Consider the following 115,343-nt stretch of genomic DNA (forward strand, 5'->3'; position numbering starts at 1 on the left):
ACAAAATCGATCATTTCTCCGCCGAATTCTGCGGGTTCCATGTTTTCAAGCAATGCTCTTTTTCCATACAATACCCCGACCCCGGTCGGACCACACATTTTGTGGGCTGAAAACGTGTAGAAATCGCAGTCCAAATCCTGGACGTCAATTTTCATGTGAGGCGTGCTTTGCGCACCGTCTACGACCATGACCGCGCCGTTGTCATGCGCGATTTTGGCTATTTCCTTAATCGGGTTGATCGTACCGAGAACGTTTGAAACATGTGCAGCCGAGACGATTTTTGTATTTTCCGTCACCGTTTCCCTGACATCGTCCAAGGAAATGGTTCCGTCTTCCTGAAGCGGAATGTACTTCAGCGTGGCGCCGGTTGCTTTGACAGCCTGCTGCCACGGAATAATATTCGCATGGTGCTCCATCGGTGTAATGACGATTTCATCACCAGGCTTGAGGTTTGCGCGGGCATAGCTGAGCGCAACCGTATTCAGGGCCGTTGTCGTACCCCTTGTAAAAATAATTTCCTGCATCGACTTCGCGTTTATAAACTTCCTGACCTTCTCACGAGCTCCTTCATATCCATCCGTTGCTTTCGTTCCTAATGTATGAACGCCGCGATGGACATTGGAATTGTAAGAGTTGTAATACTCATCAAGCGTCTCGATGACAACGCGCGGCTTCTGCGAGGTTGCCGCGCTGTCCAAATAAACGAGATCGTGTCCGTTGACCTGTTGGCTGAGAATCGGAAACTGTTCGCGAATATCTTTGGCATTCATTATTTTACTTTCCTTTCAATCACAGAGACCAGCTGCTTCTTCACGCCTTCGATCGGAAGTTCATTGACAACCGGTGCGAGGAAGCCGTAAATGACGAGGCGCTCTGCTTCTTCTTTTGGAATTCCGCGGCTCATCAAATAGTAAAGCTGAACCGGATCGACGCGGCCGACGGATGCAGCGTGTCCTGCCGTTACATCGTCTTCATCGATTAACAGGATCGGGTTGGCGTCGCCGCGCGCTTTTTCACTCAGCATAAGAACGCGTGATTCCTGCTCTGCATTTGATTTTGACGCGCCGTGCTCGATTTTTCCGATGCCGTTGAAGATCGAAGATGCGGAATCTTTCATAACGCCGTGTTTTAAAATATAGCCTTCTGAATGCTTTCCGTGATGAATGATTTGCGTTGTAAAGTTTTGAGTCTGTTCTCCTCTGCCGACGACAACCGTTTTCGTATCGCCGAATGTGCCGTCTCCATGCAGATTTGTCGTGTTTTCAGAAACGGTGTCTCCGTCATTCATTAAACAGAGCGCCCATTCAATTTTGCTGTCGCGTCCGAGTGCAGTTCCGCGGCGGCTGACATAAGCCGTAACCCCTGCGGAAAGGTTGTCGACCGCACCGTATTGCACGCGGGCATTCGCGCCTGTGATCACTTCTGACACGATATTAAAGACCGCTTCCTTAGGGTTCACAGTGCTGATGTAGTTTTCTACATATGTGACTGCACTGTTGTCATCAGCAACGACAAGTACATGGTTGAAAAGCGTTGTATCATTGCTTTCATGGACATAAACAGCTTGCACCGGCGCTTCCAGTTCGACGTTTTTCGGAACGTAAAGGAAGGCTCCGCCGTTCAGGAGGGCTGCATGCAATGCCGTTAATTTATGCTCATCGGCTTTTACGCCGTCTTTCATAAAGTATTTTTTGACTAGCTCGCCGTGTTCGCGGAACGCAGTATGAATATCTGTAAAGATGACGCCTTTATCCTGCAGCTCTTTTGAAAGAGAAAGGTAAGCCGGCGTCTGGTCTCTTTGGACATAAAGCGTTTTGTCTTCATTTCCAAGATCGATCAGCGATTTGACCTCATCTGAAAGATCATCCAAAGAATCAAGCGGTTTATTTTCTACAGTATGCTTATCAAACCGTGTAAAATTCCAATTTGTAATTTTCGTTTTATCAGGTTTCGGCAGCGGCAGATCTTCTGCTTTTTCAAGCGCTTCTAAGCGTAGATCTTGCAGCCATGCAGGTTCCTGGTGCTTCTCAGAGAAGCTTTTGACATATTCCCGATCTACAGATAGTTTTGTTTCCAATGTCATGTTTATCCCCCTAACGCTTACGCTTCTTGACCGACAGTTTCGTCTTCGATTCCAAGCTCATGCTTAATCCAGTCATATCCTTCAGCCTCAAGGCGCTGCGCCAGCTCAGGTCCGCCGGATTTCACAACGCGGCCCTGCATCATGACGTGCACATGGTCAGGCGTAATGTAGTTCAAGAGGCGCTGATAGTGCGTGATGATCAGGCAGCCGAAGTCCTCGCCGCGCATTTTGTTGATTCCTTTTGAAACGACTTTAAGGGCGTCGATATCCAAACCTGAATCGATTTCGTCAAGAATCGCGATTTTCGGTTCGATCATCATCAGCTGAAGAATTTCGTTGCGTTTTTTCTCACCGCCTGAGAAACCTTCGTTCAAGTAGCGCTGCGCCATATCAGGATCCATTTCAAGAAATTCCATGTTTTCGTCCATTTTGCGGATGAATTTCATTAAAGAAATCTCGTCGCCTTCTTCTCTGCGCGCGTTGATCGCTGAACGGAGAAAATCGGCATTTGTAACACCGCTGATTTCACTCGGATACTGCATAGCCAAAAACAGGCCGGCCTGAGCGCGCTCGTCCACTTCCATTTCCAGAACGTCCTTGCCGTCAAGCGTGATGCTTCCTTTTGTTACTTCGTATTTAGGGTGCCCCATAATCGCCGCGGATAAAGTTGATTTACCCGTTCCGTTCGGTCCCATTACAGCGTGGAATTCCCCGCCTTTTATTTCAAGGTTTACACCTTTTAAAATCTCTTTTCCTTCAATCTCAACGTGAAGATCTTTGATTGTTAATGTCGAAGCAGCCATGAAATATACCTCCAATATATATAATCATCATTCTCAATTTATTCTCATTCTAATTTTATAACAAATGAAAAGTGAATACAACAATAGTCTTCCTATCTTTTCGTGTACATGTTCTCAAGTTTAACAAAAAACGTTTTGTTCTTAAAGAGATTGGGACAAGAAAACTTCCCGGACGAGAGATGTGTACCTTACAATCAACAAGCTATAGAAAAACAGCGGGAATTACGAGCGGGAACGGTTTGATCCCAGGCTGCACGATTCATGACGGGAACAGCGCTCCCCTTCTATTTGGACCGTCACATGCTCCACGTTGCATTCTTTCCTTAGATATTTTGATACTTGTTTTAAGATTCTATCCCTGTCACTGTTTTCGTCTGCCACGATATGGCAGCTTAATGACGGCATGTCAGATGAGATCGACCAAATGTGGAGATCGTGAACCTCTCTGACTGACGGAATGGAAAGCAGGCCGTTTTTAAGCGCTTCCGCATCAATGTCTTTCGGTTTTCCTTCCATTAATATATGCACCGAGTCTTTCGCCACCCGCCACCCGCTGACAAGAACCAAAGCCGCGACGGCGGCGCTTGCGATTGGATCGGCGATATTCCAATTGAAGAAAAGCATGAGGAGGCCTGCGATAATCGCGCCGAAAGATCCCAGCATATCACCGATGACGTGCAAAAATGCGCTCCGCATGTTTAAATTCCCGCTTGTGTCGCCTTTCATTAATATCCAGGCTGCAGCAATGTTGACGAACAAACCAACCGTTGCAATCACCAGCATGCCACTGCCGGCGACTTCCGGCGGGCTGAAAAAGCGGTTGTACGCTTCCCAAAAGATATAAAGTGAAATCAAAAGCAAGGTGATGCCATTGATAAACGCAGCCAAAATTTCAAAGCGCCTGTAGCCGAATGTTTTGCTCACAGTTGCGGCCTTTTCCCCAATTTTAAACGCCAAGAGGCTGAAACCAAGCGCTGCAGCGTCGCTGAGCATATGTCCCGCATCCGATAGCAAAGCGAGGCTGTTCGTCAATATCCCGCCTATCACTTCAATGATCATAAAAGTAAAAATTAAACCGAAGCTGATGTAGAGCGCTTTTTGATTGGCTGATCGGCTGCCATGGTGGCTGTGACCTGTGTGATCGTGAGAATGAGCCATCATAAATCCTCCTTTTAATATATGATCATATATTCATATTTAAATTTTACCTTTTCCTTCACTTATGGTCAAGCGGATTCTAAAGACATATAGAAGGACGGATTGACATCCGCCCCCCTCATTTTATCCGATCATGGGTAAATTTGATACGATCTGCTTGCTTTTTTGATGCTGCTCTTCGCGCCTTTTCTCAACTTCAAGCCGGTTCACATGGCTTCTGCTGTACTCCTCGTACCCCATTCCATGCGACTTGTGCATCGCTTTTTCCATTTCGGCCGTGAATTCAAGGTCAAGCTGATCTTGGCTTGAACAAATAATGAATCATCCTTTCAGAGATTTTCTTTCATAGTACCAGTTATATACAAACTCTTCAAAGATGTGTGTGCTTTCAATATGCTTTCACGGATGAAAAATCAATGCTTCATTTGCTGGAATTCTTCCATCGCCTGCAGAACGAGCGTGACAGCTTGGCTCATGGCCGCGCCCCCGCCAAATGCCGCAGTTACGCCGACCGCTTCAAGAATTTCTTCCTCCGACGCTCCGCAATCCAGGCAGCCCTTGATATGATAAATAATGCAATATTCATCCTGTGTATTAACACTGATGCCCAGTGCGATCAGCTGCTTATCCTTTTCGCTGAGCGCGCCTTTTTTAAAGCATTCCTCTGTAAATTCGTTGTATTTGGCGGCAATTCCGGGCATTTTTTCGGAAAAGATGCCGATCCCTGCTTTATATTCATGCAGTGCGGATTCGATAATGCTTTCTGATTCATGCTGATTCACGTTTTGTTCCTCCATTTTCAGTTGGTAGTCTTTTTTTATTATGAGCCTCTTTTCAAAAAATACGCGAAAAAAACCCCGGTTTTCTCCAAAACCGGGGTGTTCTTTCATTTACTCAGAAACAGAAATGACAGAGCCTTCATATTTTTTGTCGATGAACTTTTTAATGTCCTCAGAGCGCAATACGTCCATCAGAGCTTTCACCTTGTCAGAATCTTCGTCGCCTTTGCGGACGGCGATGATGTTAGCGTAAGGATTGTCTTTTGGAGACTCAAGCTCGATTGAATCAGTTTTCGGATTGAGCTTGTTTTGGATCGCGTAGTTCACATTGATGAACACTGCGTCAGCTTCATTGGCTTCGTATGCTTTTGCCGTCATTTCAGGCGCCACATCATTTTTGATTTTGAGGTTTTTCTTGTTTTCTGTAATATCTTTTACTGTCGCATCCACTTTTTCAATGCCTGATTTCAGCTTGATCAGTCCGGCATTTTCAAGCATTGCAAGCATGCGGCCCTGTTCAGCGGCGTTGTTGCTCATAATAATTTTTCCACCGTCAGGAAGGTCTTTTAAAGATTTATACTTTTTGGAGTAAATGCCGAATGGCTCAAGGTGTACCGCGCCGACGTTAACAAGATCGTAGTCTTTATTTTCTTTCATTTCCTGTTCTAGATACGGGACGTGCTGGAAGTAGTTCGCATCGAGATCTTTCGTTGCAAGCGCCTTGTTGATCAGTTTGTAGTCCGTGAAATTTTTGATTTTAAGCTCATAGCCTTTTTCTTTCAAAAGCGGCTTTGCTTCTTCAAGGATTTCAGCGTGAGGCGTCGGCGTCGCTCCGACTGTGATGACTTTGCTGTCTTTATCCCCTTCGCTGCTGGAAGATCCGCAAGCGGCTAAAACGCCTGCAAAAATGATGAATAAAGCTGTTAATAAACCTTTTTTCATGTTGATGTCCTCCCTAACGTTTGTCTAATTTATTTGTTATAAAATCCCCGATAAACTGGATGATAAACACAATAGCTAAGATGAAAATAGTGGCGATGAGTATAATATCGGGATTGTTCATCTGAAAACCGTTTACATAGGCAAGGTTCCCGAGTCCGCCTGAACCGATTGCTCCGGCCATCGCCGTCGAACCGATCAGTGCAATCGCCGTAACCGTAATGCCAGAGATCAAGGCCGGCATCGATTCGGGCAGGAGCACTTTAAATATGATCGTCGATGTTTTGGCTCCCATCGATTTTGCCGCTTCAATCACGCCCTTATCAACTTCGCGCAAAGCGATTTCAACCAGGCGGGCATAGAACGGAGCGGATGCGATAATCAAAGCCGGAAGTGCGGCGTTCGGCCCCAAGATCGTGTTCATTAAAAACTTTGTGAAACCAAGCAGCAAAATAATCAATATAATAAAAGGAATAGACCTGAACACATTGACGATTGCCGAGATTACACCGTTCACGACTCGATTCTGCCAAATGTTTCCTTTTGAAGTCAGATACAGCAGCATACCGAGAATCACTCCGATGATAAAAGCAAACAATAGGGAAATTCCTGTCATATATATCGTTTCATACGTAGCTTCCCACAGCTGCTCCATATCTACGTTTGGAAACAGTTTTTCAAACATTCGTGATCACCTCTGCTTCTACTTGACGGCTCTTGATGAAATCGACCACATCATTGACCTCGTTTTCATATCCGTCGACATGAATGAACAATGAACCGTATGCGCCGTCCTGAGTTTGCGAGATTTTGCCTTGAAGGATGTTGACTTCAACATCGAACTTCCGAATGATCTGTGTGATCAGCGGCGATTCGGCCGCTTCACCGACGAAGGTGAGCTTGATCGTCCGCCCGGATGTCGTTTCTTCGAGGAAATGCTTCAGCGTTTCCTGTGTTTCCACCGGTTCTGTTACCTGCTGAACAAAGCGCTTTGTCATTTCTTCCTGCGGCTTGAGGAATACGTTCAGCACATCGCCTTCTTCCACGACCTTTCCGTTTTCCATGACGGCCACTCTGTGGCAGATTTTCCTGATGACATGCATTTCATGAGTAATCAGGACAATGGTCAGTCCGAGCCTTTCATTGATATCGGACAGAAGACCCAGGATCGAGTCAGTCGTCTGCGGATCAAGCGCTGATGTCGCTTCATCGCATAAGAGAACTTTCGGATTGTTTGCGAGCGCCCGAGCGATGCCGACGCGCTGCTTTTGGCCTCCGCTAAGCTGTGAAGGGTAGGCATTTTCCTTGCCTTCAAGTCCGACAAGCTTTATCAGTTCTGCGACTCTTTTCAGACGTTTTGCTTTGCTGACACCGGCGATCTCCAGCGGAAACGCAATATTGTCGCGGACCGTTCTTGACCACAATAGGTTGAAGTGCTGGAAAATCATGCTGATTTCCTGCCTTGCATTCCTCAGCTTCTTCCCTTTGATCTCACTGATTGTTCTGCCGGCTACTTCAACCGTGCCTGAAGTCGGCTGTTCAAGTCCGTTCAAAAGACGGATCAAGGAGCTTTTTCCAGCTCCGCTATATCCAATAATTCCGAAGATTTCACCTTTTTTAATCGTAAGGGTGACATCCTGGACAGCATTGACATCTCCATGCTTTGACCGATAAATCTTTGAAACATTTTGAAGATTTATCAAAAGCCATCACCTGCTTTCTTGCTCAATTCTCATAGTTGTCTAAATTCCTGATCAAACAATGAAAAAAGCCTTTCTGCACACATGAGCAGAAAGGCTTTTGAATAGTCTGGGCCTTTCTCTCATCTTTCAAAGCATAACGCTTCGTGTGAATTGGCACCATTTCAACACGTGTTGATGGTTGCCGGGTTTCATAGGGCACTTCCCTCCACCTCTCTGGATAAGAGAATCATATATTTATTTTTTGATTATTATGATCGGAATTCTTAAAGTAGGATATCATGCGAAAAAATAGTTGTCAACTATTTTTCGTAAGACAATCGGCCTACGGCGAAAAGAGACGAACGTAAACGCTCGTCTCTGTCCGACTTATACACGGAATGTGCCGATTTTTCAAATTTTTAAAATGTCTCTGAATAAAGATCGCTGTTTTTAAAAAAGCCGTCCGTCAGCCATAAAATCGCTTCAAGCTTCAATAAAGCTCTGAATGAGCCTTTTACTTGAACAGTGCCGCGCTGTACGAGATGCTGCAATGAAATATCGCCGTGAAGAAGGTCAATAATCTCGCTTTGCTCTCCAAAAAAGGTCAAATGAGCTTTCTCTGCAAGAGAAGATTTTTCCATTTCCCCTTTTTCGTTGATCGCTAACGTAAAAGCTTCTTTCTCGCCTTGAAACGTAATCAGCAAAGCCGTTGTCGATAATAGAGGTTTTAAAAAAAGAGCCTTGTCCTCTCTTTCTATCAATCCCATTTTCTCCAACTGTATAACCTCCTGTAAATTGGTCATACTTACAGATTCTCTGTCTGCCGCAGGAGTTCCTTTAGGAATTGCTCGACAAGTTTTTGCTGGTTATTTCCCGAGAAATATGTCAAAACCGCCCTTAATCCACAACATTTTGTTTAATCGTATCGTATAAGTAGGAAACGGAGTGAAAAGCGTATTCTTTTTTGACGACTTCCCCGTTTTTGTAAAGGATAAAGCATGGAACGCTTTCTATTTCCTGCTGCTTGGCAAATGCTGGGGAATAATTGAGATTGTTTTTATAAAAAGGAATGTCCTTTATCATTTCATCAACGACTTCCAGCATTCTTCCGGCCAGCTGACACGTTCCGCAGAACGGCGTGTATACATATAGAAGACAGGTCTCATGTTCAAGCCGTTTTAGCTCTTTTTCTTGGAGTTCTTGCATCTGTTGAACCGCACCTCAATACGTTTTATAATAAATATTTTGTATGTACCCGGATGTTTGAACGAATTAATACTTCTGCAACATGCTGACTCGGGGCGGAAGCGACTTCTTTGTATACCCTATCGATGTATAGATGCGAAGCTTGGGGGAGCTCCCTCGTCAGCTGCCGGCGGAGCTTTTCCCCTGATTCATCGGCATCCACCAGGATATAAACGTCTTTATCAAACAGCGTTTCGGCGAATTCATCTAGTTTTGCCTGGCTGATCGTTCCGTTTGTGCAAATGATATCCACGGGCTCTTCGATGACATGCTTCACTTTTTGCTTATCTGATTTCCCTTCGACGATCATGACTTTTTCATTTTCCGGCATATGGATCACCTTTAAAGATTTACTTGTAAAAAAAGGCAGTGAATATTCACCGCCTGACTTGATTAACACCAGCCTTGGTGGTCATCACAGTCTACATATTTAGCATCCGGACCGCTTACGGTATCCGCCGTTTTGTAAAATCTCTCATCTTGGAATGAATATCCAGATTTCAACTCGTATTGATCCTTTCCGGTCATTCGGCCGATCAGCTCATTCTCATGGTACAGCTGCATTCCGCCGTTTTTTAATCGGCTTTCCACATGTTCTGTAATATCAATACGTTCTTTTTTCAGCGTCAATTTGGACACCCCCTCTTGATATAGAGTATCCAAACGACACATGGCTATCCTGAATAATCCTTAGTCTTCTTTTATCATGTCCTCATATTGCTCGGCTGTCATCAGATTTTCGATTTCAGAAGCATCGGACGGCTCGACGATAATCATCCAAGCCTTTTCATACGGAGACTCGTTGACGAATTCAGGGCTGTCTTCCAGATCTTCGTTCACTTCGACCACTTTTCCGTTGATCGGGGCATACAGCTCAGAAACGGTCTTTACGGATTCAACGCTGCCAAAAGGCTCGTCCGCTTTGATTTCGTCTCCCACTTCAGGAAGCTCGACAAATACGATGTCTCCAAGTTCGGATTGGGCGAAGTCTGTAATGCCGATTCTGACTTTATCTCCTTCTGTTTTCACCCATTCGTGTTCTTCTGAATAACGCAACTCTTTCGGTGTGCTCATGCTAACCCCTCCATAAAGTGTTTTAATCGATCCTACATTGAAGATATCATATTTTGATGGGTTATAACCAGTATGTCTTAAACTGATCTTCTTTAAAACCGACCGTTACTTTACTGCCGTCTGTCGCAATCGGGCGTTTGATCAGCATACCGTCCGAAGCCAGCAGTTCCAGCTGCTCATCTTCAGACATGTTTTGCAGCTTGTCTTTTAAGCCGAGTTCACGGTATTTTTGTCCGCTCGTGTTGAAAAACTTCTTCAATTCAAGCCCGCTTTTCTCGTAGAGCTCTTTCAGTTTTTCCTTGCTTGGCGGCTCTTCTGCGATATGTATCCCATTGATTTCTTTGCCATGGTCTTCAAGCCATTTTTTCGCTTTGCGGCATGTCCCGCATTTCGGATACCAGTAAAAATCCAAAGCCATACATACACACCCCTCTCATTTAATCGAGGTAATTTTAACACAGATCGAATGAAAAACCTAAAACCGTGCTCCATTCTATAACAGCTAAAAACCCCGCCTAAGCAGGGCTTTTCGTTTAAACGATATATTTCTCAGCTTCAAAGACTCCCTTGGCTGCCTGGCGCTTTTTCTCAATGACATTGACAGGCGTAAAGCGCGTCAATTTGCGGAGCGCGGACAGCATCATCCGCAGCGAATCACCTGATTCCATCGCAATGAGCGATTCCTTGGCATGGCTTTCAATTTCCTGAAAGGCAACTTGTGCAAAAATCTGCGTATAAAGAATTTTCTGGGCGTTTTTGTCTTCCCCGGTTGCCTGGATGGCTTTTTCTGTACGCAAAATAGCTGCTTCCATGGCGTAGACCTGGCTGACAATGTCGGCGATATTCACGAGGATTTCCTGCTCCTGGTCGAGCGCTTTTCCATATTTTTGCGCGGCGAGTCCCGCGATCATGAGCGCGATTTTTTTGGCGTTTCTCAGCAGATACTTTTCCTGTTCCAAAACGCCGTCACCTGGTTCTTCAGGCATGAGGATCATCAGTTCTTCCTGAAGCGCCTTCGCTTTCTCAAACAGAGGAAGCTCGCCTTTCATCGCTTTTTTCAAGTATGTGCCCGGGACGATGAGACGGTTGATTTCATTTGTGCCTTCAAAAATCCGGTTGATCCGTGAATCGCGGTAAGCCCGCTCCACTTCGTATTCCTGCATGAATCCGTAACCGCCGTGGATTTGGACGCCTTCATCAACGATATAATCAAGCGTTTCAGATCCAAATACTTTGTTAAGGGAGCATTCGATTGCATATTCAGCGATCGATTTCGCGACCTGGCGCCCGTCTTTTTGCTCTTCTTCGCTCAAGGTGCCCATTTTGTCTTCAAACAGCCCGACCGTACGATAAACAGAGCTTTCCATCGCATAAAGTCTGGCTGACATAGTGGCGATTTTTTCCCCGATTAAGCTGAACTTTGAAATCGGCGTCTTAAATTGCTGGCGCTGATTGGCGTATGAAGCGGACAGCTCGATGACCCGTTTGGAAGCGCCGATTGTCCCGACAGCAAGCTTATAGCGGCCGATATTTAAAATATTGAAGGCGATGACATGCCCTTTTCCCGGTTCGCCTAAAAGGTTTTCTTTCGGAACTTGAACCTGGTCTAAGATGAGCGTACGGGTCGAAGAGCCTTTGATGCCCATTTTTTTCTCTTCAGGCCCTGTGGAAACACCTTCGTAATCTTTTTCCACAATGAAGGCCGAAAAATGTTCGCCGTCTATTTTCGCGTAGACGATGAAAACATCGGCAAAAGCTGAGTTTGTAATCCATTGCTTTTCACCGTTTAATATATAGTGGGTTCCCGCCTCATTCAAAACGGCCGTTGTTTTTGCCCCTAATGCATCAGATCCGGAGCCAGGCTCTGTTAAGGCATAGGCTGCAAATTTTTCCCCTGTTGCAAGGGACGGCAGATACTTTTTCTTTTGCTCCTCGGTTCCGAAAAATACAATCGGAAGCGTGCCGATCCCGACGTGCGCCCCGTACGATAACGAAAAGCTTCCCGCTCTTGAGAATTTTTCGGTAATCAGCGCCGAGCTGATTTTATCGAGCCCGAGTCCGCCATACTCTTCAGGAACGTCAGCACCGAGAAGCCCGAGTTCTCCAGCTTTTTTCAGGAGCCTGACAGAGTGATCGAAATTGTGCTCTTCAATTTCGTCGATGTATGGCAAAACATCTCCGAGAATATAATCTTCAGTCGTTTTGGCAATCATTTTATGTTCATCTGTGAAATCTTCCGGTGTAAACAGCTGATCAGCCGTCACCTCTTCGATCAGAAAGGCTCCGCCTTTTTTCATATGGTCTTTTGTTTGTTCCATTGTTCCATCCCCCTTGTGATTAAACTAATTCGAATACCCCTGCTGCTCCCATACCTCCGCCGATACACATTGTTACAACGCCGAATTGCTCGCTTCTCCGCCGCATTTCGTGGATCAATGTCAGCGTGAGCTTTGTGCCCGTGCAGCCGAGCGGATGTCCGAGCGCAATCGCTCCACCGTTGACATTGACTTTTTCTTCATCGATGCCAAGCGACCTGATCACCTGGATCGCTTGTGATGCAAACGCTTCATTTAATTCGAATAAACCGATATCAGAGAGCTCAAGTCCCGCCATCTTCAGCGCCCTTGGAACAGCTTCAACAGGACCGATGCCCATCACCTCCGGCGGAACGCCGCCGACTGCGAACGAACGGAACCTTGCGAGGGGCTTTAACCCAAGCGCATCCGCTTTTTCTCTGTCCATGATCATCACTGCGGCCGCCCCGTCGCTCGTCTGCGATGAATTCCCTGCCGTAACAGAACCGTCCGCCGAAAACGCCGGTTTTAACGTTGACAGAACGTCTTTCGTTGTCCCCGGGCGCACACCTTCATCGGCAGAGAAAGTAAACGTCCGCTCCTTCAGCTTGTGATGGTCATCCACTTCTCTGACGGTGACGTCCACCGGGACGATTTCATCTTCGAACTTTCCTTCCGCGATCGCTTTGGCTGCTTTTTGATGGCTGCTGACGGCAAATGCATCCTGATCATCCCTGGAAACGCCGTATTTAACGGCAACCTGTTCAGCCGTATGGCCCATTCCCATATAATATTCAGGAGCTGTTTCCGCGAGCGCCGCGTTCGGTCTGACGATATGTCCCATCATCGGCACGATGCTCATCGATTCAGCGCCGCCGGCAATGACCGTGTCGGCAGCTCCAAGCATGATTTTTTCGGCCCCGTAAGCGATCGATTGAAGTCCTGAAGAACAATATCTGTTGATCGTAACGGCCGGAACTGTGTGCGGCAGCCCGGCAAGCGCGCCGATATTGCGCGCCATATTCAACCCTTGTTCGGCTTCCGGCGTAGCGCAGCCGATGATTAAATCATCGATATTCCCTTCATAACCGCCAGCTCTTTTCAACGTCTCTCTCACTGCATATGCGCCTAAATCATCGGGACGGACAGTCCTCAATGAGCCTTTTTTTGCTTTTCCGATCGGGGTTCTCGCTCCCGATACAATAACTGCCTCTTTCATTATTTTCCCTCCTTAATTACGCAAAGGTTTGCCTTTTACAAGCATATGCTGCATTCTCGCCTGCGTTTTCGGTTCGCTCACAAGGCTCAGGAAAGCTTCTCTTTCCAAATTGAGCAAGTATTCTTCCGTTACTTCAGCGCCGAACGGAACCCTCCCGCCCGCAATGACAAACGCCAGCTTTTTCGCTATCTTCATGTCGTGTTCAGAGATGGCGCCGGACAGCTTTAACGATTCCGCACCGAGCAGGAGCGCCGCATAGCCGGTTTCGCCTGTCACCGGAACTTTCTTTTTCACCGGCGGACGGTAGCCGCTTTCGGAAAGTGTCAGGACGAGTTTTTTAGCATCGTATAACAAGTGATCCTGGTTGATGCTGATTTGATCCTCTGCGGTTAAGATGTTCAGCTCTTTCGCTTCTTGAGCCGAAGTCGACGTTTTTGCAAGAGCAATTGTCTCAAACGTTTTGATGGCGGCCTCCTGGATATCCGGTTTAACGCCTTCAGGCAGCCCCTTCAAGTAGTTTAAATAAAGCTCTTTATTGCCTCCGCCGCCCGGAATCAGGCCGACGCCTGTTTCAACGAGGCCCATGTATGATTCACTTGAAGCTTGAACACGGGCTGCAGGCAGACAAAGCTCAGTCCCCCCGCCAAGCGTCATCCCGAACGGAGCAGCGACGACCGGCTTGGTACTGTATTTCACTTTCATCATCGTCTCCTGGAACTGACGGATGATCATGTCAATTTCCATATAGTTGTCGTCTTGGGCTTCCATCAGCATCATCGCAAGATTGGCTCCGACGCAGAAATTTTTGCCCTGGTTGCCGATCACAAGTCCTTTATAATTGGCATCTACTTCCTCAAGAGCGAATTTGAGCATTTGGATGATGTCGAGGCCGATTGCATTGCTTTTCGAATGAAATTCGAGCAGTGCGACATCATCGCCTAAATCGATCAAACTTGCCCCGCTGTTTTTCTTGATGACGCCTTTTGTTTCTTTGAGTGACGACAAATGGATCGTTTTCTTGTTTTCTTGAAGCGCCCTGTATTCGCCGCTTTCAAAACAGTAGCAGAACGTCTTTCCGTTTTCTCTAAGGTAGAAGGTCTCATGTCCTTTTGCGAGCATTTCCTTCACCCAGTCCGCGACTTTCCAGCCCTCTGCTTCAAGCTTTTGCACCGCGTTTTTCACACCGATGCTGTCCCACATTTCAAACGGACCTTCCGACCAGCCGAACCCCCATTTCATCGCCTGATCAATCGCCGTTATGCTGTCAGCGATTTCCCCTGTGAGCTCAGCCGAATAGACAAGCGTCGGAGCTGTCATGTTCCAAAGAAGGCTTCCCGCTCTGTCATCTGAATAAATAAGCGCTTTCAATCTCGCTCCTGCGCCTTTCATTTGCTTGGCCGCTTCAAGTCCCGATGTTTTTAATGTTTGGCGTTTGCTGTAGGTCATCGTCATCGGATCGAGCTCAAGGATGTCTTTTCCTTCTTTTTTGTAAAAACCTTGTTTCGCTTTGCTTCCGATCCAGCCTTTTTCGAGCATTTGTTCAATAAATTCAGGCAGCCGGAAAACGTTTTTTTCTTCGCCAGTGACTTGGTTATAGACATTTTTGGCAACGTGCGAAAATGTATCAAGCCCGACGACATCTAGCGTTCTGAAAGTTGCGCTTTTCGGGCGTCCGATCAGCGGGCCTGTAATCGAATCGACTTCGCCTATCGTGTAGCCGCCTTTCAGCATTTCCTGAACCGCCACAAGCAAGCCGTAGGTTCCGATGCGGTTGGCGATAAAGTTTGGCGTGTCTTTCGCTTCAACAACCCCTTTGCCAAGGACGTCTTCGCCGAATTTCTTCATAAAATCCAGCACTCCGGGATCCGTTTCATCAATCGGAATCACCTCAAGCAGCTTTAAATAGCGGGCCGGGTTAAAAAAGTGCGTTCCTAAAAAGTGCTTTTTAAAATCAGCGGACCTTCCCTCCGTCATCTGCCTGACGGAGATGCCTGATGTATTGCTGCTGACGATGCTTCCGTGTTTTCTGTATTGATCGACCTTTGAAAACACTTGCTTCTTGATCTCCAGGTTTTCGACAACCACTTCAATAATCCAGTCGGCATCTTTAATTTTTTCAAAATCGTCTTCCATGTTCCCTGTGCTGATACGGCTGATATTCTTCTTCGATGTCAGCGGAGCCGGTTTTTGCTTTAGCAGCTTTTGTACGGCTGACTGTGCCAGCCGGTTGCGCACATCCGGGTCTTCAAGGGTGCGGCCTTTTTTTCTTTCCTCATCTGTTAATTCACGCGGCACCATATCGAGCAGTAACACAGGAATCCCGATATTGGCTAAGTGAGCCGCGATTCCGGAACCCATTACACCGGAACCGATAACGGCGGCTTTACGAATATGCTTGACCATGAAAGATCCTCCCCTACTTTGAATGAATATTCATTCATTTTTGCTCCAAAAAAATAAACTCTCCTGTCTTCTTTCATCTTAAAAGATTTTGGAAGCGAGTTCAATAACTTGGTGCAAAATTTCTGAAATTTTTTCAGCGAGTATTATTTTGCCGCGGTTACATGTTTCCCCGCTTTTGGGACAAACCAATAGAGAGGGAGGTGAAGGCCTTGGTACGTGAAAGAAAAAATCCATCTTCAGCCGCAGTCAGCGCCGCAAGCATAAAAGGCAATGCAGGTCCGGATTATAAAAAGGCGGATGCGGGCGGAAAACGGACAAGCCAAAACCAGCAATATAAAAAGCATAATATGGATGTTCCTGAAGATCACTAAGCCCCCTTTAAGCATCCGGTATAAATTTCCGCTGTGTTAGGAAATCTAAAAATAAACGCTAAAAGGAGGCAGACTCATGCAGCAACAGCAAGGAATGACAACACCGCCGCCAGTCATTTCAACAAAGGATCATCTGTATTTGCAGGATATGCTGAACTGGAACTTGCTCGCAATGAAAAAAGCGCATTTTATGGCGGACCAGTGCCAGGATCAGTCTCTTAAAACAGAACTCGACAGGGTCGGACAAATGCACCATCACCATTACAATGTGATATTGGAGCAGCTTCGTCAAAATCAAACGCAAAACCCGTCAGCATACATGCAATAGGAGGTTAATGATGAATCAGCAAAACCAACAGAAAATCGGCAATCAGGAAACTCCTGTCCCGAAAACGAGCACGATGAATGACAGGGATTTTGTCAACGAACTGCTGACAACCGAAAAATACATGACGGCAGCATACTCGACAGCGCTTAATGAATTAAGCCATGAGTCGCTTTACCAAGCCGTTCAGCCGCTGTTTAATGAGGCGCAAAACGTACAGCGCAGATTGTACCAGGTGATGTTTCAAAACGGATGGTACAAGGTGGAGGCAGAAGATGCCCAGAAAATCCAGCAGTCTTATCAGCAGTTCCATTCTACATTGCAAGACCAGTCGCCATATCAGCAAAACCAATAAACAAAAAATAAGCAGAGGAGTCTCCCTGCTTATTTTTTTTGATTAGCCGCTCGGTGCGCTTCATTTCGTTCTTTAATTTGGCGGATTACTTCTTTTATCTCCTGCTTCGCATCCGGATAAGCTCCGTTCCAATGCTTGGCGAGGGGCGGCATGCTTTTGGCGATATGGCTGTAGATGATCCACATCTTCACCTGTTCTTTCAGTTCTTCGTCCGTTTCGCCTAAAAGCAGCTCCGTATATTTCTCAACAAGTCCATCCAGCTGCTCCTTTAGTTTTTCCACTCACGACACCCTTTCTTTACGTTTATTTCTCGGGCATGTCCTGCATTTGACACCGTTTTTGTCTGTTGCATAATACAGACAGCAAGTCGTCCGTGTCCGGTCCTCCGCATGCTGTCCGGGATAAAACCTTTTGAGAGGGTTTTCGTCCGCCCCTTCTTCAAAAAGACCGGGCTCAGCTTCATAAAGAAGAAAATGAAAATCTTGCGCCGCCCGCGCCTTGAGTTTCGGATCTTCCAGAAGCGTGTCATACATCCAATACAGATAAACGGCAATATTTTCCCAAAGAATATGCTTTGAAATCGAAAATACCCGCCGACAGGCCGCGATCAGGCCGCCAAGGTGGCACCTGAAGATATCCTCAGTCAATCTTTTCAGTTCTTCGGTGCGATCCGCTTCGATAAGCTCAGCACCTTTGTGAAAATAAAACGACGGCATCCACCCTCGATCATCGGCTTCTATCTCCCATGACACGGAAGCAGGAGCGGTTGGCAAGCGCTTTCCCCAAACCGTAAACAGATAGAAATGCAGCGCAGCCAGCATCCCGCTGCGCTTGACGAGCATTGAAGCCGCAACTTTTTGATTCGGAGCGTTCAGCCTGTCTTTAATATCTTCTACATAACGTTCTAAAAAATCCTCATCAAGGAGCTTGTTTCCTTTAACAGAGAATAAGGAGCCGGTCTGCTTCGTTCCAAGGCGAAAACGAAGCAATGACTCAAGCTCCTCTTTTGTTAAATTAAGCATGGGACTGAACCACCTGCTGGACGATGCATCTTCCTCTTCCGTACGGAATGCAGTGCGGCGTGCCGAAAAGCGGATCTTTCGTCACTTCGCAGTCCATTTCAAAAACGTCCTGCACAAGCTTGCAGTTGATAATGGATTCAGGCCGGCCTTCGGCATATATCTTTTTATCTTTAATCGCGACGAGGTGGTGAGCGTAGCGGCAGGCAAGGTTCAAATCGTGCAGCACCATCACGATCGTGCGCTTTTCGTGTTCATTTAATTCAAACAAAAGGTCCAGAATTTCAATTTGATGCGTCATATCCAAGTATGTCGTTGGTTCATCCAGTAATATGATATCCGTTTCCTGGGCGAGCGTCATCGCGATCCAGGCGCGCTGCCGCTGGCCTCCTGACAAGGAATCGACTGTGCGCTCAGCCAGTTCTTCCATTCTTGTCGCTTTCAAAGCCTTTTGCACGGCCTCTTCATCTTCCGCCGACCATTGCTTCAGCCAGTTTTGGTAAGGGTACCGCCCCTGCTTAACGAGCTGGAGAACGGTCAGGCCTTCCGGAGCCGAAGGGCCTTGAGGCAGAATGGCCAGCTCCTTTGCCACTTCTTTCGTGGGAAGTTTGGCGATGGAGCTGCCTTCGAGAAGCACTGAACCGCCCTTTGGCTTCATCAAACGTGCGAGAGACCGAAGGAGAGTCGACTTACCGCAGCCGTTGCTGCCGATAAATACGGTGATTTCACCTTTTGGGATCGTTAAGTTTAACTCATCAATAATGATTGTTTCTCCATAACCTAAGCTTAACGTTTCTGTTGAAATGGCACTCATAAATGAAATCTCTCCTTTTATTGGTTTCTGCTTTTATACAGCAAGTAGATAAAGTAAGGGGCGCCGATCGCTGCAGTAAACACACCGGCAGGCACTTCAACGGGAGAAAAAAGCGTGCGTCCGATGATGTCGGCAATCAGCACAAGCAATCCTCCGATCAGCGCTGCAACCGGCAAGAGGGCGCCGAATGATGAACCGACAAGCCTTCTTGCGATATGCGGGGCCATCAAACCGACAAATCCGACGGTTCCGGCAAAGGCAACGGCAATTCCGGCAAAAGCCGTGCTCAGCAGAAGGAGCAAAAAGCGGTTCCGCTGAACCGAGCTGCCCGCTCCTGTCGCCAGTTCTTCACCAAGCGTCTGAATGTTGACGTTTCTGGCGGCGGCTGCGGATATCAGCAAAAGGACAAGCGCAGCCGGCATTAAAATATTCACATCCTGCCAGTTCGATCCATATACTGATCCGGTAATCCAGACGTTCGCCTGAGACATTCTGTATATCGGTCCTTTTATCATAAACAATGTCGTCAGCGACTGGGCAAGCATCGAAAATCCGATTCCGATCAAAACGAGCCTGAAAGTCGAAGAGCCGTTTTTATATGAAAGAAAATAAACGAGCATTCCGGCGAGAGCCGCGCCGATAAATGCGGCAACCGGGAGCCAGCTGATGCTGACCGTAAGCGCATTGTTTTTATTGGAAAACAGCATTAAAAACAAGACAACGGCGACTGAAGCCCCGCCGGTCACACCGATAATATCCGGCGAAGCGAGCGGATTGCGGATCAGACCCTGAAGGATCGATCCGGCTGCCGCCAGACAGATTCCGGCAAACAGAGCGACCAAAATCCGCGGCATCCTGAAGGACATAATGATCAGGTCATCGCCCGGATCCCCCATGCCCAAAAACGTTTTCGCGACGGCGCCCGGAGAAATAAAACGTTCACCGATGCCGGCGCTGAGGATGACTGCACAAGCCGTCAACACCAATAGGATCACGAACGAAAACAGCGCTTTTTTGCCGATCAACAATGAAATGCCGCCTTTTCCGATTCTCAGCGTGCGGTAATTTTTCATTTTTGGAACCCCCTTCTCGCGATATAGACAAAAATGGGTGTCCCAATGATGGCTGTCATGACGCCGACAGGCACTTCTTCAGGCATAATCAGGTACCTTGCGCCAATGTCTGCGGTTACAAGCAGGATGGCTCCCAGCACGGCACAGTACGGAAGAACCCAGCGATGGTCGTGGCCGACGATAAATTTTGCAAAATGCGGGATAACAATACCGATAAAACCGATCGGCCCGGCGACGGCGACAGATCCCCCGGCAAGCAGGATAATCGAAACCGCCATCAACGCTTTGATCAGCCACGTTTTCTGGCCGAGGCTTTTTGCCACTTCCTCCCCCATCGTTAAGACATTGATTTTCGACCCGAGTAAAAAGCTGATGATGAATGCCGGCACGATATATGGAAGGACGGAGACCAAGAGGCTGAGGTCGCGCCCCTGGACAGAGCCCGCAAGCCAAAACAGCGCCTGCTCAAGAGCTGCTTCATTAACGGAAAGCATGCCTTGCGTCAATGATGAGAACAGCGCTGACATCGCCGCCCCTGCAAGCGTCAGCTTGACCGGCGTCAGCCCTTCCCTTCCGAGAGAGCCGACAAAATAGACGACAAGCGCGGCAAACGCTGCACCAAAAAACGAGATCCATGCAATCGTCTGAAGCGAACTGACGTGATAGAAAAACAGCGCTCCAACAACAAAGAAACCGGCACCCGCGTTCACGCCGAAAATTCCCGGGGAAGCAAGCGGGTTTTTGGTCATCGCCTGCATTAAAGCGCCGGCAACTCCGAGGGAAGCGCCGACAGTTGCAGCAATCAGCGCGCGCGGCAAACGCACGTTTTTGATGACAAGATGTTCATTAGAGCCGCTGAAGCCGGTAAAAGCCTTGTAGGCCATCGACCATGACGTATTCGTATAACCGTATACGATACTAGCGCAAACGGCGGCAACCAGCACCAAAATAAAAGACAGTAGTGCGATTGTTCTATATTTATTCGTTCTTAAGAGCATAAATTAAAATTCTCCTAGTTTGACTGAAACATCTACTGGTTATTGTATCAGATAACATTGATCTTGAAAATCATTTTCAATTAACAATTGACAAAATTCTGATCAAAAATTATGATCAGGATGAATGACTTACATACCTAAGGAGGACACACATGAAGAGATGGTCAATTGTTGGATTTATCGCTTTGTTAGCGATTTCAATTCTTGCAGCCTGCGGCGGAGGCAAGGATGACTCTGCAAAGGGCGGAGAGAATAAAGATACGATCACCGTTAAACACGCAATGGGTACGGAAGAACGAGTGCCTGCAGACCCAAAAAGAGTCGTCGTCCTAACAAATGAAGGAACCGAAGCGCTTTTGGAACTCGGAATCAAACCTGTGGGTGCAGTCAAATCCTGGACAGGCGATCCTTGGTATAAGCATATTCAAGCCGATATGAAAGGCGTTAAGCAAGTCGGGCTCGAAGGCGAACCGAATATCGAAGCGATAGCCGAGCTAAAGCCTGATTTAATCATCGGGAATAAAATGAGACATGAAAAAATCTACGACAAGCTTGAAAAAATTGCTCCGACTGTCTTCTCTGAAACGCTGCGCGGCGAATGGAAAGACAACTTCTCCCTCTACGCGAAAGCGGTAAACAAAGAGGAAAAGGGCAAAGAAGTTTTAGAAGATTTCGATAAAAAAGTCAGCGAATTAAGCGACAAGCTCGGTGACCAGAAAAAGAAACGGGTGTCGGTTGTCAGATTTATGGCCGGCCAATCAAGGATTTACTATAAAGATTCTTTCCCGGGAATCATCTTGGATCAGCTCGGTTTTAAGTATCCGGAAAAACAGGAAAAACTGTTTGAAAAACAAGACGACAAATTTGTTTTTATGACGGAAAATAAAGAATCGATCCCTGAAATGGATGGGGATGTCCTGTTCTATTTCACATATAAACCTGCCGAAAGCAAAACAGAGGCCGAAACATGGCAAAACGATTGGACAAGCGATCCGCTTTGGAAAAAATTGAACGCTGTCAAAACCGGAAACGCCCACGAAGTCGACGATGCGATCTGGACGACGGCCGGCGGTGTCAAAGCAGCGTATCTGTTCCTTGATGACATCGAAAAATACTTTTTAAAATCGTAAGCAAAAAAGAGCATTTCCGCCGTTGGAAATGCTCTTTTGTTTATTTTCCGTGATAGATTCTTGACGTACCATCCGGCCATTTCACCCGCAGATGAAACAGGTCATATCGCTCATCAAGATTGAAAGCCTCGAGCACATTGCTGATCACGTCCTGCTTTGAATCGGATTTGGCGATCGAAAGCTCGCTTAAAACCATTTTCATTTCGTTTAAAGCTTCTTCCCCTTCGCGGTCCGCTCCGTTCAGGTGGTCTTTAATCGATGCTTCTTCCCGCTCCTGTTTGTCGTATACGGCTGTAAACGAATTGTGCTTTCCACGGCCATAGTTCACTTCCAATGCAAATGCAGCGTAAGGCACGCTTTCCACATCTGAAACAGGAGCGTTATCGGGAACGGCCTCCTTGCCTTCGGCATGTTCTTCCGCTATTGAACGGCAGCCGGTCATCAGGATCATGACGAGAGCGATAACGGCCATCCGAAATAGGTTCATACCGTTCATCTCCTCTATGCACATTATCCTTAGCTATGTCCACTTTGCGGAAACTCATTCAATCTCTCAGCGGAAGCCTTTATATCATCTCTAACCATGCTTCTGCATCACGGACAGCCGGCTGAATGGCCGCTTCCCAGAAATCCCGCTTCGTCAGATCGGCGCCGAGATGCTTCATCGCCAGTTCCTCAACAGACATGGAGGCTGTATCTTTTAAGAGCGCGATATATTTTTCTTCAAACGCCGTCCCCTCTTTCAGCGCTTGCGCGTAAATGCCAAGCGAAAACAAGTAGCCGAACGTATAAGGAAAATTGTAGAACGGGACAGACGTAATATAAAAATGAAGCTTTGATGCCCAAAAATACGGATGATACTCGCCAAGCGCGCCGCAAAACGCTTCTTTCTGAGCTTCTTCCATCAGCTCGTTCAGTCTTCCGGCGGATACGACGCCGTTTTTTCGTTCATCGTAAAAGCGGGTTTCAAATAGAAACCTCGCGTGAATGTTCATAAAAAAGGCGACGCTTCGCTGGACTTTATCTTCCAGAAGGACGAGTTTTTCTTCGTCTGAACCGGCTTGTTTTAATGCCGCATCAGCCACGATCATTTCTGCAAAAGTGGACGCGGTTTCCGCCACGTTCATCGCGTACGCCCTGTTTAGCGGTCTGACGTCCAGCATGGATTCCTGATGAAAGGCATGGCCAAGCTCATGCGCCAGCGTGGAAACGTTTGACTGGCTTCCTGCAAATGTCATAAATATTCTCGATTCCCCGCTGTCAGGAAAATTGGCGCAAAAGCCGCCCGGGCGTTTGCCTCCCCTGTCCTCAGCTTCAACCCATCTGTCTCTGAGCGCTTTTTCGGCAAAGGAGGAGAGCTTTTCTCCAAACGTTTTAAACTGCCCGGTAATAAAAGCGGCTGCCTCTTGATACGAATATTCCTTTGCCGCTGAACCGATCGGCGCTTCGACGTCATACCAGCTCAGTTTATCCAGCCCAAGCATAGACGCCTTCCGGGAAAGATAGTCTGCAAACGGCTTTTTATGATCAATAATGACCTGCCACATGACATCAAGGGTTTCCTGCTTCATGCGATTGATGTCCAGGGGTTCTTTTAATACATTGTCCCAGCCTCTCGCCTCATAGACGTTCAGTCTGAAACCGGCGAGGTGATTCAGCGTGCTGCTGAGCAAATCAGCGTGCTGTTCCCAGCCGTGGTCCAAATTTTCCGATACGGAGCGGCGGATCTTTCTGTCAGGTTTAGATGTCAGGTTCTGCGCCTGTCCGACAGACAGAATTTTCGTCTCGCCATCTTCTTCATACGGGATTTGAATTTGGTCGACGATGCTGTCGTACATATCACCCCAAGCATGATATCCGTCAACAGACAAACCTTGAATCAATGTTTCCTGTTCGGAACCAAGCTTTTCCGTTACCCGCTCCCTTCTCTCATTCAAAATATAAGCGATATTGGAAATGCCTGCTTCTTGAAGGATCGCTTCCCATTCTTCATTTGAGACAACGGCAAATTTGCTGTCAAGCACGACCAGCGCCTTCTGAGCATCGGCAGCGAGCTGGGTGACCTCAAAATTAAGGGCATTCGCCTTTAAATCCGCAGTGTCCTGCGCTTGGAGACATCCGACAAAAGCGTCTGCTTCGCGGATTTTAACATCAATTGTTTCAAAAAGCGCCAGTGTTTCCTTCAATTCATCAAGACCGCTTTTTGAGACGGTAAGAGCCTCGGCAGAGCGTTTAAAAGTTGAAAGCAGTGCTTTAATTTCATTTAAATATTGACGGAACTCGACGGAGCCGCTCCCGCCTTTAAAGAAAACCTCGAGATCCCACGTATCTTTAAGTTGATGAAATGTCATTGTTCCCGTCCCCTTTCATTGGCTTGTTTCCATTATAAGATAAATTTGGCTTTTCAGGGCAAATAAAAAACGGCCGGCTTGTGAGCCGGCACGCCTCTTCCCTGATCATATTACAGCTGCCTCATCCGTTTGACCGCATAGCTGGCCGTCAATAAACCGATTAGGCCGAACACAAATAAATACAATCCGCCTTTACTTTGCGGCGGGCCTTGAACAGCATCTGTGCCGCTTGATATTTCCGCGCTGAATGGTTCTGCGATTTGCAGGGCCTGAAGCAGCCTGCCGTCCTCCCCTTTAATGTTCAGAATTCCGTCGCTGTCTACATTTTCACTCAGGGCTTCGCCTTTCTTTTTCGTCACGTATAAAGGGTTTTTCAGTTCATGGCTTGTCCCGTTCTGGTCGGTAAACGCCTCTCCCTTTTTGAGTTCTTGTGTCTCGTAATTGTGAAATCCTTCATCCAGAAGCGTTTTTGTATCGCTGTACATCATTTTCTTGCTATCGGCCTTCATGATGACGGCGATTAAATTAAGGCTGCCCCGTGTTGCCGTTGTGACAAGGGTATGCTTTGATTCATCCACAAATCCTGTTTTGCCGCCGGTTATTCCTTTGTAAGGAATCTCACCTGTCAGCATTCGGTGATGGTTTTTCAGCGTCGTGTCCCACGTCTGTCCGTGCCATGACGTTTGCTTTTCCGAAAAAAGCGCTCGAAACGTTTTGTTTTTCATTGCGTACTCGGTAATTCTCGCCATGTCGGCGGACGTCGTATAATGATTTTTGTCAAACAGTCCGTGAGGATTCACAAAATGAGTGTCATGCACTCCGGCATGCTCAGCAATAAACGCGTTCAAATCATCCGCAAACTGTTTCACGCTTCCGCTGACATGTTCGGCGATCGCCGTTCCGGCGTCATTTCCCGAATTCATCAGCAGCCCTTGGAGCAGCCGTTTTAATGGAACCGACTCCCCCGCTTCCAGATATACGCTTGATCCTTCCGTTTGAGCAGCATTTTTGCTGACTTTCACACGATCTTCTAGATTTCCGTTTTCTATTGCATAAATCGCCGTGGCAATTTTTGTAATGCTGGCCGGGTACATTTTTTTGCGGCTGTTTTTTTCATAGAGAACCTGCCCCGATTTCCCATCGATCAATATGGCGGAAACACTTTTAATTTCCGGTTTGTTTTTTTCTCCTGCTTGAGCCGAGCTATGAAAAAACAGCGTCAGACATAGTACAATAATGAACAGGAGGGATCGTTTAACATTCATCGTGTCACCCTGCCTTCTTTCTCTCTTGCGTTTTTTTATAAAAAATAGGTCTTTTAGCACTTTTTAAATTTTATCAATGATAAACTGCCGCTGACAAGCCTTTTTTTGTCAACAAGCCAAAATTTTGAATGGAGGAAACTCATTGAATAATAAAATCGCCATCGTAACAGGCGCGACGAGCGGATTTGGTTTATTGACCGCTTTAAAACTCGCCGGCACTCATTTCGTCATCGCAACGGCGCGCCATCCCGAAAAAGCGGAAGCTTTACGGAACCGCATAGCGGAGCTTTCGATCGATTCATCGATTGCCGTCACTGAACTAGATGTCACAAACGAACAATCGATTTCAACATTTACCGAAGAGCTGAAACCGTACGGACAGATAGACGTTCTCGTCAATAATGCAGGAACGGCATACGGCGGATTTACTGAAGAGCTTTCTCTTGACGACTACAGAAAACAGTATGAGACAAATGTTTTCGGCCTGATGGCGGTAACGAAAGCGGTCCTTCCTTATATGAAGAAACACAGCGGCGCCAAAATCATTAATCTGAGCAGTATCAGCGGACAGATCGCTTTCCCCGCTTTCTCGGCATATGCTTCATCAAAGCATGCGGTTGAAGGCTTTTCAGAAAGCCTCCGCCTCGAACTCCGCCCATTCGGAATCGATGTGGCCGTCGTCCAGCCGGGATCGTATCAGACGGCGATTTGGGAGACATCATTTGCCGCCCAGGTCACTGCACCTGAAGCCGAATCACGGTACAGTACATATTTTGAGCGAATCTCCGCCTACATTGCGGCGAACCGCCAATATTACGGAAACCCTGATGATGTGGCTGAACTGATTTGCCGCCTCGCTGTAAAAAAGCGGCTGAACAGGCTGCGCTATCCGATCGGCAGGGGCGTCCGCCTCATGATCCTCCTCCACAGCGCCCTGCCATGGAGGATTTGGGAACGCGCGGTCATTAAAAATTTGTTTAAATAAGGTTATTTAAAATAATTATAATTTAGTATTGATTTTAATCTTATATTTGTTATAATATAATTAACAAATGAAAACACGAGGAGGAAATATCACATGATCTCTCAACAATTAAAACAGCAAAATCCTGTACTTGAAAACTCAATGAATACGAATTTGTCCAACTGGTTCATTCTCTACACGAAGCTTCACCGTTTTCACTGGTATGTAAAAGGGCCGCAGTTCTTTACCCTTCATGAAAAATTCGAAGAGCTTTACAACCATGCCGCAGAAACGGCAGATGTGGTCGCGGAACGCTTGCTGGCCATCGGCGGACAGCCGCTTGCCACAATGAAAGAATACCTTGACCACGGCACAATCGAGGAAAACGGATCCGAAAAAACGGCCGAAGAAATGGTTTCCGCACTTGTCAGCGATTACCGTCAAATCCGCGATGAAATTCAGCATACCATAGAACTGGCGGAAGAAAAATCAGACCATTCTACCGCTGACCTTTATATCGCCCTGACAGAGGAAATTGATAAGCAAATTTGGATGCTTAGTTCATTTTTGGACAAGTAATATGAAAAAGCCATGGCAGACGCCATGGCTTCAGATTGTTGACAAAATCCCAAAGCGGCTTTTTGTTTTGGGATTTTGTCATCCTTTCAGCGTGACCCTCAACCCTTGCAGTCTAGGAAAGCCGAGCATCGGAAGCTGACTTTCACAGGATGTGATGACGGCGGCGTTTAGGCAGGACGCCTGGGCGGTTAGCCGCCGATCCTTCCTCTATTCGTGAGCACCGACGCGCAGGCCTGACAACGAATGCGAGGGTTTGTCGACACGCTGAAAGCCATGGCAGACGCCATGGCTTTTATTTATGATTTGCTTTTCGCAAGCTTTGCTTTCATTGTTGTTTGCTTTCCGTTTCTCAGCACCTCAAATGTGACGGTATCTCCTGCTTTTGCTTCAGTATAAAGAATTTTTCTAAGATCTGAAGTGGTTTCGACGTTTTTGCCGTTCATTTTGGTAATGACGTCGCCGGCTTTCATGCCCGCATCAGCCGCAGGCGATTTCGGCGATACTTTATCGACGTACACGCCTTTATTGAGCTGGTCTCCGAAAAGGCCAAGCGTATTTTGCTGATACTGTTCCGGCACCTGCTGCATATCGATCATTTGCACACCCAGGAAAGGCCGCTCCACTTTTCCTTTTTGCAAAAGCTCGTCAACGATCGGCTGAACATCATTGCTCGGAATCGCGAAACCAAGTGATTCAACACCGCTTTGGCTGATCTTCAGGCTGTTGATGCCGATGACCTGCCCGCTGCTGTTAATCAGAGGGCCGCCGCTGTTTCCAGGGTTGATCGCCGCATCTGTCTGAAGGACGTTCATATCCCAATTCCCTTCAGATGTGGAGACTTCAATTGTCCGGTTGACACCGCTGATGATACCTTCTGTAACCGTTCTTGAAAATTGAAGGCCAAGAGGGTTCCCGATCGCGATTACTTTTTCACCGGCGCGAAGTTTTGCGGAATCTCCGAAACTTGCAACCTTATCAACGCCTTTGCTGCTGATCTCTAAAACAGCCAGATCAGTCAAAGCGTCACTGCCGATAATCTTGGCATCCGCTGTCTTACCGTTGTATAAGGAGATGGTTACCTTCGAAGCGCCTTCAACGACATGGTTGTTTGTAATAATGTAGGCCTTGCCGCCGTCTTTCTTAAAGACGACGCCTGATCCCGTGCCGCTTTCCTCCACGTCGTCCTCAGAGAAGCCGAAGCTCGTTTGAATATTTGAAACGCCGACGATTGCAGGCTCCAAATCTTCCACCATATCAGGCACGTTATCTGCGTTTGTGACAGGTTTTGTGTTGAAATTCTGCGACTGCTTTGGCTCTGTCTGTTCGGTTCCGGCGGTTTCGCTCGGATGATCGCCCGGAAGATACGGAGAGATTCCAAGCACTAAACCGCCCCCGATGATGCCGCCCAAAATCGGGCTCAGCCACGAAGCCTTACGCCGCTTTTCTTTTGCCGCTCTCGTTTCCTTGGCATCTTCCAGGGCTGCAGCGGTTTCTTTATTCGTAAGATCTGACTGATCGTCTGTATCCTTCTTTAAAATCAGCTCGGGCTCCTTTGCCGGCTGTTCTGACTGCTGCTCCTCAGAACCTGCCGTTTGCGGCGTCTGCGCTTCTTCGCGAAGCTGCTCTTCATTTGCATGTTTTTGTTCGTCATCGCGTCTAAAATCCATAAGCGTACACTTCCTTTATTTTTCTTGTCTTCAACTATCGCAAATGGCATAAAAGCTTTAACATCCACAAAAAAAGAGACCCGGCCGTCGTTCACTCTGTTTTCATTCCCTTTCTTCCCTGATGAGTATGTTACGAAAACATTGTGGGATAAAAATGAAAAGAATATGTGAAATTATGAAAATTGACCAGACTTATGTTAAAACTAGTATAATGACGTAGAAAGGATGTGAACCGCCCTTGTCATACTCCATTTATCTAGTTGAAGATGAAGAGAATTTAAATGAATTGCTGACAAAATACTTAGAGAGTGAAGGCTGGCACGTCACTTCTTTTCTAAACGGTGAAAGTGCCAGGCAAAAAATAGGCCAGTCACCTCATTTATGGATTCTCGATATCATGTTACCAGATATCGACGGGTATACGCTAATAAAAGAAATAAAAAATCATGATCCGGAAGTCCCCGTCATTTTTATTTCTGCACGCGATGCCGATATTGACAGAGTGCTGGGGCTTGAGCTGGGCAGCAGTGACTATATATCTAAGCCGTTTCTCCCCAGGGAACTGATCATCCGCGTACAAAAGCTGCTCAAGCTGATATATAAAGAAGAACCGGGAGAAATGAAGAAAGGAACGCCGGTTTCCTGCTATGAAGTCTATGAAGACTTGAGAGAAGTCTATGAAAATGGCAGCATGATCAATTTGACGTCAAAGGAATTTGATCTTCTGCTTCTATTTATAAACAACAAAGGCCGCGCCTTTTCAAGGGAGGATATCCTCACCAGCGTCTGGGGAGACGATTACTTCGGAACCGACCGCGTCGTTGACGATCTTGTCAGAAGGCTGCGCAAGAAAATGCCCGAACTGAAAGTGGAAACCATCTACGGGTTCGGCTACAGGATGTTGAAATCATGAAGAACAGGTCGCTCGCCTTTCAAATTTGGAGTGTCATTTGCGGCATCCTGTTAACGGTCTCGATTTTGCTGACGTTTTTATTCTCGACAACACTGCAGAACTTTTTTACTGACGAAATTTATACGAACATTGAAAATGAGCAGCATGTTCTCACAGAATACGGATTTTCCGATTCACCGGAAAGAGGCTTCGGCGGAAGCAGCGGCTCACGAAGCACAAACCGCCACGTTCAGCACGTCCTGCTGCCTGAGAGAGGAACCGTCTACCAAAGCCCGCAGATTCTCCCTGATTCATTTATCGAGAAGGTTCAGAAGCTCGGCAAAAGACAGGACGAGTCCTCAAAAAGGTATTCGGAGAATGTCAACGGAGAGCACATTTTCTTTGTGCTCAAAAAAATCCAGACCCAGGACCAGACGTTTCTGCTATTGTCCTATGCGCTTGATTCATACAGGGACGATTTGTCCCATACGCTGTTTAAGCAGCTGCTGTTTATTTTGATTGTCGTCATTTTGCTGAGCTGGATTCCTTCCATCTGGCTGGCGAAATATTTATCAAGACCGCTCGTCACGCTTGAAAAACACGTCAAACAAATCTCTAAACAGGACTGGGATGATCCCGTGATTGTCGACAGGGAAGACGAAATCGGCAAGCTCGGGCACACCATTGAGGACATGCGGCAAAAGCTCATCCAGAAAGATGAGACAGAACGCACGCTCCTGCAAAACATCTCCCACGATCTGAAAACGCCGGTCATGGTCATCCGCGGGTATACCCAGTCGATCAAAGACGGCATCTACCCTAAAGGAGATTTGGAAAACACGATTGAAGTCATTGAAGGCGAAGCTGAAAAACTTGAAAAGAAAATCAAGGATCTTCTTTATCTGACAAAGCTTGATTATTTGCTGAGACAAGAAAGACAGTACGGAACTTTTGATATACAAGAGGTCATTAAAGAAGTTGTTGAACGCTTGAAATGGTCCAAAAAAGAATTGAACTGGAAGATTGATCTTGAAGAGGAAACAATGTTGACGGGCGATCAAGAACAATGGAGCAAGCTGTTGGAAAACGTTCTTGAAAACCAGATCCGCTATGCGGAGACATGCATTGAAATCAGCGTCAGGTCGACGAAAAAACATACGTTGATCACCATTAAAAATGACGGACCACACATTGAAGAAGAGATGCTTTCCAGCCTGTATGAGCCTTTTAATAAAGGGAAGAAAGGCGAATTCGGCATTGGACTCAGCATCGTTAAACGAATCTTGACGCTCCACCATGCTGACATGACCATTCGGAATGATCAAACCGGTGTGTGCTACTCAATATCCGTTCCGCGAAATTAGACTGTAGACGCTGCAGTCTTTTTTCATATAAACGAATAGCCGTTGAAATCCCGATAGCTGGGCTTCATCGTGTTTTTCGGCTTTTTCATCCATTTCTTTTCGCACAGGACATGCTTTGGATATTTGACTTTGTCCACCTTAATTCCCCTGCTGCGCAGGCGCCTGATCATATCATCGATTTCTTTCATCAACCTTCACCCTTTCTCCACAAATTTTGACCACTCGGTCACCTTACTTTATAATATAAATAATATCAAACAAAAAAACAAGTTACAATCTAGTTAAAAATATAACGGAGCAGAAAAAGTGACCCGCCAGTCACCACGGTCCGCCGAAAGCCGCTTTCGGGTTCGATCTTTCAGGAAGGTGAAAGCAATGAAACAAAAAGAGAAAGTCATTATTGAAACAGCCATCAAACTTTTCGCAAAAAAAGGATACAGCTCTACTTCAGTTCAGGAGATTGCAAAAGAGTGCCAAATGTCAAAAGGCGCTTTCTACATTTATTTCAAATCAAAGGAAGCGCTCCTCCTTTCAGTCCTTCACTACTACTATGAAAGAATCTTTACCCGAATTCAGAAAATCAAAACGGAGCATGACCATCCGCGCGATGTGTACCGGATGCAGCTCGTCGTTTTTTTCGAAAACATTTTGGAGCACAAAGAGTTTATCACGATGCAGTTTAATGAGCGGTCAATGCCGATCAATGACGAAATTGAAGCGTTCGCGAAAAAAATGCGGAGAACCACGCTCAGGCTGCACATCGAAAACATCCAGAACATTTACGGCAAAGACATTGAACCGTACAGCGCCGAACTGTGCTTTATGATCAACGGAATGAGCGATGTCTATCTTGAGCTGATGATTTTGCTGCACCATTCGTTCGACCTGCAGTCTCTCGCCGACCACATGCTGAACCGCCTCGACGATTTGGCAAAGGGGATGATCAAGCGCAATGATCAGCCGCTGATTTCATTCGAAAAAGCAGACGAGTGGTTCGGCCCCTTTTACACATTTGATCCGCTGAAGGACGCCCTCCTCAATGAAATGCGTGTCAAAGCGAACAAGCAGTACAACGGCGCTCCTCCTGCCGATCTTGCCGAAAGCCTGGATATTCTGGAAAAAGAGCTTAGAAAAGAAAAGCGCAAAAACGCCATCATCAAAGGCATGATATCCAACTTGAAGGAATATGATGCGATTCGAAAAGAAACGGACAAACTCGCTGAATTGATCAAAAAAGACATGCACCATCCGCACGGATGATTCGCAAAACAAAACCGGCTGCAATACATGCAGCCGGTTTGTTGATTATGCTTTCGGTTTCACCATTTCTTCAGGTTTTACAACTTCGTCGAACTGCTCCTCTGTTAAAAGGTTCAGTTTGAGCGCCGCTTCTTTCAGCGTCAGCCCTTCTTTATGGGCCAGCTTCGCGATTTTCGCCGCATTTTCGTATCCGATATGCGGGTTTAAAGCCGTAACCAGCATGAGAGAATTGGTCAGGTTCTTTTCAATTGTTTCCCGATTAGGCTCAATTCCCACGGCACACTTGTCATGGAATGAATTCATGCCGTCGGCAAGAAGCTGAACGGATTGCAGGAAGTTGTATATAATCACCGGTTTAAAGACGTTCAGCTCAAAGTTCCCCTGGCTCGCGGCAAAGCCGATCGTTGCGTCATTCCCCATGATTTGGGATGCGACCATTGTCAGCGCTTCGCTTTGCGTAGGGTTTACTTTTCCAGGCATGATCGAGCTTCCCGGCTCATTTTCCGGAATAATCAATTCGCCGATTCCGCAGCGCGGTCCGCTTGCAAGCCATCTGACATCATTGGCGATTTTCATGAGATCTGCTGCAAGCGCTTTAAGTGCGCCATGAACGTGTGTCAGTTCATCATGGCTTGTCAGCGCATGAAACTTATTAGGCGAGCTTTTGAATGTCTGTCCGGTCAAGGCGCTGATCTCTCCGGCAACAGTGCTTCCGAATTCAGGGTGAGCATTAATGCCTGTTCCCACGGCAGTTCCGCCGATGGCAAGATCGCGGATTTTGTCAGCCGATTCAAGGATCATCTCTTTAGAACGGTCCAGCATGTATACCCAGCCGCTGATTTCCTGTCCCAATGTCAGCGGTGTCGCGTCCTGCAAATGAGTGCGGCCGATTTTGACAATGTCTTTGAACGCTTCAGCTTTTTCATGCAGCGTGCCTCTCAAGCGGTCAATCGCCGGGATCAGTTTATCGTGAATCGCGAGGACAGCAGCCACGTGCATCGCTGTCGGGAATGTATCGTTAGAGCTTTGGCTGCGGTTGACATCATCATTCGGATGAATCTTCAAGCTTGAGCCTTTTTCCTGCAAATAAGCCGTTCCCCTGTTTGCCACGACTTCATTCATATTCATGTTGCTCTGTGTTCCGCTCCCGGTCTGCCAGACGACCAGCGGAAAATGGCTGTCATACTTTCCTTCTAAAATATCATCGCATACGGAAACAATCGCTTCCTTTTTTTCCGCTTCAAGATTGCCAAGCTTTTCATTGGCAATCGCGGCGCTTCTTTTCAGGATTGCAAACGCATACACAATTTCCTGCGGCATTTTCTCAGAACCGATTTTAAAGTTCTCCTTGCTTCTTTGGGTTTGAGCTCCCCAAAACTTATCGGCGGGAACCTTGACTTCACCCATCGTATCTTTTTCAATTCTGTAATCCACTTTCGAATCCCTTCCTTCTCTCAATCTGCAATAATCTATATTTCGATAAAAATCGATAAAACCCTTCCATTTAAATTTTATCTTTATTTTAATTTTAGCTCAATATAAACTCGGGAATCTTTTGCATATTTATATTTCGGGTTTGTCTTGCCGTATTCTTTCGATACATATGAAACCTCATAATGCTTAGAAAAAGATTGGATAATGCGTTCAATCTCTTCCGGTTTCCCCGTAAGCCTGATCTGCGCCAACTTTTCTCACTCCGTCTCTGTTCAATGAAAATTTCACCAAACACTACTGTAACACAGTATATTGTTTTTTTAACAGGAAAAGATAACCTATATCAAATTCCAGAAACACCAGGCAGGTGACGATCATGACTCAGTCGGAATTCAAGGAACACATCCATGAGAATCTCGCAATTCTTCTTCCCCATCTTGAGCACAACGATGATCTGATTCAAAACAAAAAAATGCTGAAAAACGGAATCATTTTTTACTTTTTGTACTTTAAAGATTTGAATGATGATAAGAAAATCCAAAAAGCGGCGAAATTGCTGGTCTCGGATGACAGCTCTTATTCACTGGAGGATGTCCGTCTCCGTTTAAATAAGCTGAATGCGGAACCCGTTACAAAAGAAAAAGACGCCATCAACGCGATATTCAAAGGAAAGTGCCTGCTCTTGATCAATGGCATGAATGTTATTTTTGCGCTGCCAACATCTGAGAAAAAGAAAAGAAGTCTTGGAGTCGTAGATACGGAAAACGTCGTCAGAGGCCCGAAAATCGGCTTTATCGAGGATGTCGATACAAATGTGGCCCTGGTCAGGCAGCGTGTCCCGGATCAAGAACTGACCGTGGAAAAAATACCGATCGGCAAGAACAAGTTTAAAGACGCGACCATTATCTATATCCAGGGCAAAGCGGACGATTCGGTCATTAAAGATCTAAAAAAACGCCTCAAGAAGGTTCGGCTGGATGACATTCAGGATACCGGGGTTCTTGAAGAATTAATCGAGGATAATAAGTACTCGCCGTTCCCGCAGATTCAGAACACCGAAAGGCCTGACAAGGTTTCTTCAGCGCTGTTTAATGGACGGATCGCCATCTTTGTCGATTACTCGCCATTTGCCCTGATCGTTCCCGCTTCTTTCGGAATGGTGATGCAGTCCCCGGACGATTTTTACGAGAGGTGGATCGCCGCGACCTTAATTAGATTTCTCCGGTTCAGCTCGATTTTCATCACCTTGTTCCTGTCGGCGTTTTATATTTCGCTTGTGTCTTTTCATCAAGGGATGCTGCCGACAGCACTCGCTGTTACGATTGCAAGCACGCGCGAAAATGTGCCGTTTCCGCCGCTCCTTGAAGCGATGATTATGGAAGTAACGATCGAACTCTTAAGGGAAGCAGGACTGCGGCTTCCCAATCCGCTCGGCCAGACAATCGGCCTCGTGGGAGGAGTCGTCATCGGCCAGGCGGCGGTCGAAGCCAATATCGTCAGCTCCGTGATGGTAATCATCGTCAGCATTATCGCCCTTGCGTCATTTACTGTGCCGCAGTACGGCATGGGTCTGTCGTTTCGCGTGCTGCGGTTTATTTCCATGATAGCTGCATCCGTGTTCGGACTTTACGGGATCATATTATGCATGCTCGTCATCTTCACTCATTTGGTCAGGCAAAGGAGCTTCGGCATCCCGTATTTTAACCCGAACCATTTTTTCAGCTTAAAACATACCGATGAAGCCATCATTCGTCTGCCAACAAAAGACCGGGAGGTGAACCCTGAAAATGGTTCCAAGAAATCAGCACGATCGGATTAGCACATATGAAGCCGCTTCGATCATTACGAGCACAATGCTCGGGGCAGGCCTGCTAACGCTGCCGAGGGCGCTGACGCAAAAGACGCTGTCGCCAGATGGATGGATCGTATTGATCGTAGAGGGGCTCGTCTTTTTTCTCATTATCTACATCAATGCCAAAATCGTTAAAAAGCACAACGTCCTGTCTTTTTTTGATTACACAAGAGAAGGCTGCGGCTTTATGATCGGGAATATTCTCAACCTTTTAATCGTTTTATACTTCATGGGCGTGGCCAGCTTTGAAGCAAGGGCAATGGCTGAAATGGCAAAGTTTTTCCTTCTTCAGTTCACACCAATGGGCGTGACAATTTTTGCTTTTATCGTTTGTGCAATTTATTTGGTCATCGGCGGTATCAGCGATATGTCCAAGCTATTTCCGTTCTTTCTGTCCATTACGATCGTCGTTCTTCTCATCGTTTACGGACTGAGCATGAATATGTTTCAGCTGAACCATTTGCGTCCGGTTCTCGGCCTTGGATTGGAGCCGGTCAGCAGAGCTTTGACGGTGGTTTCCATTTCATTTTTAGGGGTGGAGCTGATGATGTTTCTGCCGAAATACATTAAAAACAAAGAAAAGCTCTTTAAAGCATCCGCGATCGGATTTGGGATCCCGCTCTTCTTATATATTCTCACCTTCACGGTCGTTGTTGGGGCGCTGACAGCGACTGAGGTTATGACAATGACATGGCCGACGATCTCGTTATTTCAGTCTTTTGAGATAAGAGGGATTTTCATCGAAAGGTTCGAATCTTTTTTGCTCGTCATTTGGACGATCCAGTTTTTCACAACATTTGTCGTCTATACGTACTTTGCCGCCTCAGGACTTGAAAACGTATTCGGATGGCCTGTGAAAAAAAACGTCCTCTTTGTCGGCGCCATTGTTTATCTGGCATCTCTTGTTCCGCGGGACGCCAACCAGGTCAGCGCCTTCAGCGATTTCCTCGGGTATATCTTTATCGTTGTCTTCTGTGCGCTCCCGCTTCTGATCTTTTTGCTCGTGTCCGTCAAAAGGAGGTTTACGTCTTCGTGAAAAAAAAGGGAATGTTAGCAGTCTTGTCCCTGCTTCTCCTTTTAACAGGCTGCTGGGACAGCAGGCAGATTGAAAAACTCAGCATCGCCATCGGCCTTGCCCTCGATAAAGGTGAGGATGATAAAAAGGTGAAATTGACGTATCAGTTCCTCGTTCCTAAAAAGATCGGACAAGACGGCAGCGCTCAGGATCCGACCAAAGTGGTGTCCACTTCTGGAAATACGGTTCATCAAACCATCCGTTCCACCGCTTTGAAAAATTTCCCGGTATTCTCGCAGCATCTGCAAGTCCTGATTTTCTCGGAGGATCTTGTATCCGATATTTCTTTGGAAGCGTTGATCAATCAGTTTATCCGGGACAACAGCATCAGAAGGAGCAGTGAGGTCTATATGACGCCCGGGGCGGCCGGCAGCATTTTGAAGATTGATGATGCCGGAGATCCCGCGTCTGACGTGATCCACAACATCTCTGAAAACAGAGCATCAACGATCAAGCTGCTCGATCCTGTTACATTGGGCGACATTTCAATCAAATTGCAGTCCGATTTGTCTTTTATCATGCCGAAGGTTGTCGTCGAAAAGGGGCAGCTGCAGCTTGAAGGAGGCGCCGTGATCAAAAACAACAAATATCATGCAAACCTTTCGCCTCCTCAGATCGAAGCGCTGAATTTATTAACGGGCCATGTAAACGGAGGGGTGATCGACTCAAAGCATGATGGCCATTTATTCTCGTATGAAGTGTTTTCGATGACACACCGCGTTCGGGCGATGAGGCAGAACGGAAAGTACAAATTTGTCATCAATGCCAATATTAAAGGAAGGCTGTCAGAAGACTGGTATCTTGGGGAGGATTCTTTTAATGATCAATACATTAAAAATATTGAGAAATCGGTTCAAAGAGACATCGAAAAGCGGGTTGAACGTCTGATCCATGTCCTGCAGCACGAAATCAAAACGGACGTCACCGATCTTTCCGACAATGCCCGAATCACTTTTCCGAAGGAATGGGAAAGAGACAGATCCAATTGGGATAAACACTTCAGCGAAGCCGATATCGACTTTCACATTAAAGCGACAATTCAGGACTTTGGGACAAAAGGTGCGACAAAAAGCAGCTAGCGGCCCGTTTTTCTGATAAAATGTGTGTGAAAGGGTGATGAGCTTGAAGCGGATATTGCACATGACAGGCATTTTTTTGATTGCAGCGGCCGTCATTTTGTCCGGATTCATTATCAGCGATGTCGCTTATGATCCGTTTATGGAGGATTCGCAGTCGATGCTTTTCTTTACGATCGGCACATACCTCTCCACTCCGTTTTTTTGCTTCATCGGCGGATTCATTTTGCTAGGCATCGGCAAATTGATCGACTTGCAGGAGAAGCACAATGCCATAGTAACCGAGCGGCTCAACATCATTTGCCAAAACGGCACAGCGGGCGAACATGCACGCGAGGAAAACGAGACCGCCCAACTTACCGCCCGCACGGTTGAAACAGATTCATTCACTCTTCCTGCAGATGAGGACCGAAAATATTGGAACGGCTGAAAAACGGCTTTCTTGAGAAAGCTGTTTTTTGTTTTGTCAGTCGACAAGTTTGTTTCGGTGGGCGTAGACTGCGGCTTGTGTCCGGTCGTCGACTTCAAGCTTGGAAAGGATGTTTGTCACATGCGTTTTAACTGTTTTAATGGTGATAAATAATTCTTCGGCAATATCTTTGTTCGTTTTGCCTTCTGCTACATGCTTGAGAATTTCCAATTCTCTCGCTGTCAGCGATTGATGAAGGGGCTGTTCGCCGGCTGAATGTCTCAGCTTGGACAACACTTTTCCTGCGACTTTGGCTTCAAGCTTTGGTTCTCCAACGCTCGCAGCCCTGATCGCATCGGCGATTTCACTCGCTTTCGACGTTTTCAGCAAATAGCTGAGCGCTCCGGCTTCGATGACCGGATAGACCTTGTCATCATCAATGAAGCTCGTCAGAACGATAATTTTCGGATCGGCAAGCTGCCGGCAAATTTCTTTCGTGGCCTCAATTCCGTCCATCCCTTCCATCACAAGATCCATCAAAATCACGTCGGGTTTGGTTTCAAGTGCCAATTCAACGCCGCGCTTCCCGTCTGATGCTTCTCCAATCACTTCAATATCAGGCTGGGATTCCAGGAAAGCGGCCAGCCCCATTCTCACCATTTCATGATCATCAATTAACAATACTCGAATCACCTTTTAAGCCTCTCCTTTTTGTTGTTCAAAAATCGGAACCTTTACATCAACCTGTGTTCCTTTTCCCGTAAATGAAATGATTTCGGCCACTCCGCCGACTTCACTGGCCCTTTCCTTGATCGAGTTCAGCCCGTATGAAGATGTTTTGACGGCGTCCATCATAAATCCTTCACCGTTGTCAATGACTTTCAACTGGAGCTGCTTGTTCCTGAGCAGCAGTCTGACGGTGACTTTTGTCGCTTTTGAATGCCGGAACACGTTTGAGAGCGCTTCTTGAACGATCCTGAACAGGTGGTCTTCCACACCTTTCGGAAGTTTGCCTGCATCCTCGATCTCCCAATCGATGTCGATCGACTGTTTCGCTTTAAATTCTTTCAAAAGATCTGCAAGCCCTTCTTTTAAACCTTTCCCTTCAAGGGTAACAGGTCGTAAATGCAAAAGCAGCGCCCTCATTTCATTCTGGGCGTCGGCCGCCATTTTTTCGACCATTTTCAGCCTTTGAGCGAGCTTTTCGTCAGCGGCAGCATCGATCCCCTCCAATACCGCCGAAGTCATCATGGAAATCGCAAACAGCTGCTGGCTCACCGCATCATGCAATTCGCGCGCAAGACGCTGCCGCTCTTCAGAGATCACCGATTTTTTCATTTGATCCTGCCATTCCGCTCTCTCGTTGGACAGCTTTTGCAAAGAGGCGACCTGTCTTTCGATCCGTTTGGCCATCTCATTGAGCTGGTCGGCGGCCAGTCCGATCTCATCGTCTCCAAGCGACGGAATCCGGTAGGCAAAGTTGCCGTTTTCGTACTTTAGAATGGATTCGATCAGCTTTTCAAGCCGTTTTTTCAGCTGATTGCCGAACATATAACCTGAGCCGAATCCGACAGCTGCGCTGATCAATGCGAGAAGCGCGATAAAAGGAATCCCGAACCACCTGGAAACGATAAGCACCCTCGGATCCAGCTGGTAGTAAAACAGCATAAAGCCCAATACAGCAAGAAAAATCGTAAAGCTGACACCTAGGGATAAGCGGACGGCGCGCCATTGAATGTTTGCAAGCCTGTTCGTTCTCATATGAACCGCACATCCACATCGCCGATAAACAGCGAAATCGAAATTTTGACCCGTCGTGCCGACTGCTCGTAATTCTCTGTCTCGGTATAGATTTGATTGCCGATGCCGCTTTTTCGGCCGCCGATAACGTCAATGTCTCCAATGAACGCAGAGGAGCTGATGGACACTTCAAGGTCGGACGGGATGTAAATATCGACATCTCCGATCAACCCCGTGATGACGATGGTGTTTTCTCCCTCTGAAATAATCGCTTTTGACAAATCGATTTTCACGTCACCGATAAACCCGGAGATATTCAAGTCATTTAAGTCAAAAGGTGTTTTCATCAATTTTACATCACCGAAAAAAAAGCTGCGCTGTCCCGGGCTGTTCTTCTCCTGAAGCGGCTTGGAATCCGTCTTTTCCTTCTCCCTGCCTTTCGGCTTATGGCGATCAAATACCGGCTGATTTGTCACCAGCCGGTACCCCGCATAAATTAAGAATGCGGCAAAGAAGAAGCCGAACAGGCTGAATGTAATGCTGAAGATGTCCTTCAGCAGCAGAAAGCCCGCAAAGATATACATGACAGACCCGAGCCAGCGGCGGGAATATTTATGGAGAAAATAACCGGCAAAAAGAAAAGCGAGCGGCCAGAATAACGCGTCTCCAAGCCCGCTGTTTTGCAAAAATATGCTGATTCCGAAGAGTACGATGATCAGTCCGATCAGCTGGTTTTTAGTAAGTCGCATGCTGACTCGAGCCCCCTTTCTTTTTGTTGATTACTCAATTGAGACATTCCCGCTCGTGATGGAGATGTCGATTTTATTTTTTCCATTTCCTTTTTTTCCAGTCAGTGTCCGCTTTTCATTGGCAACTTGATCAAATGAATAGGAATGACTGATATTTCCGCTTGTCGACTCGGCTTTAAGACTGATGTCGGCATCATCGGGAAGTTTAAGCTTGGTGTTTCCGGATGTTTGTTTGATGCTCAGAGGATCATTGATCTCTGTAAAAGAAGCGCGCAAATTGCCTGAAGTCTGTTTGATGCTCAGTCTGCCGGTGACATTTTCAAGTTTTGTATGACCGGATGTGGAGCGGATGTCGCCTTCTGTGGTTTGAACGTTTTCCAGCCTGACCGACCCCGAGGTCCCTTTTACAGAAAGGTCTACCGCCTGAAGATCATCGGCCTTGAGGCTGCCGCTTCCCGACTTCAAGGCTACATTTCGCAAATGCAGACCGCCGCCGGACAGTTTGACATTTCCGCTTCCCGAAGAAATCGCCAGATCTTCTTTATATTCAGAAGGAATCTTGACAATCAGCTCTTTTTTACTCCAGAAAAACGGCCAAAAGCCCTTCGAATCAGCGGAAAGCCGGAGTGTACGCCCCTGTTCAGACGAATCAAGCCGGACGTTTTTTCCCGAAATCTCAGCTTTTATATCATCGCGGTTTTCAGCTTGAATGTTGACTGTTATGCTCTTTGCATCAATGTCAATTTTATCGATGTCTTTTCCCTGTGCATGATATGTGCGGGCTGACTCGTCATCGAAGCCGAAGAATGAAAAGCCTTCGCGCCCATTCAACATCATCCCGGCAAGGATAAGAATGCCGGCGATAATCAGCAGTTTTCCAACCGTTTTTTTCATTTGGATTACCCTTTCGGCTAGTAAGTGTATGCTCCTTATTATAAGGAAAATGATCTATGAAAGAAATCAAAAATTGCATAAGGGGCCTATGAGAGCCCCTATTCGTTTACGCATTTCCCGCAGGCGTCTGCTTTTCCAAGCCTGTCTTTTTAGCCCTCATTTTTTCCAGCTCTTCTTCTACCTCTTTTGCATATTCAAGGCGGCCGAATGGGCTGCTTGATGAAGCGGATAATTCAGCATAGCTGTTCGCCTTTGTTTCCATCTCTTCAATGCGGTTTTCCATTCTCATAAATTCCCGGTAGGCGCTTTCGCTGTCGATTTTATTAAATGATGCATTCATATGTTCTTTCGCTTTTACCGCGTTTGCCCTGGCGATCAGCGCATGCTTGCGGTCTTTGACATCGCGCAGTTTAATTTCGAGTGTCTCAAGCTGTTCCTTTAATTCGGCAAGCTGCTTTTTCGCGTGCTGGTGAGCGTCCTTATATTCGGCAGCTTTTTCTTCAAAATACTTCATTTCTGAGAGCGCCTTTTTAGCAAGTTCTTCTTCACCCGCATCAAAAGCGAGCTGAGCCTGGTTTCTTCGCTTGACAGCAAGCTTTTCGGCTTCTTCCACTTTTCCTTTAAAACTATGTTCAATTGTCTGCTGCTTGACAATGGTATGCTTCGCCTTAGCGATATCACTTTCCATGTCGCGTACGTATTGATTCAGCATCACCCGGGGGTTCTCAAGTTTATCCAATCCTTCATTTACTGATGCGACAAACATGTCTCTGATTCTTTTTAAAGCCATGATCTCGTCCTCCTAAAATATTATTTATTCTTTTTCAAAAAGTCTTCCCACTCTGCATCAAAGCCTGTGTCATATGAAGCTGCAGAAGGCTCCGTTTTCTCTGAATAAAGGATGTCATTCTGTTTGTCATCCTGCTTCATCATTTTCCATCCGAAATAAACCATCGCTGCAGCAACCGCGATGCCGATCAGAAACGGCAATGACCCTCCCAAAAACATGATGCCGAAGATCGCGGCCAGTACCGCGGCAAACTGGCGCCCTTCCTTCCATTTTTTCACGGAATAGAATAGAAGCAATGCTCCAATAGCACCTGTAACCAATCCGCCGAAATGGCCTCCGCCGAAAAACAGGGAGACGCCAAAAAGGATTAGAAAAAAGCCGATGATGGACTTTCCATTTATATTCATATTTGCTCCTCCTTTCTCGTTCATGTCTTTACTATAGTCAATTTCAGGCTTCGACAAAACGAGTCACAGATTGATTTTGCAGTACGACCCTAGTCGTACGGCAAATCGGACCCGCTCGCATAAAAAGACCGCTCATCTCAGCCAGAGAGCGGTCTTTCTGCACGTTGCCTTGCTATGATTCAACTTTAGGATTCCAGCCGTCCAATACGTTTTCAATTGTCCATTTCTCAGCCTCATGATCGGCAAGCTGCTTTCGATCCTCATGTGATATCGCACCAGGACCCGTATTCTCGTATTCATACAATCTGGCATCGGCTGCCGAAAAGCCCGACATATCCGTCCATCCTTCAGGCTTGATGTGTGCGCCTAAATCGCAGCGGTGATATAGTACACTGGCGATGGCGTCGGGGTCTCCTCCCGGATGCCAAGGGCGCCCGAGGTATACCGTTCCATCTGCGGCATCGCTTGTCAGTCTGCAGTTTGTCATCAATAAACCGAACGGCTTTGCGATATGCGTGCTCGCAGCTGTTACATAACCGTTATTGGTAGCGGACCCGCGGTCAGCGCTATGGATCTGGCACTCTTCAAACACTGCTCTTGCTCCTCCGAAAATGAAATCGACATCGCCTTCTATATAGCATTGATAAAAATATTGTGTACCGTCATTGACAAACAGTGTATCTTGTCTGCCTATAAACCTGACATGTTTGAACGTCATCCTGTTTCCTTTCGCATAAACCGCCACCGCTTGTGTATCGGTCGTATCGACTTTCGTGCGGTCGAACGAGTTTTCAAACGTCAGATTTTCAGCTTCAACATGATCCGCATAAATAAACACGCTTGAACTTCCGGTGGTGCCGTATTTCCCTCCTCCTTCCTTTTCTTTTCCGGCATAGTTGTCATACGTAATCACAGTCTCGTAACGATCTTCGCCGATCAGCTTCACAAACGGCTTTGTAGCCGGAATATGAACGACTTCTTTGTAAACTCCTTTTTTAATGAATATCACTTTCTGTTCCCGACTGTACTCAGGCAAAGCATCGATCGCCTCTTGAATGGTTTGAAATTCGCCGTCTCCATCCTTCGAAACCGTCAGCCTTATAGCAGCTGCCTCCCGATTAACCACTTGAACACTCCCTCTCTTTGAAAACGCTTACTTAAAGGTTTACGACAAAAAGCCGTTTTCCCCTGCCGGAAAACGGCTTGATTTGATCAATCGGCCCATTTCTGTTCGATAACGATTGGCGGATTTCTCATTCATGAGTTTTTCTTTGTCCGGAATACATCAGCGCTTCGTTCATATTCGACATCCACTTCCCCGAGCCGGTGATTGACAATGCGCGCCGCCGCAAATAAATAATCGGACAGCCGGTTGACGTATGGCAGCGCAAGCGGCGGAATGTCTTCTTCTTTGGCCAAAGCGACAATCTTTCGTTCAGCTCTTCTGATGACCGTTCTCGCCGCATGCAAAAATGATGCCGCTTCTGTTCCGCCCGGAAGAATAAACTTGGTCAGCCGCGGCGCTTCCTCGACATAGGCATCAATTCGTTCTTCAAGCATGGTGATTGATTCAGTCTTGAGCTTGCCTTCTTCCTGAACATTGACATACGCCAAATCAGTGCCGCAGTCGAACAGCTCATGCTGGATGGCGGTCAACTCTGACAGAACATCTTGAAACAGCGCTTCTTCTGCTTTTAAATAAGACTGAGCCAGCCCGATGAAACTGTTTGCTTCATCCAATGTGCCGTACGCTTCCACTCTAAGATGATCTTTATCCGCCTTTCCGCCAATTAAACTCGTTTTTCCCTTATCGCCTGTTTTTGTGTATAGTTTCATTTCATTCTCCCTTCTTTATTACTTGTTTCTATAGTATACCCTGTTTCTAACGGCTGCAGGAATTGTTCCATTATGAAACAAAAAAACGAATAGCAATTATCGAAATAAAGTTTTGTTGAATAAAGAAACACTCAATTTTATAATAGACATGAAAACGGTTTTATTCAAAGACAGGTGGGATGAGGATGGAATTGAATCAGCAAACGGCGATTATTACCGGTGCAAGCCGCGGCATCGGCAAAGCTGTTGCAGAGACGCTTGCGGATAAAGGGGCAAATGTCGTCATCAACGGGACAAACGAAGAATTGCTCAAGTCCCTGTGCACACAATTGAATACTGAGAGAAAGCGCGCTTCTTATGTTGCAGGTGATGCCAGTTTGCCAGAAACAGCCTCGCTTCTCATAGCTGAAGCAAAACAGCAGTTTGGGCGGATCGATATTTTGGTCAACAATGCGGGCATTAATTTGCGGAAAACAACCATTGATACATCGCTTGAAGAGTGGAAAAGAGTGATAGATTTAAATTTAACCGGCACCTTTCTCATGTGTCAGGCTGTCATCCCGGAGATGATCACGCAGGGCGGCGGAAAAATTGTAAACATGAGCTCAACGACGAGCAAAACACCGCATCACAATGCCTCTCCTGCTTACGGTGCATCGAAAGCAGGCATCAACTATTTAACGATGCATTTGGCAAAGGAGCTCGCTGCACACCGCATTTATGTCAACGCCGTCTGCCCGGGACCGATTGAAACGGATATGAGCAAGCAGTGGAGCGAGGAGTATCGCACAGCTGTCATTGAGCGGATTCCGCTGAAAATGATCGGCTCACCCGAGCATGTCGCAAACGTTGTCGCCTTCCTGGCCTCTGATCAATCTGATTTTATAACGGGCGAAACCATTAATATTAACGGCGGCACCTACATGAACTAAAAAGAAGAGCCTCCTTAACTGGAAGGCTCTTCTTTTATATATATGCCGCTCAAGCGTACCGGACGGACAGCACGATTGCCTGTCTCACTGCTTCTTCTAAACTCGCAGGATCAGCTTTGCCGGTTCCCTCATTATCCAAAGGCTGTTCCATGGTCAACACTCGTACGGATCATCGGCAGGCCGACTGTAATGCTCACACCGGCTTTAAGGCCAAGCGGACCGTGTCCTGGATCGTCATACATCGCCACCACTATATCAAAGTCGCCTCTCACTACTCTGAAGAAAAGCGTGCCAGCGGGCAGCGGACCGAATGCCTGCGGTCAACGCCAGGAACAATTTTCTCTTCTCCTTCTCCATGTCCAAACAAACCATTCTCACTGCCATGGGGGGTCATGCCGCATACGGAGATTTTCGGCTGCGGAATGCCTGCGCGAATGAGCGTGTCATACGCCAATTGAATTGTCGTGTACACCCGTTTCACATCACGAGGGAGTCCCTTCAAACGATTGGGACAGCCTCTCGAACTTAAATCATAAATGATATACCCTTCATTTCATCAAGTGCTGCGCGCTCAAACGGCTTTATTCTTGACCGGCAAAGGCCCACGTTTGCGGAACACGTACATATTTAATCGCCTGACGGTAGTACGTAAAGGCAATATGCAGATCACCGTCTTTCCCCTGCTTGATCGACGGATAGGAAAATTCGCGGTTGAGCTTGTCTTTTGAGTTGTTCGTCATCGCATAACCATCGCCGACTTCGATGTTTCTTTTGACAGGCCATGTGATGCCGCCGTCCTGTGAAAGGGCCAATGTCATCGGCGCCCTCGGAGCTCCCCAAAAGGCAGGCCGCGCTTCTGTGTCAACACCTGTTTTTGTATCATCCTCCTCCTCAATTTCATCGTATAAAGATGCTCTTCTTTCGGTCGTTTCATTCGCATTCATATGATTGTATACGAGAGCAAGCGTCCCATCTTGAAGCGCTGTAAATTGAATGGAGGAGTTGTTGTTCGGCAGCTCCGTCGGCTCAGGCTCTGACCAGGTGCGGCCGTTATCAATAGAGCGGCTCGAATAAATCGAGTCTGCAAAACGGCTTCTAAACAGCGCAAGCAATGTGCCGTCGCGCAGTTTTTCAATATTCATATGAACACAGCCGGTACTGCCCGGCACCTTCACTTCCTCCCACGTCTTGCCTTTATCAGACGAAATTTTCACCGCGCTGATGTCACGGTTTCCAGTCCATTTCACGCCCGGCAAGGTGATGCAGTAAAAGACAGGCAGCAGCCAATCGCCGTTATCCAGAACAATGAGCGGCTGGCGGATAAAAGTCCCGGCTTCGGTAAACAACGTGTCAATCTTACTCCATGTCCGGCCTCTATCGTCTGAAGTCCGGTATCTGACAATCGCTGTATCCTGATTGCCGGAAAGCTGTGCCGTATACATAAGCCAAAGCCGGCCGTCAGGCTCTTGAAAAAGCACAGGATTTTGTTCGGAGCGGGAAGGATCATCTGACAGCTTTTCTGCCTGTGTCCACTCATCGCTTCCTCTTTCAAGCCTTGACATGTAAATCGATATATCAGGAATGCCTTCCTGCGTTCCCCCAAACCAGACGCACAACAGATCACCATTATCCAGCTCCAGCAGGTTGGCTGCATGGTTTTGCGGGCAGTCTGTCGGCAAAAACGCATCCTTTCTGGCCGAGTCAGTTTTATTTTCTCTGATGCGCCCATCTATCGGCAGGGAAGTTTCACTTTGTTTCATCACAATTCCTCCTCCACATTTGACTCTTTTTTCGCAGGCGAGCTGATCAGACGGTCTAATACGAGCACAATAAACGGGACAATGATGGCGATGTACATGTTATCGATGCCAAACGGATTGTCCAGTAAATACCATACCGTCGTCGTAATACCTGAAAGCGTCAGACCAATTGTTGCTCCGCGGTTTGAATTGAAATATGGCAAATAAAAGCCCATCGCCGCCACAACGGCAATTGATGTCCGAAGCGCCCTCGTAAAGAAAGAAAGCGTTAACAATTCAGGCGCCAGCGCAACGCCGAGCAGCGGAATAAAACCGATGATAATCGAAACATATCTCGTGATTTTCATGCGCTGTTCCGGTGTCGGGTTTGCTTTCGGCACATAAAAATCATCAATGATCAGCGTCGTTGTCGCCAGCGCAACCGTCGAAACGCCGACGAAAATAGACGCCACAAGGGATGTCGCCACAACCGCGCTCAGCACAGGATTCATGTGCTGCATAAACACCGGGAATGCGTAAATTGGATCAATATCCGGGTACAAATACCGTGCAGCAACGCCGATGACTCCAATGGCAATCGCAAGCGGCAGACAAAGCAGCGCTGCATACAGCGTCGACTTCTTTGCATCTTTCTCACTTTTCGATGATGTAATAGCCTGTATAATAAACTGAGTCGCGAAAATCGCCCCCATGTTGCCGATAAACCAGGCGCCGATTGTCCCCCATCCGATGCTGCCGTCCCAAGTGAAGAAATGCTCCGGCAACTGCTGCGTCATCGGCTCCCAGCCTTTTGTCAAATAGAGGGCAACCCCTAAAGTGATCAGAACCCCAGCATATTTAACAAGAGAATGCAAAATCGTCACCCAGGCAACGCCCTTCATTCCGCCAAACGTAAAATAAAAGGTGCTGACAATCGCTGTAATGATCGCACACGTCATCAGCGGCAAACCTAAAATAGACGAAATTGCCGCCGATCCGCTTAAATAGTTTCCAAGATTCACAAGTAAAAGGGCTACAATCATAATGATAGAAACGACTAGCTTGGTCGAACGGCCAAACTTTTCACTAATAATGCCGGAGATCGTATATTGGCCTGTTTTATAAAATTTCCCGGCTAAGAAGTAGGAAAAAATAAAAAATGCAATCGAGACCGTTACAATCGACCATGAAGCCGCTAAACCATGTGTATAAGCTGATTCAGCGGTCCCAATTGTCGATTTGGTGCCGATGAATTCACTCATCAGCAGAATGCCGACAACAATCGCCGGCAGCGTTTTGGCAGCATTGTTGAATTCCGAACTTGATTTACTGCGAAACCGCATCGTCAGCCACGTCGTAAAAAGAATGTAAACCACAATCACTGCCAAAATAAACGTTATGATCGAACCGCTTAAGACATCCACCCAAACTCCCCCTTTGTTTGTGAGCCATTTACAGGCTCATGGTGAAAACCATGTACAGATCCCGGTACCTACATATCCAGCAATTTCAAATAGACGGCTTCAATCTCCGCAATGGACATCGGCTTTGGATTGTTATCCATGAGCCGTTTGACGTCGGCTGCCGCCTCTGCAAGCGATGGAACATCCTCTTTTGATACCCCGAATGTCTTTAAATTTTGCGGAATGTTCAAATCAGCGGTCCACTCTTCAATTTTCCGTATGACCCGCTCTGCTTGACTTGCCTTCGAACCCTTTGGTTCAATTCCAATCACGCCAGCCACATCCGAAAGACGGTCAATCACATGATCCGCATTGAATGCCGTTACATGCGGAAGCAGCATTGAATTGGCCACCCCGTGCGAAATTTTGTATTTTCCCCCGAGCGGGTAAGCCATCGCATGAACCGCCGCTGTTCCTGCGCTTGTCAAGGCCATTCCGCCATACATGGCGCCAATGAGCATTTTTTCTCTCGCTTCCAGATTATCTCCATGATGGTAGGCCTCCTGAATACTGGAGGAAATCAGTCTCATAGATTCAAGCGCAAACATGTCGCTGAATGGGTTTGCTTTGTTGGAAATATAGGATTCGAGCGCGTGTGTAAATGCATCCATTCCGGTTGCAGCTGTGATCGCTTTTGGAAGACCGGTCGTCAAAACCGGATCTAAAATCACAACCGACGGCAGCAGATAGGGACTGACCATACCAATCTTTAATTCTTTCTCCGGGAACGTCACAATCGCATTCGGCGTCACCTCTGACCCTGTTCCGGATGTTGTCGGAATCAGCACAAGCGGAACGCCGGGCTTTTCAACAAGATTCGTGCCAATCAAAGCAGAAATCGGTTTTTTCCATTTGTTTTCAGAACAGAGAGGATTTTAGCCGCATCTAGCACACTGCCTCCGCCAATTCCTAGAATCGCGTCATGGCCTCCTTCAGAAAAAAGCTGAAAAACCTCTTCGATATTTTGTTCCGTCGGCTCCGGCTGTATATCGGTGTTAATTTCACTTGAGATGCCTTTTTCGGCCAGCACCTCTTTCATTTGGTCTGCATAGCCGAGAGAAACGATCGACGGCTGAGTTAAAATAAACACCGAACGAATCTGATTCAAGCCGGTCTGATCTAAGTGATCGCCAAGCAAATTGAGTGAATGTGCACCAGCCTCAATTCGGGCGGCCGTTTGAAAATGATAAAGCGTCTTCATAACCTCACTGCTCCTTTGCCATTTTTACTTCAATTCCGTAGCCTTCGAGCATCTTTTTTACTTTTAGCAGCGGCTCTCCCGACAGCTCTGCAATCGGACTTTTAGGCGGCCCGACGGCAATGCCGGCAAGCTCTGCTGCTTTTTTTAGCGGTGCCGGCAGTGAACCGAGTGAAAACGTATCACGAAGCGGTTGCAGCTGATGTTGATAGCGCTCGCTCTCTTCAATGTTTCCTTGTTTAAAAGATTCATAGATTGAAACAACGGTTTTGGGAAGCACATTGGCTGTGGCAGCTACAGCACCTGTTCCACCCGCCTTCAATGTGTCTAAAATCAATGAATCAGTTCCTGCCAGGACGGAAAAGGACTGTTCTTTTGTACGCTCAAGATACGCCTTAATATTGGCGAAGCTGCCGCTGCTGTCCTTAATGCCGATAATGTTCGGCAATGCCGCCAGCCTTTCAACCGTTTCGGGCTCCAGTGATACGCCTGTTCTCGACGGAATGTTGTAGAGCAGGACGGGAAGCGTGACATTTTCAGAAACCGTGCGGAAGTGCTGATACAATTCCTCCTGCGAAGGTGCGACAAAGTATGGCGTAATAATCGAAAGAACATCCGCTCCGATATCCGCCATTTGATTGGATAAGGAAATGGTCGCCTCAGTACTGTTTTCTCCTGCCCCGATGAAAACAGGCACTCGTTTATTAACCGCTTTTACAACTGTTTCAGCAATTTGAAGCTTTTCCTCTTGCGAGAATAAATGAAATTCGCCATTTGTCCCTAAAGCAAAAATGCCATGGACGCCTGAATCAATAAGATCATTCACCAGCTTTTCGGCTGCGCCCGCATGAAAAGCCTGTTCTTTTGTAAGCGGTGTCAGTATGGCAGGGATAATCCCCTCTACTTTCAAGTGATCTCGCCTCCTTTGTTGCATTTTTAAACATTTAATTAGTAAAACGCTTTCACAAATTTTATTATAAAGGTGTTATGATTCATTTAACAACACATTTTTTCGAATTCGGGACAAAAGAATGAAACCTCACCTTCAGCTGATGCGTTTTAAAACAATAAAAAAACCTGTCCAAAGACAGGCCCAAATTTAACCTTTTAAAACTTTCACACAAGCCGCTGTTTTATTTTGAATTTCTGTAAAAAAGGCAGTTTGATACGCTGACCGGCCGGATTGAGTGGCCGCTACAAGCACATCGCTGCACGGAATATGGTGCTCGGCTGCGGCATTTGCTGCAGCACTTATCGCCGTTACAAATTGACCATCTTGCAAACAGCCGTCAACTAACACCCATATGATCAAACGCCCCGCCGTATCTTTCATACCGACGATGCAAAGATCACCCTTTTCCGACACAATATGACAGTCAGCCAATTCAGCATCATGTTGGATAAACAGCGTTTCCTGTTCATAGGCTGACAGGTCATGCGGCAATCCAGAGTTGTTTCCGCTTGCGAAGACAAGCTTTCGTCTCCATGCAAAGCCTGTTTCAGAGGACAGAAGACGCAGCGGGCGGTCTGCCGAAAATGCGATGCCATGCGGCAAATATTGTTCAATCCGCTCTTTTAAAAAGAGGGGCTCGGTTTTCTCCGGGATGGTTTTCGCCTTGATCGTAAACTGCGGATTTGCACGCTGAGGATGGTCCAGCGCTGTGATGCCCGTATCATACACTCTTCCGATACCCTCGGCAGAAAGGGCGGCTTCCGGGCGGTCAAGAACTTCCGCCTTTCCATCTTTCAACAACAGCAGGCGGTCACAGTATAAACTCGCAATATTCACATCATGAAACACCCCGACCACTGCGAGTTTGGATGCAGCCGTTTCTTGTTTCATTAAATCAAGCAGACTCTTTTGAAATGACAAATCGAGAAAACTCGTCGGTTCATCAAGCAGCAAATATTCGGGTTCCTGGGCAAGTGCCTGTGCTAAATACACCCGCTGCTGCTCTCCGCCGCTCAGCTCATGAATGGATTTTTGAGCGAAACGAAGCGTGTCTGTCTGCTTCATCACCCTCTTCACGATATCATGGTCTTCCGCTGTCAGCTGCCGAAAAAGGCCTGATTGATACGCGTAGCGGCCAAACTGTACCGTTTCCTCCACCGTAAAGGAAAAGGCCTGCTCCGTTTTTTGAGGAAGGACCGCCATTTTGCGAGCGAGCTCTTTCGTTTGGTACGCCCCGACTGAGCGGCATTCAAGCAGCACCTCGCCGCTTCGAGGCGAGATTGTTCCCGACAACATTTTCAGCAAAGTGGTTTTTCCGCTGCCGTTCGGACCAAGAATTCCTAAAAATTCACCCGGCTTTACAGCAAAGCTGATGTCCTGTAAGACATCCGTTTTTCCGTAGCCGCCGGACACACGGATGACATCAATCATGAATTCGCCCTCCCCGGTAGCGCCGAATCAAAATAAACCCGAAAACAGGCGCTCCTATCAGTGCGGTAATAATACCGATCGGCAGCTCGGACGGCTCAATGATGGTTCTCGACAAAAGATCTGACAGCACAAGGAACGAAGCACCGTTCAGCATCGAGAGCGGCAGAAGATGACGGTGATCCGTAATAGAGAAAAGCCGGATAAAATGCGGAATGACGAGACCGACAAAGCCAATGGTTCCAGACACAGCAACCGCACTGCCAGTTAAAATAGCTCCCGCCAACAGAACGACATACTTACTTCGCTTCACATTCACACCGAGGAGCCTCGCTTTTTCCTCGCCATAAGTCATCACATTCAGTTCTCTCCCGCTGATCAAAAGCGCGGCAGCACCAACCGCAAAAAAGGGCAGAAACAGCGCGATATAACCCCAGCCTCTCATCGATACGCTGCCGAGCAGCCAGTGGACGATCGGTTTTAAATCATCGCCGGTCAATGCGATCATGAGAGAAATAAGCGCACCCAAAAAAGAACTGAAGATGATTCCTGTCAAAATCAAAGCAGACAGGGTCAATGAAGGGTGTACGAGCCGCGCAAAGAACAAAACCAAAAAAATCACGACAACGGCCGCGGCAACGCTTAAAAACGGCAGTGTAAAACTTCCGATCACCGGCAGCTGAATCCCAAAAAACAGCGTGACCACTGCACCGACGGCCGCGCCTGACGAAATGCCGAGCGTATACGGATCTGCGAGCGGGTTTTTCAAGAGCCCCTGAAACCCGGCTCCCGCAGCAGCAAGCCCCGCGCCGACAAGAGCGGCCAGCACCACCCTCGGCAGTCTGATTTTCATGATGATGTTCGCCTCTGTCGGATCGGGATTTAACCCTTGAATACCAAACCATTCGTTCAAAAAAACCTTGATAATAGAAGGAATGGGAATCTCCAAAGATCCGATAGAGATTCCCATAAGAACAGATGCCGACAGAAACATCAGGCTGAAGGCATATGCCGCGAAGCGGTTATTTTTTAAAAACGTCAGGGTAAATATGTTCAGCAAGCTCTTCGACCCCTTTGATCAATCGCGGCCCCGGACGGGTCACGAGGTCAGGGTCCACGTCGTATACTTCGTTATTTTTGACCGCTTTTACACCGTTCCAGCCGCTTCGTTTTTTAATTTCGCTGACTGCGGATTTACCGTTTGTCGTCACGATCGCATCGGGATTCAGCTTGACGATCGCTTCTTCCGTTATTTTGGTCCAGCCTTTCTGCGCGGAAGCGGCATTTTCCGCATGGATCGCTTCAAGCATTTCATCCATAAAGGTGCCTTTTCCGGTCGTATAAATGTCCGGAGCCGGAGACACTTCGACAAATACTTTCTTTTGATCGTCTTTAGATATGCCGGCAGCTTTTTCTTTTATGTCAGCCAGGTCAGATTTCATGCCCTTGATCAGGCTTGCCGCTTGATCCTCTGCACCGGCAGCTTTTCCGATCATTTCGATGGACTGGTACGCCTCTTTAAAAGAGGCCGCATCATTCACGGTCACCACTGTAATTCCTGCATCCTCCAGCTGCTTTAGCCCTTCTTTGGCACTCTGCATGCTCGATGCGTGAGCCAAGACCAAGTCGGGATTTAACGAAATGATTTTTTCTGTGTTGAATTCCATGCCCCCGATTTTTTCAACGTTTTTCACTTCTTTTGGATATGTATCAAAATCCGTCACGCCGACGACTTTCTTCCCCAGGCCAAGGGCGTATGTAATTTCGGTATTGCTCGGCATCAGAGAGACGATTTTCTTCGGTTCTTTTTCAATTTTGACCTCTTGTCCTGAAGCATCTTTTATGGTGACCGGAAACGCTTCAGCCGCCTTCTCCTGTTTTTGCTGTTCTGCCGGTTTTTGCGCTTGACCGCAGCCGCTAAGAACGCCGGCGGCCAACAGCAGTGACAGCAATAAAAGCCCTAACTTCTTCATTCTGCTTCCTCCTCGGGATAAAATAAAAACATCTCTACTCAGTAAAGATGCAGTAAACCAGGAACGTACAAAAAAAGAGCACATCGCTTATACCGCATCTGTCTTCGCAGATAACGCGGTCATCATCCAGGCGGTTATTCCGGCTTGCGGTTGATCGCTCCCGGCCCGCCGAACTGCTCGCGGGGGCTCTCTCGCCGGCTCCCCTATTAGCTGCTTCTGGGCAGCGCCTTTCTGACTCATTCGTGTCCTAATTTCGGAATTATTATACTATAATCGACACAGGTCTGTATATGAGATTCTGAAAAGGAGATTTTCAACTGAAAAACGTTGTTTTTGCTAAAGTATTTACGATATATTGCATATAGAGAAAGGGTGGTTTTATGCCGATACCGAAAAACTATACGCCGCAGGTCAGACTTTCAGCAAAGGAAAAAGCGTTTCATCAATTGCAGCGCTGGATTGTCGACGGAACCCTTGAACCCGGCGAAAAAGTCACGGACGTCGATCTGGCCGAAGCGCTCGGCGTCAGCCGCACACCGGTCAGAGAAGCGCTTCAGCTCCTCGAATCTCAAGGTTTTGTGGAAATGAAGCCGGGAAAAGAAACAAAGATCACGCTTATTCATCCCGATGATGCGCTGGCCGTCTATCCCCCGCTCGCACATCTTCAGGCTCTGGCGGCAGAACTGGCAACGCCGCTTTTGACTGAAGAAGAGATCACCGAGCTCAAAAAACTCGCGGCTCAATACGAAGCCGCTTTTAAAGAGGAGCGGAACCACGATGCAGCTGAACTGGACGAACAGTTCCACCATTTGATTACAGAAGCGGCTAAAAACCCGTATGTTCTTCAGTTTTCCGCCGTTCTGCAGCTTCATGTCAGACGGATGAAGTATGTGTTTTTCAATCGGCCGTCTGCTCCGAAACTGCAGTCCGCCGCCGAGCATTGGGAAATCATCGCCGCTTTTGAAAAAAACGATCCGAAATTGGCGGCTGAAGTGATGAAAAAGAATTGGCTCCGTCCGATGGAAGATATTCATAAGATTTTAAAAGACAAGGAACAATAAAACGACAAGCACGATTTTCGACCGAGGTATCCAGCTGCGATATACTGTTCATTAGATGTTTTTTCATCTTAACTCTTAAAACAAGGATTGATGGCATATGGATTTACAGCTGAAAGACAAACTCGTACTCGTGACAGGTTCTACTGCAGGTATTGGAAAAGCAACGGCGGAAGCCTTCTTGGCGGAAGGGGCCGAAGTCATCGTGAACGGACGGACAGAAGAAAAAGTCCAGTCAGTCGTTGAGGAACTTTCCCGGCACGGAAACGTTCACGGCATTGCCGCTGATTTATCCGCTCCTGAAGAAAGCATGGCATTGGTCGAAAAAACCGCTAAAATCGGGGAGCTTGATGTCCTCGTCAATAATATGGGCTTCTTTGAAGTGAAGGATTTCACAGAGGTGACAGACGAAGAGTGGCTCAAATATTTTGAAGTAAACGTTTTAAGCGCAGTCAGGCTTTGCCGCGCGTTTCTGCCGGCCATGCTGAAGCGTAATAAGGGAAGGATTCTCAATTTGGCAAGCGAAGCCGGCATCAAACCGCTTCCGCAGATGATCCCTTATTCAATGACGAAAACCGCTCTGATCAGTTTATCAAGAGGTTTGGCCGAAATGACGAAAGGGACAAATGTGACGGTCAACTCCGTCCTTCCGGGACCTACCTGGACGGAAGGCGTCGCCAATTATATGGAGGGTGCCGCAGCTCAGGAGAAAACCGATTTAGACACTTTTGTCAAAGACTATTTCAAAGTGAATGAGCCGACTTCTTTGATTCAGCGCTATGCAAAACCGGAAGAAGTGGCGAGTACGATCGTCTATCTCGCTTCCGAAAAAGCTGCGGCCATCAACGGTTCCGCTCAAAGAGTGGAAGGCGGAATTATCCGCTCCATTTAACAGAAATCCTCTGCCGATCGGCAGAGGATTTTTTCCTTTTGGGTTAAGATCTCTTCTCCAGACCTCCCGTCAGCCTTTCGCGGTCATCCGGCTCAAAACCGTTAAGCCGCTTTAAACATGATGCCCGCCAATTTGCCGACAGTTCCTCCACCTCGAGAAGTTTTTTGATGCCCTCAATATTGTTCTTTTCATGATGCTTGATGCGATTTGCGTAAGAAATCGTGATGCCTTTAGGGTGGCGTGAGATTCGTTTCAGACCACGATCCTTACAGACGAACCCTTCTTTCAGCACGCGAAAGTAAAAACCCGTAAATCCGGTGTTCTGTACCTTCAGTATCATATCGGGCATACCGTACCTTACGGTTAGTTTATAGCAAGGCTGCCTTGGCTGGCTCACCTGTACAACAGCTTCACCCAGCTGAAAGATATCGCCGATATGAACGTCATCCTCCAGCAGACCCTTGATCGTTAAATTTTCGCCAAATGCTCCGTATTCCAGCTTTCTTTGCAGTTCCTTTTCCCAAAAGAGATAATGTTCATACGGATAGACACACACTGCTTTTTCCGCGCCACCATGATGAACGAGATCCCCCTGCCCGTCCCCCGCAAAATTAGTAGATGACAGGAAGATAGGGCCGCTTGCCGGCTTCTTGTATATTCCGGTAGACACAGCTTTATTTTGAAACTGAATTGCCTCTGGCTTCCCTACATTGATCGAAAGGATATCGGCATATTCCATTCATATCACCTCTTACATTCAAATGTCCTGCAGACGGCAGCGGCCGAACAGCAACGCTGCACATCTCTTTTGAGATTTAAGTATAATCGACCTCTTATCATAAAACCATTCAATCGTTATTATAAAAACAATAGGTTAAACCTATCGTTGAGTTTCGTCTGTTTTTTATAATGGAGAGAGGGAAAAAGCATTGGAGCTAAAGCAATTGGAATATTTCATGGCATTGTGCCGGGAGCTTCATTTTACCCGTGCCGCCGAAAAACTGAATATCGCTCAGCCCTCGCTGAGCCAGCAAATCCGTTTGCTTGAACATGAAATCGGAACGCCTTTGTTTAATCGTTCAGGCAAACGCACCGTAATGACGGAAGCGGGAAAGATTCTGCTTCAGCACTGTTACAATATCTTTCATGAACTGTCACAGGCGCAAGACGCAATCAGCGAGCTCCAAGGTTTAAAGAGGGGAACGCTAAAAATCGGGGCGCTGTTGACCGTGGTTAATTATTTGCTTCCCCGGACCGTGATCGAATTTCACCGCAGCTACCCCAATATTGAATTGTCTGTTTTAGGGCTGAGAACCGGAGATATTTACGACCAGCTGCTGCAAAATGAGCTCGACTTGGGCATTGTAGCCCAGCGGGTGGAACACAGTGATCTGGAAACCGTTCCATTCCTTACCCAGCAGCTCGCCCTCGCAGTGCCTATTGACAATCCGGTTGCAAAACGGCAGTTTGTCACGCTTGACGTGTTAAGGGAGATTCCATCCATTTTGCTGCCTGAGACGTATTTTTTGCGGCAGCTGATCAACGAAAAGTGCCGCACGTTTGGATTCGAACCTCGGCCAGTCATGGAAATGACAACGATGGAATCGATCATGAACATGGTTGGTAAAGGCATTGGCGCCACCATTTTGCCGAAAGGCTATCTCGATGATATTGGAAATAAATCCATTCAGACGATTCCGATTCAAATGCCGGATTTGACGACGGAAATCAGCATCGTTTACCGTAAAAACAAGCATATGTGCGCTGCAAGCCGGGTGTTTATTGAACTGCTGATTTCCTCGGTCAAAAACGAAACCGCTGATGCGCCGCCGCGTTAAAAGAAAGATCCTCTGCATGTCTGCAGAGGATCTCTGTTTAGACTTCGTGTGAATCATAGCGTTTTCCGTTAATATACAGATTCGAAAAAACAGGGTCTTTCACATGTTTCAGTTCCATCGGAATATCGACGCCGTCGATCTCGGAATCAGTCACTTTCAGACCGGTGACTGGAGAATGATCGTACGCCAGCACCCTGATCCCGTATTGTCCGCCCATGCTTTTCAGCTGCTCAACATCAATGTTGCGGACGACGGGCTTGAAATCTCCGGCGTCCCCTTCTTCATATTCCATATCGATGGCGATCACTTCGCGCTTCAAGCTTTTGACCGTATTTTTGTGAAAGTAGATGTTTTCAAGAACACCGCCGCGCACCGAATTCGTTTTAATGCGGAGGGCTCTGTCCAAGTTCGGGCTGTCCATGAGGTTTCCCTCGGCGATGACATTCTTCACGCCGCCGGAAATTTCGCTTCCGATCGTGACCCCTCCATGCCCGTCTTTCATTTCGTTATGTTCAATGACAATGTTCTCCGATGGCATGTTGATCCTTCGGCCGTCGGCGTTTCTTCCCGATTTGACGGCGATGCAGTCATCTCCATTATCAAAATGGCAGCCCTTGATCACCACGTTTTTGCACGATTCCGGGTTGACTCCGTCGGTATTCGGACCGTGTCCGATGACCTTGATTCCGTCCACTGTCACATTCTCGCAAAGCACGGGATGAACTTGCCACATCGGCGAATTCAGCACGGTGACACCTTGAATCAAAATATCTTTGCAGCGATACGGCTGAATGAAGTTCGGCCGCAAATAATGCCCTTTTCCAAACTGCCGCTCAGTGACCGGGACACCGCGCTCAGCCATTTCAAACAAAGCATTTCGGTCTTTTTCCTGTGAAGACTGGCCGTTCGTTCCCCTTTTCCACGGCCACCAATGCTCGTCATCACCTTGGCCGTCAAGCGTGCCCTTTCCGGTTATTGCAATATTTTCGGCTTCGTAAGCATAGATGAGCGGTGAATAATTATAGAGCTCGACGCCTTCGAACCTCGTCAGCACAACGGGGAGATAATCTTCCGGGTTCTGACTGAATTTGATCACCGCTCCTTGTGCAAGATGAAGCTCCACATTGCTTTTCAGTCTGAGTGCACCGGAAAGAAACACGCCTTCAGGAACTGCTACTCTTCCACCGCCTGCTTTGTGGGCTTGATCAATCGCCTTCTGTATCGCTCCCGTCGCATCCTTTTTTCCGTTTCCGTCAGCCCCAAACGCTGTAACATCAAATGATCGATCAGGAAATACCGGAACCTTCAGCGTCTTTAGAATCTCGTCTTTTATTTTCTGCAGACTCACGTTACCGCCCCCTTTACAATGTAACGCCTGTTTTAAATATCGCAAGCTCCCTGAAATCGTTTATTTCATTGTTCAGCTGCCTGCCGCCCGCGACTTCGATCAAATATGCTGTCAACTCTTTCAAAACGTCATCTTCTGACCGGTTTTCGAGCACCCTTCCCGCATTAAAATCGATCCAGTGGCGCTTCGCCTCATAAATCGCTGTATTTGTCGAAATTTTCATCGTCGGCACAAAGGTGCCAAAAGGCGTGCCCCGCCCTGTCGTAAATAAAACGATTTGACACCCTGCAGCGGCCAGTGCGGATGAAGCAACAAGGTCATTTCCCGGAGCGCTCAGCAGGTTCAACCCGTTCTTTTTCAAAACGTCCCCGTATTCCAGAACATCCGTCACCTTTGAAGTGCCGGCTTTTTGCGTACAGCCGAGCGACTTATCCTCTAATGTCGTAATGCCGCCTGCTTTGTTGCCCGGAGACGGGTTTTCATAGACGGGCTGCCTGTGATCGATAAAGTACTGTTTAAAATCGTTGATTAAGCGGACGATTTTATGAAACACTTCCTCATTTTCAGCCCGCTCCATCAAAAGCGTTTCCGCTCCAAACATTTCAGGCACTTCTGTCAAAACCGCCGTTCCCCCTTGGGCGATCAGAAAATCGGAGAGCCGGCCGAGCAGCGGATTCGCGGTAATGCCGGAAAATCCATCAGATCCGCCGCACTTCAAACCGATCTTCAGTTCAGAAATCGGAACATCTTCACGCCGGTCACCTTTTGCATGCTCATAAATTTCTTTTAACAGTTTGACGCCTTCCGTGACTTCGTCTGATACTTCTTGAGAAAGCAGGAACTTGACCCGGCTGTGATCATAATCGCCGAGCGCTTCGCGGAATTCATGGATGCTGTTGTTTTCACAGCCAAGTCCCAGCACAAGGACACCGCCTGCATTCGGGTGTTTGACGGCATTCGCCAAAATCGTTCTCGTGTTGATATGATCATCGCCAAGCTGTGAACAGCCGTACTGATGCTTTAACACGTGAACGCTTTCAAAAGGGACGATAGAGCCGACCTCAGCTTTAAATTCTTTGATGATCAGCTCTGCAATGCCATTTACACAGCCGACAGTCGGTACAATCCATAGCTCGTTTCTGATTCCCGTTTTTCCGTCTTTTCGTTTAAAGCCTTTAAATGTGAGCGGTTCTTTTTGATAGCGGTTTTCCGTAAATTTCGGCTTGTAGCTGTATTCTTCGACACCGCCCAAATTCGTTTTCACATTTTTTGTATGCACCCACTCCCCCGTCTGAATCATGTCAGTGGCGTGCCCGATCGGAAAGCCGTATTTGATGACGTCTTCATTTTCAGCGATGTCTTTTAAAGCAAACTTATGGCCTTTCAAAATCGTTTCCTTGATCACGATGATCCGTTCTCCTGCAGTGACCGTTTCACCGGTTTGCAATTCTCTTAACGCAATGCCGACATTATCTTGAGGATTGATCATCAAGCAGTCTTTCATCACATGTCCCCCAGCTCAGCCATTTGGCTGTTCATCATTTTTTTCAGCGCCTTCCTCATTCCCGTTTGTTTCATGTCCCTTAAATATTCAGCCGTCTTGTCCGTCAACCCGGAAACGTCGTTCAGGTTTTGCCCCCATACTTTTTCAAACCCGAGAACATGGAACACGATGTTTGAAACGTCTGTCTCTTCTGTCCAGAGCCGTTTGAGAAAAGCCAGCACCTCATCGTCGTCAGACAGCGGAATGGCCTCATCTTCCCGTTTTCCTTGGTAAAAATAAATTAAAGCGCTTAAAGCAAATACGGTTCGAGCCGGAAGTTTGCCAGTTCGTTCCGCATATTCTATTAAGACGGGCAAATTTCTGACTTTGAATTTTGCAAAGGAATTTAAGGAAATATCGATCAGCTTGTGACGGATAAACGGGTTTTTAAAGCGGTCGAGAATCTCTTCCACATAGGCGTCAAGCTCACTGCCGGGCATATCGATCGTCTCGAGCACTTCACGCTGAATCAGCTCTTTCACAAATGATCCGATAAGTTCGTCTTCAGCCGCTTCACGAACCGTCTCAAGGCCTGCCAAATAAGCGATCGGCGTCATCGCGGTATGGGCGCCGTTTAAGATTCTCACTTTTCTCACCCGGTACGGCGTCACATCTTTGACAAACTCGACATTCAGACCGGCCTCATGAAGCGGAAGCTCGTCTGGAAGCCATTTCGGCCCTTCAATCACGAACAAATGATACGGCTCCGCCGTCACCATCAGAGAATCGCGATAGCCGGCCGCGTCTTCAAGCCGGTGTGCATTTTCTTGCGGGAATCCCGGTACGATCCTGTCTACAAGCGTATTGCAAAACACATTTGACTCCTCAAGCCAATCGATGAACCCCTGTTCAAGCGCCCATTCGTTCGTATAGCGCAGCACAATCTCTTTCAGTTTTTTCCCGTTATCTTCAAGCAGCTCACACGGGAGGATCACCAGGCCTTTTTCCCTGCTTCCCTGAAAAGTCAGGTAGCGTCTGTATAACAGCGCAGTCAGCTTCCCCGGATAGCTCTTCTGCGGACGGTCGGACAGCCGGTCTTCCTCGATATAAATGATGCCGGCCTCTGTCGTATTTGAAAAGACAAAGCGCAAATCCGGCAGATCGGCCAGCTTCATAAATTCATCATAGTGTTCATAGCTGCTGACGACTCTGCTGATTGTTGTAATGACAGCAGAATCGCGAACCTCCCGTCCTTCCCTGAAGCCTTCAAGATAAAGCGTGTAAAGCCCATCCTGTTCTTGAAAGGCCGTTACTGAGCCGCGGCGCGGAGGCACAACGACGGCGCTGCCGTTAAAATCGGTTTCTTCATTCAATCTATGAATCTGCCAGTCAATAAACCCCCTCATAAAGTTACCTTCCCCGATTTGCAAAATCCGTTCGGGACGGCTCGGCTTAGACCTTATCCGTTTGGACAGCCTCTCCATTTCAATTCCCTCCTCATTTTTGCACACGTTCACATTTTACAGCGCATCAAAAATGATGCTATAGATGCTTAACTGAATTGCGAATGATCAGCTCCGTGCCGATGAGCGTCTGCCTGCCTTCTGCCTGCGGATTTTCGATCAGTGACAACAGGCTTTCCGCACCAAGCATGCTGATTTTTTCCGTCGGTTTTTTTACCGTCGTCAATGACGGTGTCGTATACGCCGAAAATCCGCTATCGTCAAAGCCGATGATCGACATATCGTCAGGACAGCGTTTCCCGTTTGCATAAAGGGCGTTCATCGCGCCGATCGCCATATCATCATTGGCGCAAAACAGGGCTGTCGGAGGGTTCTTCAGCTTCAGCAGCGTTTCAGCCGCACGAAAGCCGCTTTGCATCGTATAATCACCTTGAACGAGGTATTCGCCGGGCATGTCAAGATTTGAGTCGCGAAGCGCTCGAAGAAAGCCTCCTTTTCTTTCTTGAGACGATTTAAAACTTTCTTTCCCCTGCACCATGGCGATCCGTCTGTGGCCGTTTTTGATCAAGTATGAAGCAGCGAGGAAAGCGCCCTCGTGTTCATTCGCCAAAATATTGACGACGGAGTGCCCTTCGATTTTTCTGTTCAGCACGACGACCGGAATATTCTGTTTGAGGACGTGCTCAATAAAAGCCTGATCCTGTTCGCTTTGGCTGATTAAAATCATGCCGTCATAGCGGTTGTGGTGAATGGATGACAAATCATGATAATCGTCAATCCCCCTGACAACCATATTATAGTTTTCATCGATCACCTTGTTGACGCCGCGCAGGATGTCTGCAAAGAAACTTGAAGACGTCCCGTCTGTCAGGCTTGTTAAAAACAGACCGATCGTAAAAGACTTTTGCGTAACAAGGCTTTTCGCATTAAAATTCGGTTTATAATTCATTTCGGCTGCGATGTCGAGTATTTTCTTTTTCGTGTTCTCTTTTATCAGCGGACTATTGTTCAGCGCTCTGGATACTGTGGTGTGCGATACATTCGCCAGCCTGGCGATATCTTTAATCGTTACTGACATTGTTTTTTTACCCGCCTTTTCTTGCTGTTGTTACCATCAGTTTACCATATCAAAAGCGCTTTTTAGAAAATGAAATTCCGCTATGGTCTCGCTTCGATTTCCGCGATCATTTCGGCATGCTTCTGATCTGTCAGACGGTACAGGTAGCCGAGAACGAGAATGGCTGCCGTCAGCGCCGCTGCAGGATACAAAAGGAGTATCGCTTTAATGCCGAGCAGCGTCCCCGCTTTTTGGGTCGCATTCGGCACATAGCCGATAATGCTGAGACCGATCCCCGACAGGAAGCCGGAGAGCGACTGAGCCAGCTTTCTCGAAAAGTTAAACAGCGAGTATACCGTTCCTTCTTTCCGTTCCCCTGTTCTCCACTCGCCATAATCGATCGCGTCTGATACAAATGCCCAGGTGATACCGTTCGGAATGCTGATGCCGATAAAGGCGATGCTGGCGAGAATCGTAAAAACAAAGACATTGCCCGGTACGAAAAAATTGATCAGATCCGCACAGACGGAAACCGCGAGCCCCAAAATAGCGGTATGCTTTTTCCCGAACAGCTTCACGAGCTTCGGCAGCATGATGACGCCGATAAAGGATGAGCCGATGATGATAAAGTTCATGTAGGCCATCAGTTCGGCGTTGCCGAGGTTATACTGTGCGAAATAAATCAGCATCGCAGATTTAAGGTTATAGGCTGAAATCGTAAAAATGGTCATGAATATAAGCGTAAGGAGCGGTTTATTCGTAAAAAACGTCTTTGATATTGCTTTGAATGTCACTTTTTCCTGTTTGTACTTCTCATCTTTTACGACAATCCGTTCCTGGCAGTTTCTATAGCAAATGTAGAAAAACAACACACCGAGAAAAGACATCAGCCCCATGACGACCGGATAGGCAACCGCAGGGTTGTCAAACCTGACGATCATCGGAATGACAACAATGCTCGTCACAAACAGGGCGCCCAGCGAGCCGGCCTGTCGAAAGGAAGCAAGCGAAGTCCGCTCCACCGAATTTTGCGTCATGGCCGCCCCGAGCGAGCCGTAAGGGATGTTGACAAAGGAATAGCCGAGGCCCCAAAGCATGTATGACGCATAAGCGTATATGAGTTTGCCCGTCGGTGACAGATTCGGCGAGATGAAGGTCAATATCGTCAAAATCGCGAGCACAAAGCTTCCGTATAGCAAATACGGCCTGAATTTGCCTTTCGGCCCGATATTCTTCCTGTAGTCGATCGATGTTCCCACAATCGGATCGACAAAAGCGGCAAAAAGTTTGCTCACAAGAAAAATGCCTCCGGCCGCTGCCGCCGGAATACCGGCAACATCCGTAAAAAACTTCAAAAGATAGAGCTGTCCAAGGTCAAACATAAATCCGTTCCCAAAATCTCCAAAACCGTAAGAAACCTTTTCTTTTAAACTTAATTTCTCTTGAGTGACGGTGACTGTTTCGGTTTGTTTGTTCGTCGATATTTCCATGAAAAAGCAGCTCCTCTGCTAGCCATTTTGTGACTCTATGCTTTCAAACGATCTTTCACTTCAAACTGGAAATAGTGTTTTGCATTTTCGTAGCAGATCCCTTTGACGATCCGTCCCAGAAGCTCGATATCATCCGGCGCTTCTCCTTTTTCACCCCATGTGCCGATGACATCGCAGAGCAGGCGCCTGAAATATTCATGTCTTGTGTAGGAAAGAAAGCTGCGCGAATCAGTCAGCATACCGATAAAACGGCTCAATAGTCCGATGTTGGCGAGCGATTTCATTTGTTCGAGCATGCCGTCTTTCGTATCGTTGAACCACCAGGCGGTGCCATGCTGGATTTTCCCCGGTATCCGGCCGTCCTGGAAGCTTCCGCAAAGGCTTGAAATCACGACGTTGTCTCGCGGATTTAAAGAATACAAGATCGTTTTTGGCAGCGCGTCTTTTCGGTCAAGAGAATCGAGAAAGCTGCACAAAGGCTTTGCGATGTCCTGATCATTAATCGCATCATATCCCGTATCAGGCCCGAGCTTCCGGTACATTTTGCTGCTGTTGTTTCGGAGGGCGTTAATATGAAGCTGCATCGCCCAGCCCTTCTCCGCATAGCATGTTCCCAAATAGTGCAGGGTAAAGGATTTAAATCTGCACTCTTCCTCAGGCGAGGCGGCTTCTCCGTTCATCACCTTTGCAAAAATCGGACGCACTTCGCTTTCATCTGTTTCCGTGTACATCATTTGATTGATGGCATGATCCGATATCCGTCCGCCTAGTTCATGGAAAAAGTCAATTCTGTTTTTAAGCGCTTTCAAAAAATCGTCATAATTTCCTATCTTCATAGCGCTTGCTGCTTCAAGCTTGCTCACCCAGGCGGCAAAGCCTTCTTGATTGATTTCCAGCGCCTTGTCTGGCCTAAATCCGGGTAAAACGCTTACATTAAAGTCTTCATCTTTCAGCTTCATATGATATTCAAGACTGTCTGCCGGATCATCTGTCGTGACAACCGTTTCAACGTTTGATTTTTCAATCAAGTCTCTGGCGCCGAATCCTTCTCCGGTCAACTGTTCGTTCACCCGCTCCCAAATATGCGGCGCGCTCTTTTCATCAAGCCGTTCATCGATGCCGAAAAACCTTCTCAATTCCAAATGGGTCCAATGATAAAGCGGGTTTCCGATCGTCATCGGAACCGTTCTTGCCCAGGCGCTGAATTTCTCTTCGTCTGACGCATCTCCTGTAATAAACTCTTCGGATATTCCATTGGCCCGCATGGCTCTCCACTTGTAATGATCCCCGTACAGCCACACTTCGGTCAGGTTTTTAAACGTTTTGTTTTCGTAAATTTCCTTTGGGCTCAAGTGGCAGTGGTAGTCGATGATCGGCATCCCTTTAGCATACTGGTGGTACAACACTTTCGACGTTTCATTCGTTAAAAGAAAATCGTCATTCAAAAACGGCTTCATAAAATCCCCACCTTTCTTTATTTAAATGTTAACGTGAACATTTCTTTTTGCAATGCAATGTGAACGTTAACATTTAATCTTATTTTATACGAACCTCGCCTTCTTTTCCATTATTTTCTCAACATAAAAGAAGCCTAAAGGCAATAACCTTTGGCTTCTTCTTTTTCATACCGCTTATTTGGCGGCTTTAGGGTTTTTCTTAAATTCCATCGTAATTTCCGTCCCGCGGCCTGTCCGGCTGTCAACGGCGATGCAGCCGTCGTGAAGGTGGACAAGTTCCAAAGAAATCGCAAGGCCGAGACCGCTTCCTTCTGTCGCATCTTTTGTATGCGTTCCTCTATAGTATCGGTTAAATAAATTTGAGACGGTTTCCGAGTCCATGCCTCTTCCGTTGTCTTGAATTTTAAGAATAATATATTGCTTGGTTTCTTCAAGGATCACCTTGATGTCAGTGCCTTTTTTGTTATGCTTGACGGCGTTGGCGAGAAGGTTTTCCAAGACTCTTCTGAACCAGCCTCTGTCTATCGCAAACTCGGTATCTTCTTGCGTATATTCAAAAGAAACGTTGTACCCTTCCGAAAACGAATGGCGCTTAAACTCTTCAACGAAGCTTTTTAAAAACGGCACAAGCCTCACTGTCTGGCGTTTAATCGGCAAGGCGTCGTTTTTCAGCCTGTACGTCAAGTTCAGGTCTTCGATGAGCTGTGACATGTAGTCCGATTTTTCTTTCATTGCCTGGCCGATTTCACGGATTTCTTCTTTTGACCACTCATAGTTTGGAGACTCCAGCATCATGCTGTAGCCGTAAATCGTGCTGAGCGGCGTTTTTAAATCATGGGAGAGCCCCGCGATCCATTCCTCCCGAGTCGTTTGGATTTTCTTGCGGCTTTGTTCGTCTTTTTTCAGCGTTTCCGTCAGCTGCTCCATCGATTCAAACACTTCTGTGAACAACCGGTACGGCTGTTTTCGCTTCCCTTTTTTGTTCCGGCTTTGCGGGCGGCCTTTCCGATTTCTCGGCTCTTCAAATCGCCCTTTTGAAAGGTTGACGATCCATTTAATCGTATGGATGATCGGCATGCCGAATCTGAAAGAATACCAAATCGTCATGGAAGACATCAATACGATCAGAACTCCGATCACGAGCAGAACGATTTTTAAAGCGAGCCCGATCATCGTCCTGTTGAACTCATGATCCGGATTATAAATCGGGTTCGGGGTAGCGGCGATCAGCCATTCTGTCGCGCTTAAACGCCTGTATGAAAACTCGTGCTCGTAGTTCCATGGCTTTGATCCGTATTTTAAAAGTTCCAGCTCAGTGATGCCCTGGCTGTAATCTATGTCCTGATAGAGCGAGTTCAACATTTTCCCTTTTTCGCTGAACAGATAAACCGATCCTTTGTTTTTCTTAATGAAATCAAGCGTGCTTTTTTTATAGGAAGAAAGGTCCGCCATATCCTTCTCTTCCTTTTCCAAATAGGACAGGATCGTATCGCTTTTCGACTCCCATCCGAATAGAATCACGTAGTCTTCACCATTGAAATTGGCAGACCAGAAGTTGACTTGATATTTTTTGATTCTTTTTTTGTCAAAGACTGATACGAGGTCTTCCCTGTGGTACTCCCTCTGAATTTCCGAAGGAAGGCGGTAGGAATAAACGGTTTTCTCCTTACCGTCTAATATTTGAAGCCAGCCTCCCTGTTTGTCGATAGCCGATTTCAAGATATCTTCAATCTGCCAATTATTATTGTCATCCACACTGACCCAGCTTTCAAACGTGTCTGATGTGGCTTTTGCCAAGCCTGTATCCGCTTCGCTCTCGCTTAACCGGAGAGCGAAAAAGATGAAGGATAACAGCAGAGTGGCGAGGACAAGACCGAGAATCAGGAAAATCTGGCTGACAAAATGGAGAACGAGCTTTCCTCTCAGCTTCATCCTTCGCTCTCTTTTCTTGCAGGATTGGGAACGAACTTATAGCCAAGACCGCGAATCGTGACGATATATTCGGGGCTGCTCGGGTCTTTTTCGATTTTCTCCCTCAGTTTTCTGATATGTACCATAACGGTGTTGCTGTCTCCGTAAGATGGAACGCCCCACACTTTTTCATAAATTTGGTCCTTGGAAAGCACTCTGTTCGGATGATCGCAAAAATATTGCAGAAGCTGGAGAAGCTGTGCGGAGCAGCTGACCGTTTCTCCGTCCACGATCAGCTCCGCAAAATCGGGATGAAATGTAAACCGTTCATATTCGTAGGCTGAAGATACCGAAGCAGCTGCGACTTCTTTATGTATATACGTTCTTTTTAAATGCGCTTTAATCCTGGCAATTAACTCCAGAGGATTAAAAGGTTTTGTAATATAATCATCGGCTCCGTAGGCAAAACCTGACAGTTTATCGAGGTCCGATGTCTTCGCCGTTAAAAAGAAGATCGGGGCGTTGGTGTGCCGTCTGATTTCAGGGGATACATCAAATCCTGTCTGTCCCGGCATCATGACATCGAGAAGTATTAAGTGCACGGTATCCTTTTTCACGATGTCGAGCGCTTCTTCTGCGCTGCTCGCGGTCAGCACTTCTGAAAATCCTTCCTTCGTGAGGACGCGCTTGACCATTTGAACAATGGCGTCTTCGTCATCCACAATCAAAATTGTCGCATTTTCCAAAATCCTTCTTTCCTTTCTGTCTATATCATGTTTTGATATCCTCATCTTACCATCTATTATATCTTTATCGGCACCCGTTTTCTGATTTTAAAGTAAAAATAAACTTTTTTAGAAATGATTTTTTACTTTACGAAATCATGGAATAAAAAAACAGACATCGTCTGATGTCTGTCAGCCGGTTGCCAGCCTCTGATCCTCTTCTTTTTTCAATAGATCATAAGTCAGGCACACCGGTTTTCCTGTGCGCGGGTCTAAAATAATTTCCGCATCAATCTGAAACACTTTTTTCAATACCTCTGAGGTCATGACTTCATGTGGAGCGCCCTCTTTGACAATTGCACCGGAGTTCAGCGCCACCATGTGATGGGCAAAGCGGGCGGCATGGTTGAGGTCGTGAATGACCATCAAAATCGTTCGGCCTTCTTCTTTGTTGAGCTTTTCCAGCAGTTGCAGAATTTCAAGCTGGTGCGCCAAGTCCAAATAGGTTGTCGGTTCGTCGAGCAGCAAGAGCTCCGTTTCCTGGGCAAGAGCCATCGCAATCCAGACGCGCTGGCGCTGTCCCCCGGAAAGGGCTTCGATCGGCCGGTCATAAAAAGGCAGCATTCCTGTCACTTCGAGAGACCATTCAACCATGCGGCGGTCATCGGCCGAGAGCCTGCCCATTCCCTTTTGATGAGGAAAACGGCCGTAAGAAACGAGCTCATATACGGTCAGACCGCCTGGCGCCTCAGGGGTCTGCGGAAGAATCGCCATCTGTTTGGCTATATCTTTCGTCGACATTTGGTGGATCGCTTTGCCGTTTAAATAAACGGCGCCCGTTCTAGAACGCTGTATGCGTGCCATCGTTTTTAATATGGTTGACTTGCCGCACCCGTTCGGACCGATCATGGTCGTTACTTTTCCTTTTGGTATGTGGAGGTTTAAGCTTTCGACTATCATCTGTTCTCCGTAACCGAACCCCAGGTTGTTTGTTGAAAGAGACACCTTGCACCCTTCCCTTCTTTAATTTGTTTTCATGAGCAAATAGATAAAGTACGGCGCGCCTAAAGCGGCAATGACTAACCCTACGGGAATTTCCGAAGGCGCCAGTATCATCCTTCCGATTAAATCCGCCAGCAAAAAGAGCAATGCTCCGGTCAACGCGGAAGCCGGGATTAAAAGCTGATGCTTCGGCCCGACAAGCCTTCTGGCAATATGCGGAGCCACAAGACCGAGAAACGTAATATTCCCTCCAGCCGCTACACACGCGCCGCTCAGCGCGGCTGCCGACAGAAGCAGTATGCGCCGCTCCTTTTCAACTGCCGTTCCAAGCCCTGTTGCGAGCTGATCACCGAGATTCAGCACGTTTAAATAGCGCGCTTTGTAGAGAATAAAAGGAAGCAGCACGACAATCCAGGGCAGCACGGCCGAGACAAAGCTCCAGTTTGAACTCCATATATTTCCTGACAGCCAAACAGCCGCCTGCATAAAGTCATTCGGGTCCATTTTCAGCTGCAGCATTAAGATGGCCGCCGAAAACGCCGCATTCACTCCGATGCCGACCAGAACGAGGCGAATGGGATTCAAGCCTTTTTTCCACGCCAGCAAATAGATGGAAACGACTGCAAAGCAGGCTCCCAAAAATGCAAAAATCGGCAGGGAAAAAACGAATCCTTTTTGCAGATTTCCAACATCCCCCTGAAAATAAAAGATGAACAGCACAACGGCAAAACCTGCTCCCGTATTGATGCCCAATATCCCCGGATCGGCCAGGTCATTCCGCGATATCCCCTGCCAGACGGCTCCGGAGACAGCAACTCCCGCACCGATCAGCATGGCGAGGACCATGCGCGGCAAACGGAATTCAAATAATACAAGTTCATCCTGCGGCGTTCCGAAACCGAACAGTGTTTTCAATGTATCAAGCGGGGCGATTCGGATTTCTCCCATGTTCATGCTTAGTAAAAACACGGCGACCGTCAGCACGGCCATGACGAGCATCACCGCAGCCGCCCGTCTGCTGTTTTTCTTGAGCATTACAGTCCACTCCTTTCCCTGCGGGCCAGATAGAGAAAGAATGGTACGCCGACAAGCGCCGTGACTGCTCCGACAGGTGTTTCGAACGGCGGATTGACCAGCCTTGCCGCAATATCCGCATAGATCAGCAGGACGGCGCCAAGCACCGCTGAGCATGGAATGATCCAGCGGTAATCAACCCCGACCAGAAAGCGGGTAATATGCGGAATGATCAATCCGATAAAACCGATTGCCCCGGCAACGGACACAGCGGCACCCGTCAGCAGAACAACCGACACGATTCCGATCGCTTTCACCGTCTTCGTATATTGCCCGAGCCCTTTCGCCAGCTCCTCTCCCAAGCTTAGAACCGTAATGGAACGGGCGATGACAAAAACGACGGCCAAACCGAGCGCTGCCGCCGGAACCAACAACTGAATGCTGAGCCATTTCGTGCCAGCGACACCTCCGGCATACCAAAAACTGACGTCGCGCGCCACATCAAAATGGATCGCAATGCTCGTAGAAAGAGCGCTCAGAAACGTGCCGACAGCCGTACCGGCCAAAGCCAGCTTTACAGGCGTAAGACCGCCTTTTGAAAACATTCCGATCGCAAAAACGAGTCCCGCTCCGAGACCCGCGCCGGCAAACGACCAGATCATCAGCCCGACCGATGAGGTTCCCGGAAAAAAAGCAAACGCGACAGCAATTGCGAAAGCTGACCCGTGCGTGACGCTCATAATTTCCGGCGATGCGAGAGGGTTTCTCGTCATCCCCTGCATCACGGCTCCGGAAACCGCCAAGCAGGCGCCCACAAGAGCCGCACTTACCGTCCTTGGCAGTCTGAGTTCCTGAATAATTTGATGGGCCGTATTTTTCGCATCAAAATGAAAAATGGCGTCCCAAACCGTTCCAAGCTTTATATCAGCCGCACCGAGCGCAATCGATAATGCGGCGCCAAACAGCAGTAGCATGATTCCGCCGGCCAGGACAAAAACAGCTCCGAGCGGACGGCTGATCGGTTTCTGTTCTTCATCAGGGCCATCCGCGCTGTTGATATGATGTATGTTTTTGTAAGAGCTCACTCGATGCCATTCCTTTCGATCTTTTTAACCGATAACGATTATCATTTTCATTTTATAGTATAACAGGCCTAAGCGGAAATTTTAATCAAAAATTTCGGCGGGAATCAAAAAGCCAGCCGATCTTCTGCTAAAAGACCCGGCTGGCAAAGAACTTTATCACACTTGATTATTTTTGAACTTTTTGTAGACGAACGGGTAGATCGCAAGACCGACGAAAAACAGCCCGATTCCCAAGATAAAGGTGGTTAAGTCAGACGTACCTGAAACGATGACCCATAAAGAATACACCAGAGCAGCCAAAGCGATGATGCCGTCCCCTGTTCTTGAACCTTTCAGTTCGCCGTATGTCTCCCCTTTGAGGATGAGCTTCAAGCTGAAAACAGCCGCCACAAGATAAGGCACAAGGTAAGCGAGCGTCGCCGACGTTGTTAAAAACGTAAAGGCCTCGCTGATCGTTCCCGAAACCGTTGAGAAAATAAAGATCTGCGACATCACGTTTGTGACGATCAATGAATTAACCGGGCTTCCCTTTTTGTTCGTTTTCGCAAAGAAAGCAGGAAAATCACCGGCCTTTGCCGCCTGATACGGAACCTCTGCGCCGATTAAAATCCAGCCGAGCATCGATCCAAACAAAGAAACGATTGCCAAGACCGCCATAATTACGCTGCCAAAGCTGCCGATGATCACGTGCAGCACATCAACGAACGGTTTATCCGATGCCTGGAGCTGATCGTGCGGGATGACGCCCATCGTTATTAAAGTGATGACCATATAAATGCCGAGCGCAATTAACAGTCCGGTAATCGTCGCGCGTTTGACATCGCGCTGGGATGATGCGCGCCCTGATAAGATTACCGCAGACTCGATGCCGACAAACGCCCACAGCGTTGAAATCGCCGCATTGTGAACCTGTCCGCCCAGCCCAATACTTTTGCCTTCTGATTCGATTGGAAAATAAAATGATTCGAATAAAGCCGTCTGAAAAACGAACAAACCTGCAACAATAAACAGGACAAACCCAAGCACTTTTGAAAAAGTTGCTAAAAAGTTCAGTTTGCCCGCTCCATTTATGCTGGAGACTAAGATGAAATGCGTCCCCCATAACAAGATTGTACATACGATAAATGTCAAGAGCTGGCCGAGTGTAACGGGGTGACCGCCGAGTTCAATCAGCTCGCGTCCGTCAGTTAAGATCGGCAGGAAAGTCGTCAAATAGCCTGCAAGGCTTGTAATGATGGCCACGTTGCTGATCCAGCTTGCCACCCAATACCCCCATACCATTGTAAAACCTGCCGCATTCCCTTTTTTAGGGTCTGAGAATAAAGCTCTTGCATAGCTTTGCGGACCTGCTTTAAGATCCGGGCGGCGAATGGATAAATGACCGAATACAAGGGCGATCATCAGCACCCCCGCACCCGTCACCAGCCATGCCGCCGTTACGCCGAACGGGCTTGCCGTCTGGGCGAGTGTGCTGGGGAGCATAAAAATCCCTGAGCCGACCATATTGCCGACAACAAAAGCGGTAAGAAGCCAGAAGCCCCATTTTTTTGTCTGTTCCATAAGATATAACCTCCGAGCATTTTATAAAAAATATGCCGGACCAGACCGTGAGATCATTCAAAATAAAAAAAGCATGAACAAAAGTCCATGCTTTGGTTAAACATACACTCTTGATCTCCGGATAGCCCTCCGCGGGAAAACCCGCGGCAGTCCTGCACTTATTCAATGCAGACCCAGCATAAAGAATGAATGGCTTCCTTATGCTTCGGCGCTGATGCCTTTTGCATATGATCATCGGCCCCATCAGCCTCACACATGCGACTCATCATCCGCGCAACCTCTACCTCACTAAGAGTTAAGAGTGAGGATTTATCACATATTCTGAAAAGAGGTTACCAGAGAAATTTTAATCTGTCAAAGGGAAGTGATGGAAAAACGGACAACCGCGCCAAAAGGCCGCCTGTTTCGGCAGCCTTCTGCAGAATGGAAGACGGCGCTTCCATCTGTCATTTATCGGTTGTTTTTCTTTTTATTGACCGCCTCTTGCAAAGGGTCTCCTTTCAGCGCTTGTCCTGCATCTTCAAGCGCCCCCCGAACGGCGTTTTGGTCCTTTTCCTTATTTCCTCTATCTTTATTGAAGAAAATACCCAAATGAATCACCTCTTTAAAAATGTGGTACAATTTTAATTTGGCTTATCACTTTAAAATTATGCAGAACCTTGAATGTGTTTTTTAACTGAAAACACCATATTCTAGATGTAAACATGCTGATTGCCTCAGGAAAATGCGTTTTTTGCCTGACAAGTTGCCACCATCTGTCTTGAAGGCCGCCAGAACTCTTGATATAGTTTTCATTAGGAAATTGTTATAGGTCTTAAAGGAGAAGCGATATGACAGGAAAAACACACATCATGGGAGGGGTCGCTTCTTGCACGGCTGCTGCTTATTTTTACGGATATGATCCAGTGTTCATGACAGCTTCGGGGGTTATCGGAGCATTGATTCCGGATATTTGCCATACAAAGAGCAAGATCGGCAGAAGGCTACCGATTTTATCAGCAGTGGTCAGTTCTGTCTTCGGGCACAGGACGTTTACACACAGCCTGCTCTTTTTATTCATCACGGCATTTGCGGCACATTTATATTTTACAGATCAGAGCATATTTGTCGGATTGATGGCCGGAATGGCGAGCCATCTGCTCCTTGATGCCGGGACTGTAAACGGCATCAAACTTTTCTTTCCGTCCGCCATTAAGGTTCGGCTGCCCCTTTATATTAAAACCGGCGGGAAGGCGGAACAAGGCGTTCTGACTGTGCTCACCGTTGTTTCGTGCTATTTTATTGCGAACTTGATCGCCTGACGAAAGGGACGGTTTGACCGATTGCTGTATTATGCTTTGTTCAGTCGTTTTATCTTGGTGTTGTTTACCTGCGGGGATTATATGTGAGGAGCTATTTATATGAAAGAACAATTTTTTAAAAAGCAGTGGTTTTTATGCCTATCCATATTTTTTATGTGGATGAAAACGTACTTCATCTACAAGCTGGGCTTTAATTTACAAATCGACAACGCACTTCAGGAATTGATCCTGTTTATCAACCCGCTTAGCTTTCTCATCCCTGTACTCGGCATCAGCCTCTTTTTTCGCGAAAAAACGCAGCGCCTCTATTTAATCGGGGCTAATGTCGTCCTGACGGGCATCTTGATTGCAAACAGTATTTTCTATGGTTTCTACATCGATTTCATCACTGTTCCCGTCCTGTTCCAGGCAAAAAACCTCGGGGGGCTTGGGAGCAGTTTTCAGGAGCTGTTCAATCCGGTTTTCATCGCGCTTTTTCTGGATTTGGTTCTTTTGGTCTGGCTGGCAAAAACGCGCACTAGAACCGGCAAAAAGCTTTCCGCTAAAGCCGTTAAGATCTACTACGCGGCAGCCGCCGGCACGGTACTGTTTAATCTCGCCCTGTCGGAGCTGGATCAGCCGAAGTTTTTAAGCTACTCCTACGACAGGGAAGTGCTTGTAAAAAACATCGGCTTATATCAGTTTCATCTGTTGGACGGCATTTCACAGACCTTTAATTTGACACAAAAAGCGGTCGCTGATGAAAACAGCCTGGCAACGATCGAGAACTACACAAACGCTGACTACAGCAAACCGAACCAAGATATGTTCGGGATTGCCGAAGGACGAAACGTCATCTTTGTAACGCTTGAATCCACTCAGACATTTGTCATTAATGAAAAGGTGAACGGCCAGGAAATCACGCCGTTCTTAAACAAATTCATTCAAAAAAGCTATTATTTCGACCATTTTTATCAGCAGACCGAACAGGGAAAAACGTCCGATTCGGAATTCATTGTCGCCAATTCGCTCTATCCGTCTCTGAGCGGTTCGGTGTTTTTTACGAAGAGCGAAAATGCGTACAATTCGATGTATAAAACACTGGCGAACCACGATTACAGAACATCGGTTTTCCACGCCAACCATAAAAAATTCTGGAACAGGGACGTCATGTACAAAGCCCTTGGCATCGACAGCTTTTATGACGTCTCCCATTTTCATGTGACACCTGAAAATTCAACGGGCTGGGGGCTGAAGGATAAGGAGTTTTTAACGCAATCGGCCGACTTGATGAAAGACTTGCCGCAGCCCTTTTACAGCAACCTGATCACATTGACGAACCACTTTCCGTTCCAAATTGATGATAAGGATAAGCTGATCGATGAATACGACTCGGACAGTGAGATTTTAAACCGGTATGTCACGACAGTACGCTATGAAGACGAATCATTGAAGCATTTCATTGCAAAATTGAAGAAAAACGGCCTTTACGACAATTCCGTGATCGTCTTCATGGGAGATCACTACGGCATATCAGAAGCGCACAACGATGCGCTGGCTCAATTTTTGGGCAAAGACGAAATCACCCCTTACGATACCGTTCAGCTGCAGCGTGTGCCGCTGATTATCCACATTCCGGGGGTAACGGATCAAGACCCGAAAACGATATCTGAAACAGGCGGCCAAATTGATGTCAAACCGACATTGCTCCATTTGCTCGGAATTGATACAAAAGGCATGATTCAATTCGGTAATGATCTGTTTTCGAACGAAAGAATGCCTTTCGCTGTGTTAAGAAACGGCAGCTTTATAACAGATGATTATATCTACACGAAAAATACGTGCTACAGCAAAAAAACCGGGGACATGATCAACGACAGTGAGGACAAATGCGGTCCGCTCATAGAGAAGGCGAATCAAGAGCTTTCCCTTTCCGATAAGATTATTAACGGTGATTTGCTGAGATTTTATAAAAAATAATCCGTCCCCTTTAAGCCGGATTCCCCCGGCTTAAAGGGGCTGTTTAAATTGAGGGACAGCTGGGTATTATATACCGAATGTTAAAAATGAACTTGCGGTTTTGCAGTTCCTTCGTTACCCTAAATAAAAAGAGAAGTTATTTCGAGTACCGATTATTTCATAAAGTGTTATAAAAAATGATAAATAAGAAGGTTTTAATATGAGTGAAACACAGCATAAGACAAATCAATTGCCGATTGTTGCCGTCTTGATTATGGGGACTTTTATCGCCATTTTGAATCAGACGCTATTGACGACGGCTTTGCCTCCAATCATGAGGGACTTAAACATTACGCCGGGGCTTGCCCAATGGCTGACGACCGTTTTTATGCTCGTGAATGGGATCATGATTCCAGTTACGGCTTTTTTAATTGAAAAATTCACGACGAGAAAGCTGTTCATGGCGGCAATGTCTTTATTTACGGCTGGGACTCTGATCTGCGCCTTGTCATTCAGCTTTCCGGCGCTGATTGCAGGACGCGTCGTCCAGGCGGCCGGCGCGGGCATTATGATGCCATTGATGCAGACGGTGCTTTTATTGATTTTCCCAAAAGAAAAGCGTGGATCAGCGATGGGAATGGTCGGGCTTGTGATTGCCTTCGCTCCCGCTGTCGGACCGACCCTGTCAGGCTGGATCGTCGACCGCTACCCTTGGGAAGTATTGTTTTATCTGTTGCTTCCGTTTGCCGTTATCGACATGATTGCCGCACACTTTATTTTAAAAAATGTCACCGAACAGACGTCACCTAAGATGGATGTTACTTCCATCATCTTGTCTTCACTTGGCTTCGGCGGCATTTTGTACGCCTTCAGCAGCGCCGGTGTTGCGGGCTGGACGGGTGCGGACGTGCTGGCTGGCTTCGCGGTCGGCAGCGTTACGCTGTTTTGGTTCATTTGGAGGCAGCTCCATTTGGAAGAACCGATTTTGGAATTCAGGGTATTTAAATATCCGATGTTTACACTTGCGACGATTATCGGGATGGTAGTCTTTATGTCGATGATCGGAGCGGCGACGATCGTGCCGATGTATATGCAGGATATGCGCCATTTCACGGCGATGGAATCGGGAATGATGCTGTTTCCGGGAGCTGTCGTGATGGGGCTGATGTCTCCGATTACCGGAAGAATTTTTGACAAAATCGGCGCGCGGATCTTGAGCATCACCGGTTTGACGGCGATCTTCGTGACCACATTGCTCTTGACCCATCTGACAAAGACGACGCCTTTTGCGTATTTGTCTGTCGTCTATGCGATTCGGATGGTCGGCATGGGGATGGTGCTCATGCCTGTTACAACAGCCGGCTTGAACCAGCTCCCGCGCCATTTGATTCCTCACGGAACGGCCATGAACAATACAATGAGACAGATGTCCGGATCGATCGGGACGGCTGTTCTCATCACCATCATGACACAGCGTGCGCTGGCCGATCCTGCCGGTCCGTCTTCGGATACAGCGATGATTCACGGCGTCAATCTGGCGTTTATGACCGCGGCCGCATTGTCGGGAATCGGATTGGTTCTCTCATTCTTTATTAAGCAGCACCGCCGCGGACGGCTCGACGGCAGCAGAAGGAAACAAGCGAAAGGCCGCTTGGCCATTCATGAAAAATAATAAATCCCGGGTTTTTATGAACCCGGGATTTTCTTATGCTTATTCGAATCCGTGAACCATTGTGTCAGGATCGGGACCGACGCGCTCATCTTTGTTAAGAGCGTTGATTTTTTCGATATCTTCCGCTGTTAATTCAAAGTCAAATATGTCGGCATTTTCAATAATGCGGTGTTCTTTGATTGACTTCGGAATGGTAATGACTTCATTTTGCAAATCCCAGCGCAGGATGACTTGAGCGACGGATTTGTTGTATTTTTTAGCGATGTCAGTCAGCACTTGATCATCGAGGAGTTTTCCCTGCATGAGCGGAGACCATGCCTCCACCTGAATGCCCTGCTTTTTGCAGTAGTCCCTGAGCTCAGCCTGAGTCAGCCGCGGATGGAACTCAACCTGATTGACCATCGGTTTAATTTCCGCATCTTCCAATAAGCTTTCCAAATGGTGCACATTGAAGTTGCTGACGCCGATCGCTTTTACTCTGCCGTCTTTGTACAGCTTTTCAAGCGCGCGCCACGTATCTTTATATTTGTCTTTTCCAGGCCAATGAATCAAATATAAATCAAGGTAGTCAAGGCCGAGTTTTCGAAGGGTTTCATCAAAAGCCGCCAATGTTTTTTCATATCCCTGATCGCTGTTCCAAACCTTTGACGTGATGAAAAGCTCTTCGCGGGGAACGCCTGCTTCTTTAATCCCTTTGCCGACGCCTTCTTCGTTTTGATAGATAGCGGCTGTGTCAATGCTCCGGTATCCGTTTTTAATGGCTGCTTTCACAGATTCTACAACTTGGCTGCCTTCTTCCACTTTGAAAACTCCAAGTCCGAACCATGGCATTTTCACACCGTTATGTAATGTCACAGTATCCTTTAAACTGCTTACCATTTTGAACGACCACCTTTCTTTTTTTCATGCTTTTAAACGCACCGCTGTTATTATCTCACACTGGGTGGATTTTACAAAACAACTTGCTCAACCGGCTTCATAAGCCAAAGCGAGCGCACCGGTGATTCCCTGATCGTCGCCGAGACCCGGCGGTACGATGTATCCTTCAAGATCAGGCAGGTCAACATATCCGTTCATATATTCGGCAAGCTTTTTGCGAATCAGCGGGAACAGCTGCTGCTGCTTCATGACACCGCCGCCCATGATGATTTTTTCAGGGCACAGGATCAAGATATATTGCATGAGAGCCTGCGCTAAGTAGTCGGCTTCAATCTCCCAAACTTCCTCGTTTTCAGCCAAATCATTGCCCTTTTTCCCCCAGCGCTGTTCAAGCGCCGGACCCGATGCCATTCCTTCAAGGCAGTCCTTGTGATACGGACAGATTCCTTCAAACGTATCGTGCGGATGCCGTCTAATGAGAAGGTGACCCATTTCAGGATGGAGCGTGCTCTGCACGAGCCGGCCGCCGACAATCGCTCCTGCTCCGATTCCTGTACCGACTGTAATATACAAGCAGCTTTCCAAGCCTTGCGCCGCTCCTTTTGTCAGTTCGCCAAGCGCGGCAGCGTTTACATCAGTCGTAAACGAAACCGGTATGCCGAGCCTTTTTTTCAACTCGGGAATAAACGGGTACCCCTTCCAGGCTAATTTCGGCGTATTGGTTATGTATCCGTAATCCTCTTTATCTTTAGCAACGGATATAGGTCCAAAAGAGCCCACTCCCATTGATGTGAGCTGATACTTGCTGAAGAAATCAGTCAGTTTTCCAATAGTCTCTTCAGGAGTCTCCGTCGGGATCGTCAGCCTGTCAATGATTTCTCCTTTTTCTGTTCCAACTGCACAAACAAACTTTGTGCCTCCTGCTTCTATTGCACCGTAATGTTTCATCCTCTCGGCTCCTTTTCATCTGTTTGAATTGCTTTAATTGAATCATAAATCAGACGATGAAAGAAAGCAATCGCACTGAACAATGATTCACCAGAGCATGGGAGCTTTTGATGCTGACGGAAGAAAGCTTCCCGAAAATGTGACAGTTTTCAAACAGCTGCAGCGGTTGTTCTTTCGCTTAAAGAGGCTTCTGCCCGCTTAATTTCAACTGTGAAAAAGAGGATTTTTTCAGGCCCGCTCGAAGCTTTAATGAGGAGGGATATCATGAAGCATCCATTCCACACTTACCGTTCTTTATTTCCGATATTGTCTGGTCATGTTCACCTTGCCGCATGCTCCGGCAGCGCGTTGGCTCTGCCTGTTGCCAAAGCTGTTGATGAGTATCAGAACGGCCTTTTAACAGCCGGTGCAGACTGGAAAGCGCATCTCGACAAGATGGATGAAGCCAAGGAAAAATTTGCCCGGCTGATCGGTGCCGAAAAAGAAGAGATAGCCGTTTTGCCGTCAGTATCTGACGCAGTGGCGGCTGTCGCTGCTTCATTGCCGCAGCCACCACACCGAAGGCAGATCGCCTTCACGGATATCGATTTTCCTGCCGTCGGCCAAATTTGGCTTGCGCAAGACCGCTTCAAAGATCACCTCCTCATCATTCAAAGCGAAGACGGGATGATTGACTTGGAACAATACGAAAAAGACGTTACCGATCAGACGCTCTTGACTTGTGTACCCCATGCCGGCTATCGGAACGGGTTTAAACAAGATGTAAAACAGATTGCCGAGATTGTTCATCAAAAAGGGTCGCTTTTATTTGTCGACGCCTATCAAACCGCCGGACACATTCCGATTCATGTCAAAGACATGGATATCGACATCCTTGCGGCGGGGACGCGCAAGTACATGCTCGGCATTCCCGGAACGGCTTTTTTGTATATGAAACGCGAACTTTGCGGACAATTTGAGCCGAAGACGGCCGGCTGGTTCGGCAGGAACAAACCATTTGCCTTAGATTCATGCTTTGCGGAAGGTGCGAAACGCTTCGAGTCGGGGACACCGTCATTTATCAGCATTTACGCGGCAGACGCGGCACTGAGGCTGCTGCTTGAAGCAGAGCCCGGCAGGATCGAGCCCTACCTGCAGGAGCTCGCGGCATTCTCTTTGCAATACGGGGCGGAAAAAGGCCTGAAGATCATAGGCCCCGAGACCGTACATAACAGAACAAGCCTGATCTCGGTGTATGCCGAAGAGGCTGGCCGTATGGAAGCTCTCTTGCGTGAAAAGCATATCATCGTCTCAGCGCGAAACAACGTCATCAGAATAGCCCCGCATTTTTACAATACAAAGGAGGAAATCGGGTTTGTGATGGATGAGATGGCGGCGCTCTTTGGTTAACCCTGCTTCAAAATAGACAGAATACGATTTTTTCCTTAAACTATAAAAAACAATTTTCATCAAGGAATGAGACAAATTGGAGCTTTATATTGACGGAGAAATAGAAGAGCAGAGGAAGTCACCGTGCCGAAGCGTCTTGTTTGCTATTTTGGCTGTTTTGCTTGCGTCAGGCATTACCATCGGATATATCGTGTATACGCATTTTTACTCGATGAATCATCTGCCGAAAGGAAATTGGATTCAGTCTTCCGCTTCGCCGAATCAAGCATACAACCTGAATTTGTATAGCGTGAATAAAGGCGGGGGAACGAACTCCCCTTCCGTCAGAGGGGAATTGACAACTCTTGCCACCGGTGAACGAAAAAACATCTATTGGGGATACGAAGAAGAACATGTCAAAATCGAATGGCAGGACAAATACCATGTGTCCATCAACAACAACGTGCTGGATGTCAGAACTGATATATATGATGGAAGAAGAGAGTGACAGCGTCACTCTCAGCCTTTGAAAAAAGTTTGTATGACCGCTCGTATAAGCCGCTGCATCTCCATGAAATGGACAACAAAACTGTGGTTTATTTACTGAAAAAACGTAATATACGTTCATTTACGTATTGAGGCTGTTCCATTGATAAAACGTGACCTGCCTGTTTTATGATTTCCACTTCAATACCTGGAACTAATGTTGAGGCGCGATGTAAGGCTGATTGCGGGTCATAGATGACTTCATGCTCACCCAGCAATAATAGAATAGGGACTTTTACTGATTTTAATTCGTCGTCAGTGAAAACATACGGAAATCCGTCGGCGTTAGGCCTTGGCTGTCTTAATCCATCCTGCCACATTACGCCTGCATGAAACTGCTCTGCAAAAACCGGGTGTAACACATTACGATCTGTCATCATCCAATTTAAGAAATTCTCTACTCCATCAGGCTCTGTGAGGCTAAGAGCGTATTGATAAAAATCGTGATGAAACGGCAAAAATGTTTCCGCGGGACTAAGGATCGCTGCGCTCTCTACTCTCTCTGGCGCACGTAAAGCGAAATTCATCGTATGAAGCCCGCCAAGCGAAAGACCAACCATGTGCGACTTCTCTATCCCCAAAGCGTCGAACACTTCGAGAAGCCAATCAGCGTAACCCGCCCTCGTACCGCATAAATCTGCAGGGATGCTTTTGTTCTTATCACCTATGATATCAATTGCGTATGTTCGGTATTTGCTGCTCCAATCCTCGATATTGGGGTACCACATAGTGGAACTGAATAATGCGCCGTGAAGCAATACAAGCGGCGGGGCATCTTCAGGTCCGCTTGCAATAATATGCGTTTGGCCGAAACGGGTAGATACGTAGAAAGTTTTGTAATGAACTGGCCAAAGACCAAGGCTTTCCTTATAAGCCCGAAAATAGCGAATGCCGCTGTCACTTAAATCAGGGGTAATCGGTGAATGGTTTGACATGAAATATTTCCCTCCCAATAAATCCTCTTCAAATGAATATGCCGTTTCGTGCAGGGGAGTTTGTCATTATATATAACAGACTCTATATATAATATATTACAGAATAAATTAATCATCAAATCCCAATTTTAAAAAGCTTTATATTATGATACAGAACTATAAAATTTAATATAACAGATTTTAATTAACGATTTCGATTTCGTAATCTCCTGCATGTAAAATGAAAATAGAAAATATGTTATATATCCTCAAGAAAAAGAGAAGCGATTTGATGAATAAAAGCTTTTATATTATTTAGCCAGACCACTTTCCTCTATATACGCTGGAAATCATTTCATTTTTGTTTAAGATGACAAACTCTTTAACCTGCCAGAATATGAAGAAGATTGCCACAGACTCAGCCTAGTGTAGAAAAGTTTGTAAATAAAAAAACTTATGGAAACAATGGTTTCTCCAAAAAAGAGAGTGACACCGTCACTCTCTTTTCGTATACATATCATTTGAAACACCGTTTAAAAAATGCGTTTCCTTTCCAAGGGAAAAGAGATGGAGCTCATGCATCGCCCTCGTGCACGCCGTATAAAACAGAGTCCGCTCTCTCTCTTTTTTGTATTGTTTTTCAGAAGCGTCATAAATGACGACGGCATCAAATTCGATCCCTTTCGCCAAATAGACGGGAATGACGATCACGCCTTTTTGAAACGTTCTCGTTTCTTTATCGATCAGTTTAAGCTCTGTATGCTGCTGAAGATGCCGGAACGCATCCCTGCATTCCCGGACTGTTTTACAGATGACTGCAATCGTCTCAAGTCCTTCTTTTTGAAGGGCGGTTATAAGGGAAGCCATCTGTTTATGGTGTGCATGAAGGTCGGCCGATATTGTCAAAGTCGGTTTTTTGCCGTTCCTGTTAAAGGCTTCGATCTCTTCGCCTCCCTCGATAATGCGCTTTGTCAATTCAACAATTTCTTTCGTCGACCTGTAGCTGCGCTTCAAGGTGATGATCTCCGTTTTTTCGCCTTCAAACACGCCTCCCGACAGGAGCGTCTTATCGTGATAGGCATGGGCAAGAATCGCCTGGTTTAAGTCTCCCAGCATTGTGATGCTGCACGCGGGAAACAGGCTCTTCAAAAAAGCAAGCTGAAAAGGCGTGTAATCCTGGGCTTCATCAATGAATAAATGGCGGATTGCCGTGTTTTTTCTCCCGCCTGTTAGCTGGTTTTTCATATATAAAAAAGGGACGGCATCTTCATAAGGCAGCTTCTCAAAACGAAAGCTTTTCCGGGTGAATGTGCAAGTGCTTTGCCAGTCATCAGGACGGGTTTGCGGGGTATAGCGCCCGGAAAAAAGCTGAAGGTACGTTCCTTTAAAATCAATAAAGCCGAACGCTTTTACCGCTTGCTTGAGCGGTTTGAACTCCCTTTCGGCAATGATAGCGGCAAGGAGGTTTTGTTCCCTTTCATAATCGTCAAACGTATTCTCCGTAAATCGCTGTTCTTCCTGAAGACGTTTATAGGCCTTTAAATATTCCTCTTTATCCAGCAGCTCGCTTTCCTTGATGACCCAGTCTTTTTTTCTTTCTTGGCGTTCGTATTTGTTCAGCAGCTGTAACAGCCATTTCCCCGTTTTTTCAATCCGGTTGGACAGCGTATCTGCATGATCAAGGGCCGCGAAAAATTCCCACACCTGATCGCTTGTAATGATCCTTTTTCCGCGAAAGGCGATATGTTTAAACACCAGATCCAGATGCCCTTTTGCCAAACATTTGACATAATCATCGATAATGCCTTTGAAGGCCAGACCTGATTTCAATTCGATTGATTTCATCCGGATGCGCTGCTCCTCATCGTCTGAAGCCGTTAAACAATATTCGAGCTGATCGAACGGAGTCTCGCACGAAACCTGCTTTCCAAGGCGGCGCGCCACAAATTCCTGGAATGTCGTCTGCTGGATGTTTTCCTCTCCGAGCTCAGGCAGAACATTGGCGACATAGCTGTTAAAAAGCAGGTTTGGAGAGAATAGCAGCATCTGGCTCGACTCGATCTGCCCGCGACCGCGGTACAGCAAATACGCAGCCCGCTGCAATGCCGCCGACGTTTTTCCGCTGCCAGCCGCTCCCCGAACAATTAAAAAGCGGCTTCTTTCGTTCCGAATAATCTGATTCTGCTCTTTTTGAATTGTGGCGACGATGCTTTTCATCTGAATATCTGCCTGCTGCCCCAGGACTTCCTGAAGAATTTCATCTCCAATCGCCATATCCGTATTAAACATTGCTTTCAGCCGGCCGTTTTTGAAGAGAAATTGCCTTTTCAGCTCAATCGTTCCCCTGACCGTCTCGTCCGGAACTTCGTATTGAGCCGCACCGGGACCATAGTTGTAAAACAGACTGGAAATCGGCGCTCTCCAATCATAAATCAAAAACCGCTCTTCTTTTTCGTCCATTAAAGAGGCGAGTCCGATGTAGACGGATTCAGCGTTTTCTTCGCCGTCCTCCAAAAAATCTACACGGCCGAAATAAGGCGATTCTTTCACTTTTAACAAGTTTTTCAACTCGTTGTAAAACTGCTTATGACTCCTTTCCCTTTCAGCCAAAAACTCAGCCTGCTGTTTAATGCTAAAAAATGTTTCAACCGCTTCGTTTTCATCGGCCAAGTTTACGGTGACATCGCTCCAGAAATGTTTCCGTAAATCGATGATATCCTCCTTCAATCCGCCGGTCTTTCCCTTTAGAGAATGAAGCTTCTGATCCAATTCCTTTAAAACAAGCCGGATTCGTTTTTCCTCTTCCAGCCATTCCTGACCGTTTTCCTGCACGCTGACCACTCCCTAAAAAGATTTGACATCAAAAAAGATTCATGATAAAATAAAAATGGATAATACTATAATATTTGAAATTTTATGTTAAAATACACTTCATCTTATCATATAACCTTTGGTCAAATCAATATAAAAAGCCGATTTTTCAATCAACGAAAAATCGGCTTTTTTCTATTCAGCTGTGGGACCGCAGCGAACGATTCGGCAGCTTCCAGTTAAACATGTACGAGCATACGCGGCATGCGACCAGCAAAGCAAACAGGATATACAGCGTGAGCGGCTTCTCCGCCCAGCCCATGCCGATAATGAATCCGCCCAAAGCGGCCCAAACGGCGTAGATCTCGGTTTTCAGCACGAGCGGCTTTCTTCCGGCCAAAAGATCCCGGATCATTCCGCCGCCGCTTCCTGTTAAGACCGCCGCAACGATCACCGCGCTGACCGGATGGTTCATGTGAACGGCATAAAGCGCTCCTTGTATCGCAAATGCGGCAAGACCGATCGCGTCTGAAAAGCTCCCCCAGATGCTCCAGTGCTTTAACAGGAGCTTCGGAAACAAAAAAACGATCGTGATCGAAACAAGAGCGATTAGAAACAGGCTCCCCTGCTCCCACAAGGCGGACACCGGAACTCCGATGAGCAGGTTTCTGATCGCCCCTCCGCCGAACGCCGTCACAATCCCCAATATATAAACTCCTAAAATATCATACTCTTCTTCCATTGCAACGATCGCTCCGCTGATCGCAAAAGCGACGGTACCGATGATGCTCAACACTTCCCAAGCCATCTAAGGTGTCCTCCATACTAAACTTCAATCTTTTTGATTTTATAACTTCTCCAACCTTTAAATCAACCCTCTCTGAATCAAAATATCTTATAATATAAAAAGACGTTTTTAAAGGGGTGGAAACATGGAACAGGAGATCATCATCGAAAAAGCGAAAGCCGGGTGGGCTCAGGAATTTGCAGCTGAAAAACAGCGGCTCACGGATGTCCTCGGAAAAAAAGTTCTCGCTATCGAACATATCGGCAGCACCTCTGTTCCCGGTCTTGCGGCAAAACCGGTGCTCGATCTGATGGCCGGCGTCAACAGTCTCAGCGAAGCTTCAGCCTGGATCGAACCGCTTGAGCAGCTCGGTTATGAGCACGTATTTCACGAAGCCTTCCCTGCCAGGCGCTTTTTTCGAAAGGGAATGTGGAGGGCGGGCACACACCATCTGCACGTATATGTTTTTCAAAGCGAAGAATGGAAAAACCAGCTGAGATTCCGAAATTATTTAAGAAAGCACTCCGCCGAGCGGCAAGAATATGAAACATTGAAAAAAACCTTGGCGCGGCGCTTTCCATATGACCGCACCTCGTACACAGAAGGAAAAGAATCGTTCATTAAAGACGTGATTGAGAAAGCAAAACATTTGGAAAGGAGCGGCCCGGTATGCTGAAAAAGACAAAACATAAATTGCTTACAATAGCCATCGCCTTCATTATGGCGGTCTTGTTATACTACTATGTCCAAGTCACAAAGTGAAAGCGGGCATTATAAGCGCAAGGCCATTCGGACCGTTTTGAGGATATGCCCTTCAAAGTCTTCATCATATTCGGAGACATCCTCAAAACCCTTCGCCTTGTAAAAGTTTTTTCCGGTGCGGTTTTCTGTTTCAACCTCTACAAAGATCTTTTTTACTCCCTCCAAATGTTTTAGCCCCTCTTCCAATAATGCGGTTCCGATGCCTTTTCCTTGGTATTCCGGGGCTAAATAAATGGCAGCGAGATAGGCCTCCCCTCCTTCTCTTACAAATGAGTAGTTAACAAAGCCGACGATTTTTCCGTCCGCTTCTGAAACGAGCATTAACGAGTGTTCCAAACGCTGCTGCATTCTCTCATCATTGTACGCTTTTTCCAAGAATTTCTCTTGAATATCGAAAGGGATTATCCCTTCATAAGTGTGATTCCAGCTTGTTTTGGCAATCTGCTGCACTTGTCGGATGTCTTTCTTTTTCATTTTACGAATCTTAAATTCCATCCTCATCATCCTTATCCATTTAATAATTTCCAAATATTATAGCATTCATTTTGTTGAACATGTAAAAAAAAAGAGCATTGTCAGACAATGCTCTTTTTACTCGTCTTTCCCCTTGAGAAAGCACATAAAAATGATAATCAAAATAAATGCGATAAGGGCGAGAAACGGAATCGTGATGAAACCGAACCAATTGATATACTGCCCTGAGCAAGGCACTCCTGTGACACACGGTTTAATACCGTTGAATCCGGGAATTTTTTGTTCCATGTAATGCATCAGGGAAATGCCTGCGCCGATCACCGCCATCGGCAGCACGTATTTTTTCACGCGGGCATCGCCCTGAAATGTCGCAATTCCAAGGATCAGCACGAGCGGATACATCATAATCCGCTGATACCAGCACAGTTCGCAAGGAATGAATTTACGGATTTCGCTGAAGTACAGGCTGCCTAGTGTCGCCGTTAATGAGACGATCCAGGCGCCGTACAGAAAAAGCAGTTTATTTTTCATCAGACTGGCCTTTCAGCTCTTTGGCGATCGTTTCTTTGATTTTGTCATAATCAAACGGTTTGTCAATTTTTACGTCATTGACAAAGATCGTCGGCGTCGAGTCTACACTGTATTTGCTGATGAGCGAATTGTCCATTTTTAATTGCTCAGAGAACGTTTTGTCATTTAAGCTGCTGATGAGCTTATCGCGTTTGATTTTCGTATTCGCTTCCGTGATGTCCGCCAATTTTGCCGGCGTCGCCCACTCGTTTTCCATCGTGTCATTGTCAGGCTGCGCTTTGTACAGTGCTTCATGGAATTTCCAGAATGAAGCCGGATCTTCTTTCCATACTTGCTCGGAAGCGAGGGCGCTCAATTCAGAGCCTCTGCCGTGCTGTTCATTGACGAAGTTAATATATGAAAAATTAACTTGATCTTTATCGATGTAATCCTTTTTCAAATCCGGAAAGACGGTCTCAGTCCACTGTTTGCAGCTTGGGCATTTGTAATCTCCGAATTCTGTGATCGTTACAGTCGCATCTTTGTTGCCAAGAAGCGGCTGTCCTTCAGTTGAAGGCTTGTCATCAAAGGTTTGCGAAGCATTTTGGGTTTGATTGTTGAGTACGACAAGTGCGCCGATCAGAAAAACGACCACGACTGTCATAATCACTGCAAATTTCATCGGTGACTGCTGTTTCTTCTTCACTTAGACACCTCATTATTCTTATTTTTTAGTATGCCAGTTTGATAACCTCTTTCATTTTAACAAGACAAGCCGCATTCGTGAAGATGCTAAAAAAGGAATTTCCAGTTCATTAGGTGGTAAAAAAGTTACATTTCTTTCACTTTTAAAACCCTCATCGCATTTAAAACGGCTAAAAGGGTAACACCGACGTCTGAAAAGACGGCTTCCCACATCGTTGCGATGCCGAAAGCACCCAAGATGAGAAAAACACTTTTAACGCCGAGCGCAAAGATAATATTCTGCCAGACAATCGCCCTCGTCCGCTTGGCAATGCTGATGGCTTCCGCAATTTTTGAAGGCTGGTCCGTCATGATCACAATATCAGCCGCTTCGACTGCCGCATCAGAGCCAAGGCCTCCCATGGCAACCCCGATATCCGCTCTCGCCAAGACCGGCGTATCGTTGATGCCGTCTCCTGCGAAAAGCAGCTTTTCTTTTGGAAGCTTTTGCTTGTCAAATGCTTCAATGCGGTCCACCTTGTGCTGTGGAAGAAGCTCCGCATGCACTTCATCAATGGACAGTTCCGCGCCGACCGCCTCACCGGTTTCTTTCGCGTCACCCGTCAGCATCACCGTTTTTTTAATCCCCGCTTTTTTCAAAGCAGAGATCGCACGCTTGGCATCCTCTTTGATTTCGTCTGCGATAACAATCGAGCCGATAAACATATCGCCGGCGGCTACATAAACAACGGTACCGATTTCGCTTTCCTCTTGATACTGTATGCCGAATTTCTTCATGAGCTTGGCATTGCCAGCCAAAATGACGGCTCCGTCTACAACCGCTCTGACGCCGAAGCCGGCCGTCTCGCTGTAATCTTTGATGCGATCCGCTTGGACTTCCTTCCCGTATGCTTCACGGATCGACTCGGCGATCGGGTGGCCTGAGAAATGTTCGGCAAGCGCCGCATATTCAAGCAGTTCCTCTTCTTTGACACGGCCTGCCGGCGACAGCTTAACAACGGCAAATTCGCCTTTTGTTAATGTGCCTGTTTTGTCAAAAACGGCGTATTTGACATCATTGAGCGCTTCTAAATAATTGCCGCCTTTTACGAGTATACCTGCTTTTGACGCCGCCCCAATACCACCGAAAAAGCCGAGCGGAATGGAAACGACAAGTGCGCACGGACAAGAAATGACCAAAAAGACGAGGGCCCGGTACACCCAATCCGACAGCGCGGCTCCGGAAATGATCAGCGGCGGGACAAAAGCGAGAAGAAGCGCGACTATGACAACAAAAGGCGTGTAGTACTTGGCGAATTTGGTGATAAAGTTTTCTGTTTTCGCTTTTCTGCTGCTGGCATTCTGGACGAGGTCAAGAATCTTTGAAACGGTTGATTCACTGTATTCTTTGTCCACTTTCACTTCAAGCACGCCGTTTTTGTTGACAAATCCGCTCAGCACCTCTTCGCCGGGTGCGGCTTCTCGTGGAACGGATTCCCCGGTTAATGCGGACGTATCGACAAGCGATTTGCCCGCTCGCACTTTGCCGTCAAGCGGGACTTTCTCTCCTGGCTTGACGATGATGATATCGCCCGCTTTAACCTCATCGGGAGATACTTTGACCGTACCGCCTTCCGTTTGAAGATTGGCATAATCGGGACGGATGTCCATCAAATCGCTGATCGATTTCCTGGAGCGGCTGACCGCGGCTCCCTGGAACAGCTCGCCTACTTGATAGAACAGCATAACCGCCACGCCCTCGGGATACTGCTGAATGATAAATGCACCCAGAGTGGCGATCGTCATTAAAAAGTGCTCATCAAAAACCCGGCCGCGAAAGATGTTTTTGACGGCTCTTAATACGACATCACCGCCGATGATGAGGTAAGCAAGGAAAAAGAGAATCCACTCAGCTGCGGTACCGCCGGGAAGCAGAAAGCCTGCCGCGCCGAGAACGGTGCCTGCAGCCAGTCTTGCGATCGTTTTTTTAAACCGGCCATCACCTTCGGATGGAGCCTGTTTTGTCCCTTCCTTCAACATCACGTTGACGTGCGGTTCGATCTCGGTTACTTTTTTCTTTATTTTTGAAGAAATGTCTTCGCCGCTGTTTTGGTCGACTTTGACAGTCAGCGTGCTTGTTGCAAAATTAACTGAACACGCTTCAATCCCTTTCATACCGGCTATCTCATGCTCAATTTTTTGTGCGCAATTGCCGCAGTCGAGACCGTTTAACATGTATTCCTGCTTCACCTTTTCCATCTCTCTCACCTTTCTTTTTCAGCGCCGGGCTTTGTTTTATATATGAGCATATACGCATATATTATTTACCCTTATTATATGCTTCATCCGAAAAATGTGTCAATCGATCTTTGTTATCATACGCACCGGACTGTTTCCGCGTTTTACCCTGCTTTCGCGCCTGCGAAACTCTGCTGGCATATTAGAAGCAATGCCCAAATATACTTAGTTTAGCTATTAAACTAACAAGCTTTTTTCATAAGGAGTGAGCGTTTTTGAAAAAATCGTGTCTGATGAGCATCTGCCTCGCCCTTCTCCTCGTTTTTTCCGCAGGCTGCAAAAGCGGCACCAACGCCGGCGCAAAGCATGCGGAAGAAATCAAAGTCTGGGATTATTTCACCGGCAGGCAGCAGGAACTTTATCATGAACTTGTCGACCAGTACAATCGGTCTCAGGATCGGTACAAAGTCGTAACAGAGTACATTCCTTTTAATGAAGTGAAAAAGCAGCTGTCTGTCGGAGCAGCCGGCAATGCCATGCCTGACGCCGTTTTCCTTGACAATGTCGACAATGCCTCATTCGCCGCCATGGGCGTGCTCGAAGATTTGACAGAGAAAGTCGAGCAATGGGGGCAGGCTGACCGGTATTATGAGGGGCCGCTCTCATCAGCCGTATATGAAGAGAAGTACTACGGCATCCCTTTCGCAAGCAATGCGCTTGCTTTGTTTTACAACAAAGACCTCTTGAAGGATGCAGGGATTTCCAAGCCGCCTGAAACGTGGAGCGAGCTGAAAAAAGCAGCGAAAAAAACGAGCAAAGGCCAAACGAAAGGATTTGCCCTGTCAGCCGTCAAATCAGAGGAAAGCGCTTTTCAATTTTATCCGTTCCTTTTGTCTTCCGGAGCAGATTTAAAACAGCTGCATTCAAAAGAAGCAGCCTCTTCCCTGCAGTTTTTAACGGATCTGGTCAAAGAAGGCGCAATGAGCAAGGAAGTGTTAAACGCCACCCAGGATGATCTGGCCAGACAGTTTGCAGCAGGTCAGCTCGCTATGATGATCAACGGCTCCTGGAATATTGAACGGCTGAAAGAAGCCGGTCACTTACATTACGGGATTACCTTCATCCCGAAGGATCAAACATTCGCTTCCGCCCTTGGCGGGGAAAATATGGCAGTCGTTAAAGGAAAAAACACCGACGGCGCCTGGGATTTCATCACTTGGCTGATCGATCCGGAGCGGCTCGAAACACTGACAGCGGAAACAGGTGTATTCCCGCCGCGTAAGGATTTGCTCGAATCATCAAGTCATTGGAAAACAGATGACAATTTAAAAGCCTTTATTCCAATCATGGAGATTGCATCAGCCCGCGGCCCTTCGAAAAACTGGCCGAAAATTTCGGAAGCTTTACAGACGGCCCTGCAGGAAGCATTGAGCGAAAGCAAAACGCCGAAAGAAGCGCTGGATGAGGCCGCACAAAAAATCAACGCCTTAAACTAGCTTTAAGCGCACGAAGGAGTTTTGACATGATCAAAGCCATCATTCGTAAATGGGAAGGGTGCTTCTATTTGTTCCCGGCCGTTCTTTTTATGCTTGCCCTTATCGGTTATCCTCTCATCTACAACATAATTCTCAGCTTTCAAAACGTGTCGCTTGCAAATATAGCATCAAAGGATATCAGCTTTATAGGAATCGACAATTATCAGCGGCTTGCCCAGGATAAAGTATTTTGGGCATCTTTAAAAAACACGCTGCTCTACACGGCTGGAAGCGTCGTTTTTCAGTTTGCAATCGGCTTTTTGCTCGCTTTGTTTTTCAGCATGAAATTTCGGCTTGCCCCGTTTCTCAGGGGATTGATGATGGTGAGCTGGCTCATTCCGCTGACGGTTACGGCGCTTTTATTCAAGTTTATGATGGCTTCAAATGAAGGCGTGTTCAATCAGCTGCTCCTATCATGGGGAATGATCGACAATCCAATCCCCTGGCTGTCAGATCCGAAGATTGCCATCTGGTCCGTTATTATCGCCAACATCTGGGTCGGCATTCCCTTTAATATGCTGCTCATATCCGCCGGTCTCAGCTCCCTTCCGGAAGACGTCTATGAAAGCGCAAGCCTTGACGGCGCCAATGCTTTTCAGAAATTCATTCATCTGACCCTACCCTTATTGCGGCCGGTGATCACCGTCGTCATGATGCTCGGCTTCATTTATACGTTCAAAGTGTTCGACCTTGTGTTTGTGATGACTGGAGGCGGCCCCGTGCACGCCACTGAAGTCCTGTCAACCGTCAGCTACCGCTACTCCTTTGACGAATTTCAATTCAGCATGGGCGCAGCAAGCGCCAATGTCCTGTTTTTCATTCTTCTTTTGGTCAGTCTTGTCTATTTGCGGCTGATCAAAAAAGATGAGGTGATGTCATGAAAACGAAGCAAAAGGAATGGCTCTTTAACATTATTGGCGTCCTCGTTACGGCCGGCTTTTTATTCCCCGTTTATTGGATGATCGCCACAGCTTTCAAAAGCGAGGCAGAATTGTTTAAAACACCACCTTTATTGTGGCCCGAGACATTCCGGACGGCCGGCTTCGAAGCTGTGTTCACTTCAGGCATCGCCGGATACTTTTTGAACAGCCTGCTGATTTCCGGGGCGGCTGCCGCCATCGTTCTCATATTGGCCGTTCCTTCCGCCTACGGCTTGGCGCGCTTTCGGATCAAGGGCAAAAAAATGTTCATTTTACAGTTTCTCATCACGCAAATGCTGCCTGCCACCGTTGTTTTGACTCCGCTGTTTATCGCCTTTAATCAGCTGAACATATTAAACACGTATATCGGACCGATTTTGACGGGAGCAACGCTCGGCGTTCCTTTTTCGGTATTAATGCTCAGAACTTTTTTTCTCGGGATTCCCAAGGACCTTGAGGATGCGGCCAAAATCGACGGCTGCAGCCGTTTTACCGCATTCATCCGCATTATTTTGCCTATCAGCGTACCCGGGATTGCCGTCAGCGGAGCGGTTTCCTTCTTTTTCGCATGGGGAGATTTGATTTACAGCATGACATTCAACCGAAATCAGGAGCTGTGGCCGCTGACGGCCGGCATTTACAATGTGATCAGCCAATACGGAATCCAGTGGAATGATCTGATGGCATTTGCCGTTTTATCGGTTTTGCCTGTCATCATCATTTTTATACTGCTTCAAAAGCATCTTGTTAAAGGTCTGATCAGCGGTTCCATCAAGTAAAAAGAAAGGGTGTTTTCGATCATGAAATTTTCAGACGGCTACTGGCTGACGCGCGAAGGATATCACATCAACACGCCAAAAGAAGCCTACGACCGAATGATTGATCAGCAATCATTGACTGTATACGGGCCTGTCAAAGCGGTTCAAAAGCGCGGGTACACGTTGGACACCCGCATGCTCACCGTCAGATTTTCGAGTCCTCTTGAAGACGTGATCCGTGTGCAAGTGTCCCATTTTCAAGGGGAAACGCCTCGCAAGCCCGAGTTTCAGCTGGATATGACAGACGTTGAGCCGGTTATCTCCGAACAAGATGATGCGCTGACCTTCCAAAGCGGCAGCCTGTGCGTTGAGGTGAGCAAAAGCGGTTGGCGCTACCAATTTTCACGTGATGGACAGAGCCTGACCGCAAGCGAATCGAATAGCCTCGCCTATATCACGAGCAATGACGGGCGCACCTTTATGAGGGAACAGCTCAACATCGGCGTCGGCGAATTGATCTACAGTCTCGGCGAGCGTTTTACGGCATTCGTGAAAAACGGCCAAACCGTAGACATCTGGAATCAGGACGGCGGCACAAGCACGGAGCAGGCGTATAAAAATGTGCCGTTCTATTTGTCAAACAAAGGGTACGGTGTTTTTGTCAATCATCCCGAGCTCGTTTCGTATGAAATCGGTTCTGAAGTCGTATCCAAAGCGCAGTTTTCGGTCGAAGGGGAAACGCTTGACTATTTTATCATCAGCGGTGCTGAACCGAAGGATGTTTTGAAACGCTATGCGTCGTTAACGGGAAAACCGGCGCTTCCCCCGGCCTGGTCTTTCGGCCTCTGGCTGTCCACATCGTTTACAACCGACTATTCTGAGGAAACCGTGACACGTTTCATCGACGGGATGACCGAACGCGGCATCCCGCTCAGCGTGTTTCATTTTGACTGCTTCTGGATGAAAGAATTTGAATGGTGCAATTTCGAATGGGATGAACGATATTTTAAGCAGCCTGAAGCTATGCTCAGCCGCCTGAAAGATAAGGGGTTGAAAATATGCGTCTGGATCAACCCTTACATCGCCCAAAAATCGAAGCTTTTTCAGGAAGGAAAAGAAAACGGCTACTTTTTAAAAAACAGCCGGGGGGATGTGTGGCAGTGGGACCGGTGGCAGGCCGGCATGGCAATCGTCGACTTCACCAATCGAAAAGCGCGTGACTGGTATTGTTCAAAACTTGAAAGCCTGCTCGACATGGGCGTCGACTGTTTCAAGACCGATTTCGGAGAACGGATTCCGAGAGACGCGGTTTACTTTGACGGATCAGACCCCGACAGAATGCACAATTATTATTCTTTTTTATACAACAAAACCGTATTTGACCTGTTGAAGCAAAAGCGCGGCGAACGGGAAGCGGTCGTGTTTGCAAGGTCGGCGACGGCCGGAGGCCAGCAATTTCCCGTACACTGGGGCGGGGATTGTTTTGCCAGCTATGATTCAATGGCTGAAAGCCTTCGCGGCGGCCTGTCGCTTTCCCTTTCAGGCTTCGGCTTCTGGAGCCACGATATCGGCGGATTTGAAAGCACGGCAACAGCCGATTTGTATAAGCGCTGGACCGCATTCGGCCTCTTGTCGACGCACAGCCGCCTGCACGGGAGCGAATCATATCGCGTTCCGTGGCTGTTTGACGAAGAAGCGGCCGATGTGATGCGGTATTTTGTCAAACTGAAGCACAGGCTGATGCCTTATTTGTACGCCGCCGCGCATGAAGCGCACGCTGAAGGCATTCCGATGATGCGGGCGATGCTCCTCGAATTTCCCGGGGACAACACTTGCCACTGGCTTGACAGACAGTACATGCTCGGCGGAAGACTCCTCGTCGCTCCCGTTTTTCAGGAAGACGGTGTTGTCCGTTATTATTTGCCAAAAGGCACCTGGACACACCTTTTGACGGGAAAAGAGACGGAAGGCGGAGAATGGAAAGAAGAACAGTACGGGTATATGGGGCTTCCCCTGTTCGTCAGGGAAAATACGCTGCTGCCGCTCGGGCAGGAATCCGGGCGACCTGATTATGATTATCTCGACGGTGTGACGTTCTGCCTTTACCAATTAAAAGACGGCTGCACAGCCGAACAGACGATTTACAATGAAAAGTGCGAAGCAATGACAGTCAGAGCTTCACGGCATGAAAATACGATTACCGTGAAAACAACAGGCGTCCAAAAGAAATGGAAGCTGCTCATCCGCGATCTGTCTGTCACTTCTGTCATAAACGGCGCAGCGGAAGCGCTTCAGGAGGGAACAGCAATTCAGCCAAAAGAAAAGGACCGGGATGTCTTCATTTTTTTCTAAAAGGAGTGATCAGGATGCTGAAAACGGTCCGCACCATCATGTTGGCGGCAATGTGCACGATCCTTTCCGCCGCCGCTGTCAATCCGCCGCCCGCGGCCGCTAAAACCCAGGCTGATGAATATGAATATCCCTTTCAAGATCCAAGTCTCCCTGTTCAAAAAAGGGTCAGCGACTTGCTTTCTCGACTGACCCTTGAGGAAAAAGTGTCGCTGATGCATCAATATCAGCCTGCCATTCCCCGGCTGGGCATTCCCGCTTTTAAAACAGGCACAGAAGCGCTTCACGGCGTTGCCTGGCTCGGGGAAGCGACCGTTTTCCCGCAGGCTGTCGGGCTCGCACACACATGGGACCGCTCTTTAATCAAACAAATCGGCTCAGCGGTCGGCGATGAAGTCCGCGGCTTCCACCACCTTGATCCCGCGGCAAACGGAGTCAATGTCTGGGCGCCGGTCGTTGATCTGCTGCGGGATCCAAGGTGGGGTAGAAATGAAGAAGGCTATTCCGAAGACCCTTTTTTAACAGGGGAAATAGCAACCGCCTATGCCTCCGGTTTAAGGGGCGAGCACCCCTTCTATTTGAAAACAGTTCCTACCTTAAAACATTTTCTTGCCTATAACAACGAAACAGACCGGGGATTCAGCTCCTCAAGCATTGATCCCAGGAACATGAACGAGTATTATTTGAAGCCCTTCAAAACGGCAATTTCCGCAAAAGCCGCGTACAGCCTGATGCCAGCCTACAATTCTGTCAACGATAAACCGGCCATTTTGAGCCCGCTGCTCAACAGCACAGTCAAAGGAAAATGGGCCGGAGACGATTTCTTCATCGTCAGCGACGCCTTTGATCCTTCAGGAATCGTCACTGACCACAAGTATTATGACAGCCACGAAAAAGCGCATGCCCACGCCGTAAAAGCCGGCATTGACAACTTTACAGATCAGGGAGAAAATCCCGGGCTGACGAAAACCGCCTTAACCGGCGCCTTAAAGAATGGCCTTATGTCTGAGAAAGACCTCGATCAAGCCTTGGCCAACACATTCAGCATCCGTTTTCGAACAGGCGAGTTCGATCCGGACGAACTCAATCCGTACAGCCGCCTGACAGATGGCGTCATCAACAGTCCAAAGCACCGGCAGCTTGCGAAAAAAGCGGCTGAAAAAGCCATTGTTTTACTGAAAAACGACCGGAATCTGCTGCCCTTCAATACCCGGAAAAATGAAAACATCGCAGTTATCGGACCGTTCGGAAATGCGCTTTACGAAGATTGGTACAGCGGAACGATGCCGTATCGGAAAACCCCGCTTGACGGAATCGCGGACAAAATCGGCAAAGACCGCGTCTCCTTTGCCGAAGGGTTGGAACAAAGCGGGTTCAAATCCGCCCTGACAGGAAAGTTTGTAACCGCAGGCCGGGACGGCAAACAACCGCTCACAGCATCGGCTGACAAGCTTGAGAAAAGCGCGGCATTCGATGCGGCGGATTGGGGAGAAAGCATTTTCACCCTCCGCGCCCAAGCGAACGGTCTCTATGTCTCGCTTCAGGATGACGGCAAACTGATCGCTGATCAGAAACAGCCGAACGGCTGGACCGTCAAAGAAACTTTCCAGTTTGAACAGCAGCCTGACGGGACATTTGCCATCAAAAATACGGCAAACGGCAAATATCTCACCGCTGGAAAAGACGGGACATTAACAGCCGCTGCCGAAAAGCCGGCGACAGCAGCGGAAAAGTTTTCAAAGGCGATCATCAAGAGCAGTACGGAGGAAGCGGTTCGACTGGCAAAAACCGCGGACAAAGCCGTCGTGTTTGTCGGCAACAATCCTTACATCAACGGCCGGGAAACCGAAGACCGGAAAGACATTACACTACCTCCGGCCCAGGAAAATCTGCTGAAAGCTGTTTCTAAAGCCAATCCCAATACGGTGCTTGTCGTAACGAGCAGCTATCCGTTCGCTCTCAACTGGGCTAAAGCGCACATTCCTGCGATCATATACTCCGCACACGGAGGCCAGGAGGCGGGAAGCGCATTGGCGGACATTCTCTTTGGAGATGAAAATCCGGGCGGACGGCTGACGCAAACTTGGCACACGTCAGTCAAAGAACTGCCGGATATGATGAATTACGATATCATCAAAGGGAAAAGAACCTATAAATATTTCGAAGGCAAGCCGCTGTATCCGTTCGGCCACGGGTTATCCTATACAGCGTTCCACTACAGCGGTTTAAGCGTTTCCTCTGACAGCATCAAAAAAGACGGCTCCGTCACGATCCGCGTCAACGTCACCAACACAGGCGGAAGAAAAGGAGATGAGGTCGTTCAGCTCTATACTTCTCCCCTGTTTAACACGCGGGTTAAACAGCCCAATCTGGACTTGAAAAACTTTCAGCGCGTTGAGCTGGCACCGAAAGAAACGAAAACCGCGACATTCAAGCTGAAACAGGCAGACCTTGCCTTCTGGGATGTAACGAGCGAAACGTTTGCCGTTGAAAGAGGCGCATACAAAATATCGGTCGGGAGCTCGGCGGCGGACATCCGCAAGACAAAGCGGATTTTCGTCCAAGGTGAAACGATTCGAGAACGGAACTTGCGGCGGCAGACAAACGCTGAAAACTACGACGACTACAAAGGCGTGCTCATCACCGAAGAATCCAAATACGGCGGCGATGCGGTAAAAAGCAGTACAGCAAACGCGTGGATCGCCTTCCATGATGTCCGCTTCAAAGGCGAAAAAAGGATAAAAGCAAAGGTTGCAAGCAGAGGCGACGGCGAAATCAGCATCTTCCTCGATCATCCTCAAAAAGGAAAGCAAATCGGCTCGTTAAAAGTGCCTGACACATCCGGATTGCATAACTGGAAAACGATAAAAGCTTCCGTCCGAAAATCGGCAGGCACCCATCGCATCTACTTTGTCTTCAAAGGGAAAGTCGCAATCGATACGTTTCAATTTGAACGATAAACCGGCACAGAAGAAATTTTTTTAAAGCCATGCAGCTTGATCTGCATGGCTTTTACCGTTTTTCAGCAATTTTAGTGCTTTACAACTTAGGAATGATATATTAGAATTCAATCAAAAGTTGCATTAGGTAAAAAAAATGTCATAAGGCAATAAAATATTACCGCAACAAAAATATTGTATTCAGGTTAACTTTCATATAGACATAGAAAGGGGTTAATGAACCTATGAAACCCGCGATTACTGTAAAAGATTTATATGTTTCTTATCACGGCGCAGAAGCGCTTCGCAATATCAATTTCTCGCTTGATCAAGGAATGATGGCGGGCGTTATCGGACCGAACGGCGCAGGAAAATCAACACTGTTAAAAGCCATGCTCCAATTGATTCCAAAAGATAAAGGCGACGTCCGTCTGCTCGGAAAACCGCTCAAACATGTACGCAAGCAAATCGCCTATGTTCCGCAGCGGAATGATATGGATTGGACGTTCCCGATCAATGTGCTCGACACCGTCATCCTCGGCACATATCCTGAACTCGGCCTTTTCAGACGTCCGAAAAAACGCGATAAAGACTGGGCATATCACTGTCTTGAAAAAGTCGGGATGGAAGCATACGCCAAGCGCCAGATCGGTGAACTGTCAGGCGGGCAGCAGCAGCGCGTTTTTCTCGCCCGGGCGCTCGCCCAAAAAGCAGAGCTGTTCTGTCTTGACGAACCGTTCGTCGGAATTGATGTGACGAGTGAAGAAATGATCGTCAGCATCTTAAAGGAACTTCGTGATGAAGGAAAAACCGTTCTTGTCGTCCATCACGATTTGAGCAAAGCGGACAGCTATTTCAATGAATTAATTTTGCTGAATAAAGAGCTGATTCAAAAAGGCCCGGTCTCCGACATCCTCAATCCCGACGTGATGATGAAAGCCTACGAATCTCAGCTTCCGTTCCTGCAATCGAAAAGGGGTGCGATGTGATGGAATTTATCCAGGGTTTGATGGAATATTCGTTTCTGCAAAAATCGCTGTTCACATCGATTATGGTGGGCATCATTTGCGGCGTCATCGGCTGCTTTATCATTCTCAGGGGAATGGCGCTGATGGGAGATGCGATTTCACACGCGGTCCTTCCCGGCGTCGCCATCTCTTATATGCTCGGCGTCAATTTTTTCTTCGGCGCCGTCTTTACGGGCATCCTGACGGCTCTCGGAATCGGCTATGTCAGCCAAAACAGCCGGATTAAAAACGATTCGGCCATCGGTATCGTCTTCACAGCCTTTTTCGCCGTCGGGATCATTTTGATCACGCTTGTCAAAAGCTCAAGCGATCTGTACCACATCTTATTCGGAAATGTGCTGGCCGTTCGTTCATCCGACATGTGGATCACGCTCGTCATCGGAGTCATGATTCTTACCGCCGTCTTTTTGTTTTACAAAGAGCTGCTCATCACCTCTTTCGACCCGACGATGGCGGCCGTCTACGGCTTGCCGAACCGGCTGATTCACTACTTTTTAATGACGCTTTTAACGATGGTCACGGTCGCATCGCTTCAGACCGTCGGCATTATCCTCGTCGTCGCGATGCTGATCACGCCTGCCGCAACCGCTTATTTATTAACGGACCGGCTGTGGGTGATGATCTATTTGTCCGCTTTCCTCGGCGCTTTGTCAGCGGTCGTCGGTCTTGGATTAAGCTATACGTACAACCTCTCCTCAGGAGCGGCGATCGTGCTCGTGGCTACGATTTTGTTCGGACTTTCCTTTACATTTTCACCGAAACAAGGCGTGCTTTGGAGAGCTTTGAAATCAAGAAGAAAGCGGGCAGCACTTCAATAATCCACAATATAAAGGGGGAACACAAAACATGAAATGGAAGCAAACATTAGCCATTGCGGCGGCATTGATTCTTGTTCTCGCCGCCGGCTGCTCATCGAAAAGCAGCAGTGAAGAAAACGGAAAGCTGAAGGTCGTCACCACCTACTCCATTCTCTATGACATCGTCAAACAAGTCGGAGGAGATCACATCGATTTATACAGCATTGTACCTGTTGGAACAGACCCGCACGAATACGACCCGCTGCCAAAAGACGTGCAAAAAACGACGGACGCCGATGTCATCTTTTACAACGGCCTGAATTTGGAGACAGGAAACGGCTGGTTTAACAAGCTGCTGGAAACAGCTGAAAAAGACGGCGATGACGCCCCTGTCTACAAGCTGAGCAAAGGGGTCAAGCCAAAGCATCTCACTGCCAAAGGTAAAGAATCGGAAGAAGATCCCCATGCATGGCTCGATATAGAAAACGGGATTCAATATGCCAAAAACGCGAGAGATGCGCTGATCAAAAACGATCCCGACCATAAAGAAGATTACGAGAAAAACGCTGAAGCCTATATCGGCAAGCTGCAAAAGCTTCATAATGAAGCGGTGAACCGCTTTAAAGATATACCGAAAGAGCGCCGCGTCCTTGTGACGAGCGAAGGAGCTTTTAAATATTTCGCTTCGGCCTACGGCGTCGACGCGCAGTATATTTGGGAAATCAATACCGAAAATGAAGGAACTCCCGGTCAGATGAAAAAAATCGTCGACACGGTGAAGAAAAAGGAAGTTCCGGCCTTATTCGTGGAGACAAGCGTTGACCCGCGGAGCATGGAAAGCCTGTCAGCGGAAACGGGCGTGCCGATTAAAGCAAAAGTCTTCACCGATTCGATCGGAAAGCCCGGTGAAGCGGGAGATTCCTATTATAAGATGATGAAAGAAAACCTTGACCGGATCCATCAAGGTCTCGCCGAATAACCAAAAACTGCTGTACATCCTGTACAGCAGTTTTTTTCGCATGTTTTCCCGATTTTAAAGCAGGGTACAACGAAGGGAAAACGCAGAAAAAAGGAGTGTATTTCGTGAAATCTGTATACGAGGAATGCATCAAAGCCTGCCGGGAATGCCTTGAAGCCTGCAATCACTGCTTTGACAAATGTCTGATGGAAGAAGACGCGGGGATGATGGCCGAATGCATCCGGCTTGACCGGGAATGCGCGGAGATGTGCGGATTCGCACTTCAAGCCATGACGCGCAACAGCCCGTATGCCGAAGACATTTGCCAGCTTTGCGCAAAGGTTTGCGAAGCTTGCGGCAATGAATGCAGCCTGCACAAGCATGACCACTGCCAGCTTTGCGCTGAAAGCTGCTTTGCATGTGCGGAAGCATGCAGAAAAATCGCTTCTTAACTTGAAATATCCGGCTCTCGGGCCGGATATTTTTATGTCGGAAACGTTTATTTTTTCTCCTCCCCCTTACTAAACTGATACAATATGACTATAAAAGGGGGTTTTAATATGAAAGACAGCGTGTTTCAAATGACTTCTGACACATATCAGTCGCTCAGCGATTCAGAACGGCATTTGCTCGAGTACATTTATCAGCACTTAGATGTCATCGCCACTTTATCGATTGTAAAATTAAGCGAGGATGCAAATGTTTCAACAGCCACGATTGTCAGGTTAATGAAAAAGCTCGGTTATGACGGCTACACTTCTTTTAAGTACGCATTAAAAGAAAAACACCACCTCGGCCACGCTCCGCTGATGGATGATATCGACAGCCAAATTAAACAGGCCGTGCTCAAGAATGAAAGAGAAGTTCTGGATACGATTAAAATGCTTGATATCGGGTTGATCGAAGATGCCATTCAAAAAATCAGCAATGCCGAAAAAGTTTACATTTTCGCAAGGGGATTGTCTGAAATGATTGGGACTGAGATGACGATCAAGCTTCAGCTGCTCGGCAAAAACTGCGAGATGCACAGCGACCCGAATATTATCAGAGGCAAGTCAAAAACACTGGCAAAAAAAGACCTCGGCCTTTTTGTTTCCCTGAACGGCGAGACAGAGGAGCTTGTTGAAGCCGCGCAAAATTTCAAATTGCAAGCCATTTCCACCATTACATTAACAACAAGGATCGATTCGCGTCTTGCGAAATTATCAGAGATCGTACTAGTCGGGTTTAAAGGTGAACAATCATTTTTTCCCGATTATGAAGTCCGCTCGCGCCTCCCTCTGCAAGTCCTCTCCCGCATCATGCTGGACTCATACGTCATCCGCACCGCTCATAGCTGAAAACCTTTACACAACCTGTAAACATCCCCCCTTTTATCTGTGACATAATGTCTGTGAAGCCACAGATAAAGGGGGGATACAGCATGATCTATACATGCACGATGAATACCGCGGTCGACTTATTCGTTGAAACCGACGAGCTGCTTCCCGATGTCGTCAACCGCACTAAAGATGAAGATTATCAGCCAAACGGAAAAGGTGTCAATATTTCTTTTATGCTCAAGCGCCTCGGCCTTAACAATACCGCGCTTGGATTTACAGGCGGATTTACCGGGCGTTTTATTGAAAATGAACTGCTGAGTGAAAAAATCGTCACAGACTTTGTCGAAGTCGAAGGCATCTCACGGATTAATATTTTTATTAATGCCACCCGGGAATTCAAAATTGTAAACAAAGGTCCGCTCATATCTGAAGGCCGAAAACAGGAGCTGATTAACAAAATCCGTCAAATTCCGTCCGGCCGCTTTTTATTTGTCTCAGGCAGTCTTCCGAGAGGAGTCCCAGATGACATGTATCTTTCGCTTTCCGAGATTGCCGCCGAAAACAAACTGAAATTGATCTTGGATATCAGCTCTCCCGTTCTATTAGATTGTCTTTCATACCATCCTTACCTGATTAAACCGAATGAACAGGAGCTTGCCGCTTTTTTCAGCCGGAAGAAAGCGCTGTCTGAAGAAGAAATCATCCACTACGGAAAGGAGCTCCTCAATCGCGGCGCTCAAAGGGTTCTCATCTCACGCGGCAAAGACGGCGCCCTTTATTTGGACCGCCAAAGAACCTTAAAAGCGACAGCCGCCAAAGGCAAAGTTGTCAATACCGCGTGTGCCGGCGATGCCATGCTTGCCGTGTTCGTCGGAAAACAGGAGCTCGGCTGTTCTGTTCCTGAAGCACTCAGACACGCCTCTGCCGCCGGATCCTTGACGGCTTTCTCGAAAGGCCTCGGAGATGTGTCCAAACTCGATCAAACAGCTTCACAAATTCAAATCACTCATTTATAAAGGGGGTTTTCTTATGAAAAAGTTCAAAATCATCGCGGCAACTGGCTGTCCAACAGGCATTGCTCATACATTTATGGCTGAAGAGGCCTTAAAACAGGCCGCCGCCAAACTGGGTGTAGAAATCAAAGTCGAAACACACGGACAAATCGGCGTTCAAAACGAACTATCGCCAGAGGACATTAAACAAGCCGACGGAGTCATTGTCGCGGCTGACAAAGATGTAGGCGCCGAGCGTTTTGCAGGCAAACGCGTCCTTGACGTCCCGGTTGCGCGGGGCATCCGAGATGCGGAATCTTTAATTCGGGCGCTGATGAACGGCGAAGCGCCGATTTACCGCGAACAAACAGCGGCAAAAACAGAGGATGAACTCCAAACAGGCGAAGCCGCTTCCATCGGCCGTAAAATATATAAACATTTGATGAACGGGGTTTCCCACATGCTCCCATTTGTCGTCGGCGGAGGGGTTTTAATTGCACTTTCCTTTTTATTCGGCATCCATTCAGCAGATCCTGAACATCCAAGCTACAACGCTTTTGCCGAATTGCTGAATAAAACGGGCGCATTCGGCTTCCAGCTGATGGTTCCGATTTTATCCGCCTATATCGCCGCTTCAATGGCCAAACGTCCCGGCCTGATTGTCGGGTTTATCGGCGGCATGATCGCCAGTACAGGGGGAGCGGGTTTTCTGGGCGGCATCGTATCCGGTTTTTTGGCGGGACTGATCATTTACGGTCTCTCGTATGCACTTAAAAAAATGCCTCAATCCCTCGAAGGGCTAAAAGCAATTTTTCTTTATCCGGTTATCGGCATTTTTCTGATCGGTGCGGTCATGTTTTTCCTCGTGGAGCCGATGACGGCCATCAATGAAGGGATGAAGGACTTTTTAGCCGATTTTCAAGGAGCGAATCCCGTCATTCTCGGCTTGATTATCGGCTGTATGAGCGCATTTGACATGGGCGGTCCGGTCAATAAAGCCGCTTATGTCACCGGCACTGCTCTTCTCGCTGAAGGGAACCAATATTTCATGGCAGGCGTTTCCGCCGCGTGCATCACACCGCCGCTCGTCATTGCGTTTGCCACTTTGCTTTTCCGCAAATATTTCAGCCAGCAGGACCGAAATGCAGGGCTTGTCAATTTTATTCTCGGCGCCACTCATATTACCGAAGGTGCTATCCCGTTCGCCGCAAAAAAACCGATCCCTGTCATTCCGATTTTGATGATCGGCTCTTCGATATCGGCGATATTAACATACTCATTCGCAGTTCAAGTACCTGCCCCGCACGGCGGATTCCTTGTACTTCCCGTTGTCACAGGAGCCTTTCAATGGGTGTTGTCGATTATCATCGGATCGCTTATCGGCGCCTTCTTATACGGTTTTTATCAAAAACGGACATATGAAAAACAGAAAGGCTGATCAAACATGGGCACAACAGCTTTAATCAAAAAAGAGCACATCTATCTTCAAGAAACGTTATCTTCCCAAGCGGAAGCATTTGACCGGGTGGCTCAGGTCGCATATGAATCGGGAGCCGCCCAAACAAAACAAGCGGTCATACACGGATTGGCACAAAGAGAGGCTGAAAGTACGACCGGCTTCATTGAAGGCTTTGCCATTCCCCATGCAAAACTGAAGGACATCACAGAAGCATCTGTCATCATCATTCAAAACCAGATGGGCATCGAATGGAACGCGCTTGATCAAAACCCTGTCACATTTATCATTGCTTTATTGATACCAGATGCCGAGGCAGGCAGCACACATCTCAATCTATTATCATCGGTGTCTCGCATGCTTGTTCACGAAGATGCGAGGCAGCAGCTGATTAAAGCCTCGAGTCCTGACGACATTCTGAACACCTTTTCGAGCTATATATCCTAATTTTGATCAGAAAGAAGGAATCGATATGCTGACAAATACGAAGAAAATGCTGTTGGACGCACAGACAAACGGCTATGCGGTACCGGCCTTTAACATTCACAACCTGGAAACCGTGCAAGCCGTGACAGAAGCGGCTGAAGCCCTAAGATCCCCCGTGATTCTTGCGGCTACTCCCGGAACCTTCAGCTATGCAGGCCGCGACTATATTCAAGCGATTGCAGAAACGGCCGCAGCGCGCTGTTCAATCCCGGTCGCCCTCCATCTCGATCATCATGAAGAGATTGATGATATTCGCGAGTCTTTATCATTAGGGACAAAATCGGTGATGATTGATGCTTCGCACCATCCATTTGCCGAAAATACCGCAATTGTAGCGAGCGTCGTACAATATGCCCGGCAAAAAGATGCCACTGTAGAAGCCGAGCTCGGAAGGCTCGGCGGACAGGAAGATGATTTAATCGTGGATGAAGCCGACGCTTATTACACCGATCCGGATGCAGCAAAAGAGTTCGTCGAGAAAACCGGAATCGATTCGCTTGCGGTGGCAATCGGTACAGCCCACGGGCTTTACTCAAAAGAACCCAATATCGATTTTGACCGGCTGGCCGCGATTCAAAAACGGGTTTCAGTTCCGCTTGTCCTGCACGGCGCCTCAGGAATTCCGCAAGAAGATGTAAGAAAGTGCATCAAGCTCGGCTGTGCAAAAGTAAATATCGCGACTGAATTAAAAATTCCTTTTTCAGATAAACTGCGCCGTTATCTGCATGAACACACTGATGCAAGCGATCCAAGAAAATATATGGCCCCCGCCAAAGAAGCCATGAAAGAAATCGTTCAGGAAAAGATTTTGATGTGTATGAGCAATAACAGATACTAATGCAAAAAGCCGGATGTTCTTTAACATCCGGCTTTTTCAAATCATTTGGCATGCTCTTCTAAAGCATGACCGTCATGAGGCTTTTCATCCGGTATCGGTTCCTGAGCGGCCAATATGCTGTATACGAGCATGACAATTCCTACATAAACAACCGCCGAAACCGTCCAAACGAGAACTGTTTTATCCTTCAAGACGGATTCCTCCAATCAAGCTTCACCTTTTGCAGCCTGAGTGCATTCAGAACGACCGAGACCGAACTGAACGCCATCGCGGCACCTGCGATCCACGGGGCCAAAAGCCCGACGGCCGCGAACGGAATGCCGATGCTGTTGTAGGCAAACGCCCAGAAAAGGTTTTGTTTAATGTTTTTGATCGTCAGCCTGCTCATGAGGATCGCATCGGCGATGCTGTTTAAATCGCCGCGGATCAAGGTGATATCGGCGGCTTCCATGGCGACGTCAGTCCCCGTTCCGATCGCCATTCCGGTATCGGCTGCCGCCAGTGCCGGCGCATCATTGATGCCGTCGCCGACCATCGCGACTTTTTTGCCTTTTGCCTGGATTTTCTTCACTTCATCTGCTTTTCCTTCAGGCAGGACTTCTGCAATGACATGCTGAATGCCACCTTCAGCAGCAATCGCTTCTGCCGTCCGCCGGTTGTCTCCGGTGATCATGACGACTTCAAGCCCCATATCATGCAGCCTTTTCACCGCTCTCTTCGACGTGTCTTTTATCGTATCGGCGACGGCGATCAGCCCGGCAAACCGACCGTCGATGGCGGCAAGCATCGCCGTCTTTCCTTGTGTTTCAAACTTCTCCATTTCGCTGTGCGCCTCTTGAATGTCAATATCACGGCTTTCCATCAGCCGTCTTGTGCCGATCAAAATCCGTTTTTCATTGACTGCGGCTTCGATACCATAACCGGGTATCGCTTCAAAGCTGTCTGCGGAGGCCGGTTCTATCTCTCTCTTTTTAACGCCTTCGACAATGGCTTCAGCAAGCGGATGTTCAGAGTTTTTTTCCGCAGCACCGATAAGCTTGAGAAACGATGTTTCATCGATCCATGGTTCAGTGCGCACATCTGTGAGCTGAGGCTTTCCATTTGTGACCGTCCCCGTCTTGTCAAGCACGATCGTCTCCAAGCGGTGAGCCGTCTCCAAATGTTCGCCGCCTTTGAATAAAATTCCGAATTCAGCCGCACGGCCCGATCCGGCCATGATCGAAGTCGGTGTTGCCAAACCGAGCGCACACGGACATGCGATCACAAGCACCGCAATCAGCTTTTCCAGCGCCGTGCCGAATTCACCGGGGCTAACCGCCAAATACCAGACGAAAAATGTGATGACCGCGATCGCCACGACAATCGGCACAAAAACCCCGGAAATCCGGTCTGCGAGCCGTTGAATCGGAGCTTTTGAACCTTGCGCCTCTTCCACGACTTTTATAATCTGCGCCAGCGCAGTATCTTTGCCTACTTTTTCTGCTCTTACTTTTAAAAATCCATTTTTATTGATTGTAGCACCGATAACCGGATCTCCAACCGTCTTGTCAACAGGGATGCTTTCACCGGTGAGCATTGATTCATCCAGCGCAGAACGTCCTTCGACAATCTCTCCGTCTGCCGGTACTTTTTCACCGGGCTTCACGTACATGATGTCGCCTGCCAATACGTTTTCAATCGGCACGGTCATCTCTTCGCCGTTTCTGACGACGGTCGCCGTCTTTGCCTGCAGCCCCATCAGCTTTTTGATCGCTTCGGATGAGCGCCCTTTCGCTTTCGCTTCAAACAGCTTTCCTAAAATGATCAAGGTTAAGAGGATGGCGCTTGTTTCATAATAAAGTCCGTCCGGATGCCGGTTCGTGCCGAGGCTTTCAATGCTTAAATACAAGCTGTAGAAATACGCGGCAGACGTGCCGAGAGCGACCAGCACATCCATGTTCGCACTTTTGTTCCGAAGCGCTTTATAAGCCCCTGTGTAAAACTGTTTCCCGACGATAAACTGAACCGGTGTCGCCAACGCGAACTGAACCCAGGGATCCATGAACATCTCCGGCAGCCATATAAATGACGTGAATTTGAAATGGCTGACCATTGCCCAGAGCAGCGGAAAAGATAAAATGGCCGAAAAAATAAACTTGCCGGTTTGACGCTGAATGCCTTTTTCTCTTTGTTCCGCCGCTCCATCCGCAGTTTGGTCTTTTTTCAGCTCGAGCTTGTAGCCGAGCTTTTCAACGGCTTCGATCATTTCCTCCGGCGAAACCGCACCGGTATGATAGTCGACTGCCGCAGTCTCTATGGCAAAGTTGACGGCGGCGTTTTTGACGCCCGGCAGCTTGTTGAGGCGCTTTTCAACCCGGTTGGCGCAAGCCGCACACGTCATGCCGGAAATTGCGAATTCGGCTTTTTCCGCTGGAACTTGATAGCCGAGCGATTCGACTTTTTCAGCCAGCTGTCCGACTTCGATTTGCCCCGGATCATAAACGATTTTTGACTTTTCCAGCGCCAAGTTCACATTTGCGTCCTGAACGCCGTCAAGCCTTTTCAACCCTTTCTCGATCCGCGCCGCACAGGCGGCGCAGGTCATGCCAGAGATTTGGAGGGTGGCTTCTTTTTGTCCGTCCATATCCTTCACTCCTTATATACCCCTTATAGGTATACATTAGCCTGCGACATCATACCCCTGATCTTCGATCGTATCGATGATTTCTTTCAGCGATACTTTGCCTGAATCAAACGAAACTTCGACCTTGCCCTCGCTTAAATTCACTTTAACGGACTCTACTCCGCCAAGCTTTCCGACGTTTCCTTCTACTGCCTGAACACAGTGGTTGCAAGACATGCCTTCGACTTTCAGTGTTTTTTGTTCCATATTGAAAACCTCCTATGGTTTGATGATATTGATCGGTTTTATATTACCATACCCCTGTAGGGTATTTCAAGAAAACGATTTTCTCTTTTTTCGTTCACGACTTTGAAAAACGCTTAAACACATCAAGCAGCTCCTCGATGGCCTCTTCGCCTTCACCGCTTTTAATCGCGTTTGCCACACAATGGTGGGTATGATCTTCAAGCAGGCTGAAAGCCACCTTTTGCATCGCGGCTTGCACAGCTGAGATTTGAACAAGAATATCGACGCAGTAGCGGTCATTTTCGATCATGTTTTGAATGCCTCTGACCTGCCCTTCAATCCGCTTTAAACGATTTGTGATTTGTTCTTTTCCTTTAGAACTTTTGGGATTTAATGTGTGTTCATGATGATCTGCTGACATCGGAGCACCTCTCTTTCCATTATATTTTGTCCAAGTTACCCGTTTGTACCATTATAAAATGCGAAGCGAAACATGTCTAAAAAAAAGAGACAACCCCAATTTTCTGCGGGGTCGTCCCTGCATATTATTTGTTTAACGCTTTAAAAAATTCTCTCATAAACTCCGGCAGATTGGACCAGTCATGGCCTGAGACCAGATTGGCGTCGACATGAAGCTTCTCCTCTACATAAGTCGCGCCCGCGGCTTCGACTTCCGGCTTGCAGGCGATGTAAGCCGTCAGCTCCCGACCTTTCAGATGTTCTCTCAGGCTTGTGAAAATCAGGCTCGCGTGACAAATCGCGCCGACCGGTTTATTTTCCTCAAAGAAATGAGCAACAATTTTCAGCAGGGAATCGTACATCCGGATAAATTCCGGCGCGCGTCCGCCCGGAATGATGATACCGTCGTATTCGGACGGATCAATCTCATCAAATGAAGCATGCGCGTCAATTAAATAGCCCGGCTTTTCGGTGTATGTATCCCAATCCAGAAAGTCATGAACAACCGTATGAATCTTTTTCTTTTTCGGTGCGGCGATCGTCGTTTCATAGCCCTCTTCAAGACAGCGGTAATAAGGATAATACACTTCCAGCGCTTCAACTGCGTCGCCCGTTACGATCAAAATCTTTTTCGCCATCAAAAACATCTCCTTTCCTTTTTCACTCTTCTATTTTATCCCATTTGCGCCTGATTTTAAAATCAAGTGCTTGAAAAGCTTGGTTTCAGCCGACGATCGTGATGGTCTCTGTAATGTCTTTCAAGAGGGCAAGGTTTGCTTTGTCAATTCCTGAATCTGTGATGATCCTGTATCCGTTATGAAGGCGGTCGATTTGCGAGAAAGCACGGGTCCCGAATTTGCTGCTGTCCGCCATCAAGATCGTTTCGTCTGCAATTTCGATCATCCGTTTTTTCAACAGCGCCTGCATTTCGTTTGAATCGCTCAAACCGCTCGCAGGGTCGACGCCTTTGCAAGATAGAAATGTTTTGTTGACGTGATACATATCAAGGGAGCGCTCAGCCAAAGGACCGACATATGACATCGATTGCGGCAGCAGCATCCCGCCGGTTGAAATGACCGTCACCTTTTCTTTTTTGCTGAGTTCAATCGCGACTCTGACTGAATTGGTGATGACGGTCAGCGGGATGTTTTCAAGCGCTTTTGCCATGTACCATGCCGTCGTGCTGGCATCAAGAATTATTCGTTCCCCGCTTTTCACGTGCTTAACGGCTTCAAATGCAATCATCTTTTTTTCGTTTACGTTTGTAATTTCGCGCTCGCGAAAATGCACCTCCGCTTCTTCGGTCTGTACGCTGACAGCGCCGCCATGACTTCTTTTCAGCTTATTTTCCTTCTCAAGCTTTTCCAAATCGCGCCTGATCGTTTCTTCCGTGACGGAAAAAAGCTCGCTCAGTTCTGTGACGCGTACGCTCGAGCGCAGATTGACAAGCTCGACGATTTTTTGGTGTCTTTCAGCTACAAGCATCCGTTTACTTCCTTCCTTTTTTGGTAAAAGTCACTGTTACTTTCATGATAGCGCATCAGCGCCGATACAGGAAATGTTTTCAGCGGGAAGCTGCGCCGAGAATCTGACTTGTATAGCGGCGGTATGCCGCCTCCCACGCTTCTGTATCTTCCGGTACATACGTTTTTTGAGGGAAGGAAGTCCTGATCGCTTTTCGGGCGCTTTGAATATCCCAAAACATGTCGAGTGCGATGGCCTGTACGGCAATGTTGCCGATGGCGCTCGCCTCTGACGGTCCGGCCCATACATTTCTGGCCAGTACATTCGCCGTGTATTGGCACAGCAGTTCATTTCGAATCCCTCCGCCCGCCATGTGAAGTCCGTCATATTCTTTTCCTGTCAATGTTTCAATCCGTTCAAGCGTAAACCGGTATTTAAACGCAAGGCTTTCCAGCACGCAGCGGATCATCTGTCCGGGCGTTTCCGGCACGTGCTGCCCAGTTGCACGGCAATACTCCCTGATCGCCTCAGGCATATGCACGGGATTAAGAAACATCGGGTCATCCGGGTCAACCGCCGACCTGAATGCTTCCGACTGTCCGACAAGTTTGACAAGCTCGACGCTCGAATAGCTGATCCCGTCTTTTTCCCAATCCGCCTGACAGCGCTGGAACAGCCACAATCCCATAATGTTTTTTAAAAAGCGGAATGTACCGCCGGCACCGCCCTCATTTGTAAAATTCCAATCGAGCGCCTGTTTTGACATCAGCGGAGTGTCAAGTTCAGTTCCAATCAGCGACCAGGTGCCGCAAATCAAATATGCAAAGTCTTCCGTTTCAGCGGGAACGCCGACAACTGCAGAAGCCGTGTCATGTTCGCCGACGGCAATGACCGGTACGGCAGGCACCGACAATTCGCTGCACACTGATTGTGACAGCCTCCCCGCTTCGCTTCCTGGTTTTGCTATATCCTTCGGAAAAATATTGGCCGGGAGTCCCATAAGGCTGATGAGCTCCCAATCCCAATCTGACGTTTTCGGGTTGAACAGCTGAGTTGTCGTCGCATTTGTAAACTCGCTTTTTTTCTCGCCCGTTAAAAAATAGCGCAGCAAATCAGGAATCATTAAAAGCGTTTCCGCGTGTTCCAACAGCGGAGAATTCGCTTTTTTCAGCGCCCGGAGCTGAAAGATGGTGTTGAACGGCAAAAGTTGAATACCGGTTCTTGAAAACAGCTCTTCTTTTCCGATTTCATTCAGCACCTCCATCATCATTCCGTCCGTGTAAGGGTCTCGGTAATGATAAGGGTTCCCCAACAACTCTCCGTTACGATCGAGAAAGCCGACATCAACCGCCCAAGAATCGATTCCGATACAGCTGATTCGTCCGCAGCCGTTTTTCGCCTTTAAAATGCCTTTTTTGATTTCATGATAAAGCCTGAGAATGTCCCAATAAAGGTGTTTTCCCGCCTGAACGGGCTGATTTGGAAAACGGTGAATTTCCTCCGCTTTGATCAGACCGCCGTCCACATGACCTGCATAAGCTCTGCCGCTCGACGCACCAAGATCAAAAGCGAGAATCGTCACCAGCTTGCACCGCCTTTGCCGCGTGCCAGTATTTTCTCCGCATACCCGCTTTCCGCATAAGCTTTGAGCGGATCAGGCGGGACGTTCATTTCCTCCCGCACGGCGTAAAGGAGCGGTTTGACGTCAATTTCAAATGCTTCGCGGATCGCAGCCTCTGCGGCAAGAACGTCATGATTTTCCTGCGCTTTCTTCACTTCATCGAAGTTGATCAAAAGCGCTTTTGCAAATTGAGTCTGCACATTCATGACCGAGCGCAGTACAGCCGGGATTTTAGGTTCGAGATTATGGCATTGATCAAGCATATACGAAATATGTTCGGCCGTCTTCCGGACATTCGGGTCGGAATCGCGGCAGGCGTCCAAAATTTGATAAAAAATGAGAAACAGTTCGTACGGGTTGTGCGCGCCTGCGATCAAATCGTCATCAGCGTATTTGCGGCTGTTGAAATGAAAGCCTCCGAGACGTTTTTCGTCAAGCAAATAAGCGACAATGTGCTCGATGTTCGTCCCTTGGGGATGGTGGCCGGTGTCGACGAGCACCTCAGCCTTCGGCCCGAGCTTTTGCGCCAAATTGTAAGCCATCCCCCAATCCGCCAGGTCTGTATGATAAAATGCCGGCTCAAAAAACTTGTATTCAATCAAGAGCCGCATATCATCGTCAAGCGCTTCGTATACTTCAGCCAGACACTCATACATCCAATTTTTCCGTTTTCTGATGTCGCCCTGACCGGGATAGTTGGTTCCGTCGGCAAGCCAGAGACTGATTTCCTTGGATCCTGTTTGTTTTGCAATATCGACGCATTCGAGCAATTGCTCAGTCGCTTTTTGGCGAATGTCCGCTTTAACGTTTGTGACGCTTCCGAATTTGTAGTCATCGTCCTGGAACAAGTTCGGATTCACGGCGCCGACGGCAAGGCCAAGCTGCTCGGCGTGCGCTTTCAGCTTTCCGTAATCATCAACTTGATCCCACGGAATATGGATGGCGACGGAAGGACAAGTTCCGGTTAATTTGTGAACGACTGATGCATCTTCCATTTTTTCAAATGGATCCCTCGGTACGCCCTCTTGCTGAAACACTTTGAAGCGCGTGCCCGAGTCCCCGTATCCCCATGAAGGCGTCTCGATTTTAAGCGCTTTCAATTTTTCCTTTACTTCAGAAAGGCTGATGCCTCTGTCTTTCTGCTGTTCTTCAAATAAAGCGTAAGCCCGGTCATTCATCATGTACACCCTTCCCCCTTGTTTTTAACGGATATGCCATGGTTGACATTAACGCAAGTTCCGGCTGGGTTGTGTCCAGCCGGCTGTACTGGACGATCACAGGTACATCGCTTGCGATCTCGATCGC

Annotated in this window: 112 protein-coding genes, 2 pseudogenes and 2 riboswitches (2 of these 116 cut by a window edge); of the genes and pseudogenes, 37 read left to right on the forward strand and 77 right to left on the reverse strand. The window is 47.4% G+C overall.

All coding sequences use genetic code 11. The features are described from left to right. The 17 genes from sufS to MHB72_RS18070 all read right to left on the reverse strand — a co-directional run. Positions 1-770 carry the 5' portion of a cysteine desulfurase SufS gene (gene sufS / locus MHB72_RS17990; protein ID WP_075212651.1) on the reverse strand. 451 nt of this gene lie to the left of the window's left edge, so only the first 770 of its 1,221 coding nucleotides appear in the window; it begins with the start codon at positions 768-770; the stop codon falls past the left edge of the window. Continuing rightward, a complete protein-coding gene (gene sufD / locus MHB72_RS17995) occupies positions 770-2,083 on the reverse strand; it encodes a Fe-S cluster assembly protein SufD (RefSeq protein ID WP_340903515.1) in 1,314 nt (437 codons plus the stop codon). Before sufD ends, sufS begins: the two co-directional genes overlap by 1 nt. 17 nt (positions 2,084-2,100) lie before the next feature. Then, entirely contained in the window at positions 2,101-2,886 is a 786-nt protein-coding gene (gene sufC, locus MHB72_RS18000; protein WP_020452869.1) for a Fe-S cluster assembly ATPase SufC, read from the reverse strand. Positions 2,887-3,108: 222 nt separating this feature from the next. After that, the gene (locus MHB72_RS18005; protein ID WP_216919571.1) at positions 3,109-4,044 is read right to left on the reverse strand and encodes a cation diffusion facilitator family transporter; all 936 of its coding nucleotides are present in this window, start codon (positions 4,042-4,044) and stop codon (positions 3,109-3,111) included. Positions 4,045-4,457: 413 nt separating this feature from the next. After that, complete coding sequence (locus MHB72_RS18010) at positions 4,458-4,841, reverse strand: carboxymuconolactone decarboxylase family protein (RefSeq protein ID WP_031305044.1); 384 nt, start codon at positions 4,839-4,841, stop codon at positions 4,458-4,460. A gap of 93 nt (positions 4,842-4,934) precedes the next feature. Next, on the reverse strand, positions 4,935-5,765 hold the full coding sequence (gene metQ / locus MHB72_RS18015; RefSeq protein WP_216919569.1) for a methionine ABC transporter substrate-binding lipoprotein MetQ: 831 nt from the start codon (positions 5,763-5,765) through the stop codon (positions 4,935-4,937). A gap of 13 nt (positions 5,766-5,778) precedes the next feature. Continuing rightward, a complete protein-coding gene (locus MHB72_RS18020) occupies positions 5,779-6,447 on the reverse strand; it encodes a methionine ABC transporter permease (protein WP_003185053.1) in 669 nt (222 codons plus the stop codon). Further along, positions 6,440-7,465, reverse strand: a complete 1,026-nt coding sequence (gene metN, locus MHB72_RS18025; RefSeq protein WP_023856214.1) for a methionine ABC transporter ATP-binding protein MetN — start codon at positions 7,463-7,465, stop codon at positions 6,440-6,442. Before metN ends, MHB72_RS18020 begins: the two co-directional genes overlap by 8 nt. 116 nt (positions 7,466-7,581) lie before the next feature. After that, positions 7,582-7,689: riboswitch (SAM riboswitch) on the reverse strand. Positions 7,690-7,863: 174 nt separating this feature from the next. Then, complete coding sequence (locus MHB72_RS18030; RefSeq protein ID WP_020452875.1) at positions 7,864-8,220, reverse strand: SCP2 sterol-binding domain-containing protein; 357 nt, start codon at positions 8,218-8,220, stop codon at positions 7,864-7,866. A gap of 121 nt (positions 8,221-8,341) precedes the next feature. Next, complete coding sequence (locus tag MHB72_RS18035; protein ID WP_023856215.1) at positions 8,342-8,650, reverse strand: thioredoxin family protein; 309 nt, start codon at positions 8,648-8,650, stop codon at positions 8,342-8,344. Positions 8,651-8,675: 25 nt separating this feature from the next. After that, a complete protein-coding gene (locus MHB72_RS18040; RefSeq protein WP_023856216.1) occupies positions 8,676-9,020 on the reverse strand; it encodes a toprim domain-containing protein in 345 nt (114 codons plus the stop codon). 62 nt (positions 9,021-9,082) lie between these two features. Next, the gene (locus tag MHB72_RS18045; RefSeq protein ID WP_020452878.1) at positions 9,083-9,319 is read right to left on the reverse strand and encodes a YusG family protein; all 237 of its coding nucleotides are present in this window, start codon (positions 9,317-9,319) and stop codon (positions 9,083-9,085) included. 60 nt (positions 9,320-9,379) lie between these two features. After that, complete coding sequence (gene gcvH / locus MHB72_RS18050; protein WP_020452879.1) at positions 9,380-9,763, reverse strand: glycine cleavage system protein GcvH; 384 nt, start codon at positions 9,761-9,763, stop codon at positions 9,380-9,382. A gap of 61 nt (positions 9,764-9,824) precedes the next feature. Beyond that, positions 9,825-10,181: an arsenate reductase family protein gene (locus MHB72_RS18055; RefSeq protein ID WP_020452880.1), complete on the reverse strand. Its 357-nt coding sequence runs from the start codon at positions 10,179-10,181 to the stop codon at positions 9,825-9,827. Between the two features lie 115 nt (positions 10,182-10,296). Then, positions 10,297-12,081, reverse strand: a complete 1,785-nt coding sequence (locus MHB72_RS18060) for an acyl-CoA dehydrogenase family protein (protein WP_023856218.1) — start codon at positions 12,079-12,081, stop codon at positions 10,297-10,299. Between the two features lie 19 nt (positions 12,082-12,100). Then, entirely contained in the window at positions 12,101-13,276 is a 1,176-nt protein-coding gene (locus MHB72_RS18065) for an acetyl-CoA C-acetyltransferase (protein WP_025809838.1), read from the reverse strand. Positions 13,277-13,288: 12 nt separating this feature from the next. Next, positions 13,289-15,679 carry a 3-hydroxyacyl-CoA dehydrogenase/enoyl-CoA hydratase family protein gene (locus MHB72_RS18070; protein ID WP_216919566.1) on the reverse strand — a complete coding sequence of 797 codons (2,391 nt, stop codon included), beginning with the start codon at positions 15,677-15,679 and terminating at the stop codon, positions 13,289-13,291. Between the two features lie 209 nt (positions 15,680-15,888). Here MHB72_RS18070 and MHB72_RS18075 point away from each other — a divergent pair, with 209 nt between their 5' ends. The 3 genes from MHB72_RS18075 (at position 15,889) to MHB72_RS18085 (ending at position 16,730) form a co-directional block, all read left to right on the forward strand. Further along, positions 15,889-16,050, forward strand: a complete 162-nt coding sequence (locus MHB72_RS18075) for a YuzL family protein (protein WP_020452884.1) — start codon at positions 15,889-15,891, stop codon at positions 16,048-16,050. 76 nt (positions 16,051-16,126) lie between these two features. Continuing rightward, positions 16,127-16,378 carry a hypothetical protein gene (locus MHB72_RS18080; protein ID WP_023856221.1) on the forward strand — a complete coding sequence of 84 codons (252 nt, stop codon included), beginning with the start codon at positions 16,127-16,129 and terminating at the stop codon, positions 16,376-16,378. 10 nt (positions 16,379-16,388) lie between these two features. Further along, on the forward strand, positions 16,389-16,730 hold the full coding sequence (locus MHB72_RS18085; RefSeq protein ID WP_075212655.1) for a spore coat protein: 342 nt from the start codon (positions 16,389-16,391) through the stop codon (positions 16,728-16,730). Between the two features lie 29 nt (positions 16,731-16,759). Here MHB72_RS18085 and MHB72_RS18090 read toward each other — a convergent pair whose 3' ends face one another. Genes MHB72_RS18090 through MHB72_RS18110 form a run of 5 tightly spaced genes read right to left on the reverse strand, consistent with a single transcriptional unit; the run spans position 16,760 to position 20,634 of the window. Further along, positions 16,760-17,011: a YusU family protein gene (locus MHB72_RS18090; RefSeq protein WP_020452886.1), complete on the reverse strand. Its 252-nt coding sequence runs from the start codon at positions 17,009-17,011 to the stop codon at positions 16,760-16,762. After that, positions 17,012-17,752 carry an IucA/IucC family C-terminal-domain containing protein gene (locus tag MHB72_RS18095; protein WP_103750111.1) on the reverse strand — a complete coding sequence of 247 codons (741 nt, stop codon included), beginning with the start codon at positions 17,750-17,752 and terminating at the stop codon, positions 17,012-17,014. It abuts the gene before it with no gap. Continuing rightward, positions 17,745-18,563 (reverse strand): ABC transporter ATP-binding protein, encoded by an 819-nt coding sequence (locus tag MHB72_RS18100; RefSeq protein ID WP_020452888.1) that lies wholly within the window; start codon positions 18,561-18,563, stop codon positions 17,745-17,747. The genes MHB72_RS18095 and MHB72_RS18100 overlap by 8 nt, the downstream gene beginning before the upstream one ends. A gap of 17 nt (positions 18,564-18,580) precedes the next feature. Then, complete coding sequence (locus MHB72_RS18105) at positions 18,581-19,636, reverse strand: FecCD family ABC transporter permease (protein ID WP_035400297.1); 1,056 nt, start codon at positions 19,634-19,636, stop codon at positions 18,581-18,583. After that, entirely contained in the window at positions 19,633-20,634 is a 1,002-nt protein-coding gene (locus MHB72_RS18110) for a FecCD family ABC transporter permease (protein WP_020452890.1), read from the reverse strand. Before MHB72_RS18110 ends, MHB72_RS18105 begins: the two co-directional genes overlap by 4 nt. Before the next feature lie 152 nt (positions 20,635-20,786). Here MHB72_RS18110 and MHB72_RS18115 point away from each other — a divergent pair, with 152 nt between their 5' ends. Next, positions 20,787-21,764, forward strand: coding sequence for an ABC transporter substrate-binding protein (locus tag MHB72_RS18115; RefSeq protein ID WP_020452891.1), 978 nt, complete (start codon positions 20,787-20,789; stop codon positions 21,762-21,764). A 40-nt stretch (positions 21,765-21,804) separates the two neighbouring features. On the opposite strand, the gene MHB72_RS18120 is transcribed toward MHB72_RS18115, so the two are convergent. The 3 genes from MHB72_RS18120 to MHB72_RS18130 all read right to left on the reverse strand — a co-directional run bounded on the left by MHB72_RS18120 (position 21,805) and on the right by MHB72_RS18130 (position 25,380). Then, positions 21,805-22,251 (reverse strand): YusW family protein, encoded by a 447-nt coding sequence (locus tag MHB72_RS18120; RefSeq protein WP_020452892.1) that lies wholly within the window; start codon positions 22,249-22,251, stop codon positions 21,805-21,807. A gap of 79 nt (positions 22,252-22,330) precedes the next feature. Continuing rightward, positions 22,331-24,115, reverse strand: coding sequence for a M3 family oligoendopeptidase (locus MHB72_RS18125; RefSeq protein WP_216919564.1), 1,785 nt, complete (start codon positions 24,113-24,115; stop codon positions 22,331-22,333). Between the two features lie 110 nt (positions 24,116-24,225). Then, the gene (locus MHB72_RS18130; protein ID WP_026580086.1) at positions 24,226-25,380 is read right to left on the reverse strand and encodes a D-alanyl-D-alanine carboxypeptidase family protein; all 1,155 of its coding nucleotides are present in this window, start codon (positions 25,378-25,380) and stop codon (positions 24,226-24,228) included. Between the two features lie 142 nt (positions 25,381-25,522). On the opposite strand from MHB72_RS18130, the gene MHB72_RS18135 reads away from it, so the two are divergent. Together MHB72_RS18135 and MHB72_RS18140 are read left to right on the forward strand one after the other, a co-directional pair. Next, on the forward strand, positions 25,523-26,365 hold the full coding sequence (locus MHB72_RS18135) for an oxidoreductase (RefSeq protein ID WP_216919561.1): 843 nt from the start codon (positions 25,523-25,525) through the stop codon (positions 26,363-26,365). Between the two features lie 93 nt (positions 26,366-26,458). After that, positions 26,459-26,923: a Dps family protein gene (locus tag MHB72_RS18140; RefSeq protein ID WP_020452896.1), complete on the forward strand. Its 465-nt coding sequence runs from the start codon at positions 26,459-26,461 to the stop codon at positions 26,921-26,923. A 296-nt stretch (positions 26,924-27,219) separates the two neighbouring features. Here MHB72_RS18140 and MHB72_RS18145 read toward each other — a convergent pair whose 3' ends face one another. Then, the gene (locus tag MHB72_RS18145) at positions 27,220-28,590 is read right to left on the reverse strand and encodes a S1C family serine protease (RefSeq protein WP_095292314.1); all 1,371 of its coding nucleotides are present in this window, start codon (positions 28,588-28,590) and stop codon (positions 27,220-27,222) included. Positions 28,591-28,828: 238 nt separating this feature from the next. Between MHB72_RS18145 and MHB72_RS18150 the strand changes: the two genes are divergently transcribed. After that, positions 28,829-29,503 carry a response regulator transcription factor gene (locus MHB72_RS18150; protein ID WP_023856226.1) on the forward strand — a complete coding sequence of 225 codons (675 nt, stop codon included), beginning with the start codon at positions 28,829-28,831 and terminating at the stop codon, positions 29,501-29,503. Further along, entirely contained in the window at positions 29,500-30,846 is a 1,347-nt protein-coding gene (locus tag MHB72_RS18155; RefSeq protein ID WP_026580088.1) for a sensor histidine kinase, read from the forward strand. Before MHB72_RS18150 ends, MHB72_RS18155 begins: the two co-directional genes overlap by 4 nt. A 23-nt stretch (positions 30,847-30,869) precedes the next feature. Here MHB72_RS18155 and spxO read toward each other — a convergent pair whose 3' ends face one another. Next, on the reverse strand, positions 30,870-31,034 hold the full coding sequence (gene spxO / locus MHB72_RS18160; RefSeq protein WP_023856228.1) for an anti-adapter protein SpxO: 165 nt from the start codon (positions 31,032-31,034) through the stop codon (positions 30,870-30,872). Between the two features lie 187 nt (positions 31,035-31,221). On the opposite strand from spxO, the gene MHB72_RS18165 reads away from it, so the two are divergent. Continuing rightward, positions 31,222-32,106 carry a TetR/AcrR family transcriptional regulator gene (locus tag MHB72_RS18165; protein WP_023856229.1) on the forward strand — a complete coding sequence of 295 codons (885 nt, stop codon included), beginning with the start codon at positions 31,222-31,224 and terminating at the stop codon, positions 32,104-32,106. A 45-nt stretch (positions 32,107-32,151) separates the two neighbouring features. Here the strand turns inward: MHB72_RS18165 and fumC are convergent, their stop codons facing one another. Further along, positions 32,152-33,540: a class II fumarate hydratase gene (gene fumC, locus MHB72_RS18170; RefSeq protein WP_095292311.1), complete on the reverse strand. Its 1,389-nt coding sequence runs from the start codon at positions 33,538-33,540 to the stop codon at positions 32,152-32,154. An 83-nt stretch (positions 33,541-33,623) separates the two neighbouring features. Then, the gene (locus tag MHB72_RS18175) at positions 33,624-33,791 is read right to left on the reverse strand and encodes a YvzF family protein (RefSeq protein WP_020452898.1); all 168 of its coding nucleotides are present in this window, start codon (positions 33,789-33,791) and stop codon (positions 33,624-33,626) included. Positions 33,792-33,916: 125 nt separating this feature from the next. Between MHB72_RS18175 and MHB72_RS18180 the strand changes: the two genes are divergently transcribed. Genes MHB72_RS18180 through MHB72_RS18195 form a run of 4 tightly spaced genes read left to right on the forward strand, consistent with a single transcriptional unit; the run spans position 33,917 to position 37,973 of the window. Then, complete coding sequence (locus MHB72_RS18180) at positions 33,917-35,359, forward strand: spore germination protein (RefSeq protein WP_095292308.1); 1,443 nt, start codon at positions 33,917-33,919, stop codon at positions 35,357-35,359. Beyond that, a complete protein-coding gene (locus MHB72_RS18185; RefSeq protein ID WP_144498898.1) occupies positions 35,328-36,428 on the forward strand; it encodes an endospore germination permease in 1,101 nt (366 codons plus the stop codon). The genes MHB72_RS18180 and MHB72_RS18185 overlap by 32 nt, the downstream gene beginning before the upstream one ends. Beyond that, positions 36,425-37,546, forward strand: a complete 1,122-nt coding sequence (locus MHB72_RS18190) for a Ger(x)C family spore germination protein (RefSeq protein WP_026580092.1) — start codon at positions 36,425-36,427, stop codon at positions 37,544-37,546. The genes MHB72_RS18185 and MHB72_RS18190 overlap by 4 nt, the downstream gene beginning before the upstream one ends. Before the next feature lie 43 nt (positions 37,547-37,589). Next, on the forward strand, positions 37,590-37,973 hold the full coding sequence (locus MHB72_RS18195) for a hypothetical protein (protein ID WP_216919559.1): 384 nt from the start codon (positions 37,590-37,592) through the stop codon (positions 37,971-37,973). A 36-nt stretch (positions 37,974-38,009) separates the two neighbouring features. On the opposite strand, the gene MHB72_RS18200 is transcribed toward MHB72_RS18195, so the two are convergent. From MHB72_RS18200 to MHB72_RS18235, 8 genes are all read right to left on the reverse strand, one after another. After that, positions 38,010-38,645 carry a response regulator gene (locus MHB72_RS18200; protein WP_130569245.1) on the reverse strand — a complete coding sequence of 212 codons (636 nt, stop codon included), beginning with the start codon at positions 38,643-38,645 and terminating at the stop codon, positions 38,010-38,012. Between the two features lie 3 nt (positions 38,646-38,648). After that, positions 38,649-39,713: a two-component system sensor histidine kinase LiaS gene (gene liaS / locus MHB72_RS18205; protein ID WP_095292302.1), complete on the reverse strand. Its 1,065-nt coding sequence runs from the start codon at positions 39,711-39,713 to the stop codon at positions 38,649-38,651. Further along, a complete protein-coding gene (gene liaF, locus MHB72_RS18210) occupies positions 39,710-40,441 on the reverse strand; it encodes a cell wall-active antibiotics response protein LiaF (RefSeq protein WP_130569246.1) in 732 nt (243 codons plus the stop codon). The genes liaS and liaF overlap by 4 nt, the downstream gene beginning before the upstream one ends. 30 nt (positions 40,442-40,471) lie before the next feature. Then, positions 40,472-41,335: a LiaG family protein gene (gene liaG, locus MHB72_RS18215; RefSeq protein ID WP_101561490.1), complete on the reverse strand. Its 864-nt coding sequence runs from the start codon at positions 41,333-41,335 to the stop codon at positions 40,472-40,474. A 106-nt stretch (positions 41,336-41,441) separates the two neighbouring features. Further along, on the reverse strand, positions 41,442-42,125 hold the full coding sequence (gene liaH / locus MHB72_RS18220; RefSeq protein WP_023856235.1) for a stress responsive protein LiaH: 684 nt from the start codon (positions 42,123-42,125) through the stop codon (positions 41,442-41,444). A 20-nt stretch (positions 42,126-42,145) separates the two neighbouring features. Then, positions 42,146-42,532 carry a protein liaI gene (locus MHB72_RS18225; protein ID WP_023856236.1) on the reverse strand — a complete coding sequence of 129 codons (387 nt, stop codon included), beginning with the start codon at positions 42,530-42,532 and terminating at the stop codon, positions 42,146-42,148. A 172-nt stretch (positions 42,533-42,704) separates the two neighbouring features. Beyond that, on the reverse strand, positions 42,705-43,658 hold the full coding sequence (locus MHB72_RS18230) for a pectinesterase family protein (RefSeq protein WP_216919557.1): 954 nt from the start codon (positions 43,656-43,658) through the stop codon (positions 42,705-42,707). Positions 43,659-43,789: 131 nt separating this feature from the next. Beyond that, positions 43,790-44,368, reverse strand: coding sequence for a cob(I)yrinic acid a,c-diamide adenosyltransferase (locus MHB72_RS18235; RefSeq protein WP_101561488.1), 579 nt, complete (start codon positions 44,366-44,368; stop codon positions 43,790-43,792). 185 nt (positions 44,369-44,553) lie between these two features. Here MHB72_RS18235 and MHB72_RS18240 point away from each other — a divergent pair, with 185 nt between their 5' ends. Continuing rightward, positions 44,554-45,300: an SDR family NAD(P)-dependent oxidoreductase gene (locus MHB72_RS18240; RefSeq protein WP_025809859.1), complete on the forward strand. Its 747-nt coding sequence runs from the start codon at positions 44,554-44,556 to the stop codon at positions 45,298-45,300. Positions 45,301-45,349: 49 nt separating this feature from the next. On the opposite strand, the pseudogene MHB72_RS18245 reads toward MHB72_RS18240, so the two are convergent. From MHB72_RS18245 to MHB72_RS18280, 8 genes and pseudogenes are all read right to left on the reverse strand, one after another. After that, positions 45,350-45,778, reverse strand: a pseudogene (locus tag MHB72_RS18245) (4-hydroxythreonine-4-phosphate dehydrogenase PdxA); the annotation flags it as partial. A gap of 103 nt (positions 45,779-45,881) precedes the next feature. Then, complete coding sequence (locus tag MHB72_RS18250; protein ID WP_216919555.1) at positions 45,882-47,060, reverse strand: sialidase family protein; 1,179 nt, start codon at positions 47,058-47,060, stop codon at positions 45,882-45,884. After that, a complete protein-coding gene (locus tag MHB72_RS18255; RefSeq protein ID WP_025809865.1) occupies positions 47,060-48,463 on the reverse strand; it encodes a sodium:solute symporter family protein in 1,404 nt (467 codons plus the stop codon). The genes MHB72_RS18250 and MHB72_RS18255 overlap by 1 nt, the downstream gene beginning before the upstream one ends. A gap of 68 nt (positions 48,464-48,531) precedes the next feature. Further along, positions 48,532-49,703, reverse strand: a pseudogene (locus MHB72_RS18260) (iron-containing alcohol dehydrogenase). Between the two features lie 4 nt (positions 49,704-49,707). After that, positions 49,708-50,610 (reverse strand): 4-hydroxy-tetrahydrodipicolinate synthase, encoded by a 903-nt coding sequence (gene dapA, locus MHB72_RS18265; protein WP_216919553.1) that lies wholly within the window; start codon positions 50,608-50,610, stop codon positions 49,708-49,710. Between the two features lie 189 nt (positions 50,611-50,799). Continuing rightward, positions 50,800-52,083: an ABC transporter ATP-binding protein gene (locus MHB72_RS18270; RefSeq protein ID WP_216919551.1), complete on the reverse strand. Its 1,284-nt coding sequence runs from the start codon at positions 52,081-52,083 to the stop codon at positions 50,800-50,802. Continuing rightward, complete coding sequence (locus MHB72_RS18275) at positions 52,076-53,140, reverse strand: FecCD family ABC transporter permease (RefSeq protein ID WP_026580097.1); 1,065 nt, start codon at positions 53,138-53,140, stop codon at positions 52,076-52,078. The genes MHB72_RS18270 and MHB72_RS18275 overlap by 8 nt, the downstream gene beginning before the upstream one ends. Continuing rightward, positions 53,103-54,053 carry an ABC transporter substrate-binding protein gene (locus MHB72_RS18280; protein WP_023856248.1) on the reverse strand — a complete coding sequence of 317 codons (951 nt, stop codon included), beginning with the start codon at positions 54,051-54,053 and terminating at the stop codon, positions 53,103-53,105. Before MHB72_RS18280 ends, MHB72_RS18275 begins: the two co-directional genes overlap by 38 nt. 380 nt (positions 54,054-54,433) lie before the next feature. Here MHB72_RS18280 and MHB72_RS18285 point away from each other — a divergent pair, with 380 nt between their 5' ends. Continuing rightward, on the forward strand, positions 54,434-55,114 hold the full coding sequence (locus MHB72_RS18285; protein WP_050820788.1) for a GntR family transcriptional regulator: 681 nt from the start codon (positions 54,434-54,436) through the stop codon (positions 55,112-55,114). A gap of 97 nt (positions 55,115-55,211) precedes the next feature. Further along, complete coding sequence (locus tag MHB72_RS18290; RefSeq protein ID WP_020452913.1) at positions 55,212-56,003, forward strand: SDR family NAD(P)-dependent oxidoreductase; 792 nt, start codon at positions 55,212-55,214, stop codon at positions 56,001-56,003. Between the two features lie 43 nt (positions 56,004-56,046). Here the strand turns inward: MHB72_RS18290 and MHB72_RS18295 are convergent, their stop codons facing one another. Beyond that, entirely contained in the window at positions 56,047-56,742 is a 696-nt protein-coding gene (locus MHB72_RS18295) for an MOSC domain-containing protein (protein ID WP_020452914.1), read from the reverse strand. Between the two features lie 190 nt (positions 56,743-56,932). Between MHB72_RS18295 and MHB72_RS18300 the strand changes: the two genes are divergently transcribed. Beyond that, the gene (locus MHB72_RS18300; protein WP_050820787.1) at positions 56,933-57,841 is read left to right on the forward strand and encodes a LysR family transcriptional regulator; all 909 of its coding nucleotides are present in this window, start codon (positions 56,933-56,935) and stop codon (positions 57,839-57,841) included. A gap of 37 nt (positions 57,842-57,878) precedes the next feature. On the opposite strand, the gene MHB72_RS18305 is transcribed toward MHB72_RS18300, so the two are convergent. The 13 genes from MHB72_RS18305 to sspJ form a co-directional block, all read right to left on the reverse strand. Next, the gene (locus MHB72_RS18305; protein ID WP_216919549.1) at positions 57,879-59,189 is read right to left on the reverse strand and encodes a glycoside hydrolase family 28 protein; all 1,311 of its coding nucleotides are present in this window, start codon (positions 59,187-59,189) and stop codon (positions 57,879-57,881) included. Between the two features lie 13 nt (positions 59,190-59,202). Next, positions 59,203-60,693 (reverse strand): UxaA family hydrolase, encoded by a 1,491-nt coding sequence (locus tag MHB72_RS18310; protein ID WP_216919547.1) that lies wholly within the window; start codon positions 60,691-60,693, stop codon positions 59,203-59,205. After that, positions 60,693-62,156, reverse strand: coding sequence for a tagaturonate reductase (locus MHB72_RS18315; protein ID WP_216919545.1), 1,464 nt, complete (start codon positions 62,154-62,156; stop codon positions 60,693-60,695). Before MHB72_RS18315 ends, MHB72_RS18310 begins: the two co-directional genes overlap by 1 nt. 58 nt (positions 62,157-62,214) lie before the next feature. Then, positions 62,215-63,213, reverse strand: a complete 999-nt coding sequence (locus tag MHB72_RS18320) for a LacI family DNA-binding transcriptional regulator (RefSeq protein WP_216919543.1) — start codon at positions 63,211-63,213, stop codon at positions 62,215-62,217. 80 nt (positions 63,214-63,293) lie between these two features. Further along, a complete protein-coding gene (locus MHB72_RS18325) occupies positions 63,294-64,676 on the reverse strand; it encodes a glycoside-pentoside-hexuronide (GPH):cation symporter (RefSeq protein ID WP_373367302.1) in 1,383 nt (460 codons plus the stop codon). 41 nt (positions 64,677-64,717) lie between these two features. Next, on the reverse strand, positions 64,718-66,139 hold the full coding sequence (gene uxaC / locus MHB72_RS18330; RefSeq protein ID WP_216919541.1) for a glucuronate isomerase: 1,422 nt from the start codon (positions 66,137-66,139) through the stop codon (positions 64,718-64,720). Between the two features lie 174 nt (positions 66,140-66,313). Then, the gene (locus tag MHB72_RS18335; protein WP_216919539.1) at positions 66,314-68,071 is read right to left on the reverse strand and encodes a sensor histidine kinase; all 1,758 of its coding nucleotides are present in this window, start codon (positions 68,069-68,071) and stop codon (positions 66,314-66,316) included. Beyond that, the gene (locus MHB72_RS18340; protein WP_020452923.1) at positions 68,068-68,796 is read right to left on the reverse strand and encodes a response regulator transcription factor; all 729 of its coding nucleotides are present in this window, start codon (positions 68,794-68,796) and stop codon (positions 68,068-68,070) included. The genes MHB72_RS18335 and MHB72_RS18340 overlap by 4 nt, the downstream gene beginning before the upstream one ends. Positions 68,797-68,967: 171 nt before the next feature. Next, positions 68,968-69,735, reverse strand: a complete 768-nt coding sequence (locus MHB72_RS18345) for an ABC transporter ATP-binding protein (RefSeq protein WP_043054605.1) — start codon at positions 69,733-69,735, stop codon at positions 68,968-68,970. Between the two features lie 63 nt (positions 69,736-69,798). After that, a complete protein-coding gene (locus tag MHB72_RS18350) occupies positions 69,799-70,812 on the reverse strand; it encodes a FecCD family ABC transporter permease (protein WP_026580101.1) in 1,014 nt (337 codons plus the stop codon). Next, a complete protein-coding gene (locus MHB72_RS18355; protein ID WP_216919537.1) occupies positions 70,812-71,876 on the reverse strand; it encodes a FecCD family ABC transporter permease in 1,065 nt (354 codons plus the stop codon). The genes MHB72_RS18350 and MHB72_RS18355 overlap by 1 nt, the downstream gene beginning before the upstream one ends. A 156-nt stretch (positions 71,877-72,032) precedes the next feature. Further along, complete coding sequence (locus MHB72_RS18360; RefSeq protein WP_020452927.1) at positions 72,033-73,436, reverse strand: amino acid permease; 1,404 nt, start codon at positions 73,434-73,436, stop codon at positions 72,033-72,035. Between the two features lie 114 nt (positions 73,437-73,550). Further along, positions 73,551-73,727, reverse strand: a riboswitch (Lysine riboswitch). A gap of 159 nt (positions 73,728-73,886) precedes the next feature. Then, complete coding sequence (sspJ, locus tag MHB72_RS18365) at positions 73,887-74,027, reverse strand: small acid-soluble spore protein SspJ (RefSeq protein WP_003185183.1); 141 nt, start codon at positions 74,025-74,027, stop codon at positions 73,887-73,889. A gap of 239 nt (positions 74,028-74,266) precedes the next feature. Between sspJ and MHB72_RS18370 the strand changes: the two genes are divergently transcribed. From MHB72_RS18370 to MHB72_RS18380, 3 genes are all read left to right on the forward strand, one after another. Further along, positions 74,267-74,737, forward strand: coding sequence for a metal-dependent hydrolase (locus tag MHB72_RS18370; RefSeq protein WP_216919535.1), 471 nt, complete (start codon positions 74,267-74,269; stop codon positions 74,735-74,737). A gap of 99 nt (positions 74,738-74,836) precedes the next feature. Further along, entirely contained in the window at positions 74,837-76,696 is a 1,860-nt protein-coding gene (locus tag MHB72_RS18375; protein WP_065643738.1) for an LTA synthase family protein, read from the forward strand. 199 nt (positions 76,697-76,895) lie between these two features. After that, complete coding sequence (locus tag MHB72_RS18380; protein WP_023856264.1) at positions 76,896-78,347, forward strand: MDR family MFS transporter; 1,452 nt, start codon at positions 76,896-76,898, stop codon at positions 78,345-78,347. A gap of 39 nt (positions 78,348-78,386) precedes the next feature. Here MHB72_RS18380 and MHB72_RS18385 read toward each other — a convergent pair whose 3' ends face one another. Next, positions 78,387-79,226, reverse strand: a complete 840-nt coding sequence (locus MHB72_RS18385) for an aldo/keto reductase (RefSeq protein WP_020452931.1) — start codon at positions 79,224-79,226, stop codon at positions 78,387-78,389. 87 nt (positions 79,227-79,313) lie between these two features. Continuing rightward, the gene (locus MHB72_RS18390) at positions 79,314-80,174 is read right to left on the reverse strand and encodes an ROK family protein (RefSeq protein ID WP_216919532.1); all 861 of its coding nucleotides are present in this window, start codon (positions 80,172-80,174) and stop codon (positions 79,314-79,316) included. Positions 80,175-80,438: 264 nt separating this feature from the next. Here MHB72_RS18390 and MHB72_RS18395 point away from each other — a divergent pair, with 264 nt between their 5' ends. Then, positions 80,439-81,563: an aminotransferase class V-fold PLP-dependent enzyme gene (locus tag MHB72_RS18395; RefSeq protein ID WP_216919529.1), complete on the forward strand. Its 1,125-nt coding sequence runs from the start codon at positions 80,439-80,441 to the stop codon at positions 81,561-81,563. Between the two features lie 76 nt (positions 81,564-81,639). Further along, on the forward strand, positions 81,640-82,050 hold the full coding sequence (locus tag MHB72_RS18400) for a DUF5412 domain-containing protein (protein ID WP_216919528.1): 411 nt from the start codon (positions 81,640-81,642) through the stop codon (positions 82,048-82,050). Positions 82,051-82,138: 88 nt separating this feature from the next. On the opposite strand, the gene MHB72_RS18405 is transcribed toward MHB72_RS18400, so the two are convergent. The 3 genes from MHB72_RS18405 to MHB72_RS18415 all read right to left on the reverse strand — a co-directional run bounded on the left by MHB72_RS18405 (position 82,139) and on the right by MHB72_RS18415 (position 86,621). Continuing rightward, positions 82,139-83,023, reverse strand: coding sequence for an alpha/beta fold hydrolase (locus MHB72_RS18405; RefSeq protein ID WP_216919526.1), 885 nt, complete (start codon positions 83,021-83,023; stop codon positions 82,139-82,141). 474 nt (positions 83,024-83,497) lie between these two features. Continuing rightward, complete coding sequence (gene helD / locus MHB72_RS18410; RefSeq protein WP_340903548.1) at positions 83,498-85,834, reverse strand: RNA polymerase recycling motor HelD; 2,337 nt, start codon at positions 85,832-85,834, stop codon at positions 83,498-83,500. 178 nt (positions 85,835-86,012) lie between these two features. After that, positions 86,013-86,621 carry a trimeric intracellular cation channel family protein gene (locus tag MHB72_RS18415; protein WP_003185205.1) on the reverse strand — a complete coding sequence of 203 codons (609 nt, stop codon included), beginning with the start codon at positions 86,619-86,621 and terminating at the stop codon, positions 86,013-86,015. Positions 86,622-86,745: 124 nt separating this feature from the next. Here MHB72_RS18415 and MHB72_RS18420 point away from each other — a divergent pair, with 124 nt between their 5' ends. Further along, the gene (locus tag MHB72_RS18420; protein WP_020452937.1) at positions 86,746-87,276 is read left to right on the forward strand and encodes a GrpB family protein; all 531 of its coding nucleotides are present in this window, start codon (positions 86,746-86,748) and stop codon (positions 87,274-87,276) included. A gap of 95 nt (positions 87,277-87,371) precedes the next feature. On the opposite strand, the gene MHB72_RS18425 is transcribed toward MHB72_RS18420, so the two are convergent. The 4 genes from MHB72_RS18425 to MHB72_RS18440 form a co-directional block, all read right to left on the reverse strand. Then, on the reverse strand, positions 87,372-87,857 hold the full coding sequence (locus MHB72_RS18425; RefSeq protein WP_216919521.1) for a GNAT family N-acetyltransferase: 486 nt from the start codon (positions 87,855-87,857) through the stop codon (positions 87,372-87,374). A 96-nt stretch (positions 87,858-87,953) separates the two neighbouring features. Beyond that, a complete protein-coding gene (locus MHB72_RS18430) occupies positions 87,954-88,367 on the reverse strand; it encodes a disulfide oxidoreductase (RefSeq protein ID WP_003185211.1) in 414 nt (137 codons plus the stop codon). Continuing rightward, positions 88,357-89,052: a thioredoxin domain-containing protein gene (locus MHB72_RS18435; RefSeq protein WP_216919519.1), complete on the reverse strand. Its 696-nt coding sequence runs from the start codon at positions 89,050-89,052 to the stop codon at positions 88,357-88,359. Before MHB72_RS18435 ends, MHB72_RS18430 begins: the two co-directional genes overlap by 11 nt. 125 nt (positions 89,053-89,177) lie before the next feature. Then, positions 89,178-91,289 (reverse strand): heavy metal translocating P-type ATPase, encoded by a 2,112-nt coding sequence (locus tag MHB72_RS18440; protein ID WP_105981224.1) that lies wholly within the window; start codon positions 91,287-91,289, stop codon positions 89,178-89,180. Positions 91,290-91,543: 254 nt separating this feature from the next. Here MHB72_RS18440 and MHB72_RS18445 point away from each other — a divergent pair, with 254 nt between their 5' ends. The 14 genes from MHB72_RS18445 (at position 91,544) to MHB72_RS18510 (ending at position 107,646) form a co-directional block, all read left to right on the forward strand. Continuing rightward, positions 91,544-92,764, forward strand: a complete 1,221-nt coding sequence (locus MHB72_RS18445) for an ABC transporter substrate-binding protein (protein WP_216919517.1) — start codon at positions 91,544-91,546, stop codon at positions 92,762-92,764. A gap of 26 nt (positions 92,765-92,790) precedes the next feature. After that, complete coding sequence (locus MHB72_RS18450) at positions 92,791-93,684, forward strand: carbohydrate ABC transporter permease (RefSeq protein WP_023856274.1); 894 nt, start codon at positions 92,791-92,793, stop codon at positions 93,682-93,684. Further along, entirely contained in the window at positions 93,681-94,502 is an 822-nt protein-coding gene (locus tag MHB72_RS18455; RefSeq protein ID WP_216919515.1) for a carbohydrate ABC transporter permease, read from the forward strand. The genes MHB72_RS18450 and MHB72_RS18455 overlap by 4 nt, the downstream gene beginning before the upstream one ends. A gap of 21 nt (positions 94,503-94,523) precedes the next feature. Further along, complete coding sequence (yicI, locus tag MHB72_RS18460; protein WP_216919513.1) at positions 94,524-96,833, forward strand: alpha-xylosidase; 2,310 nt, start codon at positions 94,524-94,526, stop codon at positions 96,831-96,833. A 14-nt stretch (positions 96,834-96,847) separates the two neighbouring features. Next, the gene (locus tag MHB72_RS18465) at positions 96,848-99,790 is read left to right on the forward strand and encodes a glycoside hydrolase family 3 C-terminal domain-containing protein (protein WP_340903558.1); all 2,943 of its coding nucleotides are present in this window, start codon (positions 96,848-96,850) and stop codon (positions 99,788-99,790) included. Between the two features lie 224 nt (positions 99,791-100,014). Continuing rightward, positions 100,015-100,758, forward strand: coding sequence for a metal ABC transporter ATP-binding protein (locus tag MHB72_RS18470; RefSeq protein ID WP_023856278.1), 744 nt, complete (start codon positions 100,015-100,017; stop codon positions 100,756-100,758). Beyond that, a complete protein-coding gene (locus MHB72_RS18475) occupies positions 100,758-101,615 on the forward strand; it encodes a metal ABC transporter permease (RefSeq protein WP_216919509.1) in 858 nt (285 codons plus the stop codon). The genes MHB72_RS18470 and MHB72_RS18475 overlap by 1 nt, the downstream gene beginning before the upstream one ends. A 28-nt stretch (positions 101,616-101,643) precedes the next feature. Beyond that, positions 101,644-102,573 carry a metal ABC transporter substrate-binding protein gene (locus MHB72_RS18480; RefSeq protein ID WP_216919507.1) on the forward strand — a complete coding sequence of 310 codons (930 nt, stop codon included), beginning with the start codon at positions 101,644-101,646 and terminating at the stop codon, positions 102,571-102,573. Positions 102,574-102,677: 104 nt separating this feature from the next. After that, positions 102,678-103,004, forward strand: coding sequence for a four-helix bundle copper-binding protein (locus MHB72_RS18485; protein WP_020452949.1), 327 nt, complete (start codon positions 102,678-102,680; stop codon positions 103,002-103,004). Positions 103,005-103,112: 108 nt separating this feature from the next. Beyond that, entirely contained in the window at positions 103,113-103,892 is a 780-nt protein-coding gene (locus MHB72_RS18490) for a MurR/RpiR family transcriptional regulator (RefSeq protein WP_003185233.1), read from the forward strand. Positions 103,893-103,975: 83 nt separating this feature from the next. Then, positions 103,976-104,890 carry a 1-phosphofructokinase gene (pfkB, locus tag MHB72_RS18495; protein WP_216919504.1) on the forward strand — a complete coding sequence of 305 codons (915 nt, stop codon included), beginning with the start codon at positions 103,976-103,978 and terminating at the stop codon, positions 104,888-104,890. A 13-nt stretch (positions 104,891-104,903) separates the two neighbouring features. Beyond that, a complete protein-coding gene (locus MHB72_RS18500; protein WP_216919502.1) occupies positions 104,904-106,304 on the forward strand; it encodes a PTS fructose transporter subunit IIC in 1,401 nt (466 codons plus the stop codon). Between the two features lie 6 nt (positions 106,305-106,310). After that, on the forward strand, positions 106,311-106,769 hold the full coding sequence (locus tag MHB72_RS18505; RefSeq protein ID WP_023856283.1) for a PTS sugar transporter subunit IIA: 459 nt from the start codon (positions 106,311-106,313) through the stop codon (positions 106,767-106,769). A 25-nt stretch (positions 106,770-106,794) separates the two neighbouring features. Next, the gene (locus MHB72_RS18510) at positions 106,795-107,646 is read left to right on the forward strand and encodes a tagatose bisphosphate family class II aldolase (protein ID WP_020452953.1); all 852 of its coding nucleotides are present in this window, start codon (positions 106,795-106,797) and stop codon (positions 107,644-107,646) included. Between the two features lie 41 nt (positions 107,647-107,687). On the opposite strand, the gene MHB72_RS18515 is transcribed toward MHB72_RS18510, so the two are convergent. The 9 genes from MHB72_RS18515 to MHB72_RS18555 all read right to left on the reverse strand — a co-directional run. Then, positions 107,688-107,837, reverse strand: coding sequence for a hypothetical protein (locus MHB72_RS18515; RefSeq protein WP_023856286.1), 150 nt, complete (start codon positions 107,835-107,837; stop codon positions 107,688-107,690). Then, complete coding sequence (locus tag MHB72_RS18520) at positions 107,834-110,269, reverse strand: heavy metal translocating P-type ATPase (RefSeq protein ID WP_216919501.1); 2,436 nt, start codon at positions 110,267-110,269, stop codon at positions 107,834-107,836. The genes MHB72_RS18515 and MHB72_RS18520 overlap by 4 nt, the downstream gene beginning before the upstream one ends. Before the next feature lie 36 nt (positions 110,270-110,305). Further along, entirely contained in the window at positions 110,306-110,515 is a 210-nt protein-coding gene (gene copZ, locus MHB72_RS18525; RefSeq protein ID WP_020452955.1) for a copper chaperone CopZ, read from the reverse strand. Between the two features lie 94 nt (positions 110,516-110,609). Further along, the gene (gene csoR, locus MHB72_RS18530) at positions 110,610-110,915 is read right to left on the reverse strand and encodes a copper-sensing transcriptional repressor CsoR (RefSeq protein ID WP_020452956.1); all 306 of its coding nucleotides are present in this window, start codon (positions 110,913-110,915) and stop codon (positions 110,610-110,612) included. A 124-nt stretch (positions 110,916-111,039) separates the two neighbouring features. Beyond that, entirely contained in the window at positions 111,040-111,591 is a 552-nt protein-coding gene (locus tag MHB72_RS18535; RefSeq protein WP_003185255.1) for a DJ-1/PfpI family protein, read from the reverse strand. A gap of 85 nt (positions 111,592-111,676) precedes the next feature. Then, the gene (locus MHB72_RS18540; RefSeq protein ID WP_020452957.1) at positions 111,677-112,438 is read right to left on the reverse strand and encodes a DeoR/GlpR family DNA-binding transcription regulator; all 762 of its coding nucleotides are present in this window, start codon (positions 112,436-112,438) and stop codon (positions 111,677-111,679) included. A 79-nt stretch (positions 112,439-112,517) separates the two neighbouring features. Further along, positions 112,518-113,999: a rhamnulokinase gene (locus MHB72_RS18545; protein WP_101561468.1), complete on the reverse strand. Its 1,482-nt coding sequence runs from the start codon at positions 113,997-113,999 to the stop codon at positions 112,518-112,520. Next, positions 113,996-115,216, reverse strand: coding sequence for an L-rhamnose isomerase (gene rhaI, locus MHB72_RS18550; RefSeq protein WP_020452959.1), 1,221 nt, complete (start codon positions 115,214-115,216; stop codon positions 113,996-113,998). Before rhaI ends, MHB72_RS18545 begins: the two co-directional genes overlap by 4 nt. Continuing rightward, positions 115,209-115,343: the 3' end of a sensory rhodopsin transducer gene (locus MHB72_RS18555; RefSeq protein ID WP_023856290.1), read on the reverse strand. 255 nt of this gene lie beyond the right edge of the window; only the last 135 of its 390 coding nucleotides appear in the window; its start codon lies off the right edge, out of view — the gene reads right to left on this strand; its stop codon occupies positions 115,209-115,211. The genes rhaI and MHB72_RS18555 overlap by 8 nt, the downstream gene beginning before the upstream one ends.

It is taken from the genome of Bacillus sp. FSL K6-1284 (genome assembly GCF_038002625.1).
GTDB classification, from domain to species: domain Bacteria; phylum Bacillota; class Bacilli; order Bacillales; family Bacillaceae; genus Bacillus; species Bacillus paralicheniformis.

Bases quoted from the DNA above. Each gene is read 5' to 3' on its own strand.
- sufD (WP_340903515.1), bottom strand. From the start codon at position 2,083: ATGACATTGGAAACAAAACTATCTGTAGATCGGGAATATGTCAAAAGC.
- sufC (WP_020452869.1), bottom strand. From the start codon at position 2,886: ATGGCTGCTTCGACATTAACAATCAAAGATCTTCACGTTGAGATTGAA.
- MHB72_RS18005 (WP_216919571.1), bottom strand. From the start codon at position 4,044: ATGGCTCATTCTCACGATCACACAGGTCACAGCCACCATGGCAGCCGA.
- MHB72_RS18010 (WP_031305044.1), bottom strand. From the start codon at position 4,841: ATGGAGGAACAAAACGTGAATCAGCATGAATCAGAAAGCATTATCGAA.
- metQ (WP_216919569.1), bottom strand. From the start codon at position 5,765: ATGAAAAAAGGTTTATTAACAGCTTTATTCATCATTTTTGCAGGCGTT.
- MHB72_RS18020 (WP_003185053.1), bottom strand. From the start codon at position 6,447: ATGTTTGAAAAACTGTTTCCAAACGTAGATATGGAGCAGCTGTGGGAA.
- MHB72_RS18035 (WP_023856215.1), bottom strand. From the start codon at position 8,650: ATGCAAGAACTCCAAGAAAAAGAGCTAAAACGGCTTGAACATGAGACC.
- MHB72_RS18040 (WP_023856216.1), bottom strand. From the start codon at position 9,020: ATGCCGGAAAATGAAAAAGTCATGATCGTCGAAGGGAAATCAGATAAG.
- gcvH (WP_020452879.1), bottom strand. From the start codon at position 9,763: ATGAGCACACCGAAAGAGTTGCGTTATTCAGAAGAACACGAATGGGTG.
- MHB72_RS18055 (WP_020452880.1), bottom strand. From the start codon at position 10,181: ATGGCTTTGGATTTTTACTGGTATCCGAAATGCGGGACATGCCGCAAA.
- MHB72_RS18060 (WP_023856218.1), bottom strand. From the start codon at position 12,081: ATGGAACAAACAAAAGACCATATGAAAAAAGGCGGAGCCTTTCTGATC.
- MHB72_RS18065 (WP_025809838.1), bottom strand. From the start codon at position 13,276: ATGAAAGAGGCAGTTATTGTATCGGGAGCGAGAACCCCGATCGGAAAA.
- MHB72_RS18070 (WP_216919566.1), bottom strand. From the start codon at position 15,679: ATGGTCAAGCATATTCGTAAAGCCGCCGTTATCGGTTCCGGTGTAATG.
- MHB72_RS18080 (WP_023856221.1), top strand. From the start codon at position 16,127: ATGCAGCAACAGCAAGGAATGACAACACCGCCGCCAGTCATTTCAACA.
- MHB72_RS18085 (WP_075212655.1), top strand. From the start codon at position 16,389: ATGAATCAGCAAAACCAACAGAAAATCGGCAATCAGGAAACTCCTGTC.
- MHB72_RS18095 (WP_103750111.1), bottom strand. From the start codon at position 17,752: ATGCTTAATTTAACAAAAGAGGAGCTTGAGTCATTGCTTCGTTTTCGC.
- MHB72_RS18100 (WP_020452888.1), bottom strand. From the start codon at position 18,563: ATGAGTGCCATTTCAACAGAAACGTTAAGCTTAGGTTATGGAGAAACA.
- MHB72_RS18105 (WP_035400297.1), bottom strand. From the start codon at position 19,636: ATGAAAAATTACCGCACGCTGAGAATCGGAAAAGGCGGCATTTCATTG.
- MHB72_RS18110 (WP_020452890.1), bottom strand. From the start codon at position 20,634: ATGCTCTTAAGAACGAATAAATATAGAACAATCGCACTACTGTCTTTT.
- MHB72_RS18115 (WP_020452891.1), top strand. From the start codon at position 20,787: ATGAAGAGATGGTCAATTGTTGGATTTATCGCTTTGTTAGCGATTTCA.
- MHB72_RS18120 (WP_020452892.1), bottom strand. From the start codon at position 22,251: ATGAACCTATTTCGGATGGCCGTTATCGCTCTCGTCATGATCCTGATG.
- MHB72_RS18125 (WP_216919564.1), bottom strand. From the start codon at position 24,115: ATGACATTTCATCAACTTAAAGATACGTGGGATCTCGAGGTTTTCTTT.
- MHB72_RS18130 (WP_026580086.1), bottom strand. From the start codon at position 25,380: ATGAATGTTAAACGATCCCTCCTGTTCATTATTGTACTATGTCTGACG.
- MHB72_RS18140 (WP_020452896.1), top strand. From the start codon at position 26,459: ATGATCTCTCAACAATTAAAACAGCAAAATCCTGTACTTGAAAACTCA.
- MHB72_RS18145 (WP_095292314.1), bottom strand. From the start codon at position 28,590: ATGGATTTTAGACGCGATGACGAACAAAAACATGCAAATGAAGAGCAG.
- MHB72_RS18155 (WP_026580088.1), top strand. From the start codon at position 29,500: ATGAAGAACAGGTCGCTCGCCTTTCAAATTTGGAGTGTCATTTGCGGC.
- spxO (WP_023856228.1), bottom strand. From the start codon at position 31,034: ATGAAAGAAATCGATGATATGATCAGGCGCCTGCGCAGCAGGGGAATT.
- MHB72_RS18165 (WP_023856229.1), top strand. From the start codon at position 31,222: ATGAAACAAAAAGAGAAAGTCATTATTGAAACAGCCATCAAACTTTTC.
- MHB72_RS18180 (WP_095292308.1), top strand. From the start codon at position 33,917: ATGACTCAGTCGGAATTCAAGGAACACATCCATGAGAATCTCGCAATT.
- MHB72_RS18185 (WP_144498898.1), top strand. From the start codon at position 35,328: ATGGTTCCAAGAAATCAGCACGATCGGATTAGCACATATGAAGCCGCT.
- liaS (WP_095292302.1), bottom strand. From the start codon at position 39,713: ATGAGAACGAACAGGCTTGCAAACATTCAATGGCGCGCCGTCCGCTTA.
- liaF (WP_130569246.1), bottom strand. From the start codon at position 40,441: ATGCGACTTACTAAAAACCAGCTGATCGGACTGATCATCGTACTCTTC.
- liaG (WP_101561490.1), bottom strand. From the start codon at position 41,335: ATGAAAAAAACGGTTGGAAAACTGCTGATTATCGCCGGCATTCTTATC.
- liaH (WP_023856235.1), bottom strand. From the start codon at position 42,125: ATGGCTTTAAAAAGAATCAGAGACATGTTTGTCGCATCAGTAAATGAA.
- MHB72_RS18225 (WP_023856236.1), bottom strand. From the start codon at position 42,532: ATGAATATAAATGGAAAGTCCATCATCGGCTTTTTTCTAATCCTTTTT.
- MHB72_RS18235 (WP_101561488.1), bottom strand. From the start codon at position 44,368: ATGAAACTATACACAAAAACAGGCGATAAGGGAAAAACGAGTTTAATT.
- MHB72_RS18240 (WP_025809859.1), top strand. From the start codon at position 44,554: ATGGAATTGAATCAGCAAACGGCGATTATTACCGGTGCAAGCCGCGGC.
- MHB72_RS18250 (WP_216919555.1), bottom strand. From the start codon at position 47,060: ATGAAACAAAGTGAAACTTCCCTGCCGATAGATGGGCGCATCAGAGAA.
- MHB72_RS18270 (WP_216919551.1), bottom strand. From the start codon at position 52,083: ATGATTGATGTCATCCGTGTGTCCGGCGGCTACGGAAAAACGGATGTC.
- MHB72_RS18280 (WP_023856248.1), bottom strand. From the start codon at position 54,053: ATGAAGAAGTTAGGGCTTTTATTGCTGTCACTGCTGTTGGCCGCCGGC.
- MHB72_RS18285 (WP_050820788.1), top strand. From the start codon at position 54,434: ATGCCGATACCGAAAAACTATACGCCGCAGGTCAGACTTTCAGCAAAG.
- MHB72_RS18290 (WP_020452913.1), top strand. From the start codon at position 55,212: ATGGATTTACAGCTGAAAGACAAACTCGTACTCGTGACAGGTTCTACT.
- MHB72_RS18295 (WP_020452914.1), bottom strand. From the start codon at position 56,742: ATGGAATATGCCGATATCCTTTCGATCAATGTAGGGAAGCCAGAGGCA.
- MHB72_RS18310 (WP_216919547.1), bottom strand. From the start codon at position 60,693: ATGAAAGACTGCTTGATGATCAATCCTCAAGATAATGTCGGCATTGCG.
- MHB72_RS18315 (WP_216919545.1), bottom strand. From the start codon at position 62,156: ATGGAGAGGCTGTCCAAACGGATAAGGTCTAAGCCGAGCCGTCCCGAA.
- MHB72_RS18320 (WP_216919543.1), bottom strand. From the start codon at position 63,213: ATGTCAGTAACGATTAAAGATATCGCCAGGCTGGCGAATGTATCGCAC.
- uxaC (WP_216919541.1), bottom strand. From the start codon at position 66,139: ATGAAGCCGTTTTTGAATGACGATTTTCTTTTAACGAATGAAACGTCG.
- MHB72_RS18335 (WP_216919539.1), bottom strand. From the start codon at position 68,071: ATGAAGCTGAGAGGAAAGCTCGTTCTCCATTTTGTCAGCCAGATTTTC.
- MHB72_RS18345 (WP_043054605.1), bottom strand. From the start codon at position 69,735: ATGATAGTCGAAAGCTTAAACCTCCACATACCAAAAGGAAAAGTAACG.
- MHB72_RS18350 (WP_026580101.1), bottom strand. From the start codon at position 70,812: ATGCTCAAGAAAAACAGCAGACGGGCGGCTGCGGTGATGCTCGTCATG.
- MHB72_RS18360 (WP_020452927.1), bottom strand. From the start codon at position 73,436: ATGGAACAGACAAAAAAATGGGGCTTCTGGCTTCTTACCGCTTTTGTT.
- MHB72_RS18370 (WP_216919535.1), top strand. From the start codon at position 74,267: ATGACAGGAAAAACACACATCATGGGAGGGGTCGCTTCTTGCACGGCT.
- MHB72_RS18375 (WP_065643738.1), top strand. From the start codon at position 74,837: ATGAAAGAACAATTTTTTAAAAAGCAGTGGTTTTTATGCCTATCCATA.
- MHB72_RS18380 (WP_023856264.1), top strand. From the start codon at position 76,896: ATGAGTGAAACACAGCATAAGACAAATCAATTGCCGATTGTTGCCGTC.
- MHB72_RS18385 (WP_020452931.1), bottom strand. From the start codon at position 79,226: ATGGTAAGCAGTTTAAAGGATACTGTGACATTACATAACGGTGTGAAA.
- MHB72_RS18390 (WP_216919532.1), bottom strand. From the start codon at position 80,174: ATGAAACATTACGGTGCAATAGAAGCAGGAGGCACAAAGTTTGTTTGT.
- MHB72_RS18395 (WP_216919529.1), top strand. From the start codon at position 80,439: ATGAAGCATCCATTCCACACTTACCGTTCTTTATTTCCGATATTGTCT.
- MHB72_RS18405 (WP_216919526.1), bottom strand. From the start codon at position 83,023: ATGTCAAACCATTCACCGATTACCCCTGATTTAAGTGACAGCGGCATT.
- MHB72_RS18415 (WP_003185205.1), bottom strand. From the start codon at position 86,621: ATGGCTTGGGAAGTGTTGAGCATCATCGGTACCGTCGCTTTTGCGATC.
- MHB72_RS18420 (WP_020452937.1), top strand. From the start codon at position 86,746: ATGGAACAGGAGATCATCATCGAAAAAGCGAAAGCCGGGTGGGCTCAG.
- MHB72_RS18425 (WP_216919521.1), bottom strand. From the start codon at position 87,857: ATGGAATTTAAGATTCGTAAAATGAAAAAGAAAGACATCCGACAAGTG.
- MHB72_RS18430 (WP_003185211.1), bottom strand. From the start codon at position 88,367: ATGAAAAATAAACTGCTTTTTCTGTACGGCGCCTGGATCGTCTCATTA.
- MHB72_RS18440 (WP_105981224.1), bottom strand. From the start codon at position 91,289: ATGGAAAAGGTGAAGCAGGAATACATGTTAAACGGTCTCGACTGCGGC.
- MHB72_RS18450 (WP_023856274.1), top strand. From the start codon at position 92,791: ATGATCAAAGCCATCATTCGTAAATGGGAAGGGTGCTTCTATTTGTTC.
- MHB72_RS18455 (WP_216919515.1), top strand. From the start codon at position 93,681: ATGAAAACGAAGCAAAAGGAATGGCTCTTTAACATTATTGGCGTCCTC.
- yicI (WP_216919513.1), top strand. From the start codon at position 94,524: ATGAAATTTTCAGACGGCTACTGGCTGACGCGCGAAGGATATCACATC.
- MHB72_RS18465 (WP_340903558.1), top strand. From the start codon at position 96,848: ATGCTGAAAACGGTCCGCACCATCATGTTGGCGGCAATGTGCACGATC.
- MHB72_RS18470 (WP_023856278.1), top strand. From the start codon at position 100,015: ATGAAACCCGCGATTACTGTAAAAGATTTATATGTTTCTTATCACGGC.
- MHB72_RS18475 (WP_216919509.1), top strand. From the start codon at position 100,758: ATGGAATTTATCCAGGGTTTGATGGAATATTCGTTTCTGCAAAAATCG.
- MHB72_RS18480 (WP_216919507.1), top strand. From the start codon at position 101,644: ATGAAATGGAAGCAAACATTAGCCATTGCGGCGGCATTGATTCTTGTT.
- MHB72_RS18490 (WP_003185233.1), top strand. From the start codon at position 103,113: ATGAAAGACAGCGTGTTTCAAATGACTTCTGACACATATCAGTCGCTC.
- pfkB (WP_216919504.1), top strand. From the start codon at position 103,976: ATGATCTATACATGCACGATGAATACCGCGGTCGACTTATTCGTTGAA.
- MHB72_RS18500 (WP_216919502.1), top strand. From the start codon at position 104,904: ATGAAAAAGTTCAAAATCATCGCGGCAACTGGCTGTCCAACAGGCATT.
- MHB72_RS18505 (WP_023856283.1), top strand. From the start codon at position 106,311: ATGGGCACAACAGCTTTAATCAAAAAAGAGCACATCTATCTTCAAGAA.
- MHB72_RS18510 (WP_020452953.1), top strand. From the start codon at position 106,795: ATGCTGACAAATACGAAGAAAATGCTGTTGGACGCACAGACAAACGGC.
- MHB72_RS18520 (WP_216919501.1), bottom strand. From the start codon at position 110,269: ATGGACGGACAAAAAGAAGCCACCCTCCAAATCTCTGGCATGACCTGC.
- copZ (WP_020452955.1), bottom strand. From the start codon at position 110,515: ATGGAACAAAAAACACTGAAAGTCGAAGGCATGTCTTGCAACCACTGT.
- csoR (WP_020452956.1), bottom strand. From the start codon at position 110,915: ATGTCAGCAGATCATCATGAACACACATTAAATCCCAAAAGTTCTAAA.
- MHB72_RS18535 (WP_003185255.1), bottom strand. From the start codon at position 111,591: ATGGCGAAAAAGATTTTGATCGTAACGGGCGACGCAGTTGAAGCGCTG.
- MHB72_RS18540 (WP_020452957.1), bottom strand. From the start codon at position 112,438: ATGCTTGTAGCTGAAAGACACCAAAAAATCGTCGAGCTTGTCAATCTG.
- rhaI (WP_020452959.1), bottom strand. From the start codon at position 115,216: ATGAATGACCGGGCTTACGCTTTATTTGAAGAACAGCAGAAAGACAGA.